110 protein-coding genes (1 of these 110 running past the window's edge) are annotated in these 112,694 nt (G+C 59.6%); 52 read left to right on the top strand and 58 right to left on the bottom strand.

Annotated features, from left to right (window positions below; genetic code table 11):
• Window positions 1-213: the end of a PDZ domain-containing protein gene (locus K1X75_10090; GenBank protein ID MBX7058402.1), read on the top strand. 1,047 nt of this gene lie to the left of the window's left edge; 213 of the gene's 1,260 nt are visible here — the last part of the coding sequence; its start codon lies off the left edge, out of view; it ends in the stop codon at window positions 211-213.
• Between the two features lie 47 nt (window positions 214-260).
• On the opposite strand, the gene feoB is transcribed toward K1X75_10090, so the two are convergent.
• Genes feoB through K1X75_10075 form a run of 3 tightly spaced genes read right to left on the bottom strand, consistent with a single transcriptional unit; the run spans window position 261 to window position 2,850 of the window.
• Entirely contained in the window at window positions 261-2,456 is a 2,196-nt protein-coding gene (gene feoB / locus K1X75_10085; protein MBX7058401.1) for a ferrous iron transport protein B, read from the bottom strand.
• Window positions 2,453-2,716, bottom strand: a complete 264-nt coding sequence (locus K1X75_10080; protein MBX7058400.1) for a ferrous iron transport protein A — start codon at window positions 2,714-2,716, stop codon at window positions 2,453-2,455. Before K1X75_10080 ends, feoB begins: the two co-directional genes overlap by 4 nt.
• Entirely contained in the window at window positions 2,713-2,850 is a 138-nt protein-coding gene (locus tag K1X75_10075) for a hypothetical protein (protein MBX7058399.1), read from the bottom strand. The genes K1X75_10080 and K1X75_10075 overlap by 4 nt, the downstream gene beginning before the upstream one ends.
• A gap of 143 nt (window positions 2,851-2,993) precedes the next feature.
• Between K1X75_10075 and egtB the strand changes: the two genes are divergently transcribed.
• Window positions 2,994-4,244 carry an ergothioneine biosynthesis protein EgtB gene (egtB, locus tag K1X75_10070; protein ID MBX7058398.1) on the top strand — a complete coding sequence of 417 codons (1,251 nt, stop codon included), beginning with the start codon at window positions 2,994-2,996 and terminating at the stop codon, window positions 4,242-4,244.
• Complete coding sequence (gene egtD / locus K1X75_10065) at window positions 4,241-5,191, top strand: L-histidine N(alpha)-methyltransferase (protein ID MBX7058397.1); 951 nt, start codon at window positions 4,241-4,243, stop codon at window positions 5,189-5,191. Before egtB ends, egtD begins: the two co-directional genes overlap by 4 nt.
• Here egtD and K1X75_10060 read toward each other — a convergent pair.
• Both K1X75_10060 and sixA read right to left on the bottom strand, forming a co-directional pair.
• Window positions 5,162-5,527, bottom strand: a complete 366-nt coding sequence (locus tag K1X75_10060) for a (2Fe-2S) ferredoxin domain-containing protein (protein MBX7058396.1) — start codon at window positions 5,525-5,527, stop codon at window positions 5,162-5,164. The genes egtD and K1X75_10060 overlap by 30 nt on opposite strands.
• 13 nt (window positions 5,528-5,540) lie before the next feature.
• Window positions 5,541-6,086: a phosphohistidine phosphatase SixA gene (sixA, locus tag K1X75_10055; GenBank protein MBX7058395.1), complete on the bottom strand. Its 546-nt coding sequence runs from the start codon at window positions 6,084-6,086 to the stop codon at window positions 5,541-5,543.
• Between the two features lie 74 nt (window positions 6,087-6,160).
• Here sixA and K1X75_10050 point away from each other — a divergent pair, with 74 nt between their 5' ends.
• Window positions 6,161-6,937 (top strand): DUF2062 domain-containing protein, encoded by a 777-nt coding sequence (locus K1X75_10050; protein ID MBX7058394.1) that lies wholly within the window; start codon window positions 6,161-6,163, stop codon window positions 6,935-6,937.
• A 1-nt stretch (window position 6,938) separates the two neighbouring features.
• Here the strand turns inward: K1X75_10050 and K1X75_10045 are convergent, their stop codons facing one another.
• Window positions 6,939-7,865: an ornithine carbamoyltransferase gene (locus K1X75_10045; protein MBX7058393.1), complete on the bottom strand. Its 927-nt coding sequence runs from the start codon at window positions 7,863-7,865 to the stop codon at window positions 6,939-6,941.
• Window positions 7,866-8,098: 233 nt separating this feature from the next.
• Here K1X75_10045 and K1X75_10040 point away from each other — a divergent pair, with 233 nt between their 5' ends.
• Complete coding sequence (locus tag K1X75_10040; protein ID MBX7058392.1) at window positions 8,099-8,656, top strand: NUDIX hydrolase; 558 nt, start codon at window positions 8,099-8,101, stop codon at window positions 8,654-8,656.
• A gap of 36 nt (window positions 8,657-8,692) precedes the next feature.
• On the opposite strand, the gene K1X75_10035 is transcribed toward K1X75_10040, so the two are convergent.
• From K1X75_10035 to K1X75_10015, 5 genes are all read right to left on the bottom strand, one after another.
• Window positions 8,693-9,073: a hypothetical protein gene (locus K1X75_10035; GenBank protein ID MBX7058391.1), complete on the bottom strand. Its 381-nt coding sequence runs from the start codon at window positions 9,071-9,073 to the stop codon at window positions 8,693-8,695.
• 103 nt (window positions 9,074-9,176) lie between these two features.
• Window positions 9,177-9,821: a class I SAM-dependent methyltransferase gene (locus K1X75_10030; GenBank protein ID MBX7058390.1), complete on the bottom strand. Its 645-nt coding sequence runs from the start codon at window positions 9,819-9,821 to the stop codon at window positions 9,177-9,179.
• A gap of 76 nt (window positions 9,822-9,897) precedes the next feature.
• Window positions 9,898-10,062: a hypothetical protein gene (locus K1X75_10025; GenBank protein ID MBX7058389.1), complete on the bottom strand. Its 165-nt coding sequence runs from the start codon at window positions 10,060-10,062 to the stop codon at window positions 9,898-9,900.
• Between the two features lie 88 nt (window positions 10,063-10,150).
• Window positions 10,151-10,960, bottom strand: a complete 810-nt coding sequence (locus K1X75_10020; GenBank protein ID MBX7058388.1) for a hypothetical protein — start codon at window positions 10,958-10,960, stop codon at window positions 10,151-10,153.
• Between the two features lie 125 nt (window positions 10,961-11,085).
• Window positions 11,086-11,460, bottom strand: coding sequence for a hypothetical protein (locus K1X75_10015; protein ID MBX7058387.1), 375 nt, complete (start codon window positions 11,458-11,460; stop codon window positions 11,086-11,088).
• Window positions 11,461-11,694: 234 nt separating this feature from the next.
• On the opposite strand from K1X75_10015, the gene alaS reads away from it, so the two are divergent.
• From alaS to K1X75_10000, 3 genes are read left to right on the top strand one after another with little or no spacing between them, the layout of a single operon-like run.
• Window positions 11,695-14,658, top strand: coding sequence for an alanine--tRNA ligase (gene alaS, locus K1X75_10010; GenBank protein MBX7058386.1), 2,964 nt, complete (start codon window positions 11,695-11,697; stop codon window positions 14,656-14,658).
• Entirely contained in the window at window positions 14,658-15,146 is a 489-nt protein-coding gene (locus K1X75_10005; GenBank protein ID MBX7058385.1) for a YajQ family cyclic di-GMP-binding protein, read from the top strand. The genes alaS and K1X75_10005 overlap by 1 nt, the downstream gene beginning before the upstream one ends.
• 8 nt (window positions 15,147-15,154) lie before the next feature.
• Window positions 15,155-16,117 carry a hypothetical protein gene (locus tag K1X75_10000; protein ID MBX7058384.1) on the top strand — a complete coding sequence of 321 codons (963 nt, stop codon included), beginning with the start codon at window positions 15,155-15,157 and terminating at the stop codon, window positions 16,115-16,117.
• A gap of 4 nt (window positions 16,118-16,121) precedes the next feature.
• Here K1X75_10000 and K1X75_09995 read toward each other — a convergent pair whose 3' ends face one another.
• A complete protein-coding gene (locus tag K1X75_09995) occupies window positions 16,122-17,168 on the bottom strand; it encodes a hemolysin family protein (protein MBX7058383.1) in 1,047 nt (348 codons plus the stop codon).
• A 182-nt stretch (window positions 17,169-17,350) separates the two neighbouring features.
• Between K1X75_09995 and K1X75_09990 the strand changes: the two genes are divergently transcribed.
• The 3 genes from K1X75_09990 (at window position 17,351) to K1X75_09980 (ending at window position 20,319) form a co-directional block, all read left to right on the top strand.
• Window positions 17,351-18,295: an SH3 domain-containing protein gene (locus tag K1X75_09990; GenBank protein ID MBX7058382.1), complete on the top strand. Its 945-nt coding sequence runs from the start codon at window positions 17,351-17,353 to the stop codon at window positions 18,293-18,295.
• A gap of 13 nt (window positions 18,296-18,308) precedes the next feature.
• Window positions 18,309-19,493, top strand: a complete 1,185-nt coding sequence (locus tag K1X75_09985; protein MBX7058381.1) for an AI-2E family transporter — start codon at window positions 18,309-18,311, stop codon at window positions 19,491-19,493.
• A 100-nt stretch (window positions 19,494-19,593) separates the two neighbouring features.
• On the top strand, window positions 19,594-20,319 hold the full coding sequence (locus tag K1X75_09980; protein MBX7058380.1) for a hypothetical protein: 726 nt from the start codon (window positions 19,594-19,596) through the stop codon (window positions 20,317-20,319).
• A 65-nt stretch (window positions 20,320-20,384) separates the two neighbouring features.
• Here the strand turns inward: K1X75_09980 and K1X75_09975 are convergent, their stop codons facing one another.
• Entirely contained in the window at window positions 20,385-21,683 is a 1,299-nt protein-coding gene (locus K1X75_09975; protein ID MBX7058379.1) for a DUF2330 domain-containing protein, read from the bottom strand.
• Window positions 21,684-21,723: 40 nt separating this feature from the next.
• Window positions 21,724-22,611, bottom strand: a complete 888-nt coding sequence (locus K1X75_09970) for an RnfABCDGE type electron transport complex subunit D (protein ID MBX7058378.1) — start codon at window positions 22,609-22,611, stop codon at window positions 21,724-21,726.
• A 114-nt stretch (window positions 22,612-22,725) separates the two neighbouring features.
• Here K1X75_09970 and K1X75_09965 point away from each other — a divergent pair, with 114 nt between their 5' ends.
• Window positions 22,726-23,676 (top strand): alpha/beta hydrolase, encoded by a 951-nt coding sequence (locus K1X75_09965; GenBank protein ID MBX7058377.1) that lies wholly within the window; start codon window positions 22,726-22,728, stop codon window positions 23,674-23,676.
• Here the strand turns inward: K1X75_09965 and K1X75_09960 are convergent.
• The 7 genes from K1X75_09960 to mtnP all read right to left on the bottom strand — a co-directional run bounded on the left by K1X75_09960 (window position 23,673) and on the right by mtnP (window position 29,069).
• A complete protein-coding gene (locus K1X75_09960) occupies window positions 23,673-24,782 on the bottom strand; it encodes a DegT/DnrJ/EryC1/StrS family aminotransferase (GenBank protein MBX7058376.1) in 1,110 nt (369 codons plus the stop codon). The two genes, K1X75_09965 and K1X75_09960, sit on opposite strands and share 4 nt — an antisense overlap.
• A gap of 36 nt (window positions 24,783-24,818) precedes the next feature.
• Window positions 24,819-25,220, bottom strand: coding sequence for an STAS domain-containing protein (locus tag K1X75_09955; GenBank protein MBX7058375.1), 402 nt, complete (start codon window positions 25,218-25,220; stop codon window positions 24,819-24,821).
• 137 nt (window positions 25,221-25,357) lie between these two features.
• On the bottom strand, window positions 25,358-25,729 hold the full coding sequence (locus K1X75_09950; protein ID MBX7058374.1) for a hypothetical protein: 372 nt from the start codon (window positions 25,727-25,729) through the stop codon (window positions 25,358-25,360).
• The gene (locus K1X75_09945; GenBank protein ID MBX7058373.1) at window positions 25,726-27,000 is read right to left on the bottom strand and encodes a homoserine dehydrogenase; all 1,275 of its coding nucleotides are present in this window, start codon (window positions 26,998-27,000) and stop codon (window positions 25,726-25,728) included. Before K1X75_09945 ends, K1X75_09950 begins: the two co-directional genes overlap by 4 nt.
• Window positions 26,997-27,320 carry a hypothetical protein gene (locus K1X75_09940; GenBank protein MBX7058372.1) on the bottom strand — a complete coding sequence of 108 codons (324 nt, stop codon included), beginning with the start codon at window positions 27,318-27,320 and terminating at the stop codon, window positions 26,997-26,999. The genes K1X75_09945 and K1X75_09940 overlap by 4 nt, the downstream gene beginning before the upstream one ends.
• Before the next feature lie 66 nt (window positions 27,321-27,386).
• Window positions 27,387-28,205, bottom strand: a complete 819-nt coding sequence (locus tag K1X75_09935; protein ID MBX7058371.1) for a hypothetical protein — start codon at window positions 28,203-28,205, stop codon at window positions 27,387-27,389.
• A 3-nt stretch (window positions 28,206-28,208) separates the two neighbouring features.
• Entirely contained in the window at window positions 28,209-29,069 is an 861-nt protein-coding gene (gene mtnP, locus K1X75_09930) for an S-methyl-5'-thioadenosine phosphorylase (GenBank protein ID MBX7058370.1), read from the bottom strand.
• Window positions 29,070-29,177: 108 nt separating this feature from the next.
• Between mtnP and K1X75_09925 the strand changes: the two genes are divergently transcribed.
• Window positions 29,178-30,995, top strand: coding sequence for a diguanylate cyclase (locus tag K1X75_09925; GenBank protein MBX7058369.1), 1,818 nt, complete (start codon window positions 29,178-29,180; stop codon window positions 30,993-30,995).
• A 10-nt stretch (window positions 30,996-31,005) separates the two neighbouring features.
• On the opposite strand, the gene K1X75_09920 is transcribed toward K1X75_09925, so the two are convergent.
• Both K1X75_09920 and K1X75_09915 read right to left on the bottom strand, forming a co-directional pair.
• Entirely contained in the window at window positions 31,006-31,908 is a 903-nt protein-coding gene (locus K1X75_09920) for a hypothetical protein (GenBank protein ID MBX7058368.1), read from the bottom strand.
• A 3-nt stretch (window positions 31,909-31,911) separates the two neighbouring features.
• The gene (locus K1X75_09915) at window positions 31,912-32,814 is read right to left on the bottom strand and encodes a histone deacetylase (protein MBX7058367.1); all 903 of its coding nucleotides are present in this window, start codon (window positions 32,812-32,814) and stop codon (window positions 31,912-31,914) included.
• 125 nt (window positions 32,815-32,939) lie between these two features.
• Between K1X75_09915 and K1X75_09910 the strand changes: the two genes are divergently transcribed.
• Together K1X75_09910 and K1X75_09905 are read left to right on the top strand one after the other, a co-directional pair.
• Window positions 32,940-34,520 (top strand): hypothetical protein, encoded by a 1,581-nt coding sequence (locus K1X75_09910; GenBank protein MBX7058366.1) that lies wholly within the window; start codon window positions 32,940-32,942, stop codon window positions 34,518-34,520.
• Window positions 34,521-34,529: 9 nt separating this feature from the next.
• Entirely contained in the window at window positions 34,530-35,279 is a 750-nt protein-coding gene (locus tag K1X75_09905; protein ID MBX7058365.1) for a 1-acyl-sn-glycerol-3-phosphate acyltransferase, read from the top strand.
• A 60-nt stretch (window positions 35,280-35,339) separates the two neighbouring features.
• Here K1X75_09905 and xth read toward each other — a convergent pair whose 3' ends face one another.
• The 3 genes from xth to K1X75_09890 are packed head-to-tail and all read right to left on the bottom strand — an operon-like array spanning window position 35,340 to window position 37,427.
• On the bottom strand, window positions 35,340-36,098 hold the full coding sequence (gene xth, locus K1X75_09900; protein ID MBX7058364.1) for an exodeoxyribonuclease III: 759 nt from the start codon (window positions 36,096-36,098) through the stop codon (window positions 35,340-35,342).
• A gap of 37 nt (window positions 36,099-36,135) precedes the next feature.
• Window positions 36,136-36,666 (bottom strand): hypothetical protein, encoded by a 531-nt coding sequence (locus tag K1X75_09895; protein MBX7058363.1) that lies wholly within the window; start codon window positions 36,664-36,666, stop codon window positions 36,136-36,138.
• Complete coding sequence (locus K1X75_09890; protein MBX7058362.1) at window positions 36,663-37,427, bottom strand: hypothetical protein; 765 nt, start codon at window positions 37,425-37,427, stop codon at window positions 36,663-36,665. The genes K1X75_09895 and K1X75_09890 overlap by 4 nt, the downstream gene beginning before the upstream one ends.
• A 180-nt stretch (window positions 37,428-37,607) precedes the next feature.
• Here K1X75_09890 and K1X75_09885 point away from each other — a divergent pair, with 180 nt between their 5' ends.
• Window positions 37,608-38,726, top strand: a complete 1,119-nt coding sequence (locus K1X75_09885; protein ID MBX7058361.1) for a hypothetical protein — start codon at window positions 37,608-37,610, stop codon at window positions 38,724-38,726.
• A gap of 180 nt (window positions 38,727-38,906) precedes the next feature.
• On the opposite strand, the gene K1X75_09880 is transcribed toward K1X75_09885, so the two are convergent.
• Window positions 38,907-40,514, bottom strand: coding sequence for an ATP-binding cassette domain-containing protein (locus K1X75_09880; protein ID MBX7058360.1), 1,608 nt, complete (start codon window positions 40,512-40,514; stop codon window positions 38,907-38,909).
• A 188-nt stretch (window positions 40,515-40,702) separates the two neighbouring features.
• On the opposite strand from K1X75_09880, the gene K1X75_09875 reads away from it, so the two are divergent.
• Both K1X75_09875 and K1X75_09870 read left to right on the top strand, forming a co-directional pair.
• Entirely contained in the window at window positions 40,703-41,539 is an 837-nt protein-coding gene (locus K1X75_09875) for a hypothetical protein (protein ID MBX7058359.1), read from the top strand.
• Window positions 41,540-41,541: 2 nt separating this feature from the next.
• Window positions 41,542-43,098, top strand: a complete 1,557-nt coding sequence (locus K1X75_09870) for a hypothetical protein (GenBank protein ID MBX7058358.1) — start codon at window positions 41,542-41,544, stop codon at window positions 43,096-43,098.
• 27 nt (window positions 43,099-43,125) lie between these two features.
• On the opposite strand, the gene K1X75_09865 is transcribed toward K1X75_09870, so the two are convergent.
• The 3 genes from K1X75_09865 to K1X75_09855 all read right to left on the bottom strand — a co-directional run bounded on the left by K1X75_09865 (window position 43,126) and on the right by K1X75_09855 (window position 46,909).
• Window positions 43,126-44,220 carry a GGDEF domain-containing protein gene (locus K1X75_09865; GenBank protein MBX7058357.1) on the bottom strand — a complete coding sequence of 365 codons (1,095 nt, stop codon included), beginning with the start codon at window positions 44,218-44,220 and terminating at the stop codon, window positions 43,126-43,128.
• Window positions 44,221-44,357: 137 nt separating this feature from the next.
• The gene (locus K1X75_09860) at window positions 44,358-45,866 is read right to left on the bottom strand and encodes a hypothetical protein (GenBank protein ID MBX7058356.1); all 1,509 of its coding nucleotides are present in this window, start codon (window positions 45,864-45,866) and stop codon (window positions 44,358-44,360) included.
• Window positions 45,863-46,909: a serine/threonine protein kinase gene (locus K1X75_09855; GenBank protein MBX7058355.1), complete on the bottom strand. Its 1,047-nt coding sequence runs from the start codon at window positions 46,907-46,909 to the stop codon at window positions 45,863-45,865. Before K1X75_09855 ends, K1X75_09860 begins: the two co-directional genes overlap by 4 nt.
• Window positions 46,910-47,003: 94 nt before the next feature.
• Between K1X75_09855 and K1X75_09850 the strand changes: the two genes are divergently transcribed.
• The 3 genes from K1X75_09850 to K1X75_09840 all read left to right on the top strand — a co-directional run bounded on the left by K1X75_09850 (window position 47,004) and on the right by K1X75_09840 (window position 51,851).
• Window positions 47,004-47,870: a carbon-nitrogen hydrolase gene (locus K1X75_09850; protein MBX7058354.1), complete on the top strand. Its 867-nt coding sequence runs from the start codon at window positions 47,004-47,006 to the stop codon at window positions 47,868-47,870.
• Window positions 47,871-48,313: 443 nt separating this feature from the next.
• A complete protein-coding gene (locus tag K1X75_09845; GenBank protein ID MBX7058353.1) occupies window positions 48,314-49,303 on the top strand; it encodes a hypothetical protein in 990 nt (329 codons plus the stop codon).
• A gap of 484 nt (window positions 49,304-49,787) precedes the next feature.
• The gene (locus K1X75_09840) at window positions 49,788-51,851 is read left to right on the top strand and encodes a sigma-70 family RNA polymerase sigma factor (protein ID MBX7058352.1); all 2,064 of its coding nucleotides are present in this window, start codon (window positions 49,788-49,790) and stop codon (window positions 51,849-51,851) included.
• 14 nt (window positions 51,852-51,865) lie between these two features.
• Here K1X75_09840 and K1X75_09835 read toward each other — a convergent pair whose 3' ends face one another.
• A complete protein-coding gene (locus K1X75_09835) occupies window positions 51,866-52,534 on the bottom strand; it encodes a TrkA family potassium uptake protein (GenBank protein ID MBX7058351.1) in 669 nt (222 codons plus the stop codon).
• Window positions 52,535-52,565: 31 nt separating this feature from the next.
• On the bottom strand, window positions 52,566-54,380 hold the full coding sequence (locus K1X75_09830) for a portal protein (GenBank protein ID MBX7058350.1): 1,815 nt from the start codon (window positions 54,378-54,380) through the stop codon (window positions 52,566-52,568).
• A 158-nt stretch (window positions 54,381-54,538) separates the two neighbouring features.
• Between K1X75_09830 and K1X75_09825 the strand changes: the two genes are divergently transcribed.
• The gene (locus K1X75_09825; GenBank protein ID MBX7058349.1) at window positions 54,539-56,629 is read left to right on the top strand and encodes an adenylate/guanylate cyclase; all 2,091 of its coding nucleotides are present in this window, start codon (window positions 54,539-54,541) and stop codon (window positions 56,627-56,629) included.
• Here the strand turns inward: K1X75_09825 and K1X75_09820 are convergent.
• Window positions 56,622-57,395 (bottom strand): enoyl-CoA hydratase/isomerase family protein, encoded by a 774-nt coding sequence (locus K1X75_09820; protein ID MBX7058348.1) that lies wholly within the window; start codon window positions 57,393-57,395, stop codon window positions 56,622-56,624. The genes K1X75_09825 and K1X75_09820 overlap by 8 nt on opposite strands.
• Before the next feature lie 85 nt (window positions 57,396-57,480).
• Window positions 57,481-59,352: an ABC transporter ATP-binding protein/permease gene (locus tag K1X75_09815; GenBank protein ID MBX7058347.1), complete on the bottom strand. Its 1,872-nt coding sequence runs from the start codon at window positions 59,350-59,352 to the stop codon at window positions 57,481-57,483.
• A 135-nt stretch (window positions 59,353-59,487) separates the two neighbouring features.
• On the opposite strand from K1X75_09815, the gene K1X75_09810 reads away from it, so the two are divergent.
• From K1X75_09810 to K1X75_09790, 5 genes are all read left to right on the top strand, one after another.
• On the top strand, window positions 59,488-60,492 hold the full coding sequence (locus tag K1X75_09810) for a hypothetical protein (GenBank protein MBX7058346.1): 1,005 nt from the start codon (window positions 59,488-59,490) through the stop codon (window positions 60,490-60,492).
• A gap of 143 nt (window positions 60,493-60,635) precedes the next feature.
• Window positions 60,636-61,346 (top strand): SDR family NAD(P)-dependent oxidoreductase, encoded by a 711-nt coding sequence (locus tag K1X75_09805; protein MBX7058345.1) that lies wholly within the window; start codon window positions 60,636-60,638, stop codon window positions 61,344-61,346.
• Between the two features lie 62 nt (window positions 61,347-61,408).
• A complete protein-coding gene (locus K1X75_09800; GenBank protein MBX7058344.1) occupies window positions 61,409-62,335 on the top strand; it encodes an AraC family transcriptional regulator in 927 nt (308 codons plus the stop codon).
• Between the two features lie 130 nt (window positions 62,336-62,465).
• The gene (locus tag K1X75_09795) at window positions 62,466-62,864 is read left to right on the top strand and encodes an Hsp20/alpha crystallin family protein (GenBank protein ID MBX7058343.1); all 399 of its coding nucleotides are present in this window, start codon (window positions 62,466-62,468) and stop codon (window positions 62,862-62,864) included.
• A 29-nt stretch (window positions 62,865-62,893) separates the two neighbouring features.
• The gene (locus tag K1X75_09790) at window positions 62,894-63,283 is read left to right on the top strand and encodes an Hsp20/alpha crystallin family protein (GenBank protein MBX7058342.1); all 390 of its coding nucleotides are present in this window, start codon (window positions 62,894-62,896) and stop codon (window positions 63,281-63,283) included.
• Between the two features lie 40 nt (window positions 63,284-63,323).
• On the opposite strand, the gene K1X75_09785 is transcribed toward K1X75_09790, so the two are convergent.
• Entirely contained in the window at window positions 63,324-63,848 is a 525-nt protein-coding gene (locus tag K1X75_09785) for a DUF4442 domain-containing protein (protein MBX7058341.1), read from the bottom strand.
• Between the two features lie 87 nt (window positions 63,849-63,935).
• Here K1X75_09785 and dcm (K1X75_09780) point away from each other — a divergent pair, with 87 nt between their 5' ends.
• Entirely contained in the window at window positions 63,936-65,096 is a 1,161-nt protein-coding gene (gene dcm / locus K1X75_09780) for a DNA (cytosine-5-)-methyltransferase (GenBank protein MBX7058340.1), read from the top strand.
• Window positions 65,093-65,548, top strand: coding sequence for a DNA mismatch endonuclease Vsr (vsr, locus tag K1X75_09775; GenBank protein MBX7058339.1), 456 nt, complete (start codon window positions 65,093-65,095; stop codon window positions 65,546-65,548). The genes dcm (K1X75_09780) and vsr overlap by 4 nt, the downstream gene beginning before the upstream one ends.
• Here the strand turns inward: vsr and K1X75_09770 are convergent.
• Window positions 65,511-66,200 (bottom strand): hypothetical protein, encoded by a 690-nt coding sequence (locus K1X75_09770; protein MBX7058338.1) that lies wholly within the window; start codon window positions 66,198-66,200, stop codon window positions 65,511-65,513. The two genes, vsr and K1X75_09770, sit on opposite strands and share 38 nt — an antisense overlap.
• Before the next feature lie 213 nt (window positions 66,201-66,413).
• On the opposite strand from K1X75_09770, the gene K1X75_09765 reads away from it, so the two are divergent.
• Window positions 66,414-67,682: a LysM peptidoglycan-binding domain-containing M23 family metallopeptidase gene (locus K1X75_09765; GenBank protein MBX7058337.1), complete on the top strand. Its 1,269-nt coding sequence runs from the start codon at window positions 66,414-66,416 to the stop codon at window positions 67,680-67,682.
• Window positions 67,683-67,704: 22 nt separating this feature from the next.
• Here K1X75_09765 and K1X75_09760 read toward each other — a convergent pair whose 3' ends face one another.
• Window positions 67,705-68,922, bottom strand: coding sequence for a hypothetical protein (locus K1X75_09760; GenBank protein MBX7058336.1), 1,218 nt, complete (start codon window positions 68,920-68,922; stop codon window positions 67,705-67,707).
• Window positions 68,923-68,976: 54 nt separating this feature from the next.
• Between K1X75_09760 and K1X75_09755 the strand changes: the two genes are divergently transcribed.
• Entirely contained in the window at window positions 68,977-69,702 is a 726-nt protein-coding gene (locus tag K1X75_09755) for a rhomboid family intramembrane serine protease (GenBank protein MBX7058335.1), read from the top strand.
• A 34-nt stretch (window positions 69,703-69,736) separates the two neighbouring features.
• Here the strand turns inward: K1X75_09755 and K1X75_09750 are convergent, their stop codons facing one another.
• Window positions 69,737-70,963 carry a hypothetical protein gene (locus K1X75_09750; protein MBX7058334.1) on the bottom strand — a complete coding sequence of 409 codons (1,227 nt, stop codon included), beginning with the start codon at window positions 70,961-70,963 and terminating at the stop codon, window positions 69,737-69,739.
• Window positions 70,964-71,162: 199 nt separating this feature from the next.
• On the opposite strand from K1X75_09750, the gene K1X75_09745 reads away from it, so the two are divergent.
• From K1X75_09745 to K1X75_09730, 4 genes are all read left to right on the top strand, one after another.
• Window positions 71,163-72,005 (top strand): hypothetical protein, encoded by an 843-nt coding sequence (locus K1X75_09745; protein ID MBX7058333.1) that lies wholly within the window; start codon window positions 71,163-71,165, stop codon window positions 72,003-72,005.
• Between the two features lie 19 nt (window positions 72,006-72,024).
• The gene (locus tag K1X75_09740) at window positions 72,025-75,267 is read left to right on the top strand and encodes a SpoIIE family protein phosphatase (protein MBX7058332.1); all 3,243 of its coding nucleotides are present in this window, start codon (window positions 72,025-72,027) and stop codon (window positions 75,265-75,267) included.
• Between the two features lie 180 nt (window positions 75,268-75,447).
• A complete protein-coding gene (locus K1X75_09735; protein ID MBX7058331.1) occupies window positions 75,448-76,278 on the top strand; it encodes a metallophosphoesterase in 831 nt (276 codons plus the stop codon).
• On the top strand, window positions 76,275-76,763 hold the full coding sequence (locus tag K1X75_09730; GenBank protein ID MBX7058330.1) for a glutathione peroxidase: 489 nt from the start codon (window positions 76,275-76,277) through the stop codon (window positions 76,761-76,763). The genes K1X75_09735 and K1X75_09730 overlap by 4 nt, the downstream gene beginning before the upstream one ends.
• Before the next feature lie 36 nt (window positions 76,764-76,799).
• Here the strand turns inward: K1X75_09730 and K1X75_09725 are convergent, their stop codons facing one another.
• Both K1X75_09725 and K1X75_09720 read right to left on the bottom strand, forming a co-directional pair.
• Entirely contained in the window at window positions 76,800-77,195 is a 396-nt protein-coding gene (locus K1X75_09725) for an HIT family protein (GenBank protein ID MBX7058329.1), read from the bottom strand.
• Window positions 77,131-77,451: a GIY-YIG nuclease family protein gene (locus K1X75_09720; GenBank protein ID MBX7058328.1), complete on the bottom strand. Its 321-nt coding sequence runs from the start codon at window positions 77,449-77,451 to the stop codon at window positions 77,131-77,133. The genes K1X75_09725 and K1X75_09720 overlap by 65 nt, the downstream gene beginning before the upstream one ends.
• Between K1X75_09720 and K1X75_09715 the strand changes: the two genes are divergently transcribed.
• Window positions 77,450-79,270: a M23 family metallopeptidase gene (locus K1X75_09715; GenBank protein ID MBX7058327.1), complete on the top strand. Its 1,821-nt coding sequence runs from the start codon at window positions 77,450-77,452 to the stop codon at window positions 79,268-79,270. The genes K1X75_09720 and K1X75_09715 overlap by 2 nt on opposite strands.
• A gap of 90 nt (window positions 79,271-79,360) precedes the next feature.
• On the opposite strand, the gene K1X75_09710 is transcribed toward K1X75_09715, so the two are convergent.
• A complete protein-coding gene (locus K1X75_09710) occupies window positions 79,361-80,590 on the bottom strand; it encodes an AI-2E family transporter (protein MBX7058326.1) in 1,230 nt (409 codons plus the stop codon).
• Window positions 80,591-80,696: 106 nt separating this feature from the next.
• On the opposite strand from K1X75_09710, the gene K1X75_09705 reads away from it, so the two are divergent.
• Window positions 80,697-81,737: an agmatine deiminase family protein gene (locus tag K1X75_09705; GenBank protein MBX7058325.1), complete on the top strand. Its 1,041-nt coding sequence runs from the start codon at window positions 80,697-80,699 to the stop codon at window positions 81,735-81,737.
• Here K1X75_09705 and K1X75_09700 read toward each other — a convergent pair.
• The 7 genes from K1X75_09700 to K1X75_09670 form a co-directional block, all read right to left on the bottom strand.
• Window positions 81,689-81,934, bottom strand: coding sequence for a hypothetical protein (locus K1X75_09700; GenBank protein ID MBX7058324.1), 246 nt, complete (start codon window positions 81,932-81,934; stop codon window positions 81,689-81,691). The genes K1X75_09705 and K1X75_09700 overlap by 49 nt on opposite strands.
• Before the next feature lie 6 nt (window positions 81,935-81,940).
• The gene (gene nspC, locus K1X75_09695; GenBank protein ID MBX7058323.1) at window positions 81,941-83,152 is read right to left on the bottom strand and encodes a carboxynorspermidine decarboxylase; all 1,212 of its coding nucleotides are present in this window, start codon (window positions 83,150-83,152) and stop codon (window positions 81,941-81,943) included.
• A gap of 34 nt (window positions 83,153-83,186) precedes the next feature.
• Window positions 83,187-83,903 carry a hypothetical protein gene (locus tag K1X75_09690; GenBank protein ID MBX7058322.1) on the bottom strand — a complete coding sequence of 239 codons (717 nt, stop codon included), beginning with the start codon at window positions 83,901-83,903 and terminating at the stop codon, window positions 83,187-83,189.
• Window positions 83,881-84,951: a hypothetical protein gene (locus K1X75_09685; GenBank protein MBX7058321.1), complete on the bottom strand. Its 1,071-nt coding sequence runs from the start codon at window positions 84,949-84,951 to the stop codon at window positions 83,881-83,883. Before K1X75_09685 ends, K1X75_09690 begins: the two co-directional genes overlap by 23 nt.
• A gap of 121 nt (window positions 84,952-85,072) precedes the next feature.
• Entirely contained in the window at window positions 85,073-85,657 is a 585-nt protein-coding gene (locus K1X75_09680; protein MBX7058320.1) for a uracil-DNA glycosylase family protein, read from the bottom strand.
• Between the two features lie 8 nt (window positions 85,658-85,665).
• Entirely contained in the window at window positions 85,666-86,553 is an 888-nt protein-coding gene (locus K1X75_09675; protein ID MBX7058319.1) for a hypothetical protein, read from the bottom strand.
• A gap of 7 nt (window positions 86,554-86,560) precedes the next feature.
• Window positions 86,561-87,142, bottom strand: coding sequence for a hypothetical protein (locus K1X75_09670; GenBank protein ID MBX7058318.1), 582 nt, complete (start codon window positions 87,140-87,142; stop codon window positions 86,561-86,563).
• Here K1X75_09670 and K1X75_09665 point away from each other — a divergent pair.
• From K1X75_09665 to K1X75_09645, 5 genes are all read left to right on the top strand, one after another.
• The gene (locus tag K1X75_09665) at window positions 87,141-87,980 is read left to right on the top strand and encodes a hypothetical protein (protein MBX7058317.1); all 840 of its coding nucleotides are present in this window, start codon (window positions 87,141-87,143) and stop codon (window positions 87,978-87,980) included. The two genes, K1X75_09670 and K1X75_09665, sit on opposite strands and share 2 nt — an antisense overlap.
• 246 nt (window positions 87,981-88,226) lie before the next feature.
• Window positions 88,227-88,907 carry a FecR domain-containing protein gene (locus K1X75_09660; protein ID MBX7058316.1) on the top strand — a complete coding sequence of 227 codons (681 nt, stop codon included), beginning with the start codon at window positions 88,227-88,229 and terminating at the stop codon, window positions 88,905-88,907.
• A gap of 26 nt (window positions 88,908-88,933) precedes the next feature.
• The gene (locus tag K1X75_09655) at window positions 88,934-90,520 is read left to right on the top strand and encodes a TPM domain-containing protein (GenBank protein MBX7058315.1); all 1,587 of its coding nucleotides are present in this window, start codon (window positions 88,934-88,936) and stop codon (window positions 90,518-90,520) included.
• 131 nt (window positions 90,521-90,651) lie between these two features.
• The gene (locus tag K1X75_09650; GenBank protein ID MBX7058314.1) at window positions 90,652-91,398 is read left to right on the top strand and encodes a hypothetical protein; all 747 of its coding nucleotides are present in this window, start codon (window positions 90,652-90,654) and stop codon (window positions 91,396-91,398) included.
• 96 nt (window positions 91,399-91,494) lie between these two features.
• Window positions 91,495-92,511 (top strand): hypothetical protein, encoded by a 1,017-nt coding sequence (locus K1X75_09645; protein MBX7058313.1) that lies wholly within the window; start codon window positions 91,495-91,497, stop codon window positions 92,509-92,511.
• Window positions 92,512-92,555: 44 nt separating this feature from the next.
• Here the strand turns inward: K1X75_09645 and K1X75_09640 are convergent, their stop codons facing one another.
• Window positions 92,556-93,734, bottom strand: a complete 1,179-nt coding sequence (locus K1X75_09640; GenBank protein MBX7058312.1) for a saccharopine dehydrogenase family protein — start codon at window positions 93,732-93,734, stop codon at window positions 92,556-92,558.
• A 205-nt stretch (window positions 93,735-93,939) separates the two neighbouring features.
• Between K1X75_09640 and K1X75_09635 the strand changes: the two genes are divergently transcribed.
• Window positions 93,940-95,445 (top strand): aminotransferase class I/II-fold pyridoxal phosphate-dependent enzyme, encoded by a 1,506-nt coding sequence (locus K1X75_09635; GenBank protein ID MBX7058311.1) that lies wholly within the window; start codon window positions 93,940-93,942, stop codon window positions 95,443-95,445.
• A 112-nt stretch (window positions 95,446-95,557) separates the two neighbouring features.
• A complete protein-coding gene (locus tag K1X75_09630) occupies window positions 95,558-98,893 on the top strand; it encodes a cyclic nucleotide-binding domain-containing protein (protein MBX7058310.1) in 3,336 nt (1,111 codons plus the stop codon).
• 25 nt (window positions 98,894-98,918) lie between these two features.
• Here K1X75_09630 and K1X75_09625 read toward each other — a convergent pair whose 3' ends face one another.
• From K1X75_09625 to K1X75_09605, 5 genes are all read right to left on the bottom strand, one after another.
• A complete protein-coding gene (locus K1X75_09625) occupies window positions 98,919-99,803 on the bottom strand; it encodes a haloalkane dehalogenase (GenBank protein MBX7058309.1) in 885 nt (294 codons plus the stop codon).
• Window positions 99,804-99,831: 28 nt separating this feature from the next.
• Window positions 99,832-100,419 (bottom strand): hypothetical protein, encoded by a 588-nt coding sequence (locus K1X75_09620; GenBank protein ID MBX7058308.1) that lies wholly within the window; start codon window positions 100,417-100,419, stop codon window positions 99,832-99,834.
• Between the two features lie 122 nt (window positions 100,420-100,541).
• On the bottom strand, window positions 100,542-101,753 hold the full coding sequence (locus K1X75_09615; protein MBX7058307.1) for an MFS transporter: 1,212 nt from the start codon (window positions 101,751-101,753) through the stop codon (window positions 100,542-100,544).
• Window positions 101,750-102,307: an aminoacyl-tRNA hydrolase gene (gene pth / locus K1X75_09610; protein MBX7058306.1), complete on the bottom strand. Its 558-nt coding sequence runs from the start codon at window positions 102,305-102,307 to the stop codon at window positions 101,750-101,752. The genes K1X75_09615 and pth overlap by 4 nt, the downstream gene beginning before the upstream one ends.
• Window positions 102,304-103,221, bottom strand: coding sequence for an SH3 domain-containing protein (locus K1X75_09605; GenBank protein ID MBX7058305.1), 918 nt, complete (start codon window positions 103,219-103,221; stop codon window positions 102,304-102,306). The genes pth and K1X75_09605 overlap by 4 nt, the downstream gene beginning before the upstream one ends.
• A 40-nt stretch (window positions 103,222-103,261) precedes the next feature.
• Between K1X75_09605 and dnaX the strand changes: the two genes are divergently transcribed.
• Together dnaX and K1X75_09595 are read left to right on the top strand one after the other, a co-directional pair.
• The gene (gene dnaX / locus K1X75_09600; protein MBX7058304.1) at window positions 103,262-104,701 is read left to right on the top strand and encodes a DNA polymerase III subunit gamma/tau; all 1,440 of its coding nucleotides are present in this window, start codon (window positions 103,262-103,264) and stop codon (window positions 104,699-104,701) included.
• Window positions 104,698-105,030, top strand: coding sequence for a YbaB/EbfC family nucleoid-associated protein (locus tag K1X75_09595; protein MBX7058303.1), 333 nt, complete (start codon window positions 104,698-104,700; stop codon window positions 105,028-105,030). The genes dnaX and K1X75_09595 overlap by 4 nt, the downstream gene beginning before the upstream one ends.
• Before the next feature lie 36 nt (window positions 105,031-105,066).
• Here the strand turns inward: K1X75_09595 and K1X75_09590 are convergent, their stop codons facing one another.
• From K1X75_09590 to K1X75_09580, 3 genes are read right to left on the bottom strand one after another with little or no spacing between them, the layout of a single operon-like run.
• On the bottom strand, window positions 105,067-105,411 hold the full coding sequence (locus K1X75_09590; GenBank protein ID MBX7058302.1) for a hypothetical protein: 345 nt from the start codon (window positions 105,409-105,411) through the stop codon (window positions 105,067-105,069).
• Between the two features lie 2 nt (window positions 105,412-105,413).
• Window positions 105,414-105,974, bottom strand: coding sequence for an RNA polymerase sigma factor (locus K1X75_09585; GenBank protein MBX7058301.1), 561 nt, complete (start codon window positions 105,972-105,974; stop codon window positions 105,414-105,416).
• On the bottom strand, window positions 105,958-106,464 hold the full coding sequence (locus K1X75_09580) for a Spy/CpxP family protein refolding chaperone (protein MBX7058300.1): 507 nt from the start codon (window positions 106,462-106,464) through the stop codon (window positions 105,958-105,960). Before K1X75_09580 ends, K1X75_09585 begins: the two co-directional genes overlap by 17 nt.
• A gap of 137 nt (window positions 106,465-106,601) precedes the next feature.
• On the opposite strand from K1X75_09580, the gene recR reads away from it, so the two are divergent.
• From recR to K1X75_09555, 5 genes are all read left to right on the top strand, one after another.
• Window positions 106,602-107,195: a recombination mediator RecR gene (recR, locus tag K1X75_09575; GenBank protein MBX7058299.1), complete on the top strand. Its 594-nt coding sequence runs from the start codon at window positions 106,602-106,604 to the stop codon at window positions 107,193-107,195.
• Window positions 107,196-107,260: 65 nt separating this feature from the next.
• Window positions 107,261-108,421 carry a DNA (cytosine-5-)-methyltransferase gene (gene dcm, locus K1X75_09570; protein MBX7058298.1) on the top strand — a complete coding sequence of 387 codons (1,161 nt, stop codon included), beginning with the start codon at window positions 107,261-107,263 and terminating at the stop codon, window positions 108,419-108,421.
• A 62-nt stretch (window positions 108,422-108,483) separates the two neighbouring features.
• The gene (locus K1X75_09565) at window positions 108,484-108,933 is read left to right on the top strand and encodes a hypothetical protein (protein ID MBX7058297.1); all 450 of its coding nucleotides are present in this window, start codon (window positions 108,484-108,486) and stop codon (window positions 108,931-108,933) included.
• A gap of 92 nt (window positions 108,934-109,025) precedes the next feature.
• The gene (locus K1X75_09560) at window positions 109,026-109,409 is read left to right on the top strand and encodes a nucleotidyltransferase domain-containing protein (protein MBX7058296.1); all 384 of its coding nucleotides are present in this window, start codon (window positions 109,026-109,028) and stop codon (window positions 109,407-109,409) included.
• A complete protein-coding gene (locus K1X75_09555) occupies window positions 109,399-109,833 on the top strand; it encodes a DUF86 domain-containing protein (protein MBX7058295.1) in 435 nt (144 codons plus the stop codon). The genes K1X75_09560 and K1X75_09555 overlap by 11 nt, the downstream gene beginning before the upstream one ends.
• Before the next feature lie 49 nt (window positions 109,834-109,882).
• Here the strand turns inward: K1X75_09555 and K1X75_09550 are convergent, their stop codons facing one another.
• Window positions 109,883-111,427, bottom strand: a complete 1,545-nt coding sequence (locus tag K1X75_09550; GenBank protein ID MBX7058294.1) for a hypothetical protein — start codon at window positions 111,425-111,427, stop codon at window positions 109,883-109,885.
• A 291-nt stretch (window positions 111,428-111,718) separates the two neighbouring features.
• Here K1X75_09550 and K1X75_09545 point away from each other — a divergent pair, with 291 nt between their 5' ends.
• A complete protein-coding gene (locus tag K1X75_09545) occupies window positions 111,719-112,612 on the top strand; it encodes a hypothetical protein (protein MBX7058293.1) in 894 nt (297 codons plus the stop codon).
• Window positions 112,613-112,694: the final 82 nt, after the last annotated feature.

Below are 112,694 nucleotides of genomic sequence, written 5' to 3'. Positions count from 1 at the left end.
TCGTACGAAGAACAAATCGATGGCGGCGCGGTACTGACAATTACGGCAGGCGTTGTGCTGGGTCCGGACAATCAGCCGCTCTATGAGGCGCCTCCAAAAGTAGATGAAGAGTCGCCAGCCCCCTTGCCACAGCATGCGCCGCTGGAATTCCCTGATCGCGAAGATCCCTTGCAGATGATCCTGGCCCGTAAACTACGCGCCGTACTCGGCTAGGCGTCCAATGCGGAAGCGGTCGGCAGATAACGCAAGTTGCACGGCTGTTAGCCGAAGCCCAGCGCCAGGCCGCCCTGATAGATCGCCAGCGAACAGAGATAGGCCAGAACCGTCATATACGTGAACAGGAATAAGCCCCAGCGCAGACTGTTCAATTCGCGCACCACAGTGGCCAGCGTGCTCATACACTGACTGCAGAGAGCGAAAAAAACCATCAACGATATGGCGGTCAAAGGCGTGAACACTGCCTTGCCCTCCTCCGTTCTGGCTTCTGCCAACCGCCGCCGTAAGTCCGGCGAGTCCTCGCTTTCGCCGGCGCCCAGGTTGTAAACAATGCCCAGCGTGCTGATGATGACTTCGCGCGCCGGAAAGGCGCTGAGAATGCCCACCGAGATTTTCCAGTCAAAACCCAGAGGAGCAAAGAGCGGCGCCACGCTGCGGCCCAGACGGCCAAGGTAGCTCTGCTCCAGATTGGCCGCGGCGATGCGATTACTCAGCTCCTGCTCAAAGGCCTGACGTGCAGGGTCCTCAGGTTCTCGTTGCAACAGGGAAGCGTGGTAGGCGCCGTACTCGGCGCGAATGCCTTCGCCTATTTCCTCGGATCGCGGGAAGTAGCTCAAGGCCCAGATTACTATAGATAGCGCAAAGATTACCGTTCCAGCGCGCGCCAGAAACTTCCAGGCCGATTGGTAGGCGCGGTAACTCACATCGAAGAGATGCGGCAATCGATAGGGCGGCATTTCCAGTGTGAAGGGCGTAGCCGGCGTCTTCAGCAAGCCGTGATTGAGCAGCCAGGCAATGGGCAGCGCCAGCAGCAGTCCGAGGGCGTGGATCGCAAACAGCGCAAGGGCCGCCCAGCCGGCGCCATAGCGCGGCTCGATGAAGGCGCTGATCAATAGCAGGTAGACCGGCAAGCGTGCTGAACAACTCATCAGCGGCGAGATCAGGATGGTAGTCATCCTGGCCCTCTGGTCGGGAATGACTCGCGCCGCCATGACGCCTGGAATAGCGCAGGCAAAACTGCTCAGCATCGGAATAAAGGCGCGCCCATTCAGGCCGGCCCAGCCCAGCAGTCGGTCCATCAAAAAGGCGGCGCGGGCCATGTAGCCGCTGTCCTCAAGGAAGGCCACAAGCAAGAATAGGATTACAATTTGCGGCAAAAAGACCAGCACCGATCCAACGCCCGAAAGTACGCCGTCCACCGCCAGCGATTGCAGCACAGGCGCGCCAGCCAGTTGCAGGCTAAGCTGTTGTCCAAGCCAGTCGAAGCCAGAATCAATTGCATCCATCAGCGGCGCAGCGCCGCTATAGATTGATTGGAAAACCAGAAACATGATTCCGGCAAAAATACTCAGTCCAAAGAAGCGATGGGTGAGCAGCCGGTCGAGGCGCTGGCTGAAGCCTGGCGCCTGCAATTTCTGACGCCGCTCTACGGCTCTGACTGCTTCCTCAGCCCAACGATATCGTTCCACGGCAATGGCTGCCGGATTGGGCAGCGACCTGGATCGCACACTGCGCACTTTCTCTAGTTCGCCATTGAGTCGTTCACGCAAGCGCTGCGAGGGAATGAGCGATGGGTCCGCTGCCAGCTCCCGCGCTTCAAACAAGGTCAGTCCGCTTGCGGCGGCGTGATCGGCAAGGCGCCGCGCAGCCTGTTCCAGATCAGCTTCGAATCGCAATGACAGTTGTTGCTGTCGCCTTTCCAGTAAGGCTTGATCCATCGCAACAAGCAGTTTCTGAATTGATTCGTTCTCGCGCCCGCGGATCGGAACAACCGGCGCATCCAGGCGATTGCTGAGCGTTTCAAAATCGATTTCGATGCCGCTCTTTTGCAGAGTGTCGGCCATGGTGGCCGCGACCAGCACCGGAACGCCAAGCTCGGCAATCTGCGAATACAAAAACAGGTTTCGACGCAGGTTGCTGGAATCGAGTACAAATACAATCAGGTCCGGACGCCTGGTCTGGTCCATCCGTCCAGCCAGTACATCAGCAGCGGTATGTTCATCGGGTGCGATGGCCTTCAGGCTGTAGAGTCCCGGCAAGTCGATCAGTTCGACGCGGCCGACGCCTGGCAGCGCCAGATGACCGGTCTTCCGCTCAACAGTCACTCCAGGATAGTTGCCAACGCGCTGTCGGGCGCCGCAAAGCGCATTGAATAGCGATGTCTTGCCGGTATTCGGGTTGCCGGCCAGGGCAATCGTCAACAGACGATTTTCTGTTGGTTGCGTCGCTCTGCCGCTCATACGGCGTTGCTATCCGCATCCGCGCTCTTGCGCACCAGAATCGATTGCGCCTCTGCTCTGCGCAGGCAGAGGTCATAGTCAACAACGCGCACTTCCAGCGGGTCGCCAAATGGGGCGCGTTTGACAATCCGCACCCGGGCGCCCGGGCTCAGACCCATCTCCAGCAATCGCATCGTCCCTGGCGACTGGTCCGCCAGCGCACAAACCTCGGCGCTTTCGCCGGGCGCCAATTCGGACAGGGAGTGCAGCTCAGGACTCAATGCAGGCCTTCTTTAGCACAATGGCTGCAAACCGCCGTCTGGCGGCGAGTACGAAAGCGGAACAGGCGCAGTAGCAGGTACGCCACAGCCAGAGCCACAAGGAGCATTGCCAGCATCAAATCCAGAAATCCCATGGACGCTTCTCCCGCTTTCCAGCATACTGGGCTCTTACGCGTTTGGCGTCAAGTGAATCTGAGATTCATTCTCAGATTCTTGCTTCTGGCGTCGACATTGGTAACCACGGGCATTACAAAAACTCCAAACACTAGCCGCGAAGATGCTGCTGAGGGTAAAAGAAATCACAACTGGGGAACGCTTCCGCGATGTACGCGAGCGCTCGCTGCGGCTGGCTGCAGGACTTACGGCTGAAGATCTACAGCTGCAATCCATGCCAGACGCCAGTCCCGGCAAGTGGCACCTGGCGCACACCACGTGGTTTTTCGAGACCTTCGTGCTGGCCGATTTTGCCCCGTCGTATCGGCCAAAGCATCCGGAGTATCGCAACCTGTTCAACTCCTACTACGACGCCGTGGGTGATCGGCATCCGCGGCCTGAACGCGGACTGCTCTCGCGTCCAGGGCTGGAGGAGGTGCTGGACTACCGCCGCCGCGTTGAAGAGGCGTTGCGACCCCTGCTGGATGGCGAGGACGCGAGGCTGCAGTCGCTCCTTGAACTGGGCATCCACCATGAAGAGCAACATCAGGAACTTTTCCTTACCGATCTAAAACATGCCTTCTCGCGGAATTCGCAGCGACCGGCAATGCGTCCAATTGCATTGCCCCCGGCGGCTACGGCGGCGCCTCTGGCCTGGCATTCCTTTGCCGCCGGTCCAGGCCAGATTGGCGCGGGCGAGGACGGATTTGCCTTCGACAATGAGCGGCCGCGTCATCCTGTATTTGTTTCGGATTTCCAGATAGCCAGTCGCGCCCTGAGCAACGGCGAGGTATTAGATTTTGTGGAGGCCGGAGGCTACGCACGCCCCGAGTTCTGGCTCTCCGACGGCTTTGCCATAGCGCAGCGCGAGGGCTGGCGCTCGCCGCTCTACTGGCGCCAGGTCGACGGTGAGTGGCTCGAATTTACGCTCCATGGCGAGCAGCCTCTGGATCGCAACGCGCCGGCAACGCACCTGTCGCTTTACGAGGCGGATGCCTGCGCCGCATTCTACGGCGCCCGGCTGCCGCGAGAAGAGGAATGGGAACTTGCTTGCCAGTCGCTGCTGGAAGCGAGCGACGATGCGCTCTCTGGCCGCTTTCAAGACGGCGAACTTTTTCATCCCGGCGGCGGAGCAGCCTGGCTAGGCGATGTCTGGGAATGGACAGCCAGTGCATACGCCGCCTATCCCGGATACCGACGACCGTCTGGCGCCGTCGGCGAATACAACGGCAAATTCATGAACGGACAGTATGTGCTGCGCGGCGCAAGCTGTGCTACGCCGGAGCGCCATGTGCGCGCTACCTATCGAGACTTCTTCTATGCCGGACAGCGCTGGCAGTTCAGCGGGCTGCGCCTGGCGCGGGATGTACAATGAAAACGGCTGGCCTGGAACGAGACGAACTGGGGCGTATATTGCGCGGGCTGCGCGGCAGTCCGCGCGAACTGTTTCCGGCCCTGCTCTACGACCGACAGGGCTCTAACCTCTACGAAGAGATCTGCGCGACGCCAGAGTACTATCCGACGCGCAGCGAACTCGAGATTCTGGATATTCACGGCGAAAGCATCGCTCAGCTGGTCGGCAAAGGCGCCCTGCTGATCGAGCCGGGTTGCGGCGCGGCGACCAAGTCGGCGATCCTGCTGGAATCGTTGCACGATGCCGCTGGTTACATTGGCATTGATGTGTCAGCCAGTATGCTGGCCGAGGCCTGTCAGGGATTGCGCGAACGCTTCCCGGGACTGCCAGTCCACGACCTGAGCTACGATTTTAGCGAATCATTTAATATTGAACTTCCACCGATTGCCGCCGAGCGGCGCCTGTTCTATTATGCGGGTTCTTCCATTGGCAACTTCCATCCGGAAGAAGCAGTGGATTTCCTGGGCAACCTGGCGTCTTGCGCAGACAGCGGAGACTTGCTGCTGATTGGCGTCGACTTGCTCAAAGATCCGGCGCTGTTGCATGCCGCCTACAATGATCGCGCCGGCGCTACGGCGCGCTTTCACAAGAATGTACTGGACCGACTGGTGCGCGACTACGGCGCGACGCTGCAATGCAGCTGCTTCGACCACTATGCCTTCTTCCATCCGGCACAGTCCCGCATTGAAATGCATCTGGTAGCCAATCGCAAAACGACGATTGAACTGGAAGATGAGCGCTTTGATTTCCAGGCAGGGGAGAGCCTGATCAGCGAATACTCCTACAAGTACACGACCGCGTCCTTCTCAGAACTGGCGGCGCGGGCCGGATGGAATCTTCGACAGAGCTGGACCGATAGCAAGGCGCGCTTTGCAAACTTACTTTTCGCTCTGGGCGACGGCGACTGAGCTGGCGCCGTCTTCCGGCGGATGATCCGGCAGTCGCAGATCGTTGAGCGCCTGTAAATCGCCGCGCTGCAGATAGTCTTGTAGAAATCGCTCTACGTCCTCGGCGCTGCGCAATCGAAACCACCGTCCCTCGGGATAGGCAACCTGCACCGGACCTTCCTCGCAGCGATCCAGGCAACCGGACGAGTTGATACGGATGCGCATTTTCAGACCGTTCTCTTTTACCCTGCGCTTCAGCAGATTGCGCAGCTCCGCCGATCGCTGGCGCCCACAGCTAACCCGGGCCCCTTCCTCACGGACATTTTCGCAAAAAAAGATATGCGCATCGTAGTACATGGTTTGGCCAGCTTCAGGTTCTTGCCAGTTTACGCAACAAACGCGCCGGAAGAAAGCTGCGCAGTTCGCCGGATTCAGCTGAGAACAACTGCAACTCCATACAGGAGGATTTTCGAAAGTCGATGTGCAAGAAGGATCTGGCGGCAGCGTCGCTGTGCAGGAGCCCGCTGGCCATGTCGCTCAAATCAGGCTCGTGGCCAACCAGAGCGATGCTGGTCAGATCAGCGGGCAACTCCTGCAGAAGCTGCGCAAGCGAGGCAAAATCGGCGCCCGGATTAATGCGCGCATCGCTGCGCAATTCGCCGCCCAGCCGGCGCCTCAGAATTTGCGCCGTCTCCAGCGAGCGTCGCGCCTGAGAGCAATAGATCCACTGCGGCGCGACGCCCAGCGCGCGGAGTCCGCGCGCCGCCTGTGCACAACGCTTCCGGCCGCGCGCCGTCAGCGGACGCTCCAAATCCTCGCCCTCGAACCTTGCCGATTCCGCAGCAATTCCGTGTCGAATCAAATACAGTCGCATTGAGGCCGCGCCAGACTTCGCTTCTCTTCCAGGCTGGGCCATTTTCTATCGCTGGCAATGAAAAACTATCGCCGGCCTGCAGGCTGCGTATTCAGTCTGGCGGGCGGCGGGATACAATGTTTGCCTGGTTGCAGAATGTACTGGATCAACGAATTCTACGTCACTTTCGCGAATCGCGCAGCCCGGTTCAGGAGTTGGCGCTGGCCAGCGCCGTTGGCATCTTCTGGGCGCTCACGCCTTTGATCGGAATTCAAATGCTGCTGGTTGGCGCCGCCTGGGCTCTGCTGCGTCCGCTTGGATTCCGCTTCCAGCCTGCGATTGCCATGGCCTGGGTTTGGCTCACCAACCCGATTACCATGCCGCCCTTCTATTACGGCTTCTATATTACCGGTTACTGGATTTTTCGGGCCGCCGGCGCTGAGATGCAGGCCGTCGGCTTTGACGCCTTTCGCGAAGTACTGCAACAATCGCTACAGATGGGCGTTGCCGATGGCCTGCTGTTCTGGCTGAAGTACATGGCGACCGAGCTTGGCTGGCCGATGCTGGCCGGCGGTTTTGCCATCGGGGCGCCTTGTGCAGCCCTCGGCTATCCGTTGACGATCGCTCTGGTCAACCGCTTCCGCCGCAGCGCCGCAGCCCGACTGGGTCTGAGTTTGACACAGTGGGAGGACCGCTTTGTATTCCATCGTCACCCGGACATCAGTCTCAGCGTAGAGGAGTCGGCGGTGATCTGGCCGGCGGCCGAGACGGGCGTTGCAGCGCGCACTTTGCCGAAGACTAAAAAAAGAACAAGAGGCCAGCAGGCGACGCCGGCGCAGCCAAAGAGCCGCGCTGGAGCCAAAGCCGCAGCAAAATCGTCGCGAGGCAAAGGACGGTCTCGCGGCGCTGCTTGAATCAGCGCAAGAGCGTAAGGATAATTGCCTTCTGCGCCTCCAAGCGATTCTCGGCCTGCTGAAAAATCAAGGAGCGCGGGCTTTCCACCAGTTCAGCGGAAATCTCGTAGCCGGGATGAATGGGCATGTCGTGCAGCACCATGGCCCTGGAATCTTCAAGCAATTGCTCGTTTAGCTGGTAAGGGAGCATGGTCTTGATGCGCTCTTCTTTCAGGCCCTGGTAGCCTGGATCATCGAAGAACTCCATGTCTACCCAGGTATCCGTATATACGTATTCGGCATCGGCCACAGCCTGCCGTGCATCGAGCGTTTCACGCAGCAGCCCGAGTTTTTCCAGTCGCTGCTTGAGCTGCTGGTCGACGCTTTCCGCCGGTGCAATGGGCGTAACCAGCGTCAACTGCACGCCAAAGGCGGCGCAGATTGCCAGCAGCGAATTGGCCACATTGTTGTGGACGCCTATGTAGGTCAGTCGTGCGCCCTGCAGGCTGCCGCGATGTTCGTAGATCGTCAGCATGTCCGCCATGGCCTGGCAGGGATGGTAGAGGTTGCAGCAGCCGTTGATCAACGGCGCCGTGGCCCCGGCGCGCAACTCCAGCAGATCGCTGTGCTGCTTCATGCGCGCCATGATCAGCGCCGCATTGCGCGAAAGATATGCTGTCTCATAGCGAATCCGGGTGAGTTTGAAGTTGGTGGCATTCCAGTCCAGAAAGATGGCATGCCCGCCCAGTTCGGTCATAGCGGCTTCGAAAGAGACGCGCGTTCTGGTGGAGGTCTTTTGAAAGAGCATGACCAGCGTGCGTCCGGCAAGGGCGCCCGAATAGTTGTGGCGCGCGCCCTTGACTCGCAGCGCCAGATGCAGAACTTCCCGGATCTCTTCGTCCGGCCAGTCCTTCCAGCTAATCAGGTGGCGCGTTGCTGCTGCAGTCATTCGCTACAAGTCCGTACTCTCTTCTATTAACGGCGCCTGACGGGTTGCTGAAAAAGCCCTTGCGGGGACTTTTTCAAGCTCCGCCGGACCGATCAGAGGCCGATGCCGCGCCGATTTTCGCTGTCCCCGACGTTTCCGGTTGAAGCCAGCGGCCCCCTCGCCGGATGGTAGGCTTTGCTCAGGGCGCCGCGCGCCTCCGCAAAGCCGGTCCGCGCCAGACTGAAGAAATGACAATGAAGTTTTGCTCAGCCTGCGGCGCCCGCCTGGAGTGGCGCATTCCGGAAGGCGACACCCTCCACCGCTACATCTGCGGCAGCTGCCAGACCGTTCACTACCAGAATCCGCGCATGATTGTTGGCTGCCTGCCGGTCTGGCAGGAAAATCGGGTACTGCTCTGCAAACGGGCCAATGAGCCACAATCTGGCAAATGGACGCTGCCCGCTGGCTTTCTGGAAAATGGCGAACGGGCCGAAGACGGCGCCGTGCGCGAAACAATTGAAGAGGCAAATGCCAGCGTCCGTCTTGCTGGACTGCATACGGTGTTCAGCGTGCCGCACATCGGCCAGGTGTACCTGCTTTTCCTGGCGGAACTTCTCAACCTGGATTTCTATCCGGGTCGCGAATCGCTGGAGGTGCGTCTCTTTACGGAAGCGGAAATCCCCTGGTCGCAACTTGCATTCAATTCTGTTCGCTTTGCTCTGGAACGCTACTTCCTGGGCGCCAACAAAAGTTCGGATAGCACAAACCTGGGCGCCTACATCCACACGGAAGCTTCCGAAGATCGTCAGTAGCAAACCGCAAAAGGCCGCTTGCCGCTTGCCAGAAACTCAACGGCAATATTCTTCGCGGGCCAAGGCGGCGTTTACGCTTCGGCGAAATGCGCTATGCGGACAGGACGCACTGAGACCTTGACCGGCCAGCGCCGCCTTCAATTTTTCGAACTCCAGATGCGAAAGCTGGTACTGTCCCCGGTTCCAGACATGCGACTCAGCGCTGGCGTTGAGGTCCCGCACGCGCAGCTCGACGTAAACGCTGTCCACAGTAGTCATGTACCAGGTGCGCGTGAAGTCGATGCAAACCTGCTCGCTGGCTTCCATCGGCTGGAAACAGGTCGGCGCCGCATGGAGTGCGCCGGCAGTCAAAGGAGTAATGAACGCAACCAGCGTGATTGCCGAAAGTAGAGCAAGGCGAAAGATTCCGATTTTCACAACTGAGCCCCCTATGGTTGATAGGACGCTGTAAGAACGCTGAGAAATATTAAAACCTTGTAAGCTCTTCTACAAGGAAGCGATCTTGCGAGTTAGTCTCGACTCAGAGCTTGCGCAGCAAGGTCAGTCCGTCGCCAAGGGGCAGCATTGCAATTTGTACGCGGCGATCCTGGCTCAGGGATGCATTCAATTGCCGAATCGATTGTGTATCAATGTCCGTGCTATCCGCGACCAGCACCCGGCCGCCCCAAAGCGTATTATCAATTGCAATTACGCCGCCCCTCCGTACCAGCTGCAGGCTGCACTCGTAGTAGTGCTGATAGCTCGACTTATCTGCATCGATAAAAACGAAGTCAAAGGACTCAAAGGCATCGGGAAGATCGAGCAGCTTCTCCAGCGTTGCCAGCGCGGGCCCCAGGCGCAGCTCTACCTTGCCGTCGACGCCGGCCTTGCGCCAGTAGCGCCGTGCAATATCGGTCCATGCCTTGCTCTGGTCCAGGGCCAGCAGGTACCCGTCGGCAGGAAGAGCAAGGGCGCAGGCCAGAGAGCTGGCGCCAGTGAAGACGCCAATCTCCAGACAGCGACGGGCGCCTATCAGCGGCAGCAACCACTGGAAAAAGTGGGCCTGGGCGGAGGAGATCTGCATCCCGGCCTCGGGCATAGCAGCCGTTTCTTCGCGGAGCGCCGCCAGCAGAGGGTGCTCAGGACCGCTTACGCTGGACACGTACTGCTCCAGCGCATCAGACATCTGAATTTGATTTCGACTCAAGGATGGGCGTCCCGGATGCCGGGCAGTGCGAGAGGGGAGCTGCGTCAAACGCCGCTCAGCGGCCGGCTTCCAGCTCCGCCTTGCGGCTCAGCAGGGCCAGAGCGTATTTGCTGGTCAGCCCCTTCATGTTTTCTTCGGTCTTCTTGATGGCCGCCTGCACCTCAGGCAGACTCATCTTGTTGACTTTCTTGTTCTTCTTTTCGGCTTGCTCTTCGGACATGGTCAGAACGGCGATCTTTTCGCGAGCGGCTGCGCCAACAAGTCAAAAAAGTGCGCTCCAGGCGCGCCCGGCCGTGGTCGGCGACCAATCAAAGGCCGATCTGCCACTCATTGAACTGATTGCGACGATCATAGTATGCGGCAATCATCATATCCATCGAGTAGAGCGCCGTGCGCAGGTTCAGGAAAATGAAACGCAGGGCCTTGAGTTGGATCTCCGGGGAGGTCCGGTCCAGGGTACCCGGTTCGCGGTAATTGTGCCGTAGCGTTTCCAGCTCCACGGATTGCACATTGGGGTAGTAGAGACGCATCAGCTTGCGCGTCCAGAGGTTGGGATTGTATACGCTTCGCGTGAGAGAATCAAGCACAACGCAGTCGAGCTTCTTGTCCTGCGTGTAGTGGAAGATGATCAACTTCTTGGAGTTGACGAAAGTGCCGTCGCGCCAGCTGCCTGGGTTGTCCTCCAGAACGATCTCCTGGTAGGCTTCAAACTGTGGATAGAGTCGAATCAGTTCAACGTGCTTTCTGGCCACATCCTCAATGGCGCGCTTGACGTTGTTGATTTCGCTGGTCAGCAGTCGCTCCATTTCATTGCGATACTGCCCTTCCTGCGGGTTGTTCCCCCAGGACGTAGAATAGAACATTGGACGATCAGTTGGATTGACTGGCTGGCTGCTGCGGTTACGGCAGGCGCGCAGTTCGTCCTGCACCTGCGCCGGAGCGACGTTCTGATTCTGGGAGCTTCCGGCCAGCTGCACCGGCGACGGATTTTGCGTCTGAGGATTGATGTTGGTGGGCGGCGGCGATGTGGGCTGCGCCTGGGCCCAGAGTCCGCTGAGGGTCGATATGACCAGCGCCATCAGTGTAGTCATCCGGCGAAGATTCCAGGGTGCTTGCATGGCCATATATCTCCTGTTGGACTCTTTCGGAGAGGCGGATAAGGCAATTTAGGGCGCGACTGAAAAAAATTCAAGCGCTCCTCGCCAGAAAGTCACGCAAAATCAGGCCGCGCGCAAGCGCGATTTCAGAACCCCGACTTCTTGGGATTACAGGCCGACAGCACCGAGCCATAGAGGCCGACGACAAAGGTCTGGGGCTGGTTGGGAATGCAGGGCGTCGATGCCAGCAGCCACATGCAGGTTTCGATGCGATCAGCGCGGTAGTGGGTGTCGTTCAAAAAGGCAGGCACCGTATAGTAGTAGGCGTAATAGGCGGCCGCCTGGTTCTGAGGGCAAAGCTGCGCATTGATCGCCACGCCAAGACGCAATTGAGCCTTGGCCTCCCGGCGATTCAAGGTATCGATGCCGGTGAAGAATCCGACTTCATCGCCCCCCATCTGACCGCAAGCGGCTGAAACGCAGAGCAACAAAACAGCGGCAAGCCATGCAAGTCGGCGCATCGCAGGGCAGGCTTGCCGCCCTGGCTGCGATGTAAACGGCTTTTCGTCAGAGGCTGCTTCGGGCGCGCTGCCCCTGACGCAAGCAAACGGTCGCGTCCGACGCTGGCGCGACGCCCGACAGGGCATTGCTGCGGACCATCAAAGCAGGTATCCTGGACTCGAACACGGAGGGCGGCCGCCGCAGTGCGGATGATTCCGCTCCTGATTGCGAAGTCCGTCAGTTGAAATAGATCAATGGGCGCAAAGAAAAAGAGCACGGCAAAAAAGAAGAGCAAGGTCCAGACAAGCGGCGTTGTTCGTAAAGCGTCGGCAAGCAAGACCTCGACCGGCGCCAGGCCAACATCCCCCGACACGACGGCGACGGCCAGGAGCTGGCGTCTGGCTGACATTCGGCGCGCGTGGATCGAATACTTCGAAGGGCAGAAGCATCTGCATTTGCCTTCCGCCGGGTTAATACCGGCCGGCGACCCAACGCTGCTATTTACGACGGCCGGCATGGTGCAGTTCAAGCCCTACTTTGCCGGCGCCGAGACGCCGCCCTCGCGCCGCGCGATCACCATTCAAAAATGTCTGCGAACAACCGACCTCGAAAACGTCGGCAAAACTGCCCGTCATCTGACCTTTTTTGAAATGCTTGGCAACTTCAGCTTTGGCGACTACTTCAAGCGCGAAGCAATTCGCATGGCCTGGGATTTTTCGCTCAACTGGCTGAAGCTGGACGCAGAACGCATTCATGTAACGGTCTTCGAAAGCGACGACGAAGCGGTGCAGATCTGGCGAGAAGAAGCCGGCCTGCCCGCTGAGCGTATCACCCGCCTCGGCAAGAGCGACAACTGGTGGGGCCCGGCCGGCGATTCCGGCGCCTGCGGACCGTGTTCGGAACTCTACCTGGATCGCGGCGCCCAAATCTGCGAGCACTGCACTTGCAGCGACAAGAGCAAGTGCGCTCCAGGCGGCGAAGGCGATCGCTACATGGAATACTGGAACCTGGTCTTCAATCAGTTCCACCAGGACGCGGCAGGGAAGCTTCATCCGCTGCCCATGACCGGCATCGATACGGGAGCTGGCCTGGAGCGCATGGCCGCGCTGCTCAATGATCTGGATTCTGTTTTTGACACGGACGAAATGGCGCTGGTCATGAAGCGCATCGAAGAGCTGAGCGCTGAACTTCGCGCCGATGGCCAGCGCATCGCCTATTCAGCAAAGACGCGCGAACCATTTCGAGTGCTCGCCGACCACGCCCGCGCCGCTTCTTTCTGCATCGCCGACGGCATTTATCCCGGCAACACCGGCCGCGGCTATGTCATTCGCCGCATCATCCGCCGCGCCCTGCTCTTCGCCCGTGAGTTGGGCATATTTGCGCCGATTCTGCACCGCCTCAGCGGCGAGCTGGCGCAAATCTACGGCGCATTCTATCCCGAGCTTAAAGAACGCGCCGCGGAGATTGAGCGCCGACTGCGGTCCGAAGAGGAGCGCTTCTTACGCACGCTGGAGCATGGACTTGGCAAATGGGATGAGTATCTCAAAGAACGCCGCGCCAGCAATTCTCCTCTTTTCAGCGGCGACCGCGCCTTCACGCTCTATGACACGTTTGGTTTCCCGCTGGAGATGACCATTGAACTGGCAGCGCGGGCTGGCCTGACGGTAGACCTAGAGCGCTTTGAAATGCGCATGGAGGAGCAACGGCTGCGAGCCTCGCAGGCGGCGCGCTTCAAGGATTTCACCCTGCCCTCTGATCTGCCAGTTCGCGCCGAGCAGGCCACAACCTTTGTCGGCTACGATCTAGACGCGGCGCAATCTACGGTGCTGGCAGTTCTGCAAGGCGAGACGACTGTCGCCAGCTTGCAAGAAGGTCAAAACGGGATCGTAATACTGGATCGAACTCCCTTCTATGCGGAAGGCGGCGGTCAACTCGGCGACCGCGGTCAACTCAGCGGAACGGATGGCGCGCTATTTGAGGTCAGCGATACGCAAAAGGTCGGCGGATTTTATTTGCACATTGGCGAAATGAAGGCCGGGACACTGCAGCCAGGCTTCGTAGTTGAAGCGGCCATCGAACGCGAACGGCGCGATGCCTTGATGCGTCATCACAGCGCCACGCACCTGCTCAATCAGGTTTTGCGTCAGAAACTGGGCGATCATATCGTACAAACTGGCTCGCTGGTATCGCCGGACTATCTGCGATTCGATTTTTCTCATTCCGAGCGTATTGAACCGGCTCGGCTGCAGGAAATTGAAGCGGCTGTCAATGAAGCGATCGCCGGCGCCGCAGCAGTGCAGGCGGAGGTGCTGCCCATCGAAGAGGCGCGCAAGAAAGGCGCGGTGGCGACCTTCGGCGAAAAATACGGTTCTCAGGTGCGCATCGTCAGCATGGGTGCGCGCGGCGATCTGTCGCTGGAATTTTGCGGCGGATGCCATGTGCGAAATACTGGCGACATTGGATTCTTTCACATCCTGCGCGAGGCCAGCCCCGGCGCAGGCAACCGACGGATCGAGGCCCTGGCTGGCGAAAAGGCGCTACAATTTTTCCAGGATGAAATCATCGAATGCAACGCCCAGACGCAGGCGCATAACGCGCGTCTGCAATTGCATGCCAGCGAATTAGGAATCGATGCCGGCAGCTCCGAGTGGCAGAGCCTGGTCGTAACGGCGCGGCTGCCAGCCACGGCCAGCGCGGCGCTCAAGTCGGCGGCGGACGTTGCGCCCCTGGCGCGACGAATCGAGGAAACTCGCGCTCAATTGGCCGAGGCCGACCGACGACTGAACAAAATACTGCGCGAGCGAAAGCAGGCCCAATCCGGACAGCTTCTGGAGCAGGTCGACTCTGCGCTGGAGCATTCCATGCCCGCCGGAGCGTGCCGAATCCTGAGCCACTTTGCCGGCGAGACGGACGCCGAAACGCTGCGCAAATTTGGCGATCGCGCCAAAGAAAAAGCTCGTGGAATCATAGTTCTGCTTGGCGCCCGCACGGAAAAGGGTCCGCTCTTGCTTTTTATGGCCGACCGCGCCGCAGTGGAAGCAGGCGCTGATATGAGTCTTGCCGTGCGCCAGGCAGCGGCGCACATCGGCGGCGGCGGCGGCGGGAAACCAGAAATGGCCCAGGCCGGCGGAAAGAACGCTGAGGCCTTGCCCGCTGCGCTGCAGGCAGCAGTCGCTCTCGTTGCAAAGCAGCTGGGCTCGGCCACAAGGAGCGCCTGATGTCCGAACATTCCTTTGATGTGGCCTGTAAGGTAGACCGACAGGAACTTTCCAACGCCCTGGACATGGCCAACAAGGAGATTGCCACTCGCTTTGATTTCAAAGGCGCTCTGGCCAGGATTGATTTGCAGAAAGACGCCATTCAACTGGAAGCGCAGGACGAAGTTAAGATGCGACAGTTGATCGATGTGGTGCAGTCCAAGCTGGCCAAACGCGATCTCAACCTCAAGGCCTTCAAATTCGGGGAATTCCAATCGAATGTCAGCGGCATTGCAAAGTGCAAGGTCGATATTCAGAATGGGCTGACGCAGGATCAGACCAAGGTCATCAATCGCATCATCAAAGATTCAAAACTGAAAGTGCAATCGCGCATCCAGGGCGATGCCGTGCGCGTTACCGGCAAGAACAAAGACGACCTGCAGCAAATCCAGAAGGCGATTCGCGATGCGGATCTTGAATTTGCCTGCGTCTTCGACAATTATCGTTGAGCGCTCTCATGGCAAATTCGGCCGCTTACACCCGCGCCCTTCAAACGCTGGCCTCTGGCGACTTTGTGCGATCGCAAGAGCTCTTCGGCCATCTGGTGGAGGAATCGCCGGAACACAGCGAGTATGCCGCTGGGTTTTATGCCAGCGGCTGGTGGAACAATCGCCAGGAGGAGCGGGCCAGCATCAAAGTCGGACGCACGCTGGCCGACTGGTTGATGCGTCAATGGGATGAATTTGACGAGGCTGCGCGTCAGCGTGAATACCAGTCTTTTCCTGCGTACCAGGCGGCAATGCAGGCCGCCTTGCGCGCCGCTGCTGAGAACTTTCGCACAGCCTTCCAGGAGGAATCCGGCGGCGCCGTCGACGTTGAAATGCTGCGCGTGCTGGCCGTCTGTCTGATTCGACTGGAGGACTACGACGACGCCTGTGACATCCTGTTGTTTGCTTTGCGCCGGAAAGGACCCGATGCACGACTCTACTTTCTGCTGGGCGAGGCGTTGCTCAGCAAGGGCGACGCCGGCAGTCGCGTCCGCGGCTTGAGCTACTATCGCGACGCCTTCTATCTGGACCATCGGGCGATTGATGTGAGCATCATTGCCGCTTCGCCGGCGCTGGAATCCTTGCAGTCCGCGCTGCGCGAAAAGAATGAAGATTGGGATATCGCCGTGGAGTGGCTGCCGGCGCGTCTGATGTCGCACGCCTTTGCCGCCGGTCTGCGCGCGCTGAGCGAACGCGAACTGCGTTCGGTCCACGCCGAAGTGGAGCGGCTGGAAAGCGATTTGCGCGTGGTGATTGAGCGTTACCGCGATCGCGTCCGGGCCAGGCTTTGCTATCTCTACCTGGTCCTGATTCAGTACTATCGTTTACAAGAACTGGATCGCGATGCGGCGGAAGACTTTGAGGATCGACTGAAGTCGCTTTCGCCGGAGTCCTACGACCACTACCGGTCGGCGCAAAAGAGCGCTGGATAATGTCTCAGGCCGGCTCCGGCCGCTGTTGATTTCCCGGATTGCGGCGGCCCCGTTGGCGCGCTTCTTCTTGTAAGTCGACGACACGATCTGTTTCGTCGACGATCTCGCCGGTCAGCACTTCCAGCACGTCCTCCAGCGTCACCACGCCGGAAAGTCCGCCATATTCGTCGACTACCACCGCCAGATGCTGCCGCGTACGCCGAAAGGTAGCCAGCAGGTCATCGGCGCGCGCGCTGCCTGGAACGAAGATTGGATCGCGCGCAAAGCTGGCGACCGTCTCTTCAAAACGATCGGCGGCCAGCGCCGCCAGAAGGTCGTCCTTGCGAACAATGCCAATCACATCGTCCACTGATTCCCCGCAGACAACGATGCGCGTGTGTTGAGAACGCAGGATCGACTCGCGGGCTTTACGCAATGTTTCGCGGCCATCCAGTCGCGTCAGACTGACGCGCGGGGTCATCAGGGCCTTGGCCGTTGTGTCATTCAAACGAAAGACGCGCTGGATCATCTCCGACTCGTCCTGCTCGATCTGACCTTCGTTGTGGCCGATGTGCGCCAGCATGCGAATTTCGGCTTCATCGGTGGTTGGCGCGGGAGCGCCGCGCCTCAGCGGCGAGGTCAACAAACGCACCAGCCACACGGCTGGAACAAACAGCACGGTCAGCAACTGTACCGGGCGCGCCGTCAGCATGCCAATGGGCATGGCATAGCGCTCGCCAAGCTGCTTGGGAACAATCTCGGCAAACAGGACCACCAGAAATGTGAGTCCGCCGGAAAAGGCGCCAAGCCAGGCTTCGCCCAGTTTCTCTGCTGCCAGCGCGCCCACATAGAGGCTGCCCAGGATGTTAGCAATGTTGTTGAGAATGACCAGTGTGGTGATCGGCCCGTCCATTCTTTCGCGAATGGCAAGCAACACGCGCGCCGTGGAGCTCCCGGCTTCGGCACGCTGACGCACGCGGTGGATGGACGCCGAAAACAGAGCAGCCTCAGTCATGGAACAGGCCGCAGAAGCGACCAGCACCAGCATCGTGGCCAGAATTAAGTCCGTCATGGTTGCCGCATCCCGCTGCGTCGCCGCCAGGCAGAAGCGGAGGTCACTCTACCTCCCCTCGCCCATCGCGCAATACTTTCACGACCATTCCAGACCGCGCACTTGCTGGACAGGGACGGAGCAGAGCGGCAAAAGGTGTAAGGCTCGCTCCCGGATTTCCAGAGCACGCCGCCAGGAGCGCCATGGACCACATCAGAACAAGCTGCGCACTCCTGCTTTTGCTTGCGACTGCAAGCGCCCTGCTGGCCGAAGAAATGGTCGTTACCGCCAGCGAACTTCGACTGCGCCGCTTGCCAGATCAAAACGCCGCAGTTGTCGGCCGCCTCCATTTTGGCGAAATCGTTCAGTTGCAGGGAGCCCCCGGCCCGGCTGCGACTCTGAGCGGGCGGAGCGGTCGCTGGCGACAGGTGCGCGGCGGATCCGGCGCGGGCTGGGCCTTTGACGCCTATTTGCATTCCCTGCCTCGCGGCGATCGTAGCGCGCAACTGTTGCAACTGGCGGCCAAGCGATTGGGCGATGAGGCTTTGACCTTTAGCGAAGCGAAGGCGGTGTGTGATTTCCTTTCCGCCCAGCGCGCAGTGCGGCGCGGCGATGGGGCGCTACCCTGGGAGTTGGCTTTCTATCAATGTGTAGGACGCACGTCCGCACTGGTCGCCAGCGACGCTGACAGTACCCAGCGGGAGTGGCTGCAGGCCAATGGCGCATTGCTTAGAGAACACGAACTGGCGGGCATCTATGTTCTGAAGAGCGAGCTGCTCTGGGATCGCGCCCGCGCTCTGGGAAGAAAACCGATTGCTGAAGATTTTGCCTGGACTGCCGCCGGCGTTTTGCTGGGCGGAGAGTGCGAGGGATTTCTGGACTGCGACCTATCCGCCTGGATCAATACTTATGGCGAGTTCCTGAAGCGCTATCCGCGTTCGAGCCGCGTTGGCGAAGCCTTGCGTACGTTGCGCGAAACAATGCCAGGCAACTCCGCCGCGGCTCGCGACTACCGCGCCAGCCGCGAAGACCTTCCGCACCCCATTGCACAGATTGAGGCAATCCTTGCGCCGCTGCAGAGTCCCGAAAAACGAGAGCTTCTGCAACTACTGCGCGGACTGCCGGACTATGAGTACTCGCCGGACTGAGGCAGGAATCCCTATGAACACTTCGACCCGAGTCTACTGGTTGCTTGGACTGCTGGCAGCGCTGCTCCTGCTTGGCTGGCTGCTCTTCGCGCTGGCCGATGTATTATTCCCCGTTTTTTTCAGCTTGATTGTCGCCTACCTGCTCAATCCAGCGATCAGCTGGCTGCAGCGTCGAGGAATACCGCGCTCGATTGGAATTCTCATCATTCTCCTGGCCTTCGCCGCCTTTGTTTCCGCATTTGCCGTCTTTCTTTATCCCAGCATTCGATACCAGGTGCAGAGGCTGGCCGATACGATGCCGCAGCTGAGCGATCGTCTGCAGAATCAAGGGCTGCCCTGGCTTCGCGATACCTTTGGCTTTGTCTTACCCGAGGACGTTTCCAGCGCCGTCGCCCGTTACGGCGAAAACCTCAAGGAAGCCTTGCCGGCGATTCTCAATCGAGCTGGCGCCTGGCTGTTGAGCGCCGTGACCACGACCGGCGCCGTCATCTCCAGTCTGCTGAACATTGTCTTGATTCCGCTCTTTCTCTTCTACTTTCTTCGCGACTTCGATCGCATGCGCAGCGCGCTGACGCCGCTCATTCCACCCGCCTACCGCGAGCTCGTACTCAGCAGACTGCGGGCGATGGATGAAGTTGTGGGCCAATGGTTTCGCGGACAGTTGCAGGTTGCCGGCATCCTGGCTGTCCTTTACAGCGCTGGCTTCGGGCTGGTTTTTCACCTGGCCGGGTTGCAGGCGAATACAGGCATAGCTGTAGGAATTTTGACGGGCTGCTTGAGCGTCGCACCTTACGTCGGCGCCATTACCGGCAGCGTACTGTCCGTGCTCTTTGCGCTGCTGGACTGGCATGGACCTGGGGCCTTAGTAGGCATTGCAATAGTATTTGCGATTGTGCAGGTTACAGAAGGCTATGTGCTCACGCCGCGGATCGTTGGCGAAAAGCTAGGCCTCAGCCAGGCCACAGTGATCATCGCGCTACTGGCCGGAGGGAGCCTCGGCGGCTTGCCGGGCGTACTATTTGCACTGCCAGTTACCGGGGCGCTGAAGATACTGGGCGCCGATCTGCTATCCTGGTACACTCGCTCCCCGTTCTATGCAGCTGTTCCGGCAGCGTCAGAGGCGAAACAAAGCGCGCCCCGATTTCCGGAGCGGCGCAAGATTCGCTCCGCCCGACGATCCAGAGGCGCCAGAGCCTGAGCGGCGTTCTTCTTCGTCGCTGACTTGAATTGTTTTGTAGTTTACAGTCTCCGGAGATCGCCTAGCATGCAGACTGCTGCCAGCGCGCAGGCGGTCTCGCTTGAGTTACTTCGACATCGAAAAAAATCTGGAGATAGCGCTGAGCGATGGGCGCGCCATCCATATTGTATCCTTTAAGGTCGATTCCGATATCGAGAAGGAGCTGGATGCGGTTCTCAGCGGCATCCTGGCGCGTTACAATCGCGACGTGCTGAAGGCCTCGCTATTTTCTTGCATCATCGAGTTGGCCACCAATGCCACCAAGGCTAACATGAAGCATCTGCACTTCATGGAGGAGGGTCTGAACATTGAGGATTCCCAGCAATATGCGGCAGGTATGAGCACTTTTCGAGAGAAAATACACTCGCGCGATTGGCTGGATGCATACGGTCAAAAGGCCCGTGAGAAGGGTTTGATGGTGCGGATGGTCTTCACCCATACCCCGGACGGGTTGTGCATTGAGATTCTCAACAATATGCCGCTGCTACCCCAGGACGAAGCCCGCATTCGACGCAAGTTCAACGAGGCCATGCGCTACGATTCGCTCCCAGAATACTACATGGACCACGCCGACGCGATGGAGGGCGAAGGTCTCGGTTTTGCATTGAACCTGCTCTTGCTCAAAGGCGAAAATCTGAACGCCAACCTCTTTCGGATTGGCGGCGAAGAACAGGGGACTGTAGCGCGCATCGAGGTCCCCTTTACTGCCGAATACCGCAGTCGCCGGCCGGAAAAGGCAAATCATCCAGAGCAATTGCGACGCAAAGCGGAAGATTCGCCTTCCTGAAATTCAATGCCAGCTGCATAGAAACTGCCGGCGCCATCGCGGCGCCGTAAGAGTCCCGATCTTGTTCAATCCTGAAATACGCGCTGCCACCAGGCGCGCTCTGGCGGCGGGCCATTCTGACCCATGCGCGCCCTAATGCTATCAATGGACCAGCCAGTGAGCGCCGCCAGCGATTGCGCCTCCTGCTCATGGCGCGCCGGCAAACTGCGTCGGTATTCCTTGCCGGCGGCGCATTCGGCCGGACCATTGTAAGCGTGACGCATGATGTAGCGGCCCTGAAAATTTCCTCGATCGCTCGTTTCTTGAAAGACGATGTCCGATGGAAAGCTTTCGCCAGTATAGCGTATGTGCATGCGTGTAACAAAGGTCGAAGCGGCGCCGGGGGTTCCCGCCCAGAAGGCGCCCAGCTGCAGCAATTCCGACGCCGAAAGCGGATCAGCTGCGCAAGGATCGCACCAACCCATATCCCATGCGTACTCCAGGAAGATGGCGCTCAAACCCTCGCGCTCAGCGGAACGAGTGAACATATCGCGATAAAAGTTGGCGAACTCGTCCTTGATGTACTCTGGAACCTGCGCATCGCTGGGAATGCGCGCCGTTCGATAGTTGACCGATTCGATGCGGCCCCTGGGGGAGAGCGCGTAGACAAAGAGTTCTTGAGCTCCGTTCGCATTGACCGTACCCAGTCGCACGGGGAGCATGAAACGCGGCGATTCAAATGCAATCTGGATTGGACGCAGGTATCGATAGCCCGTGCGCGATTGTTCCTCCAGGTTAACGCGCGCCACAAAAAAGCGCAGATTCTGCCGAATATAGGATTGCAGCACAGGTTCGGCGCCAGGGGGCAAGCGATAGCCGTTCTGCGACAGCCAGCTCAACAGACCGCCGCTATCTTCCGCTGATAGTATCAGTATATCGTATTCGCCAACTGTGTAGCGCGCTTCAATGCGCACGCCCTGCCCGGCTGTCGGTTGCACCCGATTGCCTCCGCCAACGCCCTCCGCATTCTGGGACCGGACCACATCGTGGTAGCTAATCGTCTCGCAGGGATTGCCGTCGAAGTATTCCACCAGCCGCGGCGCTGTAAAGGCATCAATGCGATCCAGGGCCGCGCTTTCGCCCACGTGAATCTGGTCGCGCCGCAGAACCACGGGAACGGGCGTTACCAGCGCAAATTCCGTAAGCGGACCCTCAAAGTCGCTGGCCATGGTCAATACGGTGCGATCGCCGCTGCGCGCCAGAACGACGCGACTGGCTCGATTGAACAGGCGCGCGTCGGCGCGACCCACGTAAAAGCCGCAAAATGCCGCGATCTCCGGGCTGTAGATCAGGCCGGCCAAAGCCAGCGCGACTGCAGCTGCCATCAGACTTCGTTTCCATTTCATACGATTCCCTCAATTTATACTACATAGGATTCAAGACGTCCCTGGCGGATTTCTCTTCGCCGCCAGGCAGACGCAGAACGCGTCGCAGATGTCCGCCCATGGATTCTCCGTCCCACTCGTGACGCGACGCGGGCGCGAGGCGATCCAGCAAGGGGCTAAGCGGCGAGCACAGAGCCAGGGCCCAGAAGACGCCATTGTTTCGATAGAGACCAAATTCAATCCAGGCGGCCACGAACGCGACCAGGGCGGCAAAAAAGATTCTGGCCGCGCGGCGATCCGGCGTGCTGCGCGGATCAGAGATCATGAAAAAGGCGAAAATCAAAAGCGATCCGTTCTGCAGGCGGTGCAGCGGAACGGCCAGGGGATCGCCGAGATAGAACGATCGGCCGAATGCAATGGCTGCGAAGGCAAGCAAGAAGCTCAAGGTTAGATCGGCGCGCATAGCGCGCAGCGTGACCAGTCCGCCGCCGCAGACCAGTGCAAAGACGAATATCGCCGAGGCGCCCCATTGCCCGGCGGAAGTCCAGGCGGAGTCGGCAAGCAACAAGAGAACAATGGCGAGGTTTGTCGGGTTGAAGACGTGCTTCCCGCGCACGCGGAATACAAACTTCCCGGCGATGGCAATGCCGGCCGCTAGAGCGTAGATCCAGGCGGAATCACTGCGCAGGAGATTGCAGAGTCCAAGGCCGCTGATCAGCGCACTGCGGTATTCAAAGTGCGCCAGGCCAACCATCTTGCTGGCAATCCACTGAACGGCCAGGGCTGCGAGTATTGCCAGCGCAACCGCAGTCCAGTTCGGGCCAAACGATAAACAACACTGGCTGTAGACTAAAATTCCAGCGAGCGCAACAATTTGGAAATAGCGCGCATCGAGCAATGGCGTATAGTATGGGTTCGCGGCCTTCATGCTTCCTGTCAGAAAAGTAGACGCTGCGGTTAAAAAATTGTTCGCACCGCGCCGCCGGCAGGGATAGACTTCCGTCCACCGCGGTCCGTGTCCGCAGCGGAGAATCGAAAACCAATGAATGTCCGAACCTATCGCCGTTTGAGCACCTCCATTGGGATTCTGCTCACACTACTGCTCGCGCTTCTGATCCTGTATCGCTTTGCGCCCGCCGCAGCGTTGCAGGGACTGCAGCGCATCTACGAGACGCGCAGCGGGGTAGAACGGCAGCGGGTAGCGGCCGGCGATGTCGAAATGGATCTCTACCGCGGCGGCGCCGGCCGGCCGCTGGTTTTACTGCATGGCTTTGGCGATTCGCGCCTGTCCTTTCTGCAGAGCGCCGCCTACCTGCAGCCCCATTTCGATGTGATTCTGCCGGAATGGCCTGGTTTTGGCGACAGCGCCCAGGATAACCGTCTGCGTTACGATATTGGCGCACAATGCCAGCGCCTGCTGGCACTGCTCGATCGTCTCGGTCTGCAGCGGGTGCACCTGGCGGGAAACTCCATGGGCGGGCACATCGCCGCGGCCTTTGCTCTGCAGCAGCCGGAGCGTGTCGATCGCCTGGTCTTGATCTCGCCGGCGGGCGTCAGCGTAGCGGGAGTTATCGCCTACCAGGATGAATTGCGACCGCTAACTAACGACGCTGAGCTCGATGCTTCGCTGGATCAAAGCTTTGCCGAACGGCCCTGGGTCCCGGAGCCGTTGCGTCGCAAGATGATCGCCGACAGTCAGCGGCTATTCCAATGGCAAAACAGCATTCGTCGCCAGATTCGCGCCGGGCCCTACTACTCGTTGAACGGACTCTTGCCGCAGATCAAGGCCCGTACTCTCATCATCTGGGGCGCTCAGGATCACACTGTCGTAGCAGCCAGGGCGCCAATCTGGAGGGCGGGCATCACGAATTCCACCTTGCTGATCTTGCCGCATCGCGGACACGCGCCCCAATACGAGGATCCGGCACAGATCGGGCGGATCCTGCTGGCTTTCTTTTCCGAGGATTCAGTCCGACCGAACGCTGCGCCCTAGCGAGCGGCCAGCACAACGTCGCGAACCTCTTCCAATTCCTCGCCGCGAATGTAGGGGAAAAGCGGCAATGATAGGACGCTCTGGCCCTGCAGCAAGGCTTGCTCTCCGCCCACATGAGCTTTCAACCACGCCTGGGCCCCGCGCTGTCGCGACATGGGCTCAGGGTAAACGATGCCATAACCAATGCCCTTCTCTTTCAGAAGCGCTTCCATGCGCGCCCGGTCGGCGGGGGAGTAGACCATCAAATTCAGATAGCCGTTTTCCAGAAAATCGGCCGGCGGCGAAACACAATGCAGCCCGCTGTCGGCAAAGGCCTCGCGGTAAAAGCGCTGGGCGACGCGCCTGCTTTCCAATCGGGCCGCAAGGTATTCGTGAGAGAGGTTCAGGAATGCAGCCTGCAGCGCATCCATGCGCGAATTCCAGCCAACATGATCGTAGGAATAGTGCGTGCTTCGTCCATGGTTGCCCATCGACCTGAGGCGAGCAGCAAGTTGTTCATCGTTGCAGAGTACGGCGCCGGCTTCGCCGGCCGCGCCCAGCACCTTGGCCGGATAAAAGCTGATGGTGCTGATAGTTGCGCCGCGGTAGATGCTCTCCCCGCGGAAGCGTACGCCATACGCTTGAGCCCCGTCCTCGATCAGAAGCGTCCCGCGTTCGTGGCAATGCGCGCGAAACTCAGAAATATGTGGGCTTCCCCAACCATATAGATGTACCAACAAGACGGCTTTGGGGCGGTATTGATCGAGCGCGCGGCGAAACAATTCCAGGTCCATGTGACGCTCTTCCGGGTGCACGTCCACGGTTACCGGCGAGGCGCCGACGTTGACCACAGCCTCGAAGGTAGCCCAGAAGGTAAAATCGGGTAGCAACACTACGTCGCCGGGTCCAACGCCGCCGGCGCGCAAGGCCAACTGGAGAGCATCGGTGCCATTGCCGCAGGCAAGCGCATGGGCGACGCCGCATTCCTGCGCCAATCGAGACTCAAGCGCCGCAACCTCGGCGCCGCCGATGAAGCTGGCCGCGCCGCTCAAATCGGCGACCTTTTGCGACCAGCGTTCTAAAAATCCAGATTCGAAGCGTTTGAGATCAATGAAGGGTACGGGCATCTGCGTACGTTCTGGAACGTCGCATCGCGCGCCGCTCTAGAAGAGAACGCGTTTGGCAGCCTCGACGCTGTCAAGCATTACCATACCAGGCGGCAGGTCCATCAGGCCGAAGACGCGGCGCAGGAAGGGATGAGTGCCGCCGATGACCATCTTGCCGCCCATTTCTTTCAGGCGAAAGAAAACGGAGAACAGAATTGCGACGCCGGTTGAATTCATGTATTCCAGCTCGGAAAGGTCCATGATGACGTGCACGCAATCGCCGCCCAGCAGGGAATGCATCTTGCGATTCAGTTCGAAAGAATTATTATTGGAAATCTTGCCGCGAAAGCGCCAGATTTCCAGCGGCTTGCCTTCGAGGCGTTCGCCATCAATACGCAGACTCAAGTCCGCAAATTCCAGATCACTCACCGGTCCAACCGAAAGAAAGGCTGTGCGCATCGACTTCATCCCGGGTCTGGCGGTCCATTCCCTTGCACTATCGGACGAAGGATCCAGCGCTTATGCGACAGAAGAACGCGAAAAGCAATCGGCGGCAATCGGAAAAAGCCTGACGCGTCGTCAGTTATGTTCGGACGCTATCGTAGTTCCAGCCAGGCCGCGCCGCCCCTCCAGCCAAGCAGCCTTCCGCGCCCAATTTCGGCAATCGAACCGCGCCCGGCGGAAAGCTGACCGGAGTAGGTCCAGTAGTGACGACGATGCCTGGGTTGTTCGGCGGCCGGCCAGAGGTCGAGCGGACCGCCCTGGCCAGGCTCTCGTACTCGCAAGACCAATCGGTTACGCTGCGCTGGCGAAAGCGACTGCAAGCGTTGAGCAAATCCCTCAGGAAGGCGCAGCGTTGCAAGCTCCTCCCCGCCATCGAGAATGAAGCAGTCAACATGATTGGGCTCGCCCGGTAAATTGCAATGCAGAAGCAGACGACATGGCCAGTCTTCAGCGACTGCGCTCACCAACCGTCTTCCAGGCGCACCATGACCGCCGGCGCCAGCATGAAGTCGGCTTGATTCAAATGGGCCAGAGCCTCCTGCAAGCGAGTCTCCTGGGCCTCGTGGGTCGTAACTACGACTTGCACGGGCTCCTCCGTCTCCGGCTGACGCACCGAAGCAATAGAGATTTCGCCTGCCGCCAGCACCCGCGTGATCTCGGCCAGTACGCCAGGTTGATCGCGCGTCTGGAAGCGCAGATAAGTGCGATACCAGAAGTCGCTGTGCATCTCCGGAAGATCCAACCCGGATAACCAGATTTCGGAGCTGTCCGGTCGGCTGCGAGAGAGGAAGACCAGGTCGCTGATCACCGCCGCCGCCGTCGGCCTGGCGCCCGCTCCGCTTCCTGTAATCAGAGTCGGTCCGCTATTGGATGCGTCGAAGAAGACGGCGTTTTTCTCATCGCGCACTGCCGCCAGCGGATGATTGATGGGAATCATGGCCGGATGCACGCGCATGATTAGCTTCTCGTCTTCCGTTTGACGGGCCACCGCCAGCAAGCGCACCACCCGACCGAAGCTCCGGGCAAACTCCAGGTCAATGCTGCGCAATTGTCGGATGCCCTCGATAATCACCGCGTCCTCGCGAATCGCAGTGTCAAAGGCAAGGGCCGAAAGGATCGCCAATTTCTGTGCAGCGTCGCGTCCATCGACATCAAAGGAGGGATCACGTTCGGCAAAGCCAAGCTGCTGCGCCTGCTGCAATGCCGCGTCGTAGTCCATGCCATCGTCCTGCATGCGCGTCAGAATAAAATTGCAGGTGCCGTTGAGGATGCCGCAAATTCCGCGAACCTCGTTGGCAATCAGTCCGCGGCGCATATTCTGAATGACCGGCAATCCGCCGGCCACCGCCGCTTCAAAACCAAAGCCGACCTTGCGCTCGCGCGCCAGACCAAAGATCTCGTTTCCGTGCCGCGCCAGCAGGGCCTTGTTGGCGGTGACCACTGACTTCCCATTTTCGATGGCGCGCTTTACTATTTTTCGCGCCGGATCGATGCCGCCCATCAATTCAACTACGATGTCGATTTCGGGATCATTGAGCACATCGTCTGGATTATCGGTCGCTTCTATTTCGCCCAGCGCGGGGGCCTTGCGACGCCAGCTGCGATCGAAGACGCGACGCACGCGTAAATCAAGGCCGGCGCGCGGACGCAGGAATTCCTGCTCGCTGCGCAGAATTTCCAGCACGCCGCGGCCAACGACGCCGAGACCGCACAAACCAATCTGGACTGGCTTCACGAGAACAACTTACGCAACATCTGACCGACTCCGCCGCCCTCCGGCGGCGAAGCAGGGGCAGCGCTGTTGGCGTCCGACGACTGCTCAACGACTGGCGTCTGCTGACGCTCCAGCGGATTCCAGTTGGCTGCCTCGCGCCGCCGGCCTGGCAGCCCCTTCAGCAGTTCCTCAAGCCGACGCTGACAGGCGCGCGAATTGCGCACATGGGCGACAATCGCCGGCGGCATCGATTCAGGATAGCGATGGACATTCAAGAGTTCGATATCATCGAGCAGGTCCCGTCCGCTTTCGCGCGATTCTTTGCTGCGCGCCCTGGCCATGCCACGATGGCCTATCGTTTTGCCCGTGCCGTCAAGGTTTATTCAAAGAGGAGTCCGAGCGGCGATTCAGAAATCAAACCGTGCGGCAAAAAGCGCGGAATCTTTGGGCGTCGCCGGCCAAGCGGCCCAGTACGAGCGATCGCCTCCGCCCGTCGCAGGCGGCGCCTGGATTCCAAGGTCCTCTAGATAACGCCGCTGCCGCCAGCTTTGGCTTTCTGCGGCGCGCAGCGCCTGCAGATCGCTGTAGTCTTTCCAACCGACCAGCAACGCGCCAATCAAGCCCAGGCCGAAGGCGGCCCAGGATTGACCGTTTGGCGGCGGAGCGCTTTCGCCGCCGGCCAATCGTCCGGCTTGCAAGAGTCCAAAACTAATCGCACAGGTCAGCGGCAAGGCCAGAATGCTGACGCGAGCATAACGCTGGCCGTCACTTTCCTCTTCTTCAGGCAGGCGCCCGAAGCCTGGCCCAAAACTGTTCTGTCCAAATTGCCGCAACATCATCCGCTCCAGCGCCGTTTGTTCCCGACCTTGATCGAGCAGGCTCTGGATTTCGCGCTCGCGATAGGCGCCGCTGCGGCGGCGGCGCTCCTGTAGCTGCCGGCGCCGCGCCCGATAGAATTGTTCCAGCGATGAACTTTCTCCGCTCAAGGCGGATACAGCGGCCGCGGCCTCTGGCGATACATTGCCGGTTCGACGCCCGCTGATCGGCGGCTGGTAGGATGGATCACGCGTGGTAGGGAAACGCTCCTGTCCGGCAGCGGGCGCGGCAACTGTTTGTGCGCTGAGCGCCGCTTCTTGCAGCGGCGCCAGCAACAACGCCAGGAGCAAGGCCGCCAGGCGTCGGCAAGCTTCGCCGCGACGACGGTTGTAACTCCGGGAGCGATGCATCCCTCAAAAATACTCCGGCAACACCCGTTTGAGTTTTTGAGCCTGGGCGCCCTTGCGCAGTTCCGGCGCAGTGATGATTGCAAATTTCATGGAGCCCTTGAGGGAGCTTTGGGCGCTGAGCCTGGGCAGAACGGCAGCGAGCAATCGCCGGGCATTGTCGGCGTTATCGTGCAGTATATGAATGATCTCTTCCACAGTGACTGAATCCTCATGAGGACGCCAGGCGTCGTAGTCGGTAGACATACAGATCATCTGATAGTCGATTTCCAGCTCGCGCGCCAGTTTGGCCTCGGGCAATACGCTCATGTTGATGATGTCGCCGCCCCACTGTCGATACATCATCGATTCCGCACGCGTGGAAAAGGCCGGTCCCTCCATACACACCAGCGTTCGATCGCGATGCAATTGGACCTTCTGAAGAACGTCCTTTTGACTTTCAATGGCGTCGGCCATTGACTTTGAGAAGGGATCGCCAAATGCGGCGTGCGCCACAATGCCGTCTTCGAAGTAAGTGGCCGGCCGCAGGCCCTTGGTGCGGTCGATGATCTGCGAGGGAAGGACAAAGTCGCGCGGCGGAATCTCTTCGCGCAGCGATCCAACGGCGGAAAAAGCCACAATCTGCTCCACTCCCAGCATCTTCAGGGCGGCAACGTTGGCGCGAAAGGGAACTTGATGTGGCGCCAGAAAATGGCCGCGTCCATGGCGCGGCAAAAAGGCCAATTTCTGGCCGGCAAATTCGCCAAGCGTGATGGCATCGGAGGGAAGCCCCCAGGGAGTTTCCGGACGAAGCTCGCCTTCCTTTTTCAATCCTTCCAGATCGTAGATACCGGATCCGCCAATTACGCCAATGCTTGCTTGCGCCATGGCCGAACAGCCTTCAGACGCTCCATGACCCGTCATTTTCTTTTTGCGCTTCCAGCGGGCCGGGGCATGCAAGACGCTTGGGCCCCTGCCGGGTCCAGCTTTGCTTTTATGGAATCGTCCCAACCGAAGCCGCCGATTCAGCGACTCCCCGATTTTCTGGGAGAGCGCGGCCTGGAATCGCTGTATTTGATGCTCAATGCCTTAAATGACCCTGTGCTGTGCATCGATCGCGAACTGCTTGTACGTTACGCCAATCCGGCGGCGGGCGCCCTGCTCGGTCGGCCTCACGGCGAGCTGCTCGGCGGCGGCGCCGAGCAATGGATCGGCCCGCGTGTACGCGAGCTGTGCGAAGCCGTACTGCAGGGAGAAATCGCCTCCGCTCACGATCTCGAATTCAAGCGCAGCGAGGGAGAAAGTGTGCAGGCCCTGGCTACGGCGACGCCCTTGAAGACGGGCCCCGATCTCTGGGGCGTGGTCATTACGCTGCGCGACATCACGCCGCAGGCGCTGCTTGGCGCTGAACTTCCGCGACAGGATCCGCTGCTGCAACGTCTGCTGGATATCCTTCCGGCAGGCGTGCTGCTGCTGGACGCCAGCGGTCGCATCTTGCGCATCAACGAAGCAGCCCGGGAATTGCTGTTGCTGGATCGCAGCGATCTTCGCGGCGCAATGATGCCGCCAGAGGCGTGGCGCGCCCGCACGCTCAGCGGCGAACCGGAATCCTTTCGCGAGGCCCCCTACTACCGCGTCGCCCGCGGCGCGGCGCCCATCGAAGATCACCTCGTACTGCTGGAAGGAAGCAACCGCTATGTCACCGCCTCCGCCGTCCTGACGCCTCTGGCCCCCGGCGTGGAAAGGGGCGTCGTGATCTGCACCCTGCTGGATGTGGATCGCCAGCAGCGCACCCAGCAGCGGCTGCGCAGCGCCGTGCGCTTGAACAACGAGATCAATCGATTGTTGACCGGTCTTTTGACGGAACGCGGCGCGGAGCAGACCATCGACCGAGCCTTGAAAGGCGCCGCTGATTTGCTGCAGGCTGACTTTGCGGCCATTGGCGAATTGATTGAAAATGGCGAGACCTTCCGCTTTGCGCGATTCTATGGCGCGCAGCTCAAGAGCCAGGCCGAGTTCCACACCGCCGCCGCCAATACCCCCTACGCCTACATCTTCCAGAATCGCTCGATTACATTGCTCAATGACTATGCGACACATCCACTGGCACAGCCCGAATTTCTGAAAGCCGGAGCGCAGAGCTTTCTGGCGACGCCAGTCTATTCGGAAAACAGATTATTGAGTGTAATCTATTTGTTTCGCACGGAACCGGAAGCCTTCAGCGCCGAAGACCGCGCCATGCTGGAGCAGCTTACGCCGATTCTGTCGGCGGCAGTCTACAAGGCGGTCTACGAAGAGCGGCTGAGCGAGCTGGCCTCTACCGACGCGCTTACCGGTCTCTTGAATCGCCGCGAATTCTTTCGCTTTCTGGATCAAGAAATCGAGCGAATGCGCCGCTACCAAACGCCCTTCAGCTGTTTGATGCTGGATCTCGATTTGTTTAAGGCGATCAACGATCGCTATGGCCACCAGGCTGGCGATGAGGCGCTGGTTCGGGCGACGGCGGCGATGCGCGCGGCTTTACGGCGAGCTGACCTTCTGGCTCGCACCGGCGGCGAGGAATTTATGGCGCTGCTGTCGGAGACCGACATCGAAGGCGCCCGCGAGGCGGCGGAAAAAGTGCGCAGTGGCATCGAGGCGATTCAGTTTCAGTGGGCCGGTCAGCCGATTCGAATTACCGCATCGCTGGGCTGCGCCGAGTTTCGTCCACACGAGTCCTTGAACGAATTTTATGCGCGCCTGGACCGCTTACTCTATGCCGCCAAAGATGGCGGACGCAATCGCGTCCTGTCAGAAACGGATGTTGCAACGTAGACGCGCCTCATTACCTTCCTTCCTCAGCAGACTTGCGGTGGTCGGCAGGCGCCAGGCGGAATCGGATTCGTTTCAGTTCGCGAACGACTCGCGTGTAGTAGTCCTGACTCCAGGTCATGATATCGAGTTCCTCGTTCAAAACCGATATCATTTCTCCTGGCCGCCACTCCACGGGCTCGTTGTCCTGATTTAAGATGCGACCGTCGGAGAAGGCCTGCGAAATCTCGCGCGCTCCGTGGCGACGCAAATCGCGAATGATGCCGCGAAAAAAGGCCTCGCGCACCGGATCGTAGAAGTTGAAGCGTCGATGAAACAGCACCGCATCGTGAAAGTACTCGGGGATATTGAAGGCGCCGCGAGCGCCAACGCCCAGCGCCAGACTGGTGATGAAGTCAGCGATCTGATTGAAGCAGCCAAGGCCCGGGGCCTCCTGTCCCGGAAAGAGACGCTGTGGTCGAATGTGTCGAGAGCGCGGATGTCTGGTCAGCAGCCAGTCAATGTACATCAGCTTCATCTGCGGCTGGCCTGGATGCAGCCGAAATCGAAACATGGAAACTTTCAGGCGTATGTGCACCAGAATCTCATCGCCGCTCTTGATGAAGATGCGCTGATCTAGCTCGGAGAGGTAATGCAGTTCCAGGCGCGAATCGGCGTAGCCCTTGTCGGCAATGCCGGCAAAGACGCCGGCATCATTGAGCATGTCATGGATCTGGTCTTCGCTATAGATGCCAAAGATTCGAACTTTGCCATCGACCGGCGGCAGGTTGAGCCGTCCGCCGCGCAGATCGCCTTCAATATCCGATTCTTCGAGCCCGGCCAGCTCGAAATCCATCGGCTTGCTTTTGTCGCTGGCGGCCGACTCCTGCTTCTGGCGGCGCGCTTTAAGCTTGTCTGAATCGCGAAAGAAGCGCATGCCTTACTTGAATCCGGCCAGCACTTCGCAGGTCTGGAAATGCAGGTCTACTGTCTCCTCGTCATTGATGGCGTAGCCGCCGGCCAGCACGGCGGCCAGCGGCACATCGGGCCACGCATCGCGTACCATTTGATCGCGCCGGGCCAGGCCCTCGCGCGATACCGCCAGCCCGCCCAATCGATCGCGCATATAAACATCGACGCCTGCCACGTAAACTACCAGATCCGGTTCAAATTGCTGGCGAATGCTTTCCAGCGAAGCGCCCAGCGTTTCGAGGTATTCCTCATCGCCACAGCCGCTGCGCAGGCCAACGTCCAGCGACCCCTTTTCTTTGACTGGATAGTTGTTCTCTTCGTGCATCGAAAAAGTAAAAACGTGGCGGCTGTAGCGAAAGATGCGCGCCGTTCCGTTGCCCTGGTGAACGTCCAGGTCGATGATCAGAGCGCGCTTGATCCGTTGCTCCTTTTGCAGCGTGCGTACGGCGATTGCGACATCGTTCAGATAGCAGAAGCCCTCGGCGTGGTCGCGGAAGGCATGATGAAATCCGCCGCCCAGATTGATCGCGCTGCGCCCCTCAAGGGCCGCCCGGGCGGCGTCCAGCGTGCCGCCGCAGGATAGCATGAAGGCGTCGACAATTTCCTGATTGAGAGGCAGCTCGCTGCGGTGCGTCCGACGGGTAACCTGCAGGCGAAGCAAATCATCCAGGTAGGAGCGGCTATGGGCCAGCCGCGCCTGCTCCCGGCTGAGGGGCTGCGGCTCGACTATGCGGTGTTTCTTGAACCGAGCATCGCCTCGCAAGCGCCGGGCGATATGGCCAAACTTGACAGCGGGAAAGACATGGAGGCCGAGATCCATGTTGTAGCGCTCGGAATAGATAATGACCGGCAGGGGATTTGCTTGATTCATCGGAATCGGGGCCTCGAGCGGCGGCGCGGCGTTTTTTGCATGACAGACCGGGCCAAGGCGCGGCCCCCTGCCGGAGGCAGAGCGGGCGCGCACTGGCGCCCGAAGGCTCTGATCCCATCCCCAGCATGCAAGCAGAAGAACAGCAAGAGCGAGAATCGAACGTACCGCCGCCCTTTGATCGCAAGCGCATAGCGCTGTTGAATGGCGCCTGCGGACAATCTGGACGCATTCGCATCCGCGGGCAGGTGGTCGACGTTCCAGTCACGCTCAGTCAGCGCAGCGAAGAATGGGATCCCTTTCACAATTTGCCGCGCTCGCTGGTAGCTTCCATCCGGCCCATGCAGGACTTCAGCATGATGGCCGTACGCCGGCCGCGTTTGCAAATAGAAATTATCTCCATCGATCCCGCGGTTTTTCGGCCCGCAGAATCATCATCCTATCCCGTGGTCTTTTCCTCGGAGGAGTTCAACGCCGGCGACGACAGCTTTTTCGATTACGCAATGACCGAGCAGCTGGCGCCAGGCCGCTATACAATGCGCATTATGCTGCGCGGAATCGATAGCCTGCGTCAGAGCGTTGCGGATCTTGCCTTCATTGGCAACGGCGATAGTTTGATTTTGAAAAAGAATATTGCCATCGGCTATGGCAAGCTCTGGGTCATGCCCTCCGAATACCGCGGACCGATTATCACCTCGGATATCGATCAGACCTTCCTGGATACGCCGATTCATTCGCGCCAGGGCCTGATTGAGACGCTCTTCCAATCGCCAGATCTGAAATCGCCGATTGCCGGACTGCCGGAGGTCTACCGAACCTTGCAGGGCAGCGCCGAGGGCGCCCGCCCCTTGCTTTTCATTTCTGCTTCGCCTCATTTCTTCCGTCGCACGCTTTCCGCGGTTTTCGAAGTGCACAGCATCGATTACAGCGGATTGCATCTGAAGCACCTGCAAGGGGCCTTCGACAACATGGTCAAGAAGGTCATGGAAACGATCGGCAATCTCAATGAGATGCTGACGCAGGGCTGGCAGGCCAGCTGGGAGCGTTCGCTAAAATTCCTGGGCTCCAGCCTGCAGAGCCTCTTCGACCAGATCAGTTACAAGCTGGCCACGCTGCTGGAAAATCGCCAGATGCAGCCCAGCGGCGCCCGCGAGATACTGATGGGCGATAATACCGAAGGCGATTACTTGATCTTCCTGCTCTACCAGTTGCTGTTGCGCGGCGATCTGGCCGGCGACGACCTGGAAAAATACTTGTATAAATTGAACTTCCAGGGTCGCGAAGCGCTGACGCGCGACGCGGCGCGCATGATCCGCCGGCTATCCGAGGACTGTCTGCGCATTCACGGCAAGGTCAATCCGGTGGATGCTGTATGGATCAATCTATCCACGGACGCTCCGGACGAAGACGCCATGGTCAACGCCGTTAGCGAGGCCCTGCCCGAATCGCTGCGACCGTTGCTGCAGAACGGCGAATTGACACTGCCGCGAGCCTGTCGCGGCGGACCGGGTTTTTCCCTGGCTGCTTACGATAGCGGCTGGATTGAAGCGCAGCAAGCATTGGGCGCCATGCAGGCAATGGTCGGCAAATCCTATGGCGGCGAAGAACTCAATGCGCATCGTCTTCAGGCGATTGCTGGCGACTTCCGTTTTCAGCGTCGATCGCCAGACGAGCGCAACGAATTTCTGCGGCAACTGGCCGCGCGCTGAGCTGCCGCGGTGGACGCTGCCCGCAGCCGCGAATTCTTGCATAGCCTGCTCAATGCCGTGGCGCGCTTTCGCGTGGAAGGAAGCGAGCGTGTTCCGCTTGCCGGCCCCTTGCTGGTCATCTGCAACCACAGCGATTTGATTGATGCCGCCTTGCTGGAACTCTATCTTGGCCGACCGCTGCTCTTCCTGGCCAAAGCGGATTTGCTGCGTCCAGACATTCGCACCAGACTGGAGAAGGTAGAGGAGGAAGCCGCGCGCGCCGGCGTTCCGCGGGCGGCGATCGAATTTGCGCGCGAAGCCGCTGACTCCGCCTATCAGTTCTTTACGGAGGCGCATCTGCTGCCGATCATTCGGGGTTACCGGGGCAAAGACTCCAGCGCCAGCGTCGCCTACTACGAAGACCTGCTGGCGCGTATCAGTAAACGGCTGGCGGAGGGCCAGGCGCTGGTCGTTTTTCCCGAAGGCTCGCGCAGCCCCGATGGCCAGCTGCAGAATTTTCGCAGCTACGCGGCGCGTATCGCGCTGCGCAGCCGCGCCCCGGTCCTGCCGGTTGCTATCACCGGCGCCCACGGATTCAGCGATCTAAATCGATGGTCTGGCGGCGGGCCGCCGGACCAAACGATTGTTGTCCGCATTGGCGAAGTCCTGCCGCCACAGAGCTATCCAGCAGGCGAAGGGAAAGAAGCCGTGCGTCAGCTGCGTCAGCGGATGCAGGCTGCCGTTCAGCAAATGATTGTAGAAATGAGCGCGCCACAGTAAGAGCCGGTCCCAAAACTCAACGGATGGGGTTTTGGGACGCGCTCTAAATGCAAACTTGAATCAGCGCAGCTGCAAGCCTACCGGACAGTGATCCGAGCCAGGCGTTTCTGGCGAGATCCACGCCTCCTGCAATCGCGGACGCAAGGCCTCGGAAATCAGAAAGTAGTCAATGCGCCATCCAATATTTCGAGCGCGGCTGCCGGCTCGAAAACTCCACCAGCTGTAAGCCTCGCGGCGTTCAGGGTACAGGCTGCGAAACGTATCCAGCAGACCGACAGCCAGCAGCCGGTCCAGACCGGCCCGCTCTTCATCCGTAAAGCCTGCGTTCTTGCGATTGGCCTGCGGTCGCGCGAGGTCAATTTCCTTATGGGCCACATTGAGGTCGCCACACAAAGCCACCGGTTTTTTCTTTTGCAGCTTCTTGATGTAGCTGGCAAACTCTCGATCCCAGATTTGCCGGTACTCCAGGCGCTTCAAATCCTCGCCGGAATTCGGCGTGTAGACATTGACCAGGATGAAATCGCCCAGGTCGACGCCAAGCACGCGTCCTTCGCGGTCGTGTTCGGTCTTGCCAATGCCCGGTTTCAGCGGCGTCGCCGCCAGGGATTCCTTAACGAAAATCGCCGTGCCGCTGTAGCCCTTCTTCTCGGCGTGGCTCCAGAGTTTCTGGTAGCCCGGCAAGAGTTGATCGATCTGAGGGGGATAGCCGCGCGTTTCCTGCAAGCAGAGAACGTCCGGCGCTTCGCGCGTCACAAATTCCAGGAAGCCTTTGCCCAGACAGGATCGAATCCCGTTCACATTCCAGGAAATCAGTCGCATCGCTGGCAGCTGAACGCAGGCCGATGAAGCCGTCAACTCAGCGGCCGACGGCGCCGCCGGCCTCGCGGATCATGTCGCGCAGCACGATTCGCGTCTCTTCGGAGAAGGCCTCCCAGTAGCGCTCCGGCCAATCGGGCATGCTTTGCCGAAGATCACGTTCTTCAGCCGCCGGCATTCGACCCAGGCTGAAAGCCACAAACTGTCGCATCATGCTGGAAAGAATTTCTGGAGGAAGCTGTCCCTCGCGAGCTCGAGCGCGGGCGCTCAAGGCGGCGCTGTCCGGAGCAAAGTGGTCGAGCAGGGCATCGAGGTGCGCCTGGGGAATTCCCGGTTGTTGCTCCATGATGATTCCGCCCACCAGGCGGCGCGTCATGGCATGGATGTCTGGCATCTGCGTTTCCACTCGCGACGCTGTCTCGCGCGCCATGTCGCGAAAGTTCATACGGTCCAGCGGCCCTTTCTGTCTTCGCCGACGAATGGCTTCTTCGACAGTCAGCAACTCATCATCGCTGGCGCTGGAAAGAATGTACTCAATCACTGCCAGAAATGGGTCGCGCCCTTCGCTCACAGCGCGCCCTCGCGTTTCCGAAACTTTCTGCGAAAGTCGTCGTGGCTCAAACCGGACTGCTGACGCTCGCGCTCGAAGCGCTGTCGCTCCGACTCATAGTCCGGCGCCAGCGGAATTTCCAGACTGGCCACGGTCTCCTCCGGGTGGTCGTGGGAATAGACATTGAACAGTCGACGATCGATGCCCAGCTGACTCATCAGAATAACCACCAGGGTCAGGCCCATGCCAGCGCCCTCGCTCTCGTCGCCATGATCCATGTAAAACTGCACCAGGTCGGTGTAGTTTCCGGCGTGTTTGAACTTCTCTCGCACCCGCTCTTCCTCACGTGCCAGCAGCGGAAAACGATTGGTAATTCGGACGCGCATTGCCTGAAAAGGACGGTAGTCGAAGCGGATCTTGACCGGCAGATCATAGTCGCGGAATTTGCGGCGGTATTGCTGGATTCTCTTTTCGGGCAGGCTTTCCTTGAACAGCTTCATGCCGCGTTCGTAGTCAGCGGGCAAGTCGGGATTGAGCCCCTCCTCGGTCAGTATGATTCGCTTCAAGTTGGCCTTGGTGGCATTCATCACCAGCTCTTTCAAGGCGGTGTAAACCAGATCAGTCAATTCGGTGCGATTGTAGCGGCTGAGGATGCGCTCCGCCGCCAGATTCAAGACCTGTTCGCCATAGTCGGTCAGGTAATAGGTCAGTACGCTGACCGCCTGTCCGCGGTCCACGGCGTCGTCGATCAGGGCGATTAGCTCTTCCTTGCTCTTACGCATCAATCAGCGCCTGCGCTACATCGAATCGTTCTGAAAACGTCGCTCGCCCGATATTATCATCGACACAGGGCCCGCGCGCGCATTTCCTTTTTGGCACACATGCCCCCCCCAAAACGGCCCAGGCCCATTCTATCAGGAGACGAATATACAGCCCTTGTCCCCGGCGGCCTGGAGGGCATTTTGAGCGCCGAGTTGAGCAAACTGGGCGCACGCTCGGTCCGCAGCGGCCGCCGGGCGGTGCGCTTCCGCGCCGACCGACGCCTGCTCTACCAAGCCCACCTGCAGCTGCGTACCGCCGTTCGTATCCTCAAACCCGTAGCCAGTTTTCAGGCCCGCAGCGATACGGGCCTCTACCGGGGCATTTTCGAGGCCGACTTGAGCGAATGGCTGCCGCCCAAACGCACCTTTCTGATAGAGAACAGCGTTCATTCGCGCATCTTTCGCCACAGCGGTTTTGCGGCCCTGAAGGCCAAGGATGCGATTGTCGACCGCCAGCGTCAGGACCACGGCCAGCGTTCTTCGATACATTTGAAGAAACCGGATATTCGGCTGCACCTGCACATTGACGAGGATCAGGTGGACCTCTCGCTGGATGCCAGTGGCGAGCCCCTGCACCACCGCCTGTATCGATTGGACCATGGCCAGGCCTCGCTCAATGAATGCCTTGCTGCGGGCCTGGTGGCGCTCAGCGGTTGGCGCTCGGAGGATGCCTTTGTCGATCCGATGTGCGGGGCCGGCACGCTAGCCATCGAAGCGGCAATGAAAAGCCTGGGGATTGCGCCGGGCCATAAACGCAGCTTTGCCTTTGAGCGCTGGCCGGATTTTGATGCGCGCATAATGCAGGAACTACGCGCCGCGGCACAAGATCAGGCCGCCGCCGCCGAACGTAGGCAGCCAACGCGACCGATCATTGCCGCTGACAACGATGCTGAAAGCCTGCGGCTGGCCCGCTCCAATGCAGCACGAGCCCATGTGGCCCACGCCATCGACTTTCAACTTTGTGACGCTCGCAAATTGCGACCGCCTCCGCCCCCCGGCATCGTGTTGACCAACCCGCCTTATGGCGAACGGTTGAAGCCAGCAGACCTGGCGGCGCTCTATACCGACTTTGGCAACGCCCTTCGTCAGAACTTTGGGGGCTACCGCGCCTGGATCTTTTCGGCCAACCGCGATGGCCTTGGCAGCATCGCCCTGGAGCGCGGCCAGTCGCTGCGACTCAAGAATGGCGCCCTCGATTGCGAATTCTGTGAGTTTGTCCCCGCTCAGGGGACGGATCCAGATTCGCGCTTCAGTAGCTGATAGCTCTCGGACGCATGCAGACCATCCGCCCGCGCGAGAAGCGTACAGCGGACCGTGTGAGAGGCGGAAAGCGCCTGCCCAAAATACAGGCCGGTAATTAGCGCGACATCGAGCTTAGTGCTCCAGGTTCCGAAGCCTTTCATGACGCATGGACGACAGGGACTTTACGCCGACTTCGATCTACCTGGCGGCGGCCACGCGCTCCTGGCGCTTGCTTTCCAGATATTCATCGTAGGTCATCAGTCGATCGATTACGCCTTCGGGGGTGATTTCCAGAATGCGATTGGCAACCGTGCGCACCAGCTCGTGGTCGTACGATGAAAAAACGATCATGCCTGGAAATTCAGCAAGACCATTGTTCAAGGAGGTAATCGACTCCAGGTCAAGGTGGTTGGTAGGCTCATCAAAGATAAGAACATTGGCCCCGGAGAGCATCATACGCGATAGCATACAACGCACCTTCTCCCCGCCGGAGAGAACATTGCTTTTCTTCAGGGCCTCATCGCCGCCAAAAAGCATGCGCCCCAGAAAGCCGCGGATATAGCCCTCTTCTTGATCTTTGGAATACTGGCGCAGCCAGTCGACAAGGTTCAGATCGCCGGTGAAAAAACGATCGTACTCGCGCGGTAGCACGGCGCGCGTGGTGGTAACGCCCCAGCGCACCTCGCCGCCATCGGCCTCGATCTCGCCGCCCAGCAGCTCCAGCAATGCCGTGCGCGCATTTTGCTCGCCGCCAATGATTGCGATCTTATCATTCTTCTTGCAACTGAAGCTGACATTTTGCAGCAACTGCACGCCATCGATCGACTTGCTGACATTCTCAACAAAGAGAACGTTGTCGCCCGCTTCGCGCTCCGGCTTGAAATTGATGTACGGATAGCGGCGCGTGCTGGGTCGAATGTCATCGAGTTGGATCTTATCCAGCAATTTCTTGCGCGAGGTAGCCTGACGCGCTTTGGAAGCATTGGAAGAGAAGCGCGCAATAAACTCCTTGAGTTCTTTGATCTTCTCTTCCTTCTTCTTGTTCTCGTCCTTCTTCTGCTTCAGCACCAGCTGGCTTGACTGGTACCAGAACTCGTAGTTGCCCACGTACATCGTTATCTTACTGAAGTCGATGTCGACGATGTGCGTACAAACTTGATTCAAGAAGTGCCGGTCGTGGCTTACCACAATCACGGTGTTGGCGAAATTGGCCAGGAACTCTTCCAGCCAGAGGATTGAGGCTACGTCGAGGTGGTTGGTAGGTTCGTCGAGGAGCAGGATATCAGGATTGCCAAAGAGCGCCTGCGCCAGCAGCACGCGCACCTTCTCCATATCGTTCAACTCGGCCATTGCCTTCTGGTGCAGCGGTTCCTTGATGCCCAGGCCTTCCAGCAAAGCCGCAGCTTCGCTTTCCGCCTCCCAACCGCCAATGGCGCCGAACTCTTCTTCCAGCTCCGAGGCGCGTTCGCCGTCCTTGTCGCTAAAATCTTCTTTGGCATAGAGCGCATCGCGCTCTTCCATGATTTGATAGAGTCGCTTGTGACCCATGACGACTGTCTTTAGAACCGTGAATTCATTGAATTCGTAGTGATTCTGGCGCAGCATAGCCAGGCGCAGATCGCCGGGAATGATCACCTCGCCGGAACTTGCTTCCACCTCTCCGGCCAGAATCTTCAGAAAGGTCGACTTGCCGGCGCCGTTGGCCCCGATCAAACCGTAGCAGTTGCCGGGAGTGAACTTCAGGTTCACATCGTCAAAAAGCGTACGCTGTCCGTATTTCAGACTGATCTTGCTGGTGGAGAGCATGGGGGTCCTGGCCGGCGGAGGGAAAGAGCCGGGTTTGACCAGAATTGCAAAAGAGCGCTGCGCCGTCGACCGATTCCCGGGCGCAATCAGCAGCGCAGCAATGGCCGGTCGAAGATATTTCACGGTCGCAGTAAAATCGGGACCATTCTGAATGGATCTTGCGCGCCTGCAGGCGCGTCCAATGCAACGTGGGATCAGCGCTCTTGCAATCGAACTGGACGGAGTATCGCACCAGAGTTCTGGAAGGTGCGTCGCGCAGCGCCCGGCGCCCCAATGCTTTGCAGCGCGAGGAAGCGCAATTGGCCCAGATCGAGTCTTTGCTCCACCTGCTTTGCGGCGATACCAGCCGCCAGCAAATGCTACTGGCAACCTACCGGCAGAATTGCCGCTTGCTGCAATCAACAAATGAGGATCCGCTTCGACAGCAGCGTCGTTTGCAAACGCTCTCGCTGCATCTGATTGAAGCCTACTGGTATGCCGACTGGCCAGTGTTCGACGATGATCCAGCCATCGAGCGCGGGAGCACAGTGCTCAGCCTGCTAGACCCGGCCCCGGAGGCGCCGCCAGCTTTTCGCTTCGAGGCGGCGCCGCGAAACCTGCTGCAGCGCATCGGCCGACGCCTGCGCCGGCGCCCGCGCCAACCGCACAGCGCCGGGATGCAAACGCTCTTTGCCAGTCAGCTGAGCTATCGTCTGACCAATCAGGTTGCCCTCGCAGCGGCGCGCCTTTCGCCCCAGTCCCCTCCGCTTTTTGCTTCCAGCTTTCTGCGCAGCATCAAGCATCAGACGCGTCTGGCAGAGCTTGGCTACCAGGCGCCGACGCCAAGCGCCCACTGCGCCGGTGCGGCGGCGGACCTGCTGGCCTGCGACGAAAGCCAGCGCGCAGCTCTGGCGCACATTGCCAGCGAGCTGTTGCACCGCGGCCTGGCAAATTCTATGAATGAAGGACCCTGCCTGCACCTCTGTTTTTCACCGCAAGCCATGGCCGCTGCTGAAAGCGCTCCGCTGGACTCGCTGGGTCTGTAGCAATGTGCGGCATCAGTCTGCTCCTCTCCGCCGATGGCCCGCGCCGCAACTTGCGGATCCAATCCATGCATCAGGCGCTACTGCATCGCGGAATGGAGGACGGGCTGGCCATGCAAGTCGCGTTTGCCGGCGCGGTCCGCCGCCTGCCCATCGTCGACCTACATCTTTCGCGACAGCCGATGCAATTTGAAAACGGTCGGTATGTGTTTTTATATAATGGAGAGGTATACAATTATCGTAGCTTGCGGGATGGATTGCGCCGCCAGCGCGGACTGAATTTTGTGACCGAGGGCGATACCGAGGTCCTGGCGCTGGGCTTGATCCACGAGGGTCTTCCCTTTCTTTCTGCAATCCAGGGGCAATTTGCCTGCGCCCTGGTGGACACTGCCCGCGGCGAAGTCTTACTTGCGCGCGACGCCTTTGGCATCAAGCCGCTCTACTTCCAGGCAGGCGACGGCGAATTTGTTGTCGCTTCGGAGTACCGAGCCTTTGATCAGCAACGCGACATTCACGCCCTGCCGCCGGGCGCCTGGCTGAGAGCCAGCGAGCGCGGCCTGGAAGATAGCGGCCAGTGGTTTGATCTGGTCGACTTCAGCAAGCGCTCGGCAACGACCTTATCGCATCTGACGGGCGCCGACCAGTGGGCGTCGGAACTGCGACGCCGCCTGGAGGCTGCGGTCAGCGCACGCCTCGACCCGCAACTGCCGGCAGCGGTCATCTACAGCGGCGGACTGGATAGCTCCATCGTACTCGAACTCTGCCGACGGCAGAGACCGGACACGATTGCCGTGACGATTGGCGCGCCGGATAGCGAGGACATGCTGAGCGCTGCGCGCTTTTGCCAGGAGCGCGGCATCCGTCATTTGCGAATACAGGCTCGCGCAATTACGCGCGCGACAGTGCGTCGCGCTGTCGAGCAGTCGGAGCTTGGCGAGTACGGCGATCTGATCAACGCGGCCGTCTGCGCCCCGCTATTCCACGCCATTCACAACGAAGGCCTGCGCATAGCCCTTTGCGGCGACGGCAGCGACGAACTCTTTGCCGGCTACGACATGTATGCCCGCGCCGCTGATCCGGCAGCAGAGCAGGCGCTGCGGCTTTACAAGCTTGCTCAGCTGCACCGCACCGAGTTGCAACGCGTCGATCGCATGGGAATGGCAGCCACAGTAGAAGTGCGCACGCCTTTCCTCGACCTTAAGGTGGCCGAACTTGCCCTGGCCCTGCCCTATCCGCTGCGACATGGCACTGGGCGCGAAAAGGAAATACTGCGCCGGGCTTTTGCCGAGCTGCTGCCTGACTATATCCTGAATCGGAAAAAGAATCCCTTATCCCATTCCAGCGGTCTGCACGAAAGCGTGCGCTTCTGGCGGCCGCTCTTTCCGCGCTGGCGCAAGCGTTCCAGCGGCGAGGCATTGCGCCGCGATTTCTCCGCAACCCTGCGACGCTGTCATTTCGATCTGGGGCTGGCCGCGGCCGAGGCTCAAAAGGCCAGAGATTACAGCGCGCTGGAAAAGTTGCGCGACTTTGGCGGCGCCCTGTTTCACAAGCTGAGGCGCTAGGCCGACTCCGGGTTGCGCTACAAGGCATCAGGAAGCTGTGGCGCTGTCCGGCGAACCGAAGCGCCAGCTCTTGCTTCGATTTTTTTCGGCGTACATCCGCTTGTCGGCGGCGTCGATAAAATCCTCTACGCCAAGGTAGTTCTCCGGACCGATTTGCACATAGCCTATACTGAAATGAACCCCGCTGCACAGAGCTTCAAGTTCCGCGGCCCAGGCTCCGCACCAATCATGCAACATGTCCTCGGTATAGCCGATCAAAAGCGCACAGAACTCATCGCCGCCATAGCGGAAGGCAAAGTTGTCGTGACCGACATGCTTCTTGATGAGCCTGGCCGTCGTTACCAGAATTTCGTCGCCCTTGAGGTGTCCAATGCGATCATTGATTTCCTTGAAATTGTCGGCATCCATATAGACCAATCCAAGGGACTGTCGGGTGCGCTGCGCCATGGCAATTTCTTGAGAAAGTATCTCGCGCAGCACTCCCTGATTGAACAATCCAGTCAGCGAGTCCCGCCGAACCAGATCCTCCAGCTCCCGGGTGCGCAAGGCGTACTTTTCTTCCAGCGCCGCAACATAGCGTTCCGACTTGTCGCTTGCCAGCCTGGCTTCGACGACCAAACTCTGTATGTAGGTATCAAATACCAGCGACATGTCGTAGAAGAACAGCTTGTCCAGCGCTTCCATCAGCGCATCGCGTTCGACGGGATCGCTGATCTGAATCTCAAAGAATTCCAGGAATACTTGCCGCAGATTGCGCATCGCGGCCAGAAAGAGCTTGGGCTCCACTCCCAGGCGCTTGTGCACCATTCCAATCCGCAATCTGGTATTGGCATACTTCACGCCGTAGTCGCCGCCAAATAACTCTAGAATGTAGGAATGCTGTGCGATTTTCAATCGTTTCAAGGTCTCCTCGTCGCCAATGATCAGCTGCACCTCTTCCATCGCCAGCTGTCTCGAATAGAAGGCGTCGACGAGCGACCGGGCATGAATTCCAACCAGATTCTTGAAGCGCGGTAACAATGCCAGACTTGCGCTGGTCAGCTGGAGCTGCTCTCGGCGACGCTGCAATTCAACGTCATTGATGCGCATTTGTTCGTAGAGCGTAAATTCAGCGAGATTCATGGCAATGTTGTGGGCGCGGCCGTCGCTTTTCGGCGGACCGGACCTCCCGCCATCTTGCATGAGACGGACGATGGCTGAGATTCCTGTCAACTAAAGCATTTGCTTTTTTTCGGTCGTCAGCCGCTGCGCCGACGCGGCTAGCGTAAGAAGTCTGGAGGCAAAGCGCTGACATTTCGGGCATTGCGTTGCAAAGCGGTGCGCGATGCCGGCTGGAGGCAGGAAAAGAAGCGTTGGTACTGGAGCTCTGGCAGCAGCCAGTAGCGAGCAGGCAAGGGTTGTGCCTGAACCTGCTTCAAACAAGCGCTATAAAGCGGGGCGTCTATGCCATGCAGCAAGCGGACCAGCGGTCGATTGCCAAAGCGCGCGCCAGGTTCGTAGCGGTAGGAATCCTTGCCCTGGCGAAGGAAGTAGATATTGTCCAGCGGCTGCTGCGCAATCAGTAGCGTCTGCTCGGGCAAGTCGATGGCAGCGATTGCGGCCTCCATGCTCTCAGGGCGCAAGTTAGTCGGCAGCACAAAGTCGCGCGTCTGATAGACAGCGGCAATACCGGTCAGCGTCGCCAGAGCAAGCACGGCGCGCAGTTTGAAGCCGGCCAGACAGAGCGCCAGTAATGGCGCCGCAAATAGAAAAGCCAACAGGTAGAGTCGAAAACCGAGATCGAGTTGTTCGAAGCGCAAGAAGGGGGCCTGGGCCAGCAGCAGGGCAAAAAGCAGACTGCCCGAGGGCCAGTAGCGCGCAATGCGCGACCGAAACTCTTCAATTGTAAAGCAGGCAATGGCTGCCGGCGCGGCGGCCAAAGTCAACAGCGCCTCAACGCTTATGAGCCGGCCGCCGCGTGTTACGCGCACGTACTGCAATGCCGCTGGCGGCCAGCCGCTCCCCAGGCCATGAAGGATTCGCGTTTGTTCCCGGGCGATTGCCAGAACGCCAAGAACCAGAAGTCCGGCAAGTCCAGTCGCCACTAAGACCAGCACGACTTGTTTCCCGCGGGGTATAAGGTCGGCCCAACGATAGCGGAGCATAGCCCAGTTCGCTGTCGCCAGCGACGGCAGGAAGCTCGCCAGCAAAAAAGGAGCTGTCGAACGATGACTGCTCCAGGCAAGTACAGCCATCAGGACGGCCAGCGGCAGGCGAAAGGAAAAGGAACTGAAAAGTGCAGCCAGATAGAGCAGCAGAAAGACTGCTCCCAACAACTGTTTCCAGTATTCATAAGAGAGGAAAAGACCGGCGCTGGCGAAAGCTGTCCAAAGCGATGCCAGCAATGCCAGCCAATCGCGCTGCGCCAGATCGCTCGGCGCCAGAGTTCTTCCGAAAAAAGATCGAGCTGCAAGATACGAAGACAGAATCAGCAGTGCGGCAAACAGACCGGCCGCGCGTTGCGTGGATCGCAACAGGTCGTCCTGTGCGATGCTGCTCAGATAAAGCAGCGGCAAGGCCAGCGAATGTTCGGCCCCAAAGAATTGGCCGCGTTCGCGCATATGACGGACCTGGGCGGCGTAGTAGTAGCCGTCAGCGCCTGGCGGATAGGGCGAGCTGCCAAGCGCCGCCATGCGCTGCCATCCACAAAGCGCCGCGACCGCCAGAGCAATGACCGCCGGGGCCTTGCGTAGCCAGAACTTGCGGTCGGGCGCCATCGTCCTGTTCACGGGCGCTCTTCCCAATCCCAGAAGAAGTCTTTGTTGGTCAACTCCGGGGCCAGCTCAGCGTTGGCGACGTCGCTATCAATCTCCGCCGGCGATTGCAACTGCTGTTCTTCGAGATCCGCACACTGCGTTTCCCAGTATTCATCGCTGCCAAATTGTGGAAAGGCCTGCGGAAAGGCCGGGTCCTGCCAGCGCCGCGCAATCCACGCGCAGTAGTGGACGTAGCGCAGCGAACGCAAGGGCTCCACCAGATCGAGCCAGCGATGCTCAAAGTCGCGAAACTGTCGGTAGCCATCGAGAAAGAGATCGCGTTGCCGCAGTCCCTCGGTATCGCGAGCCGATGCAATCATCCACAGATCCTGCACTGCCGGGCCTCGGACAAAATCGTCAAAATCCAGAAAAAAGAATCCTTCGTCGCCGTAGAGAATGTTTCCCGGATGGCAGTCGCCGTGGATGCGATGCAAGGGTACGCCTTTGGCCAGCAATTCATAGCGATCCGCTGCGGCCAGCGCCGCCGCCGTATAGCGCTCCTGAAAACGATCGGGAAGGAGACCGGAACCCAGCAAGAATTGCAGCGGTCGACGGACGTAGGCATCTGCATCCAGATCGGGGCGACCGCTGATGGGGCCCGCCGCGCCAATGTTGTGCATCCGCGCACACAGTCGGCCAAGCATGCCCAGTTGCTGATCGTTGAACTCATCGAGACTGCGGCCGCCAGTGCGCGGCCAGACGGCGCAAAAGATGCCCGCTGTTTCATGAATGGTCTGCCCATCGACGAAGGGCATTGGAGCGCAAACCGGGATCTCATGATTGCGTAGTTCAAACAGGAAATCGTGTTCCTCCTGAATCTGCTCGCGCCGCCAGCGCGCCGGCCGATAAAACTTGGCAACCACATGCCGCCCGTCCTCCAACCTCAAATCGTAGACTCGATTTTCCAGACTGTTCAATTGCAGACAGTGCCCGGAGGGCTGGTAGCCGGCGCTTTCCACCGCTTCGAGGACGCGCTCCGGGCTCAGCGCAAAGAACTGCTCGTTGAGATTGGTCACGGCTGCACAGAGCGGGCGTCAGCCTGCGCCCGTCCAGTCGCTTCGCACGCGATTTGTCTTGTGCCAGGCGGACGATGCGCGGCGACTGCACAGAATGAATGCTGTTCGCGTGGCTCTGCTGCAAAACGAGGTCGCTCAGGATCCCGCCGCCAACCTGGCGCGCACGCTTGATGCAATGCGCGCCGCAGCCGCTGGTGGCGCTGAGATTGTCTGCACGCAGGAACTCTTTGGCACGCGTTATTTCTGCCAGAGCGAAAATCCGGACAACTTCAACCTGGCCGAGCCGGTGCCGGGACCAAGCTGCCAGAAGCTGCAGCAGCTGGCTGCGGAGCTGCAGATTGTTATTGTTGCATCGCTCTTTGAACGCCGCCTGCCCGGCCTGTACCACAACACGGCAGCGATCATCGAAAGCGACGGATCGCTGCTGGGCGTCTATCGCAAGATGCATATCCCTGATGATCCAGAATACTATGAGAAATACTACTTTGCCCCTGGCGATCTTGGCTATCGAGTCTGGAATACAAGCAAAGGGCGACTTGGAGTCTTGATCTGCTGGGATCAATGGTTCCCCGAGGCGGCCCGCGCTACGGCTCTGGCCGGCGCGGAGATCTTATTCTACCCCACGGCCATTGGCTGGCATTCCCATGAGCGCGACTCGCTGGGCGATACACAACGCGATGCCTGGCGCACCATGCAACGTGCGCACGCTATCGCCAATGGGATCTATGTCTGCGCTGTGAATCGCTGCGGAACGGAAGACCGGCTGCAGTTCTGGGGCGGCAGCTTTGTCGCCGATCCTTTTGGTCGCGTGGTGGCGGAGGCTGGCGAACGCGACGCGCAGATTCTCTATGCGGACTTACAGCCCGGCGTCGTCGAGTTGCAGCGACGGGATTGGCCATTCTTGCGCGACCGCCGAGCGGAAAGCTATGCGCCGCTCATGCAATTGGCAACAGATCTCTGACGCGCTTCAGGATGGTCCTCGGGGATGCGCCTTGCGCTGTCGCTCTTCCCAATCTCCTCTAGTATCCCTCCCGATCAATATGCATTCAAACAGGACTGGATGTCTGGACCTCGTATCTTCGCATCCAGGGCAGCGATGCGCAACGATGAAAGCTCATAGACTGAAAAGCAATCGTCGCTGCCAGCCCGCAGCACAGCGAATACCGGGCTCATTGGACTGTGCGACTTGACAGCGGAACTACACTGTGCACATTGTTGCCGCGCCTTTCCTGCGCGTTTCAATGTACATCCATTGTATTTGGCGAATCTTATTGACATCTAAAGGTTCTCAGAAAGCGTCCCCGCAAAATGGCTCTCAGGTTATTCGCGCTACTGGGATTCGTTGGTCTCCTTTCCACTGCTTGCTCGTTTCCTGATCATTGTACGGCAAGCGATCCAGGTTGCGTGACGCTCGCGGCCCTTGCCTACACGCCGCCTGCCATGCTGCTGGGCGCCACTTCTGGAACGTCGTGCCAGATTTACTTGAGTTCCAATGCCCTGCTGGGCAATGGCCGCTCGGTTGCGCAATTCCCAGGTTGCGCCGCTATCACCCGTATACTTCGCGTTTCCAACGGCTTCGCGGCTGTAGGGCTCGATGGCGCTGCTTCCTGTCTTAGCTGGCATAGTCCAAATGGCGTAAGTTGGTCCGCCACCAACTGTTTACCCGCTGCCACCACTGGCCTGCAGAGTATGGTGCTGGTTGGCGGCCGGCTAACTGCACTGGGTCGAAATTCTGGCGCCGGGACTGTGCGCATCAGCAGCGATGGCGGGCTGAACTGGACCTCCGCAGCTACGGGTCTTGCTGTTACTTACAACGGGGTCGATTACTTTAATGGCCGATACTTTGGCGCAGGCACCGGCGGTTTGGATTCCAGCGCAGATCCGGCGACATTGAATTTCTCCAATATTCCGGCCGTGTTGGGCACGGGCATCTGGCTTGCAACTTCTGCGGACCGAGTGGTCCTGGTCGGGCAGAACCCGCCGTCTGCAATCGCCTACTACAGTTTCGACGGAGTTGCCTGGAACTCCGCTTCGGGGATTTTTTCCGGCGCGGGCGCTGGCGGCGACCTGCCTACAAAAGTCATCTATCACGGAGGACAATGGATTGCAGTCGGCGGCGCCGGCATCACCGCCACGGAGCGCTGCTTTGCCGACTATTCGGCGGATGGTATAAACTGGAACGGCGGCGGACCCCTGGCGGCCAGCTGCGATACTGCCGCCGTAACCCTTGCCAACGGCGCGCTTGCCTCCGTAGGTCCCTGGGTTGTTGCCTCGGGCGGCGATGCAGCCACATTTACCTATGGCTATTTTGCCAGTTCGCTTAGCGGTCGACCTGGCGATTGGATTTTGCGAAGTTTGAATGGCGAAGTAATCACTTCGGCAGTGGCGCTCTAAGGGCAAGAGCTCTTCGGATTTTCATTTTTTGTCTTCTGGGCCGGCGGATATGACCGAGAACTTGCCTTCACGCCCTCGGCCCACGACCGTTGCAACAGGTTGCGGCCATCAAGCGGCCGGCGCCTGCAATGAGCCCTCCCTGCCAAACGTTTAGAGCGCCAGAGGTCCTTGCCTCCCGCCAGTACGCGCGCTTATGAAACCGCCAAGCTTCCGCTGACAGCCTGTCAGTGGTCGACCCGGCCCTGCATCCCAACGCCGTGGACGCGAATGGGAAGCCGTCTGCTACAACTACGACGACCCCTGCTCCGACAATGCGACACAACTCTCGCCATTTGCAGTATCGTTCGATATTCACACAATTTTATATACATCATACATCCTTCCTAACCTGATCTAGTTTTGTGAAATTAGAACGATTTGGTTGCGTCAATAATTTAACATACTGCTGTAAATTTTGCTGGAAGTAGAGAAGACGGTAATCTCAATGCGGCTCCTCGGACAGGGAGCGGCAATCATGGACGGCGATATCTCGCAGCAAGAAGCGCAGGAAGGGCCTGGCGATGGGCCGGTCGCCGACGGATTCTGGAGTCTGTGGACGCGCGAACAACGGCGATTGGAGAGACTCTGTGTGGCAATGCTGCGCAGCGCCGACGATGCCGAAGACGCGTTGCACAATGCGATGCTGCGCGCCGCTCCCCGCTTTCACTCCGGGATTCGATCCCCGGGCCCCTGGCTTAGCGCCGTCACGCGCAATGTATGCATCGAGATGCTTCGACGCCGAAACAGCGCCCAGCTGCAATACGGCCTCGAGGAACGCGAGACCCCGTGCCCCGACACTGGCCAGGAGGATCAGCTTTTGCAAGATGAGGAATTGCAGAAGCTGCGCCAGAGCATCGAAAAGCTGCCTGAGCGCATGCGCGATGCGACTCGTTTGCGCATACTGGACGGCCTGTCCTACCGCGAGATCGGAATGCGCCTCAATATCAGCGAAGCAAACGCGCGCAAAAGAAATCAATTTGCTCGGCGTCAACTGCAAGTGGCGCTGAAGGACGGCGCCGAACTCGATGCCATTGCCGTAGCTATGCGCCGCGCACGCAGCAAGTCGGTCTCGCAGACAATCCGCACGTTGCAGGTCCGCGAAATCTCCTTTGAAGCGCAATCCTCGATTCGCCTGCTGCAGTTGAGCGATGGCGGCGGCCAGACTGAATTTTCCTATTTTGGTCCGCGCAGCAGCTTGCGTTCCGGGCAACGAATACCTTCGTTGCAGCGCTACATCGAAAGGTATCCGGGCGGATGGCGCAAGCGAATGGAGCTTGCCTGGGCTCAAGCAATGACGGGAGGAATGTCGCAGGCCATTGAGGACCTCGAAGGGCTTTGCAGTCGTCACGAGGGATTGACTGCCGCGGCGACGCTTCGCGGCGATTTTCAACTTTTGCTGGGCGACAGAAGGGGCGCTGCTCGGAGCTTTCGCAATGCGCTTTCTGTGGCCCGAGAAGAGTGCGCGAAACTGCTGCTGCGCGGCATGTTGCATGAAGTCGAAGGCAGACCTCGCGCTGCAATTGCTGCGCTTGAGCAGGCTGCCAGGAGTGCGGCCGGCTATCCCGAAGCCCTGCGACGCGCTCTCTATTGCGCCTTACGTCTATCTGATCAACGAGAAGCGCTTCGCCTGGCCGCCGCTCTGCAGACTTACAGCAGGCGCGATCTGGCCGGACTGAGCAGCCTGGCCATGTTGCTATGGCGCGAAAACCGCAGCGGCGAAGCGCTCCGCCATGCCGATACTGCGCTGGTTATCGATCGCCGCGACGTTCAGGCCCTTTATGTGTCAGCGCAGGTGCGCACTGCCCGAGGCCAGGTTCGAGGTCAGGAGGGGGCCGTCACGCGTACCATCCTGCGCCGTTTGGAATGCGCTGCGCCAAATTCGCGCCTGGCGATTCTGGCCCGAGTAGCCTTCTGGAGAAATCGCGGTCGCTTGAGTCGGGTCGCGCTCAGCCTGCAGCAGTTGAGTCAGAAGCACGGCGCCGATCCCATTGCCCGCGAAGTTCTGGCCTGGCACGATCTGCGACGCGGCGACACACAGCAGGCCGCGCTACACATCCAGAGCGCGCTTGCCACTCAATACGCGGAACGGTCGACCCTCGACCTGGCGGCAGAGATTGCGCTGGCCGTGCGGCATGCGCCGCTGTGCCAGGCGCTGTGCGAAAAAATGGTGCGCGCCGGAGGCGCGCTCTCGGCGGCTCGAGTGCTGGCCGCGCGCGGCGCTCGCGAGGCGCGTGTCCGGGAATTGCTGCAGGTCGCTTCCGGTCAAGGACCCGCCGATGCATGGCAAGAGTTGAATCTGGCGGCCGTGCATCTGTCGCTGGGCGAGCCCAGGCGCGCGCTGAACTATGCTGAGGGCGCCATCGCACTGCTACATCCCGAGGAGTCGCGCACACGATACCTGCGCGCAGCTTCCGTAGCTCATGAAGCGGCCGAGTTGCTCGAGCTTCCAAAGCAGGCCCGCGCCTGGCGGCGTCGAATGGCAGACTGGCAAACAGATCGCTCGGCTTAATCCATATTGGCGACTCAGCGATGATCGGCCAGCAGTCGATCGAGTTCCTTCTCGGCGCCAAAGAGAACGATTCGGTCGCCGAGTTCGAGAACGAATTCCGGGGACGGAAAAAGAAATTCCTCGCCGCTCTGTCGCGGTCGAACGATAGCCAGCAGTGCAATAGGCGTCTTGCCCTGCAGCGGAAGATCAATCACGCGCAGGCCGCCCAGACCGGCGGGCAGCGGCGACTCGATCATGTGAAAGCCATCGCGCACGGATACCGAATGAATCAAACCGCCATGCCGAAATCCTTCAGCCATATTCAAGGCGGCGCGCATCTCCGGATTGAATACATCCTCCAATCCAAGCATTTTCAAAATGCGCAACTGTAGCGGCGTCTTGAAGCGGGCGACAATGCGCCTGGCCCCGAGGCGTCGCAAATTGTCGATCATGATCAGTTCATTCTCAAATGACTGTGATCCGGCGAGAATTACAGCGTCGATGGCCTTGAAATCAAGACGGCGCAGAGCGCGTTCATCGGTGGCATCGAGGCAGATCGCTTCGCTGCAGTGATCTGCAACCTCCTCGACTTGCTGCATCGATACATCTACCGCGATCGTTTCATGTCCTTCGGCGTGGAGGCGTCGAACCAGTTCCATTCCAAAATCGCCAAGACCAATCACCGCCAGCGCGCTCTTCTTCATTCCATATCCTTCCTCGATTTTTGCATCCAGCTTATCCGGTTACCACGTATTCGCCCGGATATCGATAACGCGGCAAGCGTCGGCGCGGAATCAGCGCCACAAAGGAGGTCAGAGCGCCAATTCTACCGCAAAACATGGCCAGACAAATGGTCAGCTTGCCGGCGACGCTGAGATTGGCCGTTATGCCGCGCGATAGCCCGACGGTTCCGAAAGCCGAGACCACTTCAAAGGCCAGATCCAGAAAGGGCGCCGACTCCGTGAGCGACAGTGCAAAAAGACAGCCCACAATCAGAACAATAGAAAGCAACATTCCGGATATTGCCCGGAATACGCTCTCTTCGGTAATGGTTCGTCCCGCCAGTTGCAGCGCATTTTGCCCGCGCAGTCTCTGGAAAACATAGGCAAATCCGATGAGGAAGGTGGTCGTCTTGATGCCGCCTGCGGTTCCGCCGGGATTAGCGCCGACCCACATCAAAAACAAACTGAACAAGGTCGTGGAGGCATGCAGCGATTCGATCGGCAGCGCGTTAAAGCCGGCAGTGCGCGCCGAAACTGAAAAAAATAGCGATTGCTGCAGCCTTTCTGGCAAAGAAAGGTCTGCTAGAGATTGTTTTTGCTCCAGCAGCAAAAACACGATCGCGCCAAGCAGCAGCAACAGCAGGTGCAATCCAAGTCCGGTACGCAGTGCAATTGAAAGCCGTCGTTTGCCGCCGCGCAATCGCTGCCACAGTTCATTTGCAAAGGGGAAGCCAAAGCCGCCGGCAAAAATCAAAGCCATCAGTCCGCCCAGGTAGGCGGAATTGTAAGGCGCTACGTCAATCATGCTGCGTGTATACAACGCAAAGCCTGCATTGCAAAAGGCTGAGACACTGTGAAACAACGCCGAAAACCAGCGCTCCGCAGGCGGCGCCGGCGGCCCAGGTGAAAAGTAGTACAGCCAGATTGTGCCGCACAATTCAGCCACGAAAGTGAAAAGCGCGATCGATCGAACCAGCGAGCGCACCTCCGCCAGCGACTCCTCGCTCAATAAATCGCGCATAAAGATCGCGTGCCGGATTGAGACCCGGCCGGCAAAAAAGTAGGCAAAGAACGAGGTAAGCGTCATCAGCCCAAGTCCGCCAACCTGAATCAGGATCAGAGCGATCCACTGACCTGTGCGCGCATATACCAGGGATAGATCGATTGGAGAAAGACCGGTGACACAAACGGCGCTGACTGCTACAAAAAAATGGTCCAGCGGCGCTACGTAACTGCGCGAGGCTGCTGGCAAACAAAGCAAACCCCAGCCGGCCAGAATAGCGGCCGCAAAACTGGTCGCCAGCACCAGCGCTGGATTGAGACGGAGTACAGTGGATGCGCCGGCGCGACGCAACGCGTGCATAGCAGCCTGCAGTGCAAGAGCGGCATTGGTCAGGATGGTAACGGTCAGCGCTGCATCCTCTGCCTGTATGCCATCGGCGGAAAACCAGGCCAACAAATCGCGCTCCAGGACCAGACGCAGCATCAGCAGCGCAGCAACCAGCAGTTCTGCGCGGTGCGCGCGAAGGTAGGCGCCTGCTGGCTCTGCACGAAAGAGCAGGCCCAATACTTCGTATATGACATAGAACCAGGCGAGAGCTTTCACCAGCACTGCAAGCGCCTGAGGCGCAAGTCCGATGGGCGCTCCGCCAATGCGCGCCGTCAATGCCGCCGCAGCCAGCACGGCACACATCGCAAACGCAATGCGCATTGGCCGGCGTAACAGTCGATCGTAAGCGCGGCGCAGCCTTCCGCCAAAGCCGGCAAGCGCCGCCGCCAGGCGGGGCCACAAGGGCGAATGGGCCTGCGGCGCGCCAGCATCGGACATGGTCGTCGCAGGTTGTACGGAGCGCCGGCTGCGGCAAGTGCAAATGCCCTTGCGCTAATAGCTGGCGTCATCCGCCTGGTTTAGAGGCGGCGCCAGCCAGCAAAAGCCAAAGAAACGATGATTGCGCTGGGCGCTCTGTCAGCGCGTCGTGCCCTGGCATGAAACCCGCAACAAGCGCGCTGCTGAGCCTTGCCCTGGTCTGCCTGCTGCCTAGCGCAGTCTCGACGGCGCCTGAGACGATAGCCGAGGACGCCGTGCAAGGTCGGCCGCTGGGCAAAGAGCTGGAGGTTCTGGAGGATCCGTCTGGCGCCCTGGGCATTGACGAAATTGCCGGTCGCCAGCAGGGCTGGCGGAGCAGCGCGGAGGACTATCCGGGCTTTCAATTCTCCTCATCGGCCTTCTGGGTGCGCTTGCGTCTGGAGAACTCCGCGTCGGCGCCCCGCGATGTTTTGCTGGAGCAAGGCTATCCCTTAATCGATTCGCTCAGCCTATTTCTGCACAAGGACGGAAGCTGGCGCAATCAAGAATTTGGCGATCACCTTCCCTTCGCACAGCGTCCCATTGAACATCGCAATTTTGTCATGCCCATTCGGCTGGCGCCGGGTATGAACGAAATCTATCTGCGCTACCAGACCAGCAGTAAGGTCAGCGTACACCTGCGCTTGTGGTCGCCCCAGGCCTTTCTGGAGGGCGCGATCCATGAACAGATGGCGCTGGGACTTTACTACGGCATTATTCTGGTGATGCTGGTGTATAACTTTTTTCTATTTGTATCGCTGCGCGATCTAAGCTATCTGTACTACGTAGCATTTATTGCCGGCTTTGGCCTCTACCAGTCCACTCTGAACGGGCTGACCTTTCAATACCTGTGGCCCAATGCCGTCTGGTGGGGCAACGCCTCGCTGCCATTTTTTATGTTTCTGGGCGTTGCTGCGGCAAAACTATTTACCAGGTCGCTGCTCAACACGCGGCGCTACGCACGCTGGCTGGACCACCTTCTGCGCGGATTGATTGTTGTCTCCGCGGCGCTGGCGCCGATCAGCCTGCTGCTGACCTACCGACTTGGCATCGCCGTGGCCATAGGCATGGTCGGCATTAGCGTGCTGTTGATGATGTGCGCCGGCATTCTCACCGCGTGGCGACGCTTTCCGCCGGCCTACTACTACCTGGCCGCATGGACCACGCTGTTGCTTGGCGTACTGGCTTACATTGGACAGACCGCCGGCGTATTGCCGGATAATGCCATTACCAGCTGGTCGCAACAGGTGGGGTCCGCGGTGGAAGTGGTGTTGCTCTCGCTGGCGCTCGGAGCGCGAATCAGCGTACTGCGCGAATCCAATGAGCGCGCCCAGGCGGCATTGATTGAGCGACAGAAGGAAAGCCTGGCCATGCAGCGTCGCATGTCTGACAGCTTTGCGCGATTCGTGCCGCGGCAGTTTCTGAGCTTCCTGGCCCGCGAGGCAGTTACCGAGGTGCAGTTGGGCGATCAAGTGCAACGCGAAATGACCATACTGTTCGCCGACATTCGCAATTTCACCAATCTCTCAGAGCAGATGACTCCGGCGGAGAACTTTAACTTTCTCAATGCTTACCTGAAGCGTGTGGGACCAATCGTCCGTCAGAATAACGGCTTTATCGACAAATACATCGGCGACGCTGTAATGGCGCTCTTTCCGGCAAATCCCGATGACGCGGTGCGCACGGCGATCGCTCTGCAGCGCGAGATCCGCGAGTACAATCGCAGCCGTCTGCGCGCTGATTTCGATCCGATTCGCATTGGCATCGGCATTCATACCGGCGTACTGACGCTGGGCGTAATCGGCGAACATGAACGGGTGGAAACAACGGTTATTTCTGACGCTGTCAATCTGGCTTCGCGCATTGAATCGCTGACCAAGAAGTCAGGCGCCTCCATTCTGATCAGCGAGAATACGCTTTTTGGACTGGAAGATCCCAATGCCTATCGTCTGCGCATGCTTGGTCGCGTCCGACTCAAAGGAAAAAAGAATACGATTGCGGCTTTCGAGGTTTTCGAAGGGCAGTCGGATTACGTTGTCGATTTTCTGCAGCAAACGCGCAGCCAGTTCGAACAGGGAGTGAGCGAATACTATGCCGGCGACTACAATAACGCCATCGCTCATTTTCAGCGCTGCCTGGAATCCTTTCCCAACGATCAGGCGGCGCAGGTCTATCTCAATTCGGCGCGGCGCTGGCAGCGGATGCGCTCGGCTGTCGCCGCCATCAGTTGAATTTTGGCCGCCGCTTTTCTACCATGGCGGCGAAACCTTCGCGCGCCTCAGCGGAGCCGAGCAACTGCAACGTTTCCTTCTGGTCGGCGGCGATGATAGTATCGAGATCAGACATCGTGCAGCGACGCAGAATCGCCTTCTGAGCGCGCGTCGCCTGCTGCGGCAGCTTTGCCAGGCGATCGGCCAGGCTCTGCGCCCGGGCCTTGACGTTTTCCTCCGGAACCAGCTCATCGACCAGACCGAGGCTCAGTGCTTCGGGCGGTTTTGGCGCCAGAGAAGTGAAGAGAAAATCGCGCGCCGCCCGCTCGCCAACCAGATCGATCAAGCGTCGACAGACAAAGACCGGCAGAGTGACGCCAATGTTAAGTTCGGGATAGCTGATACGCGCGCCTTTTTCAGTCAGGATTCGAAAATCGCACATGGCGCCAAGCATCGCTCCGTAGCCGATGGCGTGTCCATCGATCGCTGCCACCGTCGGCGCTGGAAAAAGATAGAGGCGTCGCAGCACGGAAAAGAAATACCCAATCAGCGTCGCCAGCTCGCCCTCCGGGCGTCCATGGATCGCGTGCGGATCCAATCCGTTGGAAAAGAAGCCTTTGGCGGCGCTGTTCAAAACCAGACTGCGCACGCCAGGTTGCGCCGATAGCTCGGCCAGTGCGGAATCCAGGACGCCAAAGGCCTCATTGTGGAAGGCATTGTTATCGCTGATTGATAGCGTTACAATTGCCGTTCCATTTTCAACCTTCGACGATACCAGTTGCGCCATTGCCGTCCCCCGCAAAGGCCAGTGCGCGCCGAATAGACCGTTCTGTCCACTGCGAAAGCTGCCAGCTGCCGGCCTTGAGTCCGACTTATGCCCCGGCGTCGGCCAGGGCCGCATCCAACCGCGAACGCATCTCGTCCGCCTCGCGCTGTTTGTTCCACATCGCCGCGTATTCGCCGTCCAATTGCAACAGCTGTTGATGCCGACCGCGCTCCACAATCTGTCCCTGCTTGAGTACCAGGATTTGGTCAGCGTCCACAACGGTCGATAGTCGATGGGCGATCACCAGCGTCGTCCGATTACGACTGACTTCGCGCAGGGCGGCCTGAATGTCCTTTTCGGTATGCGAATCCAGCGCGGAGGTAGCTTCGTCGAAAATCAGTATTTCCGGCCCCTTGAGCATCGTTCGGGCAATGGCCACGCGCTGCTTCTCGCCTCCGGAAAGCTTCAATCCGCGTTCGCCAACCGGCGTGTCGTAGCCCTGAGGCAAAGATTGGATGAATGCATCAATGCTGGCCATCCGCGCCGCCTCTTCAATCTCGCGTCTTGTGGCGCCATCCCGTCCGTAGCCAATATTGTAGCCGATGCTATCGTTAAACAATACACAATCCTGTGGAACGACGCCCAGGGCAGCGCGTAGCGAATGCTGGGCGACCTCGCGTATGTCCTGACCATCCAACCGTATCGCGCCCTCGCTTACATCGTAGAATCGAAAGATCAGCCTGGCGATAGTCGATTTTCCGGCGCCGCTGGGACCGACAATTGCCACCGTTTGTCCTGGCTCGGCGCAAAAATTCAGGCCGCGCAAGATTTCCCGTTCCGGCCCGTAGGAAAAACTAACCTGGTCAAATTCGATACGACCGCCTGCCGGGGACAGCGGCGGCGCTCCGACCACATCCTGCACCTCTGGCTGAATTGCCAGCAGCTCGATCATCTTGTCCATGTCGACCAGACCCTGCTTCAGTTCTCGGTAGACAAATCCCAGAAAATTGAGCGGCATATACAATTGAATCAAATATGCATTGACCATCACAAAATCGCCCAGCGTTCTTTCGCCGCGCTGAACGCCTTGCGCCGCCAGAATCATCAACGATGCCAGACCGCCAGCGATGATCAGCGCCTGACCGACGTTCAACAGCGACAGACTGGTCTGGCTGCGCAAATAGGATTGCTCGTAGGAAGCAAGCGATTCATCAAAGCGCTGGTATTCGCGCTGCTCCGCTCCAAAATACTTTACCGTCTCAAAGTTTAACAGGGAATCGATGGCCCTGGCGTGGGCGCGATTGTCGCTCTCGTTCATGCGCCGGCGATGGATGGTTCGCCATTCGGTGATCAGCAGCGTATAGACGACGTAGAGCGTGATGGCGCCGCAAACGATCGCCGCATACTGCCAGCCAAAGAGTCGTCCGAGTACAACGGCTACAACGATGATCTCCAGGATCGTGGGGGCGATGCTGAAGGTCAGAAAACTGAGTACAAAATGGACGCCCTTTACGCCGCGCTCGATCACGCGCGAAAGTCCGCCGGTCTGACGCGAGAGGTGGAATTGCAGGCTCAATCGATGCAGGTGCTCAAAAACGCGCAGCGCCAGTTTGCGCTGCGCGTGCTGGGTGTTGCGCGCAAACAGGAAATCGCGCAATTCTCCAGCCGCCTGGCTGATCAGGCGCGAGGCGGCGTAAGCCAGGGTCAGCGCCGCCGGCGCAAGCAGCCAGATCGGCAGCGCCGCGCGCCAGCCCTCGCGCAGGACGCCGCCCGGCGCAAGCGAATCCACTGCCAGCTTATAGGCATAAGGCGTAGCTATGCTGGCCAGCTTGGCCAGCAGGAGCGCCGCGCCGGCCAGCAGCAATCGCAGCTTGAGATCCGGTCGGTCGGCGGGCCACAGCTCGCGACCCAGCGCGGCCAGAGTGCGGCGGCTGGCGCCGCGCCTGGATTCGCGCAAGGGGTCGAAAGTCTGATTCATATACGGCCAGCAAAGCGCCGGCCGCAACCGCCGGCAACTCGCGCTTGGATGACGCAAATTTGAAAAATGCCTCGCCTGGCGCGGAGGTCGGCGCCTGGCTGGACGAACCGCAATCGTCCCCCGCCGATGTAAGGAATGCAATCAGTGCACGCCAGGATCAAAACTTATCTGGCGGCGCTTGCCCTGAGCGCCGCTACTTCTGGCAGCTTCTGCTATTCAAGCGAGGGAGGTTTCGATCCAGAAAGAAGCCTGTTGCTCCTGCCCCTGATCGGCAATGGCGTGACCTGGACGAACCTGCAGGTTGTCATCGCACCCAATCAGTTGCCGCCCTATGATACGGCCGATGTAAGCGGACCTACGGTGCTGCGCGACGGAAACCTTTTCAAAATCTGGTATGCCGCCTCGGATGGCGGCGGCGTGGAACGCATCCTCTACGCTGAGTCCATCGATGGCATCCACTGGAGCAATTTTCAACTCGCGGTGAATGTAGGCGCCTCGGGCTCCGGCTTTGATACCCTTCGAGTCTATTCGCCGATGGTGATCAAGGAGGCTTCGATCTACCGACTGTGGTATTCAGCCAGCAATGGAACCTCGCGAACTTTATATGCTGAGTCGAGCGACGGATTGAACTGGAGCGGATTTACAGTAGCCCTGGCGCCTGGCATAAGCGGACAGGGATTTGATACAATGCACGCATTTTCGCCGATGGTAGTCGATCGCTACACAATGTACTATAGCGGCGTCGTCATGGAATCGTATCAGGTCTACCGCCGCGGACGCTGCAGCTCCAGCGATGGACGCGTCTGGAGCAATTGCACGCTCAATCTCGACATTGGCACACAGGGCGCATTGGATACGCACAACATTGGCCGGCAGGCCGTTTTCCACGATAGTACGCGCTATAAAACTTGGTACTCCGGTTCCTCTACAGCTTTCAACTACGACATCATCTACTGCGAATCGCTCGATGGGTTGCACTGGGGCGCCTGCCAGCCAGCTATCGTGCGCGGCTCGCTGCCGCCATACGATAGCAATTCAGTCAATGGCCCTACGGTGCTTGCGGATGGGGGCATCGGCAAAATGTGGTACACTGCTGCCGATGGGGCGACGGCGCACATTGTTTACGCCGAGTCGCGCTGAACCAGGGACGCAACAGGCTGCCGCAGCACAGCGCCAAAATCCTGACCGGAATGGACTACTGACGACCGGATGCGATTAGCCAGCCTTGCCTGGCTGCAGCATACTTCTGGCGTAGAGTTCACACGAACTCAGGAGCAAAAGAAATGGATCTCAAGAACAAGACAGTGCTGATCAGCGGCGCAAATCGCGGCATTGGCCGCGCCCTGGCGGAGGCCGCCCTCGCCCGCGGCGCGCGCAAGGTTTATGCCGCTTCGCGCAACGGCCAGCCAGGCTGGTCGGCGTCCGGATTGCAAGCGCTGCAGCTCGACGTAACCGATGAGCGCAGCGTAAAAAAGGCGGCAGACATTGCCCAGGACGTACAAATTCTGATCAACAATGCCGGAGTCCTTGACTTTGGCAATCTGCTGGAGGCTTCGCTGGATTCTTTTGAAAGACTGATGAACGTCAATCTGTGGGGCAACCTGCGCATGGATCGCGCCTTTCTTCCGGCGCTGAAGCGCAACGGCGAGGGCGCCATCGTGAACATCCTTACGCTGGTCTCGTTGATCAGCGCGCCGGGCATGGCCGCCTACTGCGCGTCCAAAGCAGCCGCCTATTCGCTGGCTCTCTCGCTGCGCGCCAGTCTGGCCGAAAACGGCCTGCGTGTATTGAATGTTTTTCCCGGCGCAATTGACACGGATATGCTGGCCGGCGTTGAAATGGCAAAGACCGCGCCGGCCCATGTAGCGGCGGAGGTATTTCGAGCGCTGGAACAGGGGCGGGAAGATGTCTTTCCAGATCCGATGTCAGAGTCGGTCTATGCCGCCTGGCGGGCCGACCATAAGAGCGTTGAGAAACAATTCGCGAGCATGTAGTTGCCGGGCTCGTCGGATGCTGCGCAACTGCGCAGGTCCGACAAGTCGCCGGGGATTTGCTTATGAAATCGCAACCTTTGTCTGAACAAACGCCTGCATCGGAAGGACGGCGCGCCCGGATTGTACCCCGGGACCTCCTTTCTTTGACCGGCGTCACAGTCATCGCCGCCGCCGGCGATTCGGCGCTGCTCTTCAAGCGACTGACTGCGCCGCTCTACGAGCAGCCGATCCTTTCGCCTGCCGCTTCCCTGACCATTGTGCTGCGCGGACGCAAGGAGCTGCATTTTTCAGGCGGGCGCCGGGAGACCTTGCGCGCTGGCGACGCGCTTTTTCTGGCCCCGGAAATCTTCAAGGTTTCCGATCTATTTACCGCCGCCGATGGGGTCTTCGAACAGTACCTGCTCTTTTTCGATCGCACGCTACTGCTGGAGTTCCTGCAGGAACGACCGCTGCGACTGAAAGGCGCCGCGCTGCCGCCGCCGGCATTGAGAATTGAGGCCAGCGCAGCGCTGAAACGTTATCTTGCTTCTGTGTCTGGCGCCTTTGGCGGCGGCGCGCGCAGCAATGCACGCATGCTGCGCCTCAAACTGCTGGAGTCGCTGGAGCTAATTGATCAGGCGGACCGCAGCCGGACCTTTGCCGACTGGCTGTTTCAGACATTGCACCGACAGGTTCGCGATCCATTGCGGCTGGTCGAAGAGCTTTACGCCAGTCGGCTCAGTCTGGAGGACTTCGCATCGCTCTGCAATTGCAGCCTGTCCTCCTTTCAGCGCGCGTTTCGCCGACAAACGGGGCAGAGTCCTGGCAAATGGATCCAGCGCAAACGAATGGAACACGCCCGGCGCCTTCTTTCGCGCCCGGAGCAAAACGTAACCGACGCGGCCCTGGCGCTGGGCTACGAAAACATTTCGCACTTCATTCGCATCTTCCGCCGCGCCTTCGGTTTGAGTCCAGCGCAGTACAGGCAGCGGCAATTCGACCAGCGCTGACATCGCGACGCCAACCTGACACTCTGGCGCCCATCGAAGTACAGAATCGCCGGAAAGGCCCTGTTGGAAGGGCAGCGCCCTGGCATGAGCCCTGCAATGCAAGGTCTATCCATACCTGTGGAGGACCCAAATGCTACGATACAGAAGCCCATTCACATTCAGCGCGCCCTTCTGGGCGGAACTATTTCCGCAGGGACGCGTCAACGAGCAGTATCCGCCAGTGAATCTGCACGTCAAAGGCGATCGCGCCACGCTGACCGCGCTCTTGCCCGGCGTACAGCTGGAAGACATCGAGATCAGCATCAAGGACGATCGCCTGCGTCTGAGCGCCGAACGACGCGACGATGCTCCGGAAGGTTCTACGACCCTGCGCCGCGAACGCTCGCGTGGAAAATTTTCGCGCACCGTGCAGCTGCCTTTTCGCGCCGATAGCGAACACGCCACGGCGCGCCTGGAACGCGGCGAGTTGCGCATTGAAGTTCCGCGTCTGGAGGCCGATAAGCCGCGTCGCATTGCCATCAGCGCTTGAATGCAACGACGAAGCCAAGGAGGAATACCATGAACCAGGAAATCAATGTAAGTCGAGATAACAGCACGGTAGAACGCGAGGCGCATCGCCCGGAAGTCGCTCCAGCGGTGGACGTCTACGATGCCGCCGAAGCAATTACCCTTGTCGCCGACATGCCCGGCGTCGCCGAGCAGGATCTGGAAGTGACCCTGGAGCGCAGCACCCTGACCATTCGCGGCAAGGCGCTGCAACTGGCAACCGCCGACAAGGACGCCGCCAGCTATGCCGAGTATCGCCTGGTCGATTACTATCGGGCCTTTTCGGTTTCCAGCGAGATCGATGGCGAGCATATCTCGGCCAAACTCAATGCCGGCGTGCTGCGTCTGACCTTGCCCAAGCGCCAGCCGAACGTTCGCAAGATCGAGGTGCTTGGCGCCTGATAGGACGGACCCGAGCATTGCAACCCGGCGACGCCGTCGTTCACAGAGCGGCGGCGTCGCCCTTTTTCTTGCGAGGCGGAGGAGTGCGGCGCACATAGAGTTGCTTCCATACCCGCGCCACCGGACGCTCTTCTGCGTCCAGCACCAGAGCCTCGTATTCGCGCTGCGTTTTTCGATCGCGCGCCACGGCGCCGCGAATTGCTTCGATTTCGCCATCGGAAATTTCGAAACGAGCGCGCACCGTTCCGTAACCCGGGCGCAGGAAATCGATGCGCGCCGCCTGGTCCCAGACGATGTAATCCTTGCCCAGCCGATTGATCAGCAGGAACATATAGAAAGGATCGCACATCGCGTAGAGCGAACCGCCAAAGTGCGAGCCAACGTAATTTCGATTGAAGAACGTATCGCGCAGCTCGACTTCAACCCATCGGAAATGCGGATCATAGTCGGCGACGCTGACGCCAGCGCCCAGGTAAGGCGCATACAGATTGAGCGCATGCCGAAAGCCAAGCAGCGAGCTGGTCGCCTGCCAGAGCGGGGCCGTGCGTTGTTCAGGCGAATCCATACGACAGCTCCACGCGCCCGGCAGGGGCGTCAAGACCGGCGTGAAGTCATTGACCGGCGCTGAACAAGCATGCGCGCTGTCCTCGCCATGGCGGGGCGCAGAGGCATGCTGGAGTTTTTTGCCGGCGGCGGCATGGCGGCTTGCGCGCTGCAACGCAACTGGCAGGTGCTGCTGGCCAATGAAATTTCGGCTTCCAAGTCACAGAGCTATCGCGCAAATTTTCCCCGGCACAGGCTGATTGAGGGCGACGTCGCCTCCCTTCGCCTGGAGCAACTGCCGCACGATGTTGAGCTGGCCTGGAGCAGCTTCCCCTGTCAGGATCTTTCGCTGGCCGGACGCGGTCGCGGCCTGGCCGGCGAACGCAGCGGCGTGTTTTTTCACTTCTGGCGTCTGATCAAGGAATTGCGTCGCGGACAGCGCGCCCCAGGATTGATTGCAATTGAAAATGTTATCGGTCTGGCCAGCCGGCGCGAAGGCGCTGATCTGCTGGCATTGCTGGACCTGCTGGCTGCCGAGGACTACTGGATTGGCGCCCTTGCTCTGGATGCGGCCCACTTTCTGCCGCAATCGCGGCCTCGATTGATCGTACTCGGCGTGGATGCGCAGCGCATTGAGCGCGCCGCCCTGCTTGCAGAAGGGAATGGCCGAGAGGCCGAAAAAGTTCGGTGGGATGCGCCGGCCTTGCAAAGGCTGCGGCAGCGTCTAACGCCGCATTTGCAGGAGCGCTGGATTCCATTCCATTTGCCTGAGCCGACCGCAGGCAGACCGCAGCTCGAGGCAATTCTGGACGAGCAAGACGTCGAGTGGGATTCAGCGGCCAGCACCGCGCATTTGCTTTCCCAGATGAGCGCCACACAGCGCGCCCGGCTGGAGCAGGCGCGCAAGGCAGGCGACTTCTGCGGCGCGCTCTTTCGTCGCACGCGGCGAGACAAAGACGGGCGGTCGGTGGTGCGCGCCGAATGTCGTTTTGACGGTATGGCCGGCTGTCTGCGCACTCCGGCGGGCGGATCGTCGCGTCAGATCCTGCTGCAATACCACAAAGGACGTCCGCGCAGCAGGCTCTTCACGCCGCGAGAAACTGCGCGTTTGATGGGCCTGCCTGACACTTACATCCTTCCGCAGCGGGCCAACGAGGCCTACCGCCTTACGGGCGATGGCCTCGCCGTGCCGGCCGCCGCCTTTCTCGATCAGCACTTGCTCACGCCACTCTGCAAACGCCTGCGGCCGCGCCCTGCCGTCGCGCCATGAGCGATGTCTTTGACAAACTACAACGTAGCGCAGTGATGCGCAGCGTTGCATCCAGAGATACGGCGCCGGAACGTCGCGTCGTCGCCGCTTTGCACCAGATGGGCCATCGCTTTGCACAGCACGACGCCCAATTGCCGGGAATTCCCGATCTGGTGCTGCGCAGAAGACGACTGGCGATCTTTGTGCACGGCTGCTTCTGGCACGGCCATGACGGTTGCAAGCACGCCCGCCGGCCGACCAGCAATCGCAGCTACTGGGATCGCAAACTGGACGGCAACCTGCGTCGCGACCGCAGCCGACGACGGCAGTTGAATCGGCTTGGCTGGAGGACGGCGGTCATCTGGGAATGCCAGACGCGCGACGTCCCCTCCCTGCAGCGTCGACTGCAATCGATTTTGCGACGCTGTGCAGCGCCTACTGGCGCAAATCGGAATCCTCGATCGGAAAAGTGAATGTCTCGCTGCTCCGATCAATATCAATATTGAAGGTGTACTGACGATCGTCTTCGCCGGCTGCCATCACATTGTAGCGAACAGCCTCCTGGGAGGTAGGGATAACAAGTTCCAGAGTCTGGCCGCGGGCCAGGGTGGTTGTCTGTCCCAGAAAGTCGACGCCCCACGAACGCGAATCATGCGGCGAGACGAAAACAAGTCGCATTGTCTGACTGGCAATATTGCGAAAACGCAACTTGGCCAGGCGCATGCCGCCCAGGGGGTCCGCCGAATGGGAGCTCTGCAGGGCGACGGATTGGTTCTGACGGTCATCACAGACTTCAAAGCCCTGAATACGGAAGGTGCTGTTATCGGTGTGCACGCCCATAATATCAAAGCGTCCGCAGGCTGCAGCGTAGTGCAGATAGAAACCGGCGCTGGCGCCCTGGGCCAGGGTCCGTGTAGCGCCCAGTACATCGGGACCCCAGTACTGGCTGTCCGAAGGCGAAATAAAGAGCAGTTTGAGCGTACCGCCAGTTTGATTGGTTACAGTCAGCAGCCGCACCTGGCCCGAGACGCCGGAAGCGACGCCCCCGGCGCTGGCGCAGGAGATTCCCGCGGCCAAAAGCGTCGTGAGCAGAAATATATTGCTAAGGCGCATCCATCGTTGCATACTTTCCTCCTCTCGCAAACGGGACCGCATACTCGGTCTTCCGATGGAATTGACAAGGTATTTCCGAGAAAATGCCGGAAAACTGAGGCGCTTCCGCTCGATCTGTAGAGCCGCCGCGCCGATTGTTGTTGCCGCAAAAGGCGCCTGCTGTGACACGCTCAGGAGCCCAAAAAAACCGGCATTTTGAGGCGCATTTTGTCGAAAACTAAAGCAATGATCGTCGGCAACGCTCAACGACCCTGGCTGTTCTCTGGGCGGCGGCTGACTTTGACGCTGCTGTTGCTCCCGGCAATTCTCCTCGGACCGGCGGCGCATGCCGAGGGTCGTCCCGACTACTACCGCGTACGCAACGGCGACACGCTGAGCGGCATTTCCCAGAAATTCCGCGTGCCCCTGCAGCGCTTGCGACAGATGAATGGACTGCGCCCCGGTCAAACGTTGCAGGCTGGTCGCACGCTGAAGGTCGGCGTGCGCCGCAGCCGAGCGCAGCCTGCCCATCGCCCAGAACCAGTAGGACAGCGCTGGCGACCGATGGGACCCGAAACGCAAACGCTGCTGCCGCTCAACTACAATGCGCCGGCGCCGGCCAAATTGATCTTCCGCAATGCCGATTTCGAGGCTCGCCTCTATGCGCGCAGCTTCGCGCAGGGTAATGCCGCATATCTGGAGATTCTTCCGCCCTCCGGTCGCCCGGCCCTCCCCGCTCATTCCATCATCGAAGCAAAGTTCGGCGGAGAGCTTGTGCCGCTGACGGCGACGCGCTTCGGTTACGCCGCGGTCTTTGCCCTGGCGCCGGATAGCGGCGCAGGTAGACAGCGCCTCGAACTGCGCTTTGGCGCGCAGCCTGCCATTCATCAGTATGGATACAATGTTGCGGTCCGTCGCACGGCATTTCCGGCGACCGCCTGGCGCGTAAACGTCGGACCTCCGGAAAGCAGAAGAACGGCTGATCCGGCTATTGTCGCGCAGCGCGCCGAACAGGCGCGGCGCGAGGGAGAGAAGAAGGCGCGCGTATTTGCCTTGAACAGCGCCAACATGCTGACCAATCGCACTGCTCATCCGCGCGATTCGCATAAAATTACTTCGCAATTCTTTACCTTGCGACGCATCTACCGTTTTTTCTACCGCAATCGTCGACGCATCCAGGATTCAACGGGATCCTATCGACATCGCGGCCTTGATTTACGCGGCCGAATCGGCGATCCGATTTTTGCCATGGCCAATGGTCGCGTCGTCTGCGCTGAACGAATGCGCGGCGAGGGCAACTTCATCGTCATTGACCACGGCAACAAAATTTTTACCGGTTACATGCATATGAATCGCTTCAATGTAAGCGAGGGCCAGTACGTTCAAGCCGGTCAGCTGCTTGGAGCGGCCGGCGCCACTGGCAACGTCACCGGGGCTCACCTGCACATGAGTCTGTGGGTTCGCGGCGTACCTCTGGAAGCGCTCAGTTTGCTTTCATTGCCTATTCGCTTCTGAATCCGCGAACTGGCCGCTGCGCTCAGTCGCCGACAAGTTGTCGATGAAGTTCGATTGCCGCTGGCGATTGACGACGCTCGATCCGATCAAAAACGGCGCTTACGCCGGTCTGCTGCAGCAGCCCATCCTCGGCAGTTACGCCTGCGATGCGCACCGAAAAGCTATGTCGCCCCAGAAGCGAACTCAATCTCAATAGCTCGCCCTCCCGCTCTTCGGCGAAATGTTGCAGCAGGGCGCGCAGTGCGGCGCGCAATGTATCGATTTCCTTGGCATGCAAACGCGCCGGCAGATTGGCCGTCGTCCGCCGCAGCCACTCCTCAATAAGATGGGGCGCCGCGGCCAGCCGGTACTCGCTCTTCTCGGCCTGAAAGGCCGCCAGCATCGCCTTTTCACCTGGCGGGTGCGCCAGCCGTTCCCGTTCGGCTTTGAGGTCTTGATTGGCAAAATTCAAATTGAGATTGGCAACTCGCATCTCGCGATTGATGCGTTCGACCTGATTGCGCGCCTGACGCGCACGCAGCAGGTAATGCAAAAGAGCGAACATCGCCGTGAACACAATCGCAATCACCCCGATGGCAAAGCCAAGGGTTCGATCGGCCTGTGCGCGCGCGGCGCGTTGCACGCTGGCCACATCGAGGGCCGCTTCCAAAAGGCCAACAATAGCGCCGCGGCTATCGCGAATGGGTGCATAGGCTGAAATCCATTCGCGACCGGAGGCAGAAGAGAGGTAGATGCTGGTGAAGGCCGAGCTCGCTTTCCCGGCAAGGACCTCGTCCATTTCAAGTCGCGCTGCATAGCGTTCGCCGACAAACGGACGGGCATGGGCCATAAGCGCCCAGCGCAATTGCCCGGGCTGCTCGGGATCCTTGACAAACACATAGAGATTGTTGGAGCTGAAGCCCAGAAAGCGCTGAGCGTCAATCGCCGTCTGTAGCTGCCGGCGCAAGAATTGAAAGTCATCGCGCTGCTCGGCGCCAGCAAAGCGCCGCACATCAGGCTGACCTTCGCTGTCGATGCCGTAGAGGCGCGACAGTTGATCGCCATCCAGCGCGCCCGCCGCCGAACGGGCAATGGCCGCCAGCATGTCGCCCGTCGATCGGCGGGCATTCTGCATCGATATCTCGTAGTTGTAGAAGGCCAGGGCGCCGCCGGAGGCGGAGAGCAGCACCAAAAATAGGCCGGCGAAGTAGGGCGCGACTCGCTCCGTGCGACGTCGAGGCGGGATCGTTGGTGGATTCATGATTCCTTCTATTTATACGTAGACGCGCGGCCGGCGAATCGGTATCAGATAAGCGTGCGATTGCGCGAAGCCAGACCAAGATGTAGCGGCCGGGGTGCCCTTGGCGCAGCGAGCCTGCTTGTTCTGTTGCTGGCTGCGGCGCAGGCGTTGCTGGCGCTTTCGGGCCGGCAAGCGCAAGAGTTTGGAATTCAGGCCGGGCGTTGGCCGCCCTGGCCGGGATTGATTACAGCTCCGCTCGTGCACGCCTCCACGCTCCATCTGATCTCCAATCTCGTTCCGCTTTTTTTTCTGTTCGCGGCGACGATCTACCTCTTTGGTCGTCTCGCGCTGCTCGGTCTTACAACATTTTGGTTCGCTGGCGGACTGCTGGTCTGGGGCCTGGCGCGACCGGAGATCCACCTGGGCGCAAGCGGCCTTGTCTATGGCCTTGCCGCACAACTCTGTGTGGCCGGCTTGCTCTACCGCGATCGGGCGGCGCTTGCCATTGGGCTTCTGCTGGGAATTTTTTATGGAGGAATGCTCTGGGGAATCTTTCCGCGCAATGATGGCATTTCCTGGGAGTCGCATCTGGCCGGCGCCAGCCTGGGCGCAATCGTAGCCGCAATGCAGAGACTGCTCAGTCCTCCGGCTGATGATCCAGGAAACGAAGCTGACGAAACAGCGGACGCAGAGCAAGGGTTCGATGCATCAGACCCGCTCGATCAGTACTTCGATGACCTGGATAGCGACGACGATTCGCTGGAACAGGAAGCAGAAGACAACGCTGGCGCACGGCGCTGAATCGGCGCCGCCGCTTTGTACCACATATAAGGCCTCAGGCCTGGAGCGCTTTCCTGGCCGCCGCTTCCGCCGCCAGGCGAGCGCACAGCAAACGGTAGGCCGGAAGCAGATCGACCGCCGTGGCAATCCCGCCGCTCACCGAGTCCGCTGCGTTCATGATCGAAGGCATGTATGCTTGCAGCTTCTGAGCCAGGGGATCAACGTAGAGCTTCACCTGAGACAGAGCCTGACCGACGCGCGCCGTCAGCTCGCCCAACACGCTTTGCGCTTCCTGCGCTGCGCTGGCGTTGGTAAAGGATGAGAAGCGTTGCTCCATGGCCGGACGATGCTGTTCGATGATGCGTCCGATCAACTGAGCGCCCTCCTCCATGAGGTTATCAGTAAAGGGCAGCGCCAGCTCCACGCTGGCAAAGTACAGCGCAAGCTCCTGGCCGGCTGGAAGATCTAGGAAGGCCTTAACCTTATCCACGGGCCCGCCCGGAAAGAGCCGAGTAATCATATAGCCAATTGATAGCGCCTTGATGGCGGCATCGGCCGCTTGCTGCGGATCCGCCTCGAAGGTGCGCTGATTTTTCTCTTTGATTCGATCATAGACGTTCTTGATGCCGGTGAAGACGCCCAGACCGCTATCAATGGCATCGAGAGCGCGCCCGGTCTTGACCACCTGCGCGTAGGGCTCTTCGGCGGCGATGACTGTAGCGCGCTGGACGACGCTGGCGTCCGCCGCCGGATTGAGCCGGCGTACAGCGCCTTCGACATTGAAGTAAGTGCGAAAATCGGGCGCAAAGGGCAGTACGCCAAAGAGCGTGCGCAGCAAGCGCACGGTAACATCGTTATCGTTGAAATCAACCAACTGCTCGTCGATGCGATTGGCCGAGAGCCCGGCGGAGGCGGTCACGCGCGTGCGCAAGCGATCGGTTTCACGACTGGACGCTTCGCTGCGCGCTTCCGCCAGTATCAGGTATTCTTTGCGCGAAAGTAAGGCATGTATGAAGGAGACTGGCCAGGCGAGAAACCACGCGCCGATCAGATAGTCGACCCAGGGCGCCGCCGGGGCCGCGCCCTCTTCCGTGCCTGGAAGGTATGCAACAAAGGCGACCGTCAGCCCGAGGTAGAGCGCGCCGGCAATCAGGAGCTTCGCCCGTCGCACCAGCAGGCCGGCAATCAGGAAAGCCGGGCCATTCAGCGTCGGAACCAGCGTCAGCAAGATCCACCATGATTGCAAGAGTTCCCAGCCGCTGCCTTTGCGAGTCGTGCTCATGCCTGCTCCCTGCGCCAGAATGCCGGCGTCTGCGGGGAAAGCATCTTCGCTATGTAAGGACCGCAACTCCTTTTGCACGCCGGTCGAGCGGCGATGGATTGCAGCAAAATTGAAAAAAATCGCTTCCGATTTTGCGATGCCTGGCAAAGCTTTGTGACCCGCGCCCCCGGCGCAACCTACCTGAGGAGTACTACTGAAAATGGCGGCAAACCTGGAACAATCCCTTGGAAAATTCAACCAGGACGATCTTACAGTTAAGATCTGCGGAACGATTTTCAATACTCTGCCAGGAGGCCCCCCCTATCAGTTCTACAATACGCTGGATGGCGCTGTGCAACGCGTCGGCGGCGATCTGGAAAAAACACGAGCCCTGGCCGCCGCCGACGATGGCAGCAAGGCCTTGTGGGTGGCCGAAGCCCTGGATACCAGCGACAAGCTGATTGCTGGACTGACCGGCGTAAAGAATCTGCTCTCGCTGTTTGGCAGCGCGCCGCGCAAGCGGACTTTTGAAGCGGATGACACCCAGGCTGCGGATGCCGCTTTAAAAGGCGTAGGGCTGGCTTATATGATCTACCGTCTTTTCCCCGGCGACGTAGCACAGAAGCTGAGTCTATTCAAAGAGCTTCCGGCAGGCGTGGAAATCGCCACCTACTATGTGGCTGCGGATGTGGCTCTTCCCTTTGCCGACAACCTGGCGGAGGCCGGCGCCGGATTGTTTAAGAAGCTGATGAATTCACAGAATGCCAGCATCGCTTCCAAATTTTCGGCCTTTGCCGGCGGCGATGCACTCGGACAGGCGACCAGCGTCTTCGGTCAGCTGAGCGAGCAGCTGGAACAGTATGCAGTGGTCGCCAAAGGACATGTGCAGCCGTTGCTGCAGAAGGTGCAATCCGTACTGCCCAGCGGAGCAACCATGATGAACGTCGCCGACTCGGCAACAGGCGTCGCCGCAACGGGACTGGATGTGCTTCCAGTCTATGAATTCCTTGGAGCGCGCCTGGTCGCCGAAGCCTGCGCCATGCGCAGCGCTCGCGGCATTTGATCTCAGAGGCGGCGTCGCCATGGCCAGACTCGTCCGCAGAATCACGCTGATTCTGCTGGCGAGTCCGCTGCTGTTTTTGCTGAGTTTCTGCCAGCCTGCGACGCCCTTTCAGGCGCAGCGCGGTCTGGTCAATCTGCAGGACGCTGCCTCCCATTCCGGACCGCGGAGCATTGGCGGCCAGTGGGAAATCTACTGGGATCGACTCTATACGCCGGCGGACTTCGACCGGCCTGCCTTGCAGGACCAGCTGCAGCGCGAACGCGCGTACTTTCATGTTCCGGCGCGCTGGGACCTGCCTGGCCAGGCGCAGCAACGTTTCGCGACGCTGCGACTGCGCTGGCAGGGCGATTTCGACCGCGAGGCATTGTTGAGTCTGCGCTGGGCCAGCAACGCAGTGCGCCTGATGTGCGGCGCCTCGATCGATGAATCTTCCGGCGCGCCGGGCAGCTCCGCCGCTTCGGAGCGTCCAGGCTACCGTCCGCTGCTGTTGCCGATTACCGAGGAATGTCGCCATCGACGCGAAATTGTGCTGCAAATCAGCAACTTTCACTCTGTCTATGGCGGTCCAACGCATCCCCTGTTGACCGGATCGGCGGAGCAATTGTGGCAATTGCGCGCCGAACAGCTGGTGCAGGACATCAGCGTGCTCGGCCTCGCACTTGGTCTGGGCATCTATCATTTGATGCTCTGGATCTTTCGCCGCCGCGATGTCGGCAGTCTGTACTTTGCGCTGCTTTGCCTGGCCTTCTTGACGCGCGTCAATGACAACGCGGCGCTTCTACCGACGCTTTTTCCCGGCGAGGCCATCTTTCCAATCCATGCGCGCGCCACCTACATTGGTATATATATTCTTACATTCGCATTTGTGGAGTTTTTGCGTCGACTCTTTCCGCGCGAATTCCAGCGGCGCGTAAGCATTGGCGTCGCCTTGCTGGCTGGCGGCTTCAGCCTGCACGCATTGTTTGCCTCGTTGTTGAGCGCCAGCAAAGCGCTGGCCTTCTTCCTCTTTCCCATGGCTGCGCTGCTGGCCTACTGCGCGCTGGCCATTTTTGTCGCTGTCTGGCGGCGCCGGCGCGGCGCCCGCTTGATGTCAGCGGGGATCCTGCTGCTCTGCCTGGCCGGCATCAACGACATACTGGTGCAGCAATTGGTTTACAACGGTCCGCGACTGGCCCACGCCGCGTTCTTCATTTTTCTTTCACTACAATCGGCAATCCAGGCCGGACGCTTTGCGCGCAGCCTGGAGCGCAGCGAGCACCTGGGCCATCACCTTGAAAAGGAAGTGGAAGCGCAGACGCAGATGCTGCGCGATGCAAATCGTCAGCTGGAAGAGCTGGATCTTCGTCGAACCGCATTCTTTCAGAGCGTCTCCCATGAGCTGCGAACGCCCCTGACCTTGATCCACGGTCCTCTGGAGTCCGCGCACAAGCGCAACGAGGCGCTGCCGCCGGACATTGCCGGCATGGTGCTGGCCAACTCTCGCCGGCTGTTACGTCTGGTTAATCGTTTGATGGACATGCAGAAAATTGCCGCCGGGCAGATGCAGCTTGATCCGCAACCGCTGCCAATCAGCGCTTTTCTGGAGGCCAGTCTCTCGGCTTTTTCGCCCTACGCCCAGTCGCGTGGCATCAATCTGGACCGCGAGCTGGGCGAAGATTTGCCCGTAGTTCTGGCCGACCCCGACAAACTTGACAAATGCGTTTACAACTACCTCTCCAATGCGCTGAAATTCACGCCCGCAGGCGGACGCGTTGTGGTGCGGGCCAGCGCTGAACGCGGCGGCGTACTCGTTGCCGTTAGCGACACCGGGATTGGCGTGAGCGAAGATCGCCAGGCCGAGCTCTTTCGTCGTTTCAGCCACAGCGAAATCGGCCTGCTGGGACAGGAAGGCTCCGGCCTTGGTCTGGCAATGGTCAAAGAGCTGATCGAGATGCACAACGGCGAAGTTGGTTTGCGCAGCACGCGCGGCGCCGGCAGCGAATTCTGGTTCTGGCTGCCGGCCGCTCCGCCCAATACGACGCCGCTGCGTCGCCATTTTCATGAAGGCCGCTTGCGGGCGCTGGTAGAATTGAGCGATGTGGCCAGCGGCGCCGAAGCCTCGGTCGCAGCGGCGCCCGCCGAATTTCGCAATCAAGAAACCGTTATCAATCTGGCGCGCAACGCCACAATCTTGATCGTAGAAGATCATCCCGATCTGCGCAATTATCTGATTCACCTTTTACATCGAGAGGGATACCGCACGCTAACCGCCAGCGGCGTACAGGAGGCGCTATTGCTGCTGCGGCGCGAAAGTCCTGATCTTCTCATCACCGATTACATGATGGGCGATCAGAGCGGCCTGGACCTGGTGCGCGAAGTGCGTCGACAGGATCGCACGCGCAGCGCGCCGATCCTGATGTTGACCGCCTGGAGCGAAGAAGGAACCCGCCAGGAAGCCGCTGCGGCTGGCGTGGATGCATTCCTGGCCAAACCCTTCCATGACGGCGAACTTCAATCAATCCTGCGCAATCTGCTCTCGCTGAAATCGGCGGAGCGCGCCTACTTGAGCGAAACCGAACATGCCCGGCGCATCCAGCAGAGTATCCTCCCTGCGTTTCTGCCAGAAGTCCCCGGTCTTACCCTGGCTGCACGCTACGAGCCGCTGCAGGAAATTGGCGGCGACTTCTACGATGTCACGCTGCATCGCGATGGATCACTGAGCGCCTACGTGGCCGACGTCGCCGGACACGGCGTTTCCGCGGCGCTGGTCGCCACCATGGGACAGATCACTCTTGGCTCGGCCGCCGACGCCGCAGCCGACCCGGCGCAAGCGCTCAGTCGGGCCAACGCCTATCTCAATGATCGCACTGCCGGCAATTTTCTGACCTGCTGTTTCGTGCGTATCAGCTCCGATCGGCGCAGCGCCGCCATTGCCTCCGCCGGGCATCCGCCCAGTATGCTGCTGCGCCGCGGCGCCGTACAGCTGCTGCAGGCGTCAGGCCGGGCGCTGGCGCTAACCCCTGATCTGCGGTACCAAAATTTGCAGGTTGCGCTGACGCCGGGCGATCGCCTGTTCCTCTATACCGACGCGCTCTACGAAGCGAGAAATCCAGATGGTCAGCTATTTGGCGAGGAGCGTCTGCAACGCTTGCTGGCCGCGTCGACAGAACTTGCTCCGTCCGAATTCCTGGATCGTTTGCACGGCGAAATCTTGCAGTTTCGTCGCCAGGACTCCATGGAGGACGACTTTACAGCCATTGTCATTGACCTAACGGACGAATGAAACACAGCCCGCCGGCGCGCGGCAGGAACTTGCGTCGGAAGCGGCGCCTTACAGGGCCATCTGCGTCGCAGCTTTTGCACGCCGGAGCGAATTTGGTTCGCCGTATCGATGGCTGCAGAGCGACATGGACGGACTTTTTCAACAGCCTGCTGGCGCAAGGCTGAGCGAAGCGCTTCTGTCATGAAATTGAAACGCGGGAAAACCTATCAGGGACTCTTCCTTTCGGATGTCCACTATCTTCTGGACAAGCGAATCAAACCGCACCACCATAAAGAACTATTTCGTTTGCTGGATCGCCTCGCCAGGCGGAAGATCAAATTCGTAACCATCTGCCTTGGCGGCGACATCATCGAGAACTGGTTCTTCGACGGCGTTGAGATGATCCAGCGCAACGAAAAAAGATTCTCCAAGCTATTTGATCGCCTGGATGCCATAGGCGCCTCGGGGGGGCGAAAAATCTATATTGTTGGCAACCATGATACGACTGCCTTCACGATGAAACTGCATCGCGACGTGGAACGGCGCCTGCTGCAGCGCGGCTGGGAAATTGCCGAGCAGGCCAGCGGCGATGGGTGGACGGCAATCCACGGCCACCAGGGCCAATACAATCGTCTGACCTGGGCGCTCAATGTCTTTGGACTTCGCCTGCTGCATCTGATGGGCCTGCTGTCGCCGCGCGCCTTCCGCTTTGCCGAGCGATTCTACGACTCGCACTTAAATCGACAGGACCCGGCAACTCCCGAAGAAGAGCTGCACTTCTATCGCAAATTGAGTCGTATCAGCCGACAGAGGGACCGCATCCTTATTTGCGGTCATACACACACGCCGCTTTGCCTGCCGGAACTGCGGCTGCTCAACAGCGGCGATTGGCTGGAGCACCGCAGTTTCTTGCTGCAGAAGAAGCGTCGCTTTTATGGCGTGCGCATCGCGGCCAACCGCGAGTGGCAGGAATTGTTTCATCTGGACTACAAACCGGATAGCCAAGAGGGACACGGAGAGGAAGAGGTATGAGCCAGTCCATTTATGAGATCGAAGTCCGCGCCATCGATGGGAGTGCGCACAGCCTGGAGCGATATCGCGGAAAGGCGATGCTCATTGTGAATGTCGCCAGTCAATGCGGATATACGCCGCAGTACTCGGGGCTCGAGGAGCTGCATCGCAAGTTTGCCGAAAAAGGCCTGGTGGTTATGGGCTTCCCTTGCAATCAATTTGGCCAGCAGGAGCCCGGCGAGGAGCGCGAGATCCAGGAATTCTGCACCTTGAACTACGGCGTGGAATTTCCAATGTTCGCCAAAGTGGATGTCAACGGCGAGGGCGCGCACCCCCTTTACCGCTTCTTGAAAAGCGAACGCGCCGGCTTGCTTGGTACGGAGGCGATCAAATGGAACTTTACAAAGTTCCTGGTTGGCCGCGATGGTCAGGTTATTGCACGCTACGCTCCGCAGGTCAAACCGGAAGAGCTTGCCGCGCCCATTGAAAAGGCTCTGCTTGCCTGACGCTCTCTTCCAAAGACGGCGCCAGGCCGCAGCATGCTATACAAAGTGTTTGCGGATTTCAGCGGCGGTCTCGGCAAACTGCTGCTCGCTGAAAGCCAGCCGCGGACGCGCAAAATTGGTATCATCGATCTGGTCCAGCGGGATCAGGTGAATGTGCACATGCGGAACTTCCAGTCCGACGACGGCCACGCCAATGCGCTTGCAGGCAATTGCGCTGCGCTGCGCCAGCGCGACGCGTCGGGCAAAGAGTTGCAGGGCGCTGAACTCCTCGGCGGGCATATCGAAGATGTAGTCGATGGGCTGCTTGGGAATCGCCAGGGTGTGGCCGCGCTTCAGCGGCTTAACGTCCAGAAAGGCCAGGTGGCGCTCATCTTCCGCCACGCGGTGACAGGGGATCTGGCCTTCTACGATTTTTTGGAACAAGGTCGGCATGCGGGATGCTCTGCCGACCGGCGCGCACCAGAGCCAGCTTTTTCTGGCGACTCAAGGCCTTGATTGTCGCCTCGCGCCGGAGCGCGGCGCCTTTTTCTCGTTTGCGCTCGGCATAGACAATGGCCACTGGCGCTGTGGTTCGAAAGAAGCGGGCGCCCCGGCCCTGCTGATGCTTGCGGAATCGCGCCTGCAGATCGGTGGTAATTCCAGTATAGAGCGCGCCGTTACTGGCCTGAATGATGTATACATACCACATGTTTCTGCTGCGTCCGCTTGCTACGATGCTCCGCGCCTGTCGAAGCAACGCCAGCTCTTTTGGCGGCGGATGCGTCGCGGTCTTGTGCCTGAGCTGGCTGAGCGGCTGCCTGGCGGCTTCGGATGCGGCCCTGCGTCCGCCAGGCTTGCAGGATGCGCCGCCGCCATCGCCGGACCGCTTGCTCGATTTGCCGCTGGGGGTAACTGGCAGTTTTGGCGAATATCGCTATGGCAATTTTCATTACGGAATTGATATCAGTACGGCGACCCGAACGGGCATTCCGGTCTTTGCCGCCGGCGATGGCGAAGTTCAGCGAATCTTGTTCAGTCGCTATGGCGCAGGCTTTGCCATCTTCCTGCGGCACGCCAACGAATACAGCACTCACTATTTGCACCTCGACCGCTTTGCTCCGGATTTGCTGGCGGCCCCGGCTTTGCAGTCGATAGCAGAGCGCGCTGCCTTGCGGCAAGAGTTTGATTTCTTTCCAGGCGCCGGCGCCCTGCCTGTGCGAGCGGGCCAGACCATCGGATTCAGCGGCGAAAGCGGCGCCGGTCTGCCCCATCTTCACTACGAACTCTGGCACGAAGGGCTCTCGCTGGATCCGCTGCAATTTGGCATCCGTAATCATGATACAACGGCGCCTGTGTTCCGGGAGCTGCGCATAGAGCCAGGCGCTCCCGGCGTGTTGATCAACGGACAGGGCGCTGGCCTGCAGCTAAAGCTGCGCGCCTTGCCCCGCCATTCGGGCGCACAGCGCTATGCGCTGCAGGGAGCAAACGGACTGCACATCAATGGTCCGATTCGACTGCGGCTGATCGCCTACGATCCCTCAGGGCGCTCGCGCCTGGGATTGGCCGCGCTGGAAATGCTGCTCGATGGTCGACGGCGATTTCACTTTGAACTGCGCAGCATGACCAGGTTGCCCGCGCATGCGCAGCTTGGACTCTTCTATGCTGAAGAGTCGCGCATTGGGCGCGATTCGCAGTACTGCTACAATCTTTTTGAGCGATTGCCCGGACTGCTCCGTTTTCTGGACAGCGAAGAGGGCGGACTGTTGCGGCCGCCGGCCTCCCCGGCGCAGCTGGAAATCCGCGCCCGCGACGCAGGCGGCAATGAAAGCGTTCTCACGCTTGCACTGGCGGCGGATGCCAGGCCTTTTCTGCAACAAGCAATACCGGCCGCCAATCTGCGGCCGGAGAGCGAACTGCTACTGCAAAGCGCGGACCATCGGCTGCAATTGCATTTTGGCGAGCGCAGTGTCTTTGAAGCCACGCGCCTCACGCTCAGCGTGGAGCGTAAGACGCCGCCGCTGCCAGCGGGCCTACGCCAGCTGGGTTCCGCCTATCTGCTTGGACCGGCGCGCCAGGATTTCCTCGGCGGCTACCGCGGCGAAATTCAGGCCGACCAAAATCCGCGTACGCGGCTGTTCATCCTGAATAACGGTCGTCTATTCATGCTGGATGAGAGGGACCAGTGCTCTGCGGGCAAGCGGTGCTTTCATGGTCGCATCAGCGGCATCATCATGCTGTTGGAGGACAGGGCTACGCCGCGCTGGGGACGCGCGCCGAGCCTCGCCGCGGTCGGGCGCCGACTGATTTTGCCGGCCAGCGATGCAGGCGCCGGAATCGATGGCGACCGCAGCCGCGTGTGGATCGACGGCCGCCCGGCCATCAGCGAGTACGATCCGGACCGCGGCGGACTTGCTATCTACGGCCCGACTGAACTATTGCAAGCGGGCCGCCGCCAATTGCAGGCTGAACTCTTTGATCGAGCGGGGAACCGCGGAGCGCCGTTAAAGCATTCGGTGATCTTCCGTTGATCAACGCCTGGTCCTTGCCGTCGGAGGCAAGGCCCGCGCTGCGCTGGATGCGCGCCGGCCCTGAGACTCGTCCCTCAACCATCGCCCCAATCAGCGGCGCTGATTGTAGACGCTGGCATAGCGCGCGTGGTAGAGGTTGACGATTGTCATAAACAGACTAATAATCAGCGGACCGTAAAAGATGCCTACCGGACCAAAGGCCGACAGTCCGCCGACAATACTCAGAAGCACAACCACCGAATTGATCTCGACGCTTGCTCCTACAAAGATCGGCTTGAACCAGTTCTCAACTATCAGTGAAACCGCAGAGCAAAATAGAAAAAGAAAAATTCCCTCGCCGTAGCGTCCAAGCGCCAGCAGGTAAATGGACGCCGGAATGTATACGATGGACATGCCAATCAACGGCAGGAACGCCAGGATGGACATGATCACTGTCCAGAGCAAAGCCGACTCGAAGCCCAAAAACCAGAAAGCAAATCCGGCAAGTCCGCCTTGCAGAATGCCGCCGATGCCGTTGCCGGCCATCGTGACGTAGTTCATTTGATTGAAACGCTGGATCAAGAGTTCGCTCTCCTCTTCCGGCAGCGGCGAGAGTTCCAGCAAGAAACGCTTCAAGTTTGGCCCATGACGAAACATGCCGTAGATTACCACCAGCATCACCGCAATTTGAACTACCAGGTCCACCAGATTGCCCAGCAGAGAATTCACGCGCGACACCGCCTCGCTGGTTGCGGTGCGCAGCAGATCGAGGAGCAGCGCCTCCATACGATGCGGCGTGTAATCCATGTTGAAGTAGCTGAAAATGCGTCGAGCTGCATCGGGGAACCACCCTCGGCCAAACAGCAGCTCGCGAACCCGTTCAGCGCTCAAGAGTTCGTTGGCGCGATCGTAGAGTGCGGCGGCTTCCACCACCAGTTGACCGGCGACATAGCCAAGCGGCAGGAACACCGCAAGCACCACGACCAGCGTCGCCGCCAGCGCGGCGCCCTGTCGGCCAAAGCGCAAGCGCCGCAAGAGCCAATCCAGCATGGGATAGAAAGCGCCAGCGACAATCAGGCCGATCACCACGGCGTGCACATAGGGCAGCGTCATAACGCCAATCAGGGCCAGCAGTGCGAGAAACAGTGCGCCAAAAAACCAGCGCGCCATTCGCGAGCGTTCGATTTGCTGCAATTGAACGCTGCGCGTCTCCAGTATGGAGGCTGCCGCCTCGACAATTGCTTCCGCCGCTGGCAGCGGCGCTGCGCCAGCTGTTGCGGAATGTCGCGGCCGCCGCCCTGCTGGCCGCGCTGCGTTGCTTTGCTGGCGACGGGCGGCCATGGTGGAGGGCCGCGCAGCGCGGTCGCGCCGGCAATCACTTCTCCTGCAGACGGCAGCTCTTGCGCTTCGCTCTTGCCGCCAGCATGGCCGCGCGCTTGATGACCAGGTGAATGAGCATGGCTACCGCTGGCCAGCGGAGTGGGAGGAGCACCAGTGCACGATCATCAGCTGGCCGCTGCGCCCGGAACTCTGGTCGGGTCGCTACGCCGAAGTTCGGACGCTCTGTTCGCGGCTTGCCGCAGACATCCTGGCCAGCGAAGCTCTATGGATACTCTGTCCGAACTCCGAACAGCAGCGCATCAGCCATGAACTAAGGCAGGCGGCCCAAACGGACCAGTTCCAGGAACGATTGCAATTCCTGAACCATCCGACCAATGATGTCTGGGCGCGCGACTATGCGCCGCTGCGTCTGATCGCCGAGAGTCGTTTGCCGCTGTCGCTGGATTTCCGTTTCAACGCCTGGGGCACAAAGTTTGAGCCCTACGACGACGATGATCGCGCCGGCTTGGCCATCGCCTCTGCGCTGGGCGATCAATGCCGTTCCTTGCCCCAAATTGTCGAAGGCGGCGCCATTGAGACTGACGGTGCGGGGCTCCTGCTGAGCACCGAGTCCGTCTTACTCAATGAGAATCGACACCCCGCCGCACGGCGAAGCGACTTTGAGGCGCTCTTCGATCTCGAATTTGGTCTGAATGTCATCTGGCTGCCCTGCGGCCTGCCAGGCGACGACACGGACGGGCATATTGATATGTTTGCCCGCTTTACTGCTCCGCGACGCGTACTTCTGGCCCAGGCGCCGCAAGACCATCCGGCTGCCGCCGCGCTGGAGCTTGCCCGGAAGATCCTGGAATCGCACCGTTTCACGGATGGCGGCGCACTGGAGCTTGATTTTTTGCCGATGCCCGCCCCTGCTTTCGAAAACGGACGCCTGCTGCCCTTGACCCATGCCAATTTTTACATATGCAATGAGAGCGTGCTGGCGCCAGTCTTCGGCGGGAAAAGCGATGAAGTTGCGCTGCAAATCCTCGAACGACATTTTCCCGGGCGCCGAATCACGCCCATTGCCTGCCGCGATCTGTTCCTGGAAGGCGGCGGGATTCACTGCCTGACCATGCAGGCAGCGGCAGCGACTTCCAGCCGCTGTTGAAAGCGGCCAAAGAGCGTCGCCTCTTGCTGTCGCAAGGCGAACAGGCGCTCTTCGCGATCGGCATCGCGCCCCTGGATTGCTTCGTGGATTTCTTTGAGATGCCGCTCCACTTCGGCAATCAATGCGCGCAGTCGAATCGGTTGGGAAAGCTCAAGCAGCAGAGGCTCGAGAGTGCAAGGGGTTTGTATTGATTGCATATTTCCTCAGCCGAGACGATCGCGGTAGTCGGCATAGCCGAAACGCCGCACGATGCGCAACTCGCCGCTCCGGGAATTGCCGATGGCAATCGATGGCGTTCGCACGCCATTAAAATTGCTGCTCTTGACCATCGTATAGTGCGACATGTCAAGAAATACGATCCAATCGCCCTCCTGCAGCGGCCGATCGAAACTATAGTCGCCCAGAATATCTCCAGCCAGGCAGGTCATGCCGCCAAGCCGAGCGGTCCAGGCGCGATCGCCAGGCAAGGATGCATCCAGGATTTCAGCGCGGTAGGGCATCTCCAGGGTATCCGGCATGTGGGCAGTAGCGGAGGCGTCCACTATCACAGTAGCCGGCTGGCCCGAACGCACATCGAGCACGCGCGAGACCAGAACGCCGGTGTTGATGGCCGCCGCCTCGCCCGGTTCCAGATAGACTTCAACGCCATATCGAGCCCGAAATTTGCGGATCAGATCGATCAGACCCGGCACATCGTAGCCAGGTTGCGTGATGTGATGTCCTCCGCCAAAATTAACCCAGCGCACATGCCGCAGCGCTTCGCCAAAATTGCGTTCGACGACGGCAAGGGTGCGCGCCAGCGCCGGCAGACCGCGCTGGCAAAGCGTATGAAAATGCAGGCCGCTGATGCCTTCCAGACTCTGATCATCAAACTCTTGACGAGTGGCGCCAAGTCGCGAGCCGGGCGCGCAAGGATCATAGAGCTCAACTTCTGTCTCGCGATGCTCCGGATTCAGCCGCAACCCGAATTCGATCTGGCGACCGCTGGCGTTGCCGAAGGCCAGGGCCTCTGCTCGAAAGCGATGCCATTGGCGAAAGGAATTGAAAACGATGTGATCGGCTATTTTCAGCAGTTCGCTGAATTCATCTTGAGGATAGGCGGGCGCTGTCACATGCAACTCGCCGCCAAAGTGTTCATGTGCCAGCATCGCCTCATTCAGCGAACTGGCCGTCGCGCCGGGCAGATACTCTCGGATGATGGGAAAGGCGCTCCACTGTGCAAAAGCCTTCAGGGCCAGGATGATGCGCGCGCCGCTTGCTTGCTGTACCTGGCTCAGTATCTCCAGATTGCCGCGCAATGCGACTTCATCCAGGATGTGAATGGGCGTCGGCAGATCGGGGCGCAGAAACTGGCGAAAAGACTCGCCGCTCATCGTTGTTGAAGGCGCCGCAGGATTCAGAGGGGCCAGTGCCACGCAACCGTATGCGCCGCAGGGCGGCCCCCGTAAATCAGATTCCCTGGGCGTGACTGAGCGCCGCTGCGCCGCGCTCCAGCAGTCGGTCGGCGCTCAGAGCAAAGCAGCCATGGATGCGCGGATCTTGAAACGCGGCATTCCAGAACTCCGACTCGCGCGAGTAGCGCACCGGAAAAGAGAAGCCCAGAAAATCCGCCTGCCAGCCATCTTCCTCGGCCGGCGCGGCAAAATAGCGAAAGGTCCGCAAAGCAATGTCCAGACTGGCCGCTTGATTGACAAAGATCGAAATCGGCGGATGGGCGCCGGCCTCGCGGCGATCGCGATTGTGCAAGCGCATAGCCTCAAAGGCGCGAGCGCAGCTGGCCGGGGTCGGCAGCAACACCAGAGTGCGGCGCGCCGCGGCGAAGCACTGCATCCAGGCCTCGCGTCCCGAAGAACAGTCGATAAGCAATTGCGTCGCCGCAATTTGCATCTCATCGATGCGACGGCCCGGCGGCGGCCCTTCCGCCGCCACAATGGCCTGCAGGCCCGAAGCGCCTTGCAGCAGGCGAACGCGAATGCCTGCCAGGCGGGCGCGACGTCCGGCCTTCCTGCTGCTTTGCATCAGCCCGGCGCCCTCGAAGAAGGCCACCTCAATGCGCCGGCGGAGCAATTCTGCGGCCAGCGCCGATGCTACAAACGAGACGCCGCTGCGCGGAGCGCCGAAGAAGGCAATAGCATGGGCGGAGTCAACTGGCAGGCGTTGGACCATGGCTGGCAGCCTTCTCCCTTTGCACGGCTTCATCAAGCAGGCGTCGCGCACGTACGCGCGTCATGTCTGCGGAGTCGGCCAACAGCGGCGTGAGCGTTTCGAGAAAACTCGAGCTTGGCCGCCCTTCGCTTTTCAGATACGATTCCAGGCGATCCAGCACTTGCATGCGCGTTGCCAGGTCCAATTCCGGAATGGCTTCCGGCAGTTCGAGGTCGCGCACCGGCTGATCGAGGACGAACTGCACCGGGTGTCGCGGCGCATCTGGCGGCGCATTTACAGCATAGGCTTGAACGCTGAGTTCCTGTTCGCCACGACGCAAGCTGGAACGGCCAATCAACCAGACGACGCCAAGCAATGCCAGCAGCGCAACGCCGCCGACGCCGGCCATCAGCCAGCGTTGCAATGCCGCCTGCCACTCTGCTGCCCGCTGGCGTTCCAGGCGCTGACGCAGAGCAAGTTCCTGGCGGATGCGCATTTCTTCCAGTCGCTGTTGCTCCTCGCGCGCCAGACGCTCGGCCTTTTCACGCGCTTCTTTTTCACGCTGCAGGCGAGCTTCCTCGGCGGCTCGGCGGCGCGCCGCCAGCTGGCTGCGCCGCAAGCGATCGCGATGGCTCGAATCGACCGATTGGCGTTGCTGCTGTTCCAGACGACGCCGCTCGGCCGCCGCGCGCGCTCGTTGGGCTTCCATTCGCTGGCGAGCCTCAAGGGCCGCCGCCGCGTCCGGATCTGGCGCCGGTTCCTGCGCGGAAATTCCGCGGCCAAGTCTCTGGTAATGTGGCAAGATTTCTGGATGATTTGGCCAGATCTGCAACGCGTGCCCATATACCAGAAGCGCGCTCCGCTGCCGCCCGCGTTCTTCATAGAGCATACCGGCGCGCAGGCAATCTTCTACCAGTCGCTTGCGTTCAGCAAAGCTGGCGGTCGGTCGCGATAGCAATTCGGCAAGATCTGGCTCGGCCTGCCTGTTTTGTGCCACCGGGGCCGGGCCCACAAGGGCCAGGAGGAGACTCAGCAACAAGAGTACAACATAGGGCCAGCGATGCAGCACGGCAGGGACCATAGCCTATTTTCGGCGCCCGTGCGGTTTTAGTAGTTCACTTTTAGGCGCCCCTGCCCGCGCTCCGGGCCTGCAGCGGGTTTGGGCAGACTGCACGCCACCGGAGCGGCCTTCACGCAGCCAGCGCTGCCCGGACTTTCTTGCGCAACGCCGGCAGAATCTCTCGCTCAAACCAGGGGTTCTTCTTCAGCCAGAGTTTGTTTCGCGGCGAGGGGTGAACCAGCGGAAAATAGTCTGGAAGGAATTGTTTGAAGTTTTTAACAGTCTCAGTCAGACTATTCGATCGACTTCCTTTGAGGTAGTAGGCCTGGGCATAGCTTCCAATCAGCAGCGCCAGGCGCACCTGCGGAAGGGCGGCGCGCAGACGCGGGTGCCAGTGCGGGGCGCACTCAGGACGCGGCGGCAGGTCTCCGCTCTTGCCCTTGCCGGGATAGCAAAAGCCCATGGGGATAATGGCGATCTTTGTTTCGTCATAGAACAACTGGCGATCCATCTCCAGCCATTCACGCAGCCGGTCGCCGCTGGCATCATTCCAGGGTATGCCCGTTTCATGGACGCGCAGCCCCGGGGCCTGTCCGATCAATACAATGCGCGCCGAAGTGGCGGCGCGCAAAACCGGCCGCGGCGGCAGGGGCAAGCTTGATTCGCACAGGCGACAGGCGCGTGCAGCCAGAAGCGCTTCTTCCAGCGATTCCATTCGACCAATCAATGGGCGCCGAACAGAGAGCGCAAGGAAGACCAAACTTGAGCCGGCCAGCCAGAAGGCGGCGCCTCCGAGACCCAGGAACGTAGAATTTCTTCCGGACGCAACAGCAGTTCGCCGCTGGCCGTCTGCAGCACCCACTGGTGCGGCCCCTTCAAACGCAGCTGTCCGTACAATTCCTGGCCGCTGCTCAGTCGGACGATCCCCCATTGACCTTCGGCCAGCGGCGGCCGCGCCAGCGGAGCCGGCGCAGCCCGTGCGGCGGCCAGGTCGTCTGGCGAAAGTCGAAGCCGGCCAAGTTCCGTTTCCACTGAATGAAAATCGCCGTCAAAACTGCCAGACTCCGCCTGGAGACGCTGACCGCTCTGCAACAATATCCTGCTGTCGCTGCCTGTTGCTTTTCGAATCGCCTCGATGCCTTCCGGCGGCACTCGCGTTTCCAGGATGTGCCCGCTCACTTCTTTGGAAAGCAGCATGTAGTCTACTTCATCAAGTCGAAATCGAAATTTTCCCGATTCGGCTTCAAAGACCAGAAAGGGATCGTCGCGTTCCACGGCCTGCCCTGACAATCGCATCCCGCTGTGCAACACCAGTACTCCGCGAGTTCGCTGCAATCGCTCACGCTCAGCAGGGCTATCTTCCGCTGCCTGCGAATTCAATACATCGTAGCGAATACGCGCCAGACGGTATTTGCTGATCGTCTGACTTTGTCCGTCAATGATGGCCGTTACATGGGTGCGCGAGAAGCCCACCACTCGCCCCTGGACTTCGGTCCCATCGCGAAACTGAATGGTCTCGGCTGCCAGCCCCTTTGCGCCCAGCGTCCAGAGCACCGCCGCTGCCAGCAGCGGCGCGCTTGCCGTCTTCAGCTGCGTGCGATGGTCTGCCAATTTCCGCCTAATTTGGGCCAAAATGAATGCGCTCCGAGACGCGGGTGATTTCCACCGATCCTCCAGTGATCTCGACTTCATGGCCGTTTGCGTCCAGGAAGCGAACACGCGCTGGCCCGCCCTTGCCGCCGAAGAGATCCCCCACAAAAGGAACAAAGCCAAGAAAACCATCGCCATAAGCATGACCAAAACATCCAGATCCGCCAAACGTTGGATATCTCAGACCATCACCACGCACATATGGTTGCAGATAGAAAAGACCCATGACCCAGTGCAGCGGCGAAATGACGCAGTCCAGAATTGTTCCGGTTCCCGTGTAGACTGTGTCCGTAACATAGGTGCGCGTCTTACCATTGTCATCAACGTGGCGGACCTGGAAGGCCGAGCATGAAATCCACAGGGGCGCTGCAAAAGCAAGAAGGCAGAGTATTCTTATCCATGAAATGCGCTTCATCACTGCTCCGACAACCGAAAGCCGGCGTATTGCGCGTAGGACGCTATAAAATTTGAAATATGTCAACTTTTTTGCCCGCTGTGAAGCGCAATTTTGTTGACCATCACACAGAAAATGGATCTTGCTGATCGCCATGCGCGACACAGCCAAATCTCGATCATGCTGGCGTCTTAAGTTTCTGCGCGATGCTACTGTGGTCCTCGCGCTATTACTTCCTGCGGCGCTTGCTGCCGACGCAATCCGATTGAACGGCGGCCAGGTTCTGGATGGTCGCATCGTGGAAGAGTCAGACAAGACAATCATCTTCGAAACCGATTTGGGCGTACTGGCCATTCCGCGCAGTGATATTGTCGAGATTGAGCGTCAGGGCGGCGCGCGCATTCCGCGCACGCAGAGCCAGAGTGCAAGTCCGGGCGAAGCTGCACTCTACAGTCTGATACCCTTTTACAGCGGATTCTATCGTACCAGGGCGCAGGAGTTCGGCGTGCTGCCGTCCCTGTTGCAGGGTTACCTGGCAATCCAGGCCATCCTTTACAATCCGCTTGCCTGGCGCCGCGCTCCGGTTACGCTACAGGACCACTACCTGGGCGGTCCCTTTGCCGATCCGGGTCGCAATCTAGCGCTGCCGCTCTACTATACGACGGCGCTTGGTCCCATCGAAGCGCGCGGACCGGCGCCTCAGTTTTTCTTTTCCGAATCGCTCTATCAGTATGATGATCGCTACATTCCCATTCGAATCTTGGGCGGCGCCGTCGTACCGCAAAAGCTGGCGGCAAAGCGCTGGCGAAACGCAGCCACTGGCTACCTGCTGGTGAGCGGCTTGCATGTGGGACTGACTTACCTCTACGCCCTTACCCTGGGCAAGCCCGTGGCTGCCGCAAGTCCCGGTCGCGGAATCGATCAACAAAGCTATGCTTATGTCGTTCCCAACGGAGACGGCGGAGTGGATTTCGGCCTGAGCTTTAGCTTCTAAGAGCGCGTCCCCAAACCCCATCCGTGGAGTCTTGGGACAAACGGAACGGTTTCCAAAATTCAATACATTGCCTTCGGCAATGGCGAATTCCCTGGAGAATTCGCACGTATTGTTCAACCGCTCCTCACATTCGCTTTGCGAATGGCGCGACCTCCTGTCACGCAGAGCCGGTCTCGGGACCGGCTCTAAGGATAGATTCTGCTGAAAATCACTTGTCGTTGTTGCCGGCCGCCAGCAGCAAGGGTAATGCTGCAAAGACGCTTTCCTCTTCTCATTCTGGGTTTGCTGGTTCTTTCAAACTGCGCCGGTCCTAAGGCGGAAGCCACGGTGCAGCGCGTCCAGGGCGATGTGCAGCTGCTGCGCGGCGCAGAGCGGCGGCCTCTGCTGGTAGACGATAGCCTGCATTCCGGCGACCATGTGCTCACGGGCGAGGATGGCATCGCCATTTTGCATTTTGCGAATAGCTTCGCGGCCGCCGAGTTGCAGCCCAACGCCGATCTTGAAATCAAAGCCACAGCGGAAAGCAAAGAGCTGAATCTGCAGCGCGGCAATCTCTGGCTGCAGGTAAATGGCGGCGCTGGTCGTCCGGAGTTTTCGGTTCGCACGCCGACCACCGTAGCAGCAGTGCGCGGCACCCGCTTCTATACAGTACAAATCGGAGACATGGTCGGCATCTGCCAGTGTCAGGGAACCGTTCACTTCCAGGGCGGCGGCGTACAGGGCGATCACCATCAAGATACCCTTAGCTTTACCCGCGGCGGCAAGACAGTCACGCTTCAGCTTTCCGATTTGCCGGCCGGCATCCCCTACCGTCACGATCATTCTCTACTGAATGACAGCCCGGTTGGCGCCCGCAGTGCGATGACGCCCGAGATGACGGCGGCTTTGCTGAAGATTGTGAATCAGAAGTTCGCCGAACTGCCCTAGTCGGGCGCCGAGCGCAGTCCCGGACGATGATTGGTCGACGCCTCGCACTTGTCCTGCTGCCTGCGCTGTTGCTTATCCCCGGCGAGGCGCAATCGCAGCCCGGCTATACACTAGATTCTCTGCCCAATCCACAAGTTGAGCACGGCGGCTTTGTAAGCGATCCCTCTGCAATTCTCGGCGCCGCAGAGCGCCAACAGCTGGAGGCGATGCTCAGTCAGCTGGAGCGCGATCTGGCGGTGGAATATGCCGTTGCCATCGTACCTTCCATCGGACAGGAAAATCCTAAAGCCTTTGCCAACCTTTTGTTTGAACGCTGGGGCGTTGGCAAGGCCGGTCGCGACAATGGACTGCTTCTACTGGTAGTCCTCGATCAACGACGAGCGGAATTTGAAACCGGCTATGGACTGGAGGGTGTCTTGAACGACGCCGTCCTTGCCCAGATAGCGCGCGCTGAATTGCCGCATCGATTTCGTGAGCAGCGCTACGGCGAAGGATTGCTGGCCGCCAGCGAGGCCGTCATCGCCGTCCTGCAGCAAAATCGCGAAGAGCTCTCCATGACTCCCGCGCAACGCGCCGACGCTGCACAGCGACGCGAACAGCAACGGATGGAGGAACTCGCCAGGGGACAGGAACATCGACTGCTGACGCTTGCCGGCGCAGGCGCGGCGGCAACGCTGCTCTACCTGTTGATTGCCCTCCTATTGCGAATCAACGCCCAGAAAAAATTCATTGCTGGCAGCAAACTAGATCAAACGAAAGCGCCAGCTGATCAGCGACCGCTGGCGCCCTTGCCAATCTTTTTGTGGCTGCCGCTCATTCTTGTCTGGCCGGCGATTGCGCTGGTATTGCTGTACTGGGCGTTATTCACCTTTCATTTCTTAGAGCACGTCGGCAGCGACCAGTACCTTGGCATCATCCTGGGCGGCGCCGCTTACTTTTCCCTCTCCTTGCTTGCTCTGCTCAAGCGACTGCAGCGCGCGGCGATGATTCTAAATGAGACGACCTCGCCCTTTCTCAAACACGCTCAACTGCGCCAGTCAAACAAGGGCATTCTTGCCGGAATCATTCTGGCGCCCTGGTTCTACCTTCCTTACTTTCTGTTTACGCGCTGGAAAATGAGAACGTTGCGGCTGACGCCGCGCGTCTGCCCAAAGTGCAACGCATTGATGCATCGCCTGGGCGAGGCCAATGACGATCCCTATCTGGAGGCGGGCCAACGCACGGAGGAGCAGATCGGCTCGGTCGACTACGACGTGTGGTTTTGTTCCAACGATGAGCAGACTTTGATCCAGCGCTATCCGGAAAACTCCGCCTACGAGCAATGTGAGAAGTGCTCTTATGTTACTTCGCGTGTAGTGCGCAGCCGCACGGTTCGCTCGCCCACCTACGAAAGCGAAGGGGCCGGCGAGCACGAGCATGAATGTCGCCACTGCGGCCGAAAGAAGCTAAGCAGCTACTCCATCGCCAAACTTGTGCGCTCCTCCTCGAGCAGCTCCTCGGGCGGCGGATATCGCTCAAGCGGCGGATCGAGCTCTTCCTCCGGCAGCCGTTCTTCCAGCGGCTCATTTGGCGGCGGTCGATCCGGCGGCGGCGGCGCTGGCGTCAGCTGGTAGTCCTCCCCTGGCGATCCCCCAGAGCTTGCAACAGGATCGACTTGTCCTGAGCAGTGCGCTGAACACAATGACTTCTGGCTGCGTCCAAATCGTATCCAGGCGCAGAGCAATCTGTGCGAGGAGGCTGAAGAATGAAAAAACTGATCATTGCAATCTTGCTGCTGGCGCTTCCGGCTGCGCTACTGGCGGACCAGGGAAGCGTGCGCAATCGCAAGAAATTCAATGTCGCTCTGGGCGGCGCCGCGCTGCGCGATACAGGCATGCTCTCTGCGCAACTTGCCGTAAATCTTAACGCTTATTTTTCGCTCGGCGTTGATATCGCCAGCGGAACGATTCACCGGAAGGATACTGGCGTCCAGATTACTCCCTTTGGCGTCGGCGGACCATACACCGTAACCGACCATCAACTGGATCGCAATTCCGACTACGGCTTCCTGCTGGCTCGCGTTGCCATTTACCCCTTCAAATCGCTGCCGCTGTATGTTGCCGCGCTGGGCGGCCGTGATACAGGCCGGCAAACGGACATCACCCAGGTGGAATACAGTTTTGCTTCGCTAGGTTCTCCGGTTCGCCGCTCGCTAACATTGGCGCAACTCCATGAGCGACCGGACTTCCTTTACGGACTGTCCGCCGGAGCGCGCTACTACTTTGATAACGGATTCTTTCTGGATTTCGAAGTCGGCGCCCTTTATCAAAAGGCGCCGGTACAGGACGCTACTGTCCAGTATTCAGAAAACACCTTCTTTACGACGGTGGGAAATCCAGTGGAAGACTATCTGCGCGCTCAGGCCGCTCAGGATACGATCAAGTCTCTCTACGGACAGAATGATCGCCGCATACACACCATCTATTCCTTCAAGATTGGCGTAGCCATCTAAGTCCAAGGACCGCACCCGGCGAACTGTCTTTCCGCTTAAGGGCAGTTCGCCGATGCAAGCCGATTGACAGAGGCGCCAGCCGACTCAAGTTCTCCTATGCTGCATATTCGGATTCTGACGCTCAGCCTGGCGCTGGCTCTTCCAGGCGCTCTTTTAGCCAAGGATCCCGACGAGGCGCCTGCCGCCGATGAGGGGCGAGTGCTGCTGAATTTTGATCGGACGCCCGGCGAGGTTCGTCATTTCCGCCTGCTATCCCGGAAGACCGTAGGTCGCGGCGAGTCTTCGGCTACCGTCGAGTCTTCGCTGCGTATCACGGAAACAGTTCTGGCTGCTGGGGAGGAAAGCGTCCGCTTACGCTGGACCTATTCCCAACCGGGCGGCAGGCTGTGGACTCCGGGCCTCTTCTCCGAAGCGTTTCACAACGCGCTGCAACAGAAGCTGGTTGGCTTCAGCGTCGAATTCGAACTGACGGAAGACGGAGGCATTGCGGGACCGCTCAATCAGGCGGACATCGACGCCTGGGCTGAGCAGGCAATGGAAGGAATGCAGCAGGAATTGGGAGCTGGCGAGGAATTTCACAGAGTTCTGAATTCCTTAAATCCGGGAAATCTCCCGTTCCTGAACGGTAGCAGCGCCATGTATTTGATTCGCTCTTACTATCTGGGATACCTATTTTATTTGCGTCCGCTTGTCGCGGAGCCGATTTCACTGCCCTTCGAGAACCTGACCGGAGGGGCGAGCATTGAATTGAACGGCGAGGCAATATTGAAACAGGACGAAACCGCCAATCTGTCAGAGATCACTATGGATCTGCAGTTGTCGCCAGCCGGGCTTGAGACGATGCGCCAGACTGTTAAGGATGTTTATGAGCGCTTGCTCAGGCGCTCCCTTTCGACGGCGGAGGTAATGCAGCTGCAGATTCAGTTTCGTCAGCGGCAAGTATTTCAACATCGCCGGACGAACGGCGGCGAAATCGTACGCATGGAACTAACGCGCATCAGGGAGGTGCGCGTCGGCGCCGACCTGCGCAGCCAAATAGAGGAAAATTCCATTCAGATCGAGCCCGCCGATGAGGCCGCGCCGATTCCTGCGCCCATCAACCAGCGTCTCTGATTCAACTGCCCTTGCAATGCGCCAGGTCGCGCGGCAGTCCGCGTTCAATCCAGCCAGCGCTCCTGCCAGGGCAGACCGTGCTGGTTCAGCTTTTCCATAAAGGGCGTCGGGTCCAGCTGCTCCATGTTGAAAACGCCGGCGCCCTTCCAGACGCCAGTCATCATGAGCATCGCGCCAATCATGGCCGGGGTTCCGGTAGTATAGGAGATTGCCTGCGCCTGGACCTCGCGGTAGCAGGCGGCGTGATCGCATACATTAAATACGTAGTACTTACGTTTCCTTCCCTCCTTGACTCCTTCGATGACACACCCGATGTTTGTCTTGCCCGTATAATTCGCCGCCAGGCTGGCCGGATCCGGCAGCAGCGCTTTCAAGAATTGCAGCGGGACAACCGGATGTCCCTCGTAGAGGATCGGCTCAATGCCAATCATGCCCACGTTTTTGAGCACGCGCAGATGAGTGAGGTATTCCTCGCCGAAGGTCATAAAGAAGCGAATGCGCTGCAAACCGCGCAGATTGAGCGCCAGCGATTCCAGCTCTTCATGATAGAGCAGATAACTGGCTTTCACTCCAACTTCCGGATAGTCCCAGTCCAGGCGGATTTCCAGAGGCCCGGTTTCCACCCAGCGACCCTGCTCCCAGTAGCGCCCATTCTGTGTAATCTCTCGAATGTTGATCTCCGGATTGAAATTGGTGGCAAAGGCATGGCCGTGACTGCCGGCGTTGCAGTCCAGGATGTCGACGGTATGGATCTCGTCGAAGTACATCTTCTGCGCGTAGGCGCAAAAAACATTGGTCACGCCTGGATCAAATCCGCTGCCCAGCAGCGCCATCAAGCCGGCCTGCTGGAAACGCTGCTGATAGGCCCACTGGTATTTGTACTCAAATTTCGGATTGTCCGGACTCTCATAGTTTGCAGTGTCCAGGTAATGAACGCCCGTCTTCAAGCAGGCCTCCATAATACTGAGATCCTGGTAAGGCAGAGCGACGTTGATCACCATTTGCGGTTTGATCCGGTCGATTAGCCGCGCCGTTTCCTCCACATTGTCTGCATCCACCTGCTCGACGCGAATCGGTCGGTCGATCTGGGCGGCAATCTTCTGGCAGCGACTCAAGGTTCGGCTGGCCAAAGTGATTTCCTCAAATACCTCCGGAACCTGCGCACACTTATGCGCCACTACGCCGCCGACTCCGCCGGCGCCAATGATCAATACCTTGCCCATTTCCAGCTCCGTTTCGCCAGCCTGCGCGATTGCACAGCGTCCAGCATCGCTCCCCGGCGCACACAGCGCCGGCTGCCGCTGACAGGGCAATCATTTCCAAACTCTGCTCGCTGGCGCAGCGCCCGGCGGCGCTTCGCCGGCGTTGGCCCCCAGGCGCCGGGGAAAAAAGATTTCATTCCAGCAGCCGCTGCGCAAACCGGGCCGAATGGGCGATCCGCAACTGCCGCTGTCGCAGACTGTCATCCGCTCCCGCACGCTCGACATCGAGGAGCAATCGCGCGCGCCCCTCTTCGAAGCCCTCAAAGAACACATTCGCGAAGGCGTTACGCCCTTTCATGTGCCGGCGCACAAGCATGGTCACGGCCTGTCAGAGATGCGCGAGTACTGCGGCGACAACATGTTTCTGATGGACGTCAATGCAATGGGCGACGTCGACGATCTGTCCAATCCAGTTTCGGTGATTGACGATGCCCAGCGCCTTGCGGCGGAGGCCTTCGGCGCCGAATACGCCTACTACCTGATCAATGGCACTACCTCTGGCGTACACGCCATGATGCTGACCGCCCTCCGCCCGGGCGACCGCATCATCTTACCGCGCAATTGCCACAAGTCAGCCTTCAGCGGCCTGATTCTCTCCGGCGCCGTGCCAGTCTACGCTCCCGTAGAAATGAATGAAGAACTGGGGATTGCCATGGGCGCCACGGTCGACGCCCTGCGCGACAGTTTCCGGAGAGCGCCGCAGTCCGCGGCTGTATTTACGCTCAATCCCAATTACTATGGATTTACTGGCGATCTGGAAAATGTCGTACGACTGACGCGCGAGTATGACGCAGTTTTGATGGTCGATGAGGCTCACGGCGGGCACATGTACTTCCACGAGTCGCTGCCGGCCACGGCGATGGAAAGCGGCGCAGACATGGCAGTCATATCAACGCACAAGACCTGCGGATCTTTGACCCAGAGTTCCATGCTGCTGTCTTCCAGCCGCACAGTTACCAATGAAAAAATACTGAACACGCTCAACCTCTTGCGCACCACCAGCGCATCCTATCTGCTGATGGCTTCGCTCGATGTGTCGCGCAAGCAGATGGCCGTGAACGGACGGGATATGCTGGCGCGCACTCTGGAGCTGGCCAACTACGCGCGCAATGAGATCAATAAGATCAAGGGCCTGTATTGCTTTGGCCGCGAGCTGATCGACAACCAATCCGTTTTCAATTTTGACGATACCAAAATCAATATTCATGTGCGGCGGTTGGGCATGACCGGCTTTGAAATGGAACGCCGCTTGCGCCAGGAATACAATATCCAGGTGGAACTTGCCGACCTGAACAACATCATGGCCATGGTCACCGTCGGCGATGATGAAGAAAACATCAATCGCCTGGTACAGGCGCTGAAATCAATTTCCCTGAAGTGTCGCGTACAGAAGTTCAAACGCGTAACGCTGACTCCGGATATGCCGGAGACGATTGTAACCCCGCGCGACGCTTTCTACTCCTTCAAGAAGAGCGTGCCGTTGGAAAAAGCGGTCAACGAGATCTCCGGCGAAATGGTTATGGCCTACCCGCCGGGAATTCCCGTCATCTGCCCGGGCGAGCGTATTACGCAGGACATAGTGGACTACATCACGATTCTCAAAGAGCACAACTGCCACCTGCAGGGCGCCGCCGACCCCTTTGTGAACTACATCCGCGTGCTGGGCTTCTGATCCGCAGGCGGAGGCCGGCGGCCGGCCGGCAAAATGCGTCCGGATTGCGCTGAATTCTGGCGCCCTCATCGTCGAAATATACAGACAGCCCGTCCCAGGCGCGGGCGCACCGATGAAAGTTCGCAAGAGCAAACGCAAAGCGATCGCCGCCGTACTGGGACGTTTCTTTCGCGTTGCTGACCGGGAGGCGCCGCGCCTGGCCTCCATGGGTTTGCTGTTCTTTCTGTTGATGGGCGGCCTGGGCCTGGGACGCGCCGCCATTGAATCCTTCTTCCTGGCCGAAGCCGGCGCCGACGGCATTCCGCTGATGTACATCCTGAACGCGGCGTTGATGACGCTGGCGTCGCTGGCCTACTCTCTGCTGGAAGATCGAATCGCGCGCTATCGTTTCTTTCAAATCTTGTTTGCACTTTTTGCATTGGTTCTGGCCGGTTTGCGACTGGCCATTGGCTCGATGCAGGGCGGGCGCGAAGGCCTGGCATTTGCAGTATTTGGATACTACGAACTATTTATCATCATATTCCAGATGCATTTCTGGACCTTTGCCAATGATGTCTTTGATCCTCGGGAAGGTAAGCGCATCTTCCCCTACATTGGCGGCATGGGCATCGCTGGCAACATTGCCGGCAGTTTACTGGCAGCGCCGCTGGTCGGTGTGCTCGGCGGGACCAGTAATCTCTTCTGGATCTGGGCGGCATTGATTGGACTGGGCGCGCCCGGGGCCTACTGGGTTCGACGGACGGCGCTGCAGGCCGGATTGACCCACGCTGCGTCGCGCGAAGCGGAAGGGCGCAGCGGCACTCTCTTCGACAACCTGCGCGGACTCTGGGATCAGCCATTGATCCGTCGTCTGGCAATCATCCAGGCGCCGCTCTGGGCGGTGGTCCACACTGTGGACTGGCTCTTTCTGAGCGCACTGGAGGAGATGACGCCGGATCTCGACCAACGCACGGCGACGCTTGGCTTGCTGAACGGCGCGGTTTCGATCACGGGACTGCTGGTTCAGTTCCTGGTAACCGGTCTGGTATTGCGGCGCGCCGGCATTGGTCCCGCCTTTGCCAGCTATTCGATCTCCATGACTCTTGGCGCCGCCGCTTTGCTGGCTCGCAGTTTGATGGGGGCCGCCGGCGCCGTACGCGACGCGCTGAATCCGCGAAGAATTCTGGCTCTGTCCGCTCGATTTGTTGATGAAAGTATACTCTACTCGATCTATGAATCGGCCCAACAATTGCTCTACAATGCGCTGCCCTCCGCCGAACGCGGCCTGGCGCGGGCTTTTATTACTGGATTCATGGAGCCAATGGCTACCGCTGCCGTAGGCTTGATTCTCTTGCTTGCCGCGCGGGCCGAGGTTGGGCAGCCGATCATTGCCGGCGGGGCGGTTGGCTGCGGACTGATCTGGATTTTTCTATCACTGCGCGTCCAGCGCGACTATTCCGGCGCGCTGCTGCGAAATCTCAGTTCGCGCGATATCGACCAGCGCGACCATGCGGCGCGCCAGATCGAGGGGATTGATCGGCGCGAAAGCAATCGTCTGCTTCTGCAAAGCGTCCTCGGCCCGGACGAAGAAGCCGCTCTCTTCGCCGTCCGGCTGATTGCTTCGGCGCCCGACAGACGCACATTGCTGGCCCTTGCCGACGCAGCGTTGCGGACTGCGAGCGTCGTGCGGTGTGAGATTCTTCGCGTCATCGGCGACGAACACCAGCGCCTTGCAGATCCAGAAGGTCGCAATGCAGTCAGCGTGCTGCTGAGGACGGCTCTCGGCGACGACATCGCCAGCGTGCGGGCCGCCGCGGTGCGCGCCGCCGGCCTCTTCTTCAGCGGCGACGCCCCGCACGTTTTGCAGGCTATGCTGGAGGATAGCGACGTCGAGGTGCGCCAGCAGGCTATCGTTGGACTCTTGCGTCCGGTTGGCGTACTGCGGCGCGGACACAAAGCCTACCGCTCGCTGCAAAATCTGGCCCAGGCGACACATGCCGAGCAACGGCTGGCTGCAGTACGCTCCATTCGCGAACTGGGACGCGGCGAGCTGCGCGAGCTACTGGCCCCGCTGACTGCCGACCGCAGCGTCGAGGTGCGCTACGAGGCCGTTCGCGCACTCAGCGTCTATGGCGACGAGCAGTCCGTGGCAGCGCTCATTGCCTGCCTTGAGGAGCGAAGCCTTGCGGCGCTGGCTGCGGATACGCTGGCGCGTATGGGCGAAAAGGTTATGCCACAGCTGCTGGCTCAGTTGCAGCGTCCCGATCTCAGCAACCGGCAGCGCGCCGTAGTGCTGACAACACTCGGCGAATTGGGCGGCGCGGATGCCATCGAAAGCATCGGTCAGTATTTAACTAACCAGGACTTGAGCGTCGAAGATGCAGCGATTGGCGCGCTCAGTTCCATTCAGGAGCGCCTGGAGAGCGACGGCCTCAGCGAGCGGCAACTGCGACTGCTGCTATCGCCTGGCTTACAGGCCACGCTGCGACGGGCCTGCGGCGCGTTGATTCGCCGTATCTCCCATGATCGCGCCTTTATTTTGCGCCTGCGAGGCAGCGGCCGCATCACCGGCGTAGCGCTGCTGATTGATTCGCTATCCAGGATCTCGCAACACCGTGAAGAAATCGCCCTGAAGTTCTTGCAAATGCTCAGCCACGGTCCTAGCATTCGGGCTGCGGCGGCCAGCCTGCGCAGTCGGGATCGCCGCAGCATTTCGGAGGCCGTAGAATTGCTGGAAGGGGCCGGCCCCGAGGCGCGCGAGTTTGGACGCATTCTGGAGGCCAGCATCAATGGCCAGGAGCTGCTGGAAGAGCCTGTCACCGACTACGAGATGATCATCGATCTCTTGATCCAGAAGCAAGATCCATGGTTCATGTCCTGCGTCATTTTTGCGATTGGCGAATTGAAAATGCAAGAACTTGCCGATCACGTAGAATCGCTGACTGGACACCAATGGCCGGCGGTTCGCGCCAACGCCCACCTGGCGCTGCGCAAGCTGGGCCGCCGCAAGAGCGGCGCAAACAAGCGAGAGGTAAAGGCGATGAGTCGAACCATGGAGCGGATCCTGTTTTTGCGCAGCGTGGCAATCTTTGCCGACGTCGATGGCGCCGACCTGCAGTGGATCAATGAGATTACCCGCGAACGCAAGGTGCGCAAGGGCCAGGTCGTTTTCCACGAAAACGATGTGGGCGATGCGATGTACTTGATCCTCAGCGGTCAGGTGCGCGTGTCAAGGGGCGCCACGAACCTTGAACTGCTTGGAGAACGCGACTGCTTTGGCGAGATGTCGATCCTGGACAACGAGCCGCGTTCGGCAACCGTGCGCGCCACGCAGGATTCGGTGATGCTTGCCATCAAGCGCGATGACTTTCAGCGGTTGGTGCTGGCCAGACCGCAGATCAGCTTTTCGCTTTTCAGAACGATCAGTCGCCGCCTGCGCGATATGACGGCGCGCCTGGCCGCATCCTGAGCCCGGCGCCGCTGCTGGCCCTCCCTCAAGCGTCCCAGGCCAACAGGCGTTCGGCAATTTCCTCGCCCTTGTCTTCTTGCAGAAAATGGCCGGCATCCTTGATCGTTGTGTGCGGCTGTTTCTTGCAGCCTGGTATGTGGCGCCGGAAGTATAGATCCCCCCCGCGCGTCACCGGATCGCTATCGCTGAAAAGCGTTAGAAAGGGCTTCTGCCAGCGCCGCAACTCCTGCCACGCCAGACGGTTGCCGGGAACCGCCGGATCGTCCTCGGAAATCGGCACCAGCAGCGGGAACTTGCGCGCTGCAATCTTATAGTTTTCGTCGGGGAATGGGGCGTTGTAGGCGGCGATCACTTCGCTGGAGAGCTTGCTCACACAACTGCCGGAGATGATCTTGCTGATTGGCAGACGCTTGACCTCCTGAGAAAATTTGCGCCAGGCAAGAAATGCTTCGCCAGCTGGCGTGTCGCCTGCGGGCAGGAATGTATTGCCAGCAGCAATGCGGCGAAAGCGATCGCCGTGCTCGGCAGCCAGGCGCAGGCCCAGCAATCCGCCCCAGTCCTGGCAAAACATGGAAATATCTTGAAGATTCAGCCCAAGTACGAAATCGCGCAGCCAGTCCAGATGTGATTGATATGTATATACAGAAGGGTCCGTTGGCTTATCTGACTTGCCAAAGCCAATCAAATCCGGAGCAACAACTCGAAAGCCAGCCGCAGCCAGCGGCGCGATCATCTTTCTATACAGGTAGGACCAGGATGGTTCGCCGTGCAGGAGCAGCCAGAGCGGTCCCTGGCGCGGCCCCTCGTCGACGTAGTGCATACGCAACTGACCCAGCTCCAGATAGTGCGGCTCGAACGAGTAGCCGGGCAAGTTGCTGAAGCGCTCATCCGGCGTGCGTAGTATTTCCATTGTTATTTTGCCCGCGCCGCAGGCGGCCTCAATTGTTTCCTTCTTTGAACACCATATCGATGGCCAGACCGGCGCCCAGCAAGAGACCCACGCTGCCCGGATCAGATGGCGCGCTGGCGCCAAGGGAAATAGCATAGGTGTCGGCCGTGGTGAACAGTTCGCGTCCCAGTCCGGCCCACTTCTTGGTAACTTCGCCCAGCTCGCGGCCATTGTTGTCGACCAGCTTGAAATTCCAGCCCTTCCAATCGCCCTTGACTTCCGCAAACTCCTGTCCTTGCGCGTTGTATACTTTAAATCCGCCAACAATCGTCAGAAGTTTAGCTTTGAAATATCCAATCTTTGCTCCGGCGGCGTCAAAGACCTCGACTGTTGGGCGAATGAAGGAAAAGCCGCGCTTGATGGTCAGGACTGTCGCGCCTGCCGTGTCGCTGACCAGTACGGTCATTGGCAGACTGCGCCGTGAAATCAGGAGCCGCAGCAACACCAGCCACCAGACCAGCGTTTCTTTGGCCACGCCAATTGCTTGTTTGTTTTCCGGGTCGATGATCTCGTAGGTCCCGGTCACCTTCATCAATTCTACTTTCTCTTTTACGATAAAGCTGCGACGATTCAGCATGGTCTTTCCTTCTCTCCCGGCGACGACTCTGATAAGCTGACGCCCGATCAGCAGGCGGCCGCTGGCATTGCGCTTCAAGCGAAAAGCGATCTTAGCGCCGCCCTGTAGCAAGCGCTTTGCGCTCAGTCGTAGGCGCGTAGATGGCCAAGCAATGCCGCCGCTGCCAGCGAACAGGCGGCCAGAAATAGGCCTGTAGCAACCAGCCCGGGACCGGTCCCGTGCAGCGCGTCCGCAGCGCGCCCTGAGAAAAACGCGCCCACCCCCGGCATCAGCTGGAAAAACATTCCATAAACTCCCATCACGCGCCCGCGCATGTGGTCCGGCGCCGCTACCTGCACTGCCGATGGGATCAGCGCGCCTAGCAGTCCGCCGCCAATGCCGGCCAGAGCCAGGCAGATGGCGGCAATACGCCAATCCTGAGAGCTGCTGCTGGCCGCCAGAAAGAGGCACATCGGCGCCGCGGCGGCCAGCATCACCCGTCCGCGATGGCGCACTTGATGCAGAATCCTGGCCAGAATTCCGCCCAGCAGCAAACCGAAACCAAGGGCCGCCATCAGTCCGCCGCGCCCCGCTTCGTCGAGGCCCAGCGTATGCCGCGCATACTCTGGAACCAGCGCCTGGATCGGTCCTACCACCATGAACACAATCATCTGCAGCACGATCATTTCCCGAATCAAGGGCGCGCTCCAGGAATAGCGCAGGCCTTCGACAAAGGAAGCCAGGACATTTTGAGCCTTGCCGCGGATGTACTCGGTCGGACGCACCGGCAGCAGCGTGGCAAATGCAAACAAGTAGGCAATTGCTGTGACCAACAGCGTGCCGTTCCAGTCCAGACGTTGCCGCAGCTGTCCGGCAATTGGCGGTCCAAAGCCAAAGCCCAGAATAATAAGTACATTTAATATAATCGTCGACCGACCGGCGCTGCCCTCCGGAACCAGATTGGCCAGCACCGCCAGGCGCCCGGGAATCAGGAAGGTCAGGCCAATTCCGTTGAGCAGACTGATCAGGATCAGCAGCCAGCGCGTATCCGCTTGTAAGATGCCGCTTGAATGCAACCAGTAGAGCGCCCAGGTCGAAACTATGAAACAACACTGTGCGCCAAACATGACGGCCATTCGAGAAATGCGATCGAGCAAGGCGCCGGCAATCAGGCCGAAGACCAGCGCCGGCAGATTGTTGCACATGACCACCAATCCGGTGAAGCCATGCGAAGCGCCCAGGTCGCCGGACAGGAGCACCAACGAGTAGATCAACATGTTGGCGACCAGCAGGGTCGAAAAGCTGTTGAAATAAAAGAATAGCAGCGAGCTTGTCGAGGGCGAAGTCCGGGTCATGGCGCTTGCTCCGCAATCCACAGTTCGATCATTTTCAGAGCGCGATCTAACATCTCTGGCAGCGCCGACTCCTGTTCATCGCTGAACTTTGCCAGCAAGTAGTCGGCCAGGCCGCGATCTTCAGGTCGACCTACGCCCAGGCGCAGCCGATGAAAATCGGCGCTGCCGCCTTGATCGATAATATCTCGCAGTCCGTTGTGGCCCTTGTGACCGCCGCCCAGCTTGAAGCGCATTTCGCCAAAGGGCAGCTCGCTTTCATCATGCAGCGCGAGCATTTGCGCTGGCGCGACCTTGTAGAACTTCATCGCCGGCGCGATACACTCGCCGCTGTTGTTCATGAAATCCTGGGGCTTGATCAGCACCAGGTCGCGCTCAAGATCTACGCCTCGCCAGCGGGCCACGACGTACAGCGATTTCCACTTTTTTTGGTCGACCGTTGCGCCCAACGACTCCGCCAATCGGTCCACGGCGCGAAAGCCGATGTTGTGCCGCGTCCTGGCGTAGCGACTGCCGGGATTACCGAGACCCGCAATCAGCAGCGGTTTGCCGCTCACGGCACTGCTCGCAACGAGCCATTTTCGTAGACAAAGCTGTGGCTTCGTCCGTTCAATACAATCAGCAGACGATCCGGAAGGCGCGCAGGCAGGTGTGCAGCATCAAGCGGCGCCTGGATTTCCAGACGCCCCTCGCCCGCATCTCGCACGACAGGCGTCCCCTGGATTTTGATTTCAGTTTGCACCGGTTTCTGACTGACCGAAATGTCCAGACAGGCATCGCGCAGACAGACGCGGTGTTCTTCGCCGGTCAATTCATCATCGCCGCAGGGCTCGGTATTGCTGTGGGAGTATACGCGCTCTCGGCTGCCGCTTGCAGCATCCAGCAGCTCCCAGCCGATCGAGCCGCCGCCACAGTCGCCGATGTAGCTGTGAATCCAGATCCGGCGACGATCGAACCAGCCAAAAGGGCCCACGGCCTCAACCTTTGCCGCAAGGCTGCCATTTTTTCGATATACCTGAAGCACACAATCCCCGCCACTGTAGCCCTCGGCGCAGGCCTCGCCGCTAACAGGCTGTGCAGACGAGCGCGAGAGAATGTAATAAAAGTCTCCGCCCGGCGCAATCACTCGGTCGTTGCTGGAGGAAGGCTGCCTGCTGCTGGCAGTTAATCCATCGATCGCTTTCAGATAGCCGGAAAAGGCCCAGCCGTCAATCAGACGCGGACCATTCTGCCAGCGCACCTTTTGCCAGCGACCGTCGATGCCATCAATCACAACGCGCTCCGACCCGTCTTCCAGCCATTGCAAGTGCGAACCGGACGGCGCCAGAGCGACCGCCGGCGCGCTGAGCGAAGGCTGAGCTCGCAGGCGCAGTCCGGACTGTGCAGTCACTTCCAGCTCGCGCGGCGCGCTTTCTGCTTTGCAGGCGATGACAGCGAAGATGATTGCAAGGAGCGCCTGGCGACTGTGCATCGGGACAGCGAGCCCGGGGCGATCCTGCAGGCAATCGAATTTGGCAAAGCCTGCGGCGCTCGCTGCAGCGTTCAAAACCGTTGACCGCGCTCTCACGCCAGGTTGTGCTGACGCTGTGGAGAGTGCAGCCGAGCATCGGGTCCTGGCCCGCAAGTATCGCCCGCAGAAGTTCGGCGAAGTGGTCGAGCAGGAGACGACGGTGCGCGCTTTGCAAAACGCTCTGGCGCACGGGCGACTGGGATCGGCCTATTTGTTTTTTGGCGCGCGCGGCGTCGGCAAGACCACTATTGCGCGCATTCTGGCCAAGCGCGTCAATTGCAGCAATGTTCAGGACGGCGAACCCTGCGACCGCTGCGAATCTTGCCTGTCAATTTTGAACGGCTCGGCGCTGGACGTCATCGAAATCGACGCCGCTTCCAATCGCGGCATTCACAACATACGCGAGCTGCGCGAGAATGTACGCTTTCAGCCAATGGCCGCCAAAAAGAAAGTCTACATCATCGACGAAGTACACATGCTCACCACGGAGTCTTTCAATGCCCTGTTGAAGACGCTGGAAGAGCCGCCGGCGCATGCCCTGTTTATTCTGGCGACAACTGAACTGAACAAGATTCCGGAGACGATCCTCTCGCGCTGCCAGGTATTCAATTTCCGCAAAGCGCCCTTGCGCGTCATCCAGGAGCACCTGCGGCAGCTCTGCGCGCGCGAAAAAATTCAGGCGGAGGATGAAGCGCTGTTCTGGATTGCTCGACGCGGCGACGGTTCCTTTCGCGACAGTCTGTCCTTTCTTGAGCAGGCCATGGTCTACTGTGGCGCAGAGATCAGCGCCGAAAAGGTCAAGACGCTGATCGGTCACACGCCCAATGAGCTATTTGTTGCGCTGACTTCCAGCCTGCTGGATCCTTCGGCCGCGGCCGACCAGGTCGTACGGCCGGTGCACGAGGTGTTCTCCGCCGGCGGCGATCTCAGTCGCTTCATATGGGAGTACCTTGATTTTCTGCGCGTTGCTCTGTACTTGCGACGCGGAGTGGATGACGCCGAATTCCTGGGCGCGCCGCAAAGCGAGCTCAAGCGCATCCAGGAGGGCCTCGACGGCGTCGATCCGCAGCAACTGGCGCGCGTATTTGACCGCATCTATGGTCTTTTGACGCGCAGCTTTGCCCTGCGTCTGCGCAACTCCTACGAAACGCGAGTGTTGATTGAAATGGAGCTGCTGGAAATTCGAGAACTACTGCTGCGGCCAAGCATCAGCGGGGTGATTCAGAAGCTCAACCAGATGAGCGCCGCCATCCAGCAGGAAGTCAGTGGCAAAGCAACGGCGCCGCGGTCGAGCGAGACGCCCGCCGCTGCCGCGCCAATAGCCGCCGCGACGCAGACAGAGGACTCCGCGCAATACTCGGCAGAGTATGCATTGATGCAGCAGTTCCGCGGCGTGGTAGTGGATCCGGCGGAGGCGCCGCGACTGGAGAGCGATCCATGAGTCAGATGGATTTTACGAAGATCTGGGAGAGCATGGGTCAGATGCGCTCGCAGGTGGAACAGATCAAGGCCCGTGTCGATCGCATGCAGATTGTGGGCGAGGCTGGCGCCGGCATGGTGCGCGTCACAGTCAACGGCGAGGGCAAGGCCTTGAAGATCGAGATCGACCCTGTACTGCTTTCCGCTTCTGAAAAGCCAATGCTGGAAGAATTGATTGTCTCCGCCATCAATGATGCTGCAGCGCGCGCCCGGGAAACCCTGAGCAACGAGCTGCGCCACGTGGCTGGCGGCGCAGGCATTCCCGGCCTGGAGAAGCTCTTCGGTCTCTAAGCTTGCCTCCCCCGGCAGGGCCAGTTGCTCTCGCGGTCAACGCGCGGCCAGAGCGCCATCGATGATCTGGTCTGTTTCGCTCCACATTTCATTGTGGTCCGGCACGCTGCGCGCCTCAAGCAGCTCGCTTTCATAGCGCACAATCTCGGCGTCGCTGAGCGCCATTTCGCCAGAGGCATTCTGGATCCAGCGCGTCACGACAAAACCCAGCAGCAATGCGACGATTGCTGCGGCCGCTGATAGCATCCAGGCTGGAACGCGAGTTTGCCGACGGCGCGCTGCGGCTACAGCTACACGCCGCGCCATCGCCCGGGGAAACTGTGTATCGCTCTCCAGCCGGGCCAGCGCCTCTTCTACCGAATTCTGATGGTTTGCGGACATATTCATTTCCTCCCGGTGTTGGCCTGCTCGCGCGCCAGAAGCTCTCGTCCGCGGGCCAATCTGGACTTTACCGTTCCTGCCGCCAGGGACAGCCGTCGGGCAATGTCCTTCAGACTGAGACCCTGAAGTCGCAGCTGCATAGGCTGGCGAAAATGTGGCGGCAAAACGGCGGTCTGCACCTCCAGTCTGCTGCGCAAATTCTCGGCATTCCCGTCCAGCGGGTCATCGCGCCTCTCCAATTCCGAAGATAGCTCTGACTGCGCCGTTTGAGCTGCTGCAAGAATCAGCCGCGTGCGACGCCTGGCGCTGCGCGCCGCTTTGCGACTTTCATTGCGCGCCGCGACGTAGAGCCAGCGTTGCCTGCCGTCGCCCTCCGGCAGACTGCGATGCTGGAAGTGGAGGTAAAATCGAAGGTAGGTTTCTTGCACAACGTCCTCCACCGCATGTCCAAGATCCGCCGGCAAATGCCGGCGGATCGACTGGAAAACCGTTGCTCTGGTTTCGTGGATGATTTCTGCGAGTTGCGCTTCGGTCACCAGGACGGCCTCACATTGGATCTTCATCCGGTCCCGGTCCGGGACCGTCATCGTCGCTGCGACCTGGATGCTCGGGTCGCATAGCGCGCAATTGCTGGCGCTGTTGTGGCGTGAGCAGCGCCTCGAATTCCAGGCGCTCCTGGATGTGCAGCATGCGCAACTCTACGTGGATGGCGCCCAGCTCCTGCAGTTTGGCGCGTACCGCCTCCAGGTTGACCTGATCGGCCTGCAGCATTCCGCGCAACTGATCGCGCAGCGGCCGCATCGCTGCCAGTTGCGTTTGCGACTGTGTACGAAAACGGTCGCGGATTTGTTCCGCCCTTTGTTTCTGCTCGGCTGTCAGGTGCAGGCGCGCCGCCAGTCGATTGAGATCCGGACCTTGCGGACCATGATGCTCCGGCCTGCCGTGATGCTCCTCGCGCGTCGGCCGTCGATTTGGATCGGCGGCCAGTCCCGCTACGCTTCCCAGAGTCATTCCGGAGATCAACAGGCCGGCTACGATATGCTTTGTACTCATTGCTTCGCCTCCTTCAGCGAATCTGCAGCTTTAAACCCGGCCGGGGCGGAAGGTTCCCGTTTTTTATCAGGACGGAGGCTCGGGCGAAAATACGATTGCGGCACAAGGGCGCCATGCCAGCTAGAATCCGTCGACTGATGTTTCCGGCCCTGGACAATGCTGTACGCCTGCTTTCTACCCTGCCCGGGATCGGCGAGCGCAGCGCTTTGCGCATCGCGTTTCATCTATTGAAAAGCGATCGGCAGCAGGTCGCCGAACTGGCAAGCGCGCTCACAAACTTGTGCGATCAGGTGCAATTCTGCCGGCAATGCGCCTCCCTGGCCCAGCAGGAACTCTGCGAACTGTGCAGCGATCCGCAGCGCGATGCCAGTTTGCTTTGCGTTGTGGAAGAGCCTGGCGACGTCTACGCCATCGAACGCACCGGCGAATTCAAGGGACTCTACCATGTGCTGATGGGCGCGCTTTCGCCGCTGGACGGCGTTGGACCACAAGATTTGCGCCTGAATGAACTCTTTGCACGTATTGAGTCCAGCGCCCCGGCTGAACTCTTTCTGGCCACCAACCCGACGCTGGAGGGCGACGCTACGGCGCGCTACATTCAGGATCGTTTGCGCGGTCGCAGCCTGAAACTGACGCGCATCTCCCACGGCATCCCCACCGGCGCAGCCATCGAATACGCCGATCGCAGCGCTCTGGCGCGCAGCGTGCGCGCTCGCACCAGCCTGGAATAGCAGTCCGGCAGGAAGACAGTCAGCGCAATCTGACTTATGTCACACAGTCCTGCTATGCTCGGCCCATGAAAAACAGGGACCCGCTTCGTTTGCAGCGCGATCAGAAATTTGCAGGCCGTCTTCGCACTCAGACCGACATTAGATTCAGAGTGAGCGCCCCGCAGTCCCCCCTATCCTTCATTGATCTTTTTGCCGGAATTGGAGGCTTTCGATTGGCCTTCGAACGCTTCCAGCTTCGCTGCGCGTTTTCCAGCGAATGGGATCGATTTGCCAGGCGAACCTATTCGGCAAACTTTGGCGAAGAGCCGGCCGGCGATATCCGCGCCATTGCCGCCGAGGCGCTGCCGCCCTTTGATATTCTGGCCGCCGGCTTTCCCTGCCAGGCCTTCAGCATTGCCGGCGTATCCAAGAAGAACGCTCTGGGACGCGCCCACGGCTTTCTTGATGAGACACAGGGCACGCTGTTTTTCGAGGTGGCGCGCATTCTGCGCGACCGTCGACCGATGGCCTTCCTTCTCGAAAACGTCAAGAACCTGGTTTTCCATGACGGCGGCCGCACCTTCGAGGTGATCCGACGTTCGCTGGCCGACGAGCTTGGCTACCATGTAGATTATCGCATCATCAACGCCGCTCATGTTCTGCCGCAGAATCGCGAGCGGATCTTCATTGTCGGCTTCCGCGAAAAGGGACCGGCGCAGGTCTTCAAGTTCCCGGACTTCAAGGGGCTGCCCACGCCGCGCATTGGCGACTTGCTGGAGCACAATGTAGACAGCCGCTACTACCTGTCTGATCGGTTGTGGAAGTATTTGCAAGAGTATCGCGAGAAGCACCGTCAGGCCGGCCACGGCTTTGGCTTTGGTCTGGTCGAACCGGACAGCATCACGCGCACGCTCTCCGCGCGGTATTACAAAGACGGATCGGAGATTCTGATTCAGGACGATCCGGCGCGCAATCCGCGTCGTCTTACGCCGCGCGAGTGTGCGCGCTTGATGGGCTTTCCTGATAGCTACAAAATTCCCGTCTCCGATACCCAGGCCTACAAGCAGTTTGGCAACTCCGTTGCTGTGCCTGTGGCTACAGCGGTGGCCGCTTCGATGCTGGCGGCCCTCGCGCAGGCAAATCTTTCGGACAGCGGACTTGCGCCGCAGGCCGGGGCTGCGCGTCCCGCTGCAGCAAAAGCAGCGGCTGCAAAAACCGCGGCAAAAGGCGGTCGCAAGATCGCCTGAGCGGCGCAGGCCGGTCGCTCAAAGCTCAGGCGCCGCGGACCGTCGCTTTCACTATTGCATCGATGTTTGCCGCGCACAGCTCCAGTTCAGCGGCAAAGCGCGCCGCTTTAAGTATCCTTTACAGCTTTGTTGTCATCGCACTTTGCAATGGCGGCATCTTGATGCTGGCTGAACTGACGCGCGGGCAGGCCCTGGCAGTGCAGACGCCTGAGGATTTTGCGCCGCGCGCTGTGCGCTGGCCGATGATCCTGCCCGAAAGCCTGGCAATGCCGACCCTGGGATTGCTGGTCTACCTGCTGCTGGCAAAACTATTTCCACGGCAAGCGCTGACGATCTTTGCGCTGCTGCTTGCTCTGATCACTGCCGTCTGGACCTACGGGCCGATCGTTCAGGGCGCCGATATCGCATCGAAGATCCTGCTCAGTCTCACCCACCTGGTGATTGCCGGCGTGTTGCTATTCGACGCCTGGCGCTGGCAGCGCAGTCGGCAGCGCATGCTCGATCCAAGCTAGCTGTGAAATTTGCGCAGCAACGGCGCCGGCCAAATCGAGCGCCTGCACAGCTTAAAGTTTGACCGCTCTTTTGCGATAAACCATTCTGGACCGTGCCCGGCATCGATCAAATCCGACAGAGACTGCGGCCGGTATGGGAGGCGCGGGGAGAACTGATTGCGCTCTGGATATTCGGTTCGGTCGCTGAAGGACGGGCCGATAAGCAATCCGATGTCGATCTGGCAGTTCTCTTGCGGGAGCAGCTGAGTCTGTACGACCAGGCTCTACTGGCCGAGCATTGCATGAACGCCCTGGGTCGCGAGGACGTCGATCTCGTAGACATACGAAGCGTAACTCCCCTCCTGCAGCATCGCATTCTGACCCGCGGCGCCATTCTCTTTGAACGAGATCCAGTGGCCCGTGTGAACTTTCAAACGCAGGCGCTCTCTATCTACTTTGACCTGCTGCCCTGGCTGGAACGGGCCTATGCCCATTGACGTCGCCGTAGTGCAGCGGCTGCTGGCAGTAGTCCGCAAGAACCATCGGATTGTGGCGCACTATCGCGATCTGCCGCGGCTCGAGCTGGCTGCCGAACCTGGACGAATGCTTGCGATCCAGCATGGACTGCAACTGGCAATTCAGGCATTGATTGATCTGGCTCTGCACATCGCCAGCGCCGCCGGCGCGGCGCGCCTCGAACGATATCGCGATGCTGTCCGGGCCCTGTCCGAAGAGAAGATTGTTTCGCCGGAAGCTGGCGAGCGCTTGCAGGCCATGGTCGGTCTGCGCAATATTCTGGTCCACGGCTATACCGATGTCGATGAAGTTCGACTGCTGGAACTTGTCGACCAGCGCCTGGACGACTTTATTACCGTAGCCAATCAGATCGAGGAGGCTCTGAAAAGCCGCGGTCTGCTGTGAATTTAGAGCCGCTCCCAAAACTCTGCGGATGGAGTTTTGGGACGAACCTTTAAAGATCGCCGCTGGCATTGATTCTTGCCGTGAAGAAATCGAAGTCGCCCACGCCGACAAAGGGCAAGTTCGGCGTCTTTCCCTGAATTGTCGGCGCACCGGCATCGGCGTAGCCGTGAAGCATAAGTCCGCCGTCCAGCGTCGGCGCCATCGCAGTAGCCGCATCGTCGCCGCCAGCGCCGCCAATCATGGTGTACCACTGAACTGTTCCCGATGGATCAAGCTGAATCGCCAGCATATCATAGACGCCGGCGAAACTGTTGCGCGGAGTCTTGCCGCCAAGGGCGGCGATGGCGCCGCCGGCATAGCCAGCGACGAAAAGCTCATCGCTACGACTGAAGGCTGCAGCATTCAAGGCATCGGAACCGGCGCCGCCCAGTATGGTGTACCACGCCAGTTGCCCGGCGCTATGATAACTCAGGGCAATGCCGTCCGTCATGCCGGCGTAAGCATTCAGCGGCGTCTGACCGGAGACGCTTGCCACATTTGCGCCGATTGTACCGACCGCCAGCAGCTCGCCGCTGGAGCTTTCGCTGATGCTGCTCAAGCCGTCGCTGCCGGCCCCTCCGGCAAAGCTGAACCATTCGGCGCGGCCAGCGCCATCAAGGCGCAGCAGGAGGCCATCGTTCGATGCTGAATAGGGATTCAGCGGCGATAGACCATTGAAGCTGGGAATGTTTGCCGCGGCAGAGCCGACCACGGCCATGCCGCCGGAGGCAAGGACCGCGATCCCGCGAAAGGAATCATTGCCAGCGCTGCCAAAAAAGGTATACCAATTCAAACTACCATTGCTGTCCAGTTTGCAAAGCAGGGCATCGACGCCGCCGGCGTAGGGACTGAGCGGCGTGCGGCCCTGCATCGTGGCGATGTTGGCGCTGGCATCGCCGGCGATTGCCAGCGTTCCGTCCTGCAAAGTCGTTGCCGAATAGGCGCCTTCGCCGCCGGCTACGGCGCCCAGGAAAGTGTACCATTGTGGCTGCCCCGCGCTCGAGAGCTTTGCCACCAGCATGTCACTGAGACCAGCATAGGCGTTGAGCGGCGCAAGTCCGGCAAGCGACGGTATGTCGCCGCTGGATGATCCGACCAGCACAAAGCCGCCGTCCGCTGTTTCCGTGATTGATGCAAGGCTCGATCCGCCGACGCTGCCAATGAAGCCATACCACAGCACGCGGCCGTTGTCGTCCAGACGACTGACCAGAAGATTCTGGCTGCAGCACTGGTAAGGAAGCAGCGGCGTCTGTCCGTCCAGCGCCGGAATATCGGCGCCGGATGTGCCGCCAACAATGCTTCCGCCATTGGCCGGCAGGCAGAGCGCGTAGCCGCTATCGCCCACGTTGCTGCCGATGTACTCATAGTAGCTGCCGGGCGTGGTCGGTCCGCCCTGGCATGGACGAAAGGTCCGTGCGCCATAGATCAGCAGCGCTGCCAGCGGATTACAAAGCGGATCGGTCGCCCGGCACTCATAGCGCACACATGCCGCGATTTGCAGCATCAAAAACAACAACGAGCTCGATAGTCGCAGGATGCCGACCCTGGTTCGCATACGCAATCAGCATTGCATATTGCGCCGGACGTGGCAACAGGGAGAAACTCCCCAGGCGCGGATGGGACTGGACTACGGAAAGGCGCGCATTAGCTGCGCAACAGTCCTAGCAGTTCCTGCACGGCCGCATAGTATCCCCTCTGCTCGCTCGGTTGAAGCCCCCACGCCGCGGAAGCAACTAACTATAAGCGCGATACCAGAAACCAACGGAGCGCTTGAAACTGCATTGATCCAACCCGGCTATCCAGGCGAATTGTTCCGATGGATAGACATCTTCTCCTGCGACGACTGGTGGAAGTCCGCCTGTTATTAGAGCTCGCTTCAGAGATTCAAGATCGGCCGGAACCGGCCAATAATTTCGCGCTGCTTCAATACCATGATGCCGTTGAGTTGCTTCTTTGCATCGGGGCGGAGAGGCTGAACATTACTCCGCCGCATGAGCTAGACAAGTATTGGCAACTCCTGGAAAAGGCCGACGTCCATCTGGGCCGCTGGCAACCTTCCGTTAAGCAACTCTGCAGGGCAAGGAATAGCTACAAGCACCATGGGATGGCGCCCTCTCCCCAAGTACTTACCGAATGCGGTCAAATCGCCCGCTCCTTCGTAGAGAACGCCACTAAGACTCTAACCGGTATCCCTTTCGCCGAAGTGCGCCTTTCTCTGTTGGTACAATGTTTGCCGTCACGCCACCGCCTGGACGCTGCAGAAACCCGCGCTGCGCGCAGGCAATGGCAAAAGAGCGCAAAGCACTTTGCTCTTTCTCTTGCGAACCTCCTCGAAGCGTTTGAGGAGAATCAAGCGATGTCAGCACGATCGCCATATTTCTTCGGCGAAGACATGACAGCACTCAATGCGCGGACGCTAAATTTGGACCCGGCGGTCGATCCGACAGCTAGTGCAGAGATAAGGGAACCGATCTCGCACTTCGTAGATGCCGTTGGAAGTACTCTGAGAAAAATACAACGGGCATTGAACGTCATAGCGATGGGCATAAACTATCCGCAATACGTTCGTTTCAATAGGTTGACACCGAAGGTGCGAATGAATGAAGCCGGGCGCTTCGAGGTACGCGCAAATACCCCCTCCAGTTTTTGCTATACTGATGCTGAGATCGGATTCTTGGGCCGATTCATCGTCGATGATAACGTGCCGATTCTTTCGCAAATAGGAGCGGGTTCCACCTGACTCAAGCGCTTGCCGACTCCTGCGCTTCGCCTCTTAATAGATCAATATTCAAATACTTCCGCGATGTCCACTGCGTTCCAGA

The organism is Leptospirales bacterium (genome assembly GCA_019694655.1).
Classification (GTDB): Bacteria; Spirochaetota; Leptospiria; order Leptospirales; family Leptonemataceae; genus SSF53.
Note: the sequence above shows the minus strand (reverse complement) of the source record. Positions and strands in the feature narration are given on the sequence as shown.

What these genes read in the sequence shown, in the direction of transcription:
- K1X75_09720 (MBX7058328.1), bottom strand. Translation starts at nt 77,451, where the DNA reads ATGTGGTATGTATACATCATTCAGGCCAGTAACGGCGCGCTCTATACT.
- egtD (MBX7058397.1), top strand. Translation starts at nt 4,241, where the DNA reads ATGAAAACGGCTGGCCTGGAACGAGACGAACTGGGGCGTATATTGCGC.
- K1X75_09745 (MBX7058333.1), top strand. Translation starts at nt 71,163, where the DNA reads ATGGCGGCAAACCTGGAACAATCCCTTGGAAAATTCAACCAGGACGAT.
- K1X75_09870 (MBX7058358.1), top strand. Translation starts at nt 41,542, where the DNA reads ATGTGCGGCATCAGTCTGCTCCTCTCCGCCGATGGCCCGCGCCGCAAC.
- K1X75_09985 (MBX7058381.1), top strand. Translation starts at nt 18,309, where the DNA reads ATGAACACTTCGACCCGAGTCTACTGGTTGCTTGGACTGCTGGCAGCG.
- K1X75_09790 (MBX7058342.1), top strand. Translation starts at nt 62,894, where the DNA reads ATGAACCAGGAAATCAATGTAAGTCGAGATAACAGCACGGTAGAACGC.
- K1X75_09785 (MBX7058341.1), bottom strand. Translation starts at nt 63,848, where the DNA reads ATGGATTCGCCTGAACAACGCACGGCCCCGCTCTGGCAGGCGACCAGC.
- K1X75_09590 (MBX7058302.1), bottom strand. Translation starts at nt 105,411, where the DNA reads ATGTCCGCAAACCATCAGAATTCGGTAGAAGAGGCGCTGGCCCGGCTG.
- K1X75_10030 (MBX7058390.1), bottom strand. Translation starts at nt 9,821, where the DNA reads ATGTCTGATGCGCTGGAGCAGTACGTGTCCAGCGTAAGCGGTCCTGAG.
- K1X75_09615 (MBX7058307.1), bottom strand. Translation starts at nt 101,753, where the DNA reads ATGACCCGGACTTCGCCCTCGACAAGCTCGCTGCTATTCTTTTATTTC.
- K1X75_10045 (MBX7058393.1), bottom strand. Translation starts at nt 7,865, where the DNA reads ATGACTGCAGCAGCAACGCGCCACCTGATTAGCTGGAAGGACTGGCCG.
- K1X75_09630 (MBX7058310.1), top strand. Translation starts at nt 95,558, where the DNA reads ATGAAAGTTCGCAAGAGCAAACGCAAAGCGATCGCCGCCGTACTGGGA.
- recR (MBX7058299.1), top strand. Translation starts at nt 106,602, where the DNA reads ATGTTTCCGGCCCTGGACAATGCTGTACGCCTGCTTTCTACCCTGCCC.
- K1X75_09625 (MBX7058309.1), bottom strand. Translation starts at nt 99,803, where the DNA reads ATGGAAATACTACGCACGCCGGATGAGCGCTTCAGCAACTTGCCCGGC.
- xth (MBX7058364.1), bottom strand. Translation starts at nt 36,098, where the DNA reads ATGCGACTGATTTCCTGGAATGTGAACGGGATTCGATCCTGTCTGGGC.
- K1X75_09725 (MBX7058329.1), bottom strand. Translation starts at nt 77,195, where the DNA reads ATGCCGACCTTGTTCCAAAAAATCGTAGAAGGCCAGATCCCCTGTCAC.
- mtnP (MBX7058370.1), bottom strand. Translation starts at nt 29,069, where the DNA reads ATGGCGCAAGCAAGCATTGGCGTAATTGGCGGATCCGGTATCTACGAT.
- K1X75_09770 (MBX7058338.1), bottom strand. Translation starts at nt 66,200, where the DNA reads ATGCAACGATGGATGCGCCTTAGCAATATATTTCTGCTCACGACGCTT.
- K1X75_09890 (MBX7058362.1), bottom strand. Translation starts at nt 37,427, where the DNA reads ATGCGTAAGAGCAAGGAAGAGCTAATCGCCCTGATCGACGACGCCGTG.
- K1X75_09955 (MBX7058375.1), bottom strand. Translation starts at nt 25,220, where the DNA reads ATGCGCACAGCCTTTCTTTCGGTTGGACCGGTGAGTGATCTGGAATTT.
- K1X75_09740 (MBX7058332.1), top strand. Translation starts at nt 72,025, where the DNA reads ATGGCCAGACTCGTCCGCAGAATCACGCTGATTCTGCTGGCGAGTCCG.
- K1X75_10075 (MBX7058399.1), bottom strand. Translation starts at nt 2,850, where the DNA reads ATGGGATTTCTGGATTTGATGCTGGCAATGCTCCTTGTGGCTCTGGCT.
- K1X75_09680 (MBX7058320.1), bottom strand. Translation starts at nt 85,657, where the DNA reads ATGGAATCGCTGGAAGAAGCGCTTCTGGCTGCACGCGCCTGTCGCCTG.
- K1X75_10025 (MBX7058389.1), bottom strand. Translation starts at nt 10,062, where the DNA reads ATGTCCGAAGAGCAAGCCGAAAAGAAGAACAAGAAAGTCAACAAGATG.
- K1X75_09640 (MBX7058312.1), bottom strand. Translation starts at nt 93,734, where the DNA reads ATGGGCAAGGTATTGATCATTGGCGCCGGCGGAGTCGGCGGCGTAGTG.
- K1X75_09735 (MBX7058331.1), top strand. Translation starts at nt 75,448, where the DNA reads ATGAAATTGAAACGCGGGAAAACCTATCAGGGACTCTTCCTTTCGGAT.
- egtB (MBX7058398.1), top strand. Translation starts at nt 2,994, where the DNA reads ATGCTGCTGAGGGTAAAAGAAATCACAACTGGGGAACGCTTCCGCGAT.
- K1X75_09910 (MBX7058366.1), top strand. Translation starts at nt 32,940, where the DNA reads ATGCAAGCAGAAGAACAGCAAGAGCGAGAATCGAACGTACCGCCGCCC.
- K1X75_09810 (MBX7058346.1), top strand. Translation starts at nt 59,488, where the DNA reads ATGCAATCAGTGCACGCCAGGATCAAAACTTATCTGGCGGCGCTTGCC.
- feoB (MBX7058401.1), bottom strand. Translation starts at nt 2,456, where the DNA reads ATGAGCGGCAGAGCGACGCAACCAACAGAAAATCGTCTGTTGACGATT.
- K1X75_09580 (MBX7058300.1), bottom strand. Translation starts at nt 106,464, where the DNA reads ATGAGTACAAAGCATATCGTAGCCGGCCTGTTGATCTCCGGAATGACT.
- K1X75_09700 (MBX7058324.1), bottom strand. Translation starts at nt 81,934, where the DNA reads ATGCAATCAATACAAACCCCTTGCACTCTCGAGCCTCTGCTGCTTGAG.
- K1X75_09850 (MBX7058354.1), top strand. Translation starts at nt 47,004, where the DNA reads ATGAATGCTGTTCGCGTGGCTCTGCTGCAAAACGAGGTCGCTCAGGAT.
- K1X75_09960 (MBX7058376.1), bottom strand. Translation starts at nt 24,782, where the DNA reads ATGCCCGTACCCTTCATTGATCTCAAACGCTTCGAATCTGGATTTTTA.
- K1X75_09715 (MBX7058327.1), top strand. Translation starts at nt 77,450, where the DNA reads ATGTTTCTGCTGCGTCCGCTTGCTACGATGCTCCGCGCCTGTCGAAGC.
- K1X75_09665 (MBX7058317.1), top strand. Translation starts at nt 87,141, where the DNA reads ATGCGCGACACAGCCAAATCTCGATCATGCTGGCGTCTTAAGTTTCTG.
- K1X75_10020 (MBX7058388.1), bottom strand. Translation starts at nt 10,960, where the DNA reads ATGCAAGCACCCTGGAATCTTCGCCGGATGACTACACTGATGGCGCTG.
- K1X75_09710 (MBX7058326.1), bottom strand. Translation starts at nt 80,590, where the DNA reads ATGGCCGCCCGTCGCCAGCAAAGCAACGCAGCGCGGCCAGCAGGGCGG.
- K1X75_10060 (MBX7058396.1), bottom strand. Translation starts at nt 5,527, where the DNA reads ATGTACTACGATGCGCATATCTTTTTTTGCGAAAATGTCCGTGAGGAA.
- K1X75_09835 (MBX7058351.1), bottom strand. Translation starts at nt 52,534, where the DNA reads ATGAAGAAGAGCGCGCTGGCGGTGATTGGTCTTGGCGATTTTGGAATG.
- K1X75_09925 (MBX7058369.1), top strand. Translation starts at nt 29,178, where the DNA reads ATGGAATCGTCCCAACCGAAGCCGCCGATTCAGCGACTCCCCGATTTT.
- K1X75_09655 (MBX7058315.1), top strand. Translation starts at nt 88,934, where the DNA reads ATGATTGGTCGACGCCTCGCACTTGTCCTGCTGCCTGCGCTGTTGCTT.
- K1X75_09670 (MBX7058318.1), bottom strand. Translation starts at nt 87,142, where the DNA reads ATGGCGATCAGCAAGATCCATTTTCTGTGTGATGGTCAACAAAATTGC.
- K1X75_09795 (MBX7058343.1), top strand. Translation starts at nt 62,466, where the DNA reads ATGCTACGATACAGAAGCCCATTCACATTCAGCGCGCCCTTCTGGGCG.
- K1X75_10040 (MBX7058392.1), top strand. Translation starts at nt 8,099, where the DNA reads ATGAAGTTTTGCTCAGCCTGCGGCGCCCGCCTGGAGTGGCGCATTCCG.
- K1X75_09750 (MBX7058334.1), bottom strand. Translation starts at nt 70,963, where the DNA reads ATGAGCACGACTCGCAAAGGCAGCGGCTGGGAACTCTTGCAATCATGG.
- K1X75_09645 (MBX7058313.1), top strand. Translation starts at nt 91,495, where the DNA reads ATGCTGCATATTCGGATTCTGACGCTCAGCCTGGCGCTGGCTCTTCCA.
- K1X75_09760 (MBX7058336.1), bottom strand. Translation starts at nt 68,922, where the DNA reads ATGAATCCACCAACGATCCCGCCTCGACGTCGCACGGAGCGAGTCGCG.
- K1X75_09585 (MBX7058301.1), bottom strand. Translation starts at nt 105,974, where the DNA reads ATGAAGATCCAATGTGAGGCCGTCCTGGTGACCGAAGCGCAACTCGCA.
- K1X75_09815 (MBX7058347.1), bottom strand. Translation starts at nt 59,352, where the DNA reads ATGAATCAGACTTTCGACCCCTTGCGCGAATCCAGGCGCGGCGCCAGC.
- K1X75_09650 (MBX7058314.1), top strand. Translation starts at nt 90,652, where the DNA reads ATGAAAAAACTGATCATTGCAATCTTGCTGCTGGCGCTTCCGGCTGCG.
- K1X75_09565 (MBX7058297.1), top strand. Translation starts at nt 108,484, where the DNA reads ATGTTTGCCGCGCACAGCTCCAGTTCAGCGGCAAAGCGCGCCGCTTTA.
- K1X75_09550 (MBX7058294.1), bottom strand. Translation starts at nt 111,427, where the DNA reads ATGCGAACCAGGGTCGGCATCCTGCGACTATCGAGCTCGTTGTTGTTT.
- K1X75_09730 (MBX7058330.1), top strand. Translation starts at nt 76,275, where the DNA reads ATGAGCCAGTCCATTTATGAGATCGAAGTCCGCGCCATCGATGGGAGT.
- K1X75_09690 (MBX7058322.1), bottom strand. Translation starts at nt 83,903, where the DNA reads ATGGTCCAACGCCTGCCAGTTGACTCCGCCCATGCTATTGCCTTCTTC.
- K1X75_09555 (MBX7058295.1), top strand. Translation starts at nt 109,399, where the DNA reads ATGCCCATTGACGTCGCCGTAGTGCAGCGGCTGCTGGCAGTAGTCCGC.
- K1X75_09820 (MBX7058348.1), bottom strand. Translation starts at nt 57,395, where the DNA reads ATGGCGCAACTGGTATCGTCGAAGGTTGAAAATGGAACGGCAATTGTA.
- K1X75_09920 (MBX7058368.1), bottom strand. Translation starts at nt 31,908, where the DNA reads ATGCGCTTCTTTCGCGATTCAGACAAGCTTAAAGCGCGCCGCCAGAAG.
- K1X75_09825 (MBX7058349.1), top strand. Translation starts at nt 54,539, where the DNA reads ATGAAACCCGCAACAAGCGCGCTGCTGAGCCTTGCCCTGGTCTGCCTG.
- K1X75_09915 (MBX7058367.1), bottom strand. Translation starts at nt 32,814, where the DNA reads ATGAATCAAGCAAATCCCCTGCCGGTCATTATCTATTCCGAGCGCTAC.
- K1X75_09595 (MBX7058303.1), top strand. Translation starts at nt 104,698, where the DNA reads ATGAGTCAGATGGATTTTACGAAGATCTGGGAGAGCATGGGTCAGATG.
- K1X75_09995 (MBX7058383.1), bottom strand. Translation starts at nt 17,168, where the DNA reads ATGACGGACTTAATTCTGGCCACGATGCTGGTGCTGGTCGCTTCTGCG.
- K1X75_10000 (MBX7058384.1), top strand. Translation starts at nt 15,155, where the DNA reads ATGGCAAATTCGGCCGCTTACACCCGCGCCCTTCAAACGCTGGCCTCT.
- K1X75_09805 (MBX7058345.1), top strand. Translation starts at nt 60,636, where the DNA reads ATGGATCTCAAGAACAAGACAGTGCTGATCAGCGGCGCAAATCGCGGC.
- sixA (MBX7058395.1), bottom strand. Translation starts at nt 6,086, where the DNA reads ATGGCCCAGCCTGGAAGAGAAGCGAAGTCTGGCGCGGCCTCAATGCGA.
- K1X75_09940 (MBX7058372.1), bottom strand. Translation starts at nt 27,320, where the DNA reads ATGGCCAGGGCGCGCAGCAAAGAATCGCGCGAAAGCGGACGGGACCTG.
- K1X75_09990 (MBX7058382.1), top strand. Translation starts at nt 17,351, where the DNA reads ATGGACCACATCAGAACAAGCTGCGCACTCCTGCTTTTGCTTGCGACT.
- K1X75_09865 (MBX7058357.1), bottom strand. Translation starts at nt 44,220, where the DNA reads ATGAATCTCGCTGAATTTACGCTCTACGAACAAATGCGCATCAATGAC.
- K1X75_09765 (MBX7058337.1), top strand. Translation starts at nt 66,414, where the DNA reads ATGATCGTCGGCAACGCTCAACGACCCTGGCTGTTCTCTGGGCGGCGG.
- K1X75_09975 (MBX7058379.1), bottom strand. Translation starts at nt 21,683, where the DNA reads ATGGCAGCTGCAGTCGCGCTGGCTTTGGCCGGCCTGATCTACAGCCCG.
- K1X75_09965 (MBX7058377.1), top strand. Translation starts at nt 22,726, where the DNA reads ATGAATGTCCGAACCTATCGCCGTTTGAGCACCTCCATTGGGATTCTG.
- K1X75_09880 (MBX7058360.1), bottom strand. Translation starts at nt 40,514, where the DNA reads ATGCTCTCCACCAGCAAGATCAGTCTGAAATACGGACAGCGTACGCTT.
- K1X75_10015 (MBX7058387.1), bottom strand. Translation starts at nt 11,460, where the DNA reads ATGCGCCGACTTGCATGGCTTGCCGCTGTTTTGTTGCTCTGCGTTTCA.
- K1X75_09635 (MBX7058311.1), top strand. Translation starts at nt 93,940, where the DNA reads ATGGGCGATCCGCAACTGCCGCTGTCGCAGACTGTCATCCGCTCCCGC.
- K1X75_10005 (MBX7058385.1), top strand. Translation starts at nt 14,658, where the DNA reads ATGTCCGAACATTCCTTTGATGTGGCCTGTAAGGTAGACCGACAGGAA.
- K1X75_09800 (MBX7058344.1), top strand. Translation starts at nt 61,409, where the DNA reads ATGAAATCGCAACCTTTGTCTGAACAAACGCCTGCATCGGAAGGACGG.
- vsr (MBX7058339.1), top strand. Translation starts at nt 65,093, where the DNA reads ATGAGCGATGTCTTTGACAAACTACAACGTAGCGCAGTGATGCGCAGC.
- K1X75_09660 (MBX7058316.1), top strand. Translation starts at nt 88,227, where the DNA reads ATGCTGCAAAGACGCTTTCCTCTTCTCATTCTGGGTTTGCTGGTTCTT.
- dcm (MBX7058340.1), top strand. Translation starts at nt 63,936, where the DNA reads ATGGCGGGGCGCAGAGGCATGCTGGAGTTTTTTGCCGGCGGCGGCATG.
- K1X75_09935 (MBX7058371.1), bottom strand. Translation starts at nt 28,205, where the DNA reads ATGCATCGCTCCCGGAGTTACAACCGTCGTCGCGGCGAAGCTTGCCGA.
- K1X75_09840 (MBX7058352.1), top strand. Translation starts at nt 49,788, where the DNA reads ATGCGGCTCCTCGGACAGGGAGCGGCAATCATGGACGGCGATATCTCG.
- K1X75_09830 (MBX7058350.1), bottom strand. Translation starts at nt 54,380, where the DNA reads ATGTCCGATGCTGGCGCGCCGCAGGCCCATTCGCCCTTGTGGCCCCGC.
- K1X75_10050 (MBX7058394.1), top strand. Translation starts at nt 6,161, where the DNA reads ATGTTTGCCTGGTTGCAGAATGTACTGGATCAACGAATTCTACGTCAC.
- K1X75_09605 (MBX7058305.1), bottom strand. Translation starts at nt 103,221, where the DNA reads ATGCACAGTCGCCAGGCGCTCCTTGCAATCATCTTCGCTGTCATCGCC.
- K1X75_09620 (MBX7058308.1), bottom strand. Translation starts at nt 100,419, where the DNA reads ATGCTGAATCGTCGCAGCTTTATCGTAAAAGAGAAAGTAGAATTGATG.
- alaS (MBX7058386.1), top strand. Translation starts at nt 11,695, where the DNA reads ATGGGCGCAAAGAAAAAGAGCACGGCAAAAAAGAAGAGCAAGGTCCAG.
- dcm (MBX7058298.1), top strand. Translation starts at nt 107,261, where the DNA reads ATGAAAAACAGGGACCCGCTTCGTTTGCAGCGCGATCAGAAATTTGCA.
- K1X75_09970 (MBX7058378.1), bottom strand. Translation starts at nt 22,611, where the DNA reads ATGAAGGCCGCGAACCCATACTATACGCCATTGCTCGATGCGCGCTAT.